Consider the following 115343-nt stretch of genomic DNA (forward strand, 5'->3'; position numbering starts at 1 on the left):
TGCTCGCATTGAGAGAATTTAATGGGTCCCGGCTTTCGCCGGGATGACGGTCGAGGGGATGGTGCGAAGTCATCGGCAATTCAAGACCCCAGCACCTTCCCGCTGTCCGGCTCGATGAGGATGAAATGGGCGAGATCGAAAGCGATGGCGATCCTGTCGCCGGGCTTTCCGGCATCATGGGCGTCGAGCTCGGCCATCACCGGCTCCTGGCCGATGGCGAAGGTGACATAGGTGCGGGCCCCCGTCGGCTGGACGAGATCGATGGTGCTCGCGATATGAGCCGCTTTGGCGTCGGCGGCGCGGTCGATATGCTGCGGCCGGATGGCGAAGACGACCGGCTTGCCGAGATGCGCGCCATAGCGCCGGCTCTCCGCCGCCGGCAGGCGCAGCGTCTGGCCGTCGGCAAAGACGATGCCTGATGGCTCGAGCCTCGCCTTGACGAAATTGATCTTGGGCGAGCCGAGGAAGCCCGCGACGAAGCGGGTCTTCGGCTTCTCGTAAAGGTCGAGGGGCGAGCCTGATTGCTCGATCTGGCCGGCATTCATCAAGACGATCCGGTCGGCGAGCGTCATCGCTTCGATCTGGTCATGGGTCACATAGATCATGGTGGCGCCGAGCTCCTGGTGCAGGCGCTTGATCTCGCTCCTCATCTCGTCGCGCAGCTGCGCATCGAGATTGGACAAGGGCTCGTCGAACAGGAATATCTGCGGGTTGCGCACGATGGCGCGGCCGATGGCGACGCGCTGGCGCTGGCCGCCCGACAGCTGGCGCGGCAGGCGGTCGAGATACTGCTCTATATTGAGCATCTTGGCAGCACGCTTGACGCTCGCCTCGATCTCAGGCTTGGGGAAATTGCGGGCCCTGAGGCCGAAGCCGATATTCTGCGCGACCGTCATATGCGGATAGAGCGCATAGTCCTGGAACACCATGGCGACGTCGCGGTCGCGCGGACGCATGTCGTTCACCACCTTGCCGCCGATCTCGATCGTGCCCTCATTCGCCTGCTCGAGCCCGGCAATGGTGCGCAGAAGTGTCGACTTGCCGCAACCCGAAGGGCCGACAAGAACGGTGAACTCACCATCGGCGATGGCGAGATCGATGCCCTTCACGACATGCACGGCGCCGAAGTGCTTATGCAGTCCCTTTATGTTGACGTGAGCCATCTCTTTCCTTTCTAGCCGCGGACGGCGCCGAGCGTCAGTCCGCGCACTAGGTGGCGCTGGACGAGAATACCGAGCATGATGGAGGGCACCAGCGAGACCATGGCGAGCGCGCTCGCCTCGCCATACTGGGCGCCCTGGAAGCCAAGGAAGGCGCGAAAGACGGTGGGCAGCGTGAAGGCGGTGCGGCTGGTCAGGATCAAAGCGAAGAAGAATTCCGTCCAGCAGGCGATGAAGGCAAAGACGGCCGCGGCGACGATGCCGGGAGCGGCGAGCGGAATGGCGACCCGCCACAAAGACTGCCAGCGCGTGCAGCCATCCACGAGGGCCGCTTCCTCGAGCGATTTCGGCATCTGGCGAAAGTAAGCGAACATCATCCACACCGTCACCGGAAGCGTGAAGACGGTATAGGCGATGATCAGGCCGAAATGCGTGTCATGCAGGCCGAGCATGCGATAGATGAGGAAGATCGGCAGCACCGTCGCGATCGGCGGCAGGAAGCGCTGCGACAGCACCCAGAAGGAAAGATGCTGGCCGCCGGTGTTGAAGCGCGCCAGGCTATAGGCCATCAGCGTGCCGAGCACGGTCGAGAGCAAGGTCGCGGCTAGTGAGATGATCACGCTGTTGATGAGGCCGTCGAGACCGCGATAGGCGAAGAGGGCGGCGGTGTAGTGCAATATCGTCGGCTCGGCCGGAAACCAGACCGGCGGCACCGCCAGATAGTCATCGCTCGGCTTGATCGAGGTGATGAACATCCAATAGAGCGGGATGAAGGTGAAGAGGAGGAACGCCCCCAACAGAAGCGTGCGGGCAATATTGGCGCGGGTGAGCATGCTTCGGGTCATGTTAGGGGATACCCGTATATATAGCTTCTGAAGCTTACGGAGCTCCCTTCATCTGTTCCCCTTCTCCCGTGCGCAGCATGGGAGAAGGTGGCCGACCTTGCTCCGCCGAAGCGGAAGTTATCTGCTTTGCCGGAACAAAACCTCGGCTTCGCGAAGGCGAGCAGGCCGGATGAGGGCTCTTTCTTGAAGGGAATGAAGACTTTCCAGAAGAGGTCCTTTGCAACCAAAGAGCCCTCACCCGCCCTTCGGGCACCCTCTCCCATTGCTTCGCAACGGGCGAGGGGGAAACTTGGAGACGGCTCGCTCATTTCAAGCGCGCTCATTTGAGACTTCCTCTCTCATGTCGGCTCCGCCCTGAGCAGGCGCCGCACCAGGAAGGTGATGAGGATCGCGGTGAGGACGAGGAATATCCAGGCGCCGGCGGTCGCCTCCGACAGATGGAACTGGGTGAAGCCCAGCGTGTAGAGATAGAAGGAGCTCGAATAGGTATTCGTCCCGGGGCCGCCGCCGGTCATGACGAAGATCGTGTCGAAGAGGCGCACCGCATCGAGGATGCGGAAGGTAATGGCGAGCAGGATCATGGGCGCCAGCTGCGGCAGGGTGATCCACCAGAAGGCGCGCCAGCCATCGACGCCGTCGAGCTCGGCCGCCTCATAGAGATTGGGCGGGATGGCGGTGAGGCCGGCGAGCAGGATCACGAACATGAAGGGCGTCCATTGCCACACATCGGCAAGGATGAGGGCGATGAAGTTCCACGGCGCCTGGGTAAGCCAGCCGATGGTCACCTCGAAACCGAGGACCTGGCTCAGTATGTAATTGGTCGGTCCGAAGGGCCGCTGCAGCAGCAGCGCCCAGGCTTGCCCCACGATCACCGGGCTGATGAAGAGGGGAATGATGATCAGCGACATGATGATGCCGCGGCCGCGGAAGCTCTTGACCATGGCGAGAGCAAGCGCCAGGCCAAGCAGGAACTCGATGGCGACATTGATGGTCGACAGCAGCACCGTCACCCACAGCGACCAGCGCGCGACCGGATCGGCGAGCACGCGGGTGAAATTGCGCAAGCCGACAAAGCCATGGCCCGGCACGGTGAAGTCGTAATTGACGAACAGCACCCAGACGGAAAAGAGCAGGGGATAGACGGAGAGCGCCAGGATCAGGAGAACGGCGGGCGCCACCAGCAGCCATTTGAAATGGCGGTCGGTCCATTCGGAGAGCGCGTTGAGGCGGTTGGCGTTCATATTACCCTCCCCCTTGCGGGGAGGGTCGGCCTGAAAGGCCGGGGTGGGGGTCGGGTGGTATTGCGGAACTGACGCACAACATCGCTGAGAGACCACCGGACCCCCACCCCAACCATGCCGGCCTTCGCTTGCGCTCAGGCGCTCGGTGCTCAAAAAGGTCCACTGGACCTTTTTGTCGGCTTCGCCGCCGCTCCTCGCCCCCGCAAGGGGGAGGGGAAACTGAAACGAAACTTCCCACAGTCTGTTTCATCCCGATCGGACCACCCTTCAAATTCAGATCGTAAAACGGAGGATGGTCAAGCCATCCTCCGTTTCAGTTCATGTCAGAGCTTCACCGCCATGCCCAGTTTCTCGACCGTGTGATCGGCCGAGGAGCCGGGAAGCTTCTTGAAGTCTTCATAGTAGGCCTTCTGCGTGTCGACGCCCAAACGCTCGGTCGTCTGGTCCCATTCGGCGGCGGCGGTATCGAGCGCCGCCTTGGGATCGGTGCCGGCCCATACCGACGTGCACAGCCGGTCGAGGCTCAGGAAATAATCCTGGGCGCCCGGCATGATCATGTCGAGGAGGCCGACATTGGCCGAGTTGTTGAGGTTGATGAGATATTCCCTGGCGCTCGGGAACAGCTCGCCATAGAGATCCGACTTGAAATGCGACAGGCGATAGGGATCGCGCAGCGCATAGGGCAGCATCACACGGGCGAGCGACACCGGCGGCGAGGTCGCCCACTGCATGAACAGATAGGCGGCATCGAGATTGCGCGAGTCGGCCGACAGCGCCTTGTTGTAGCCCGTCGCATGCTCGGGGTTGCCCGGCACCACGGCATAGCCGACCTTGCCCGCGATGGTCGATTGCGGAACGAAGTTGATCGCCTTGGCGCTTTGCGCGTAGTTGGCGCACATGCGTCCCGTCGGCGGCCATGAATAGATCATCGCCACCTTGCCCTGCAGGAACGCCGCCCACAGCGACACGGCATCGAGCTCGTTATTGCCCGGGATCGAGGCCGCATTCGCCGCCAGCATGTTGGTCAGGGTCTTCATGCCGGCCTCGGAACTGAGCCCGGCCTTCATGTCGTCGCCGAACAGCACGCCGCCATTGGCGCGGAACTGCTGCAGGAAGTCGAACTGGTTGCCGGGGCTCGCGGCCTTGCGGAAGTGGCCGGCGCCATAGACATTGGGCGCCAGATTGTCGGTGATGAACTGGGCCACCTGGGCATAGTCCTCCCAGGTCTTGGGCGGCTCCAGCGCCTTCGAGAACTTGGCCTGATAGGCCTCCTTCAGCTTCGCATCCTCGAAGATGTCCTTGCGATAATAGAGGGCGAACATGTCGCCGTCGTCGAAGAAGCCCCAGATCTTGCCCTTGTAGGTCGGCAAGGCCTTGTAGAGCGGGTGGTAGTCCTCGAGGTCGGCCGGGTTCATGTATTTGGCGATGTAGTCGTCGAGCGGCGCGATCACGCCGCCATCGGCAAGCGAGGGCGTCCAGGCGGGCGAGATGTCGAGGACGTCATAGGCGCCCGAGCCCGCAATGTGCTCGGCGACGGCCTTCGAATACTGATCCGGATTGGACAGCTCCACGACATTGGACTTGATGCCGGTGAGCTGCTCCCAGACGGGGCCTGAGAAATTGCGCGGATCGAGCGCCTGCAGACCGGATTCATAGGTCATGTTGATGGTGATGCCGGAATATTGCTTGGCCGCCTGGACGGCCCGATAGGCCGAGCCGTCGGCCGGCCCTTCGGTCGACGCCTTCATGGCGGCGGCTTGCGCCTTGCCCAGAGGCGTCGATGGGTCGGCAAGGTCGACAGCCGCCTGCGCCAGGGCATTTTCCGCCCACGGGCTCAACACCGCGCTCGAGGTGGCGAGCAGGCCGGTCATCAGGCCGAATTTCTTGATGAAGCTGCGGCGCGTGTTCTCGCCCCTCAGCCAGGCGTCGATCTCGGCATTGAGACCGGCCTCAAAGTCACGCTTCTCACGATCGTTCATGGTCGTCATTCCTCCCAATTGGGTTCATTGTCGGCACTTCTGGTCTCGCAACTCACCGGCTTCTGATCGGCCGGAATTAGTTTGGCAGCGACTTTTCTTTTTATGGGCCTGCAAATCTCCTGGCGAAGCCGGCAAGCCGCCTTTGCCAGTCGGGGTGGTTCACTACGTCCTTGTTGACGATGCCGCGGGGCTCGCGTCCATGCTGGACTTCGAGCACGGCCTTCACATCCGCGGCGCCATTGCCGGCAAAGCACTGGTCGGTCCAGCACAGCGCGTGCGGCGCCAGGATGACATTGTCGAGCTTGAGGATCGGATCGTCGGGATCGGGCGGCTCCTGCTCCAGCACATCGAGGCCTGCGCCGGCGATGCGGCGCTCCTGCAGCGCCTTCGTCAGAGCCTTCTGGTCGACGATGGGGCCGCGCGCGGTGTTGATGAAATAGGCGGTGGGCTTCATCAGCGCGAGGCGCTCGGCATTGACGAGATGATGCGTCTCGGCACTCAGGGGACAGCTCACCGACACGATATCGGAACGGCGGAACACGTCTTCGAGGGAGACGAGCTCGATGCCGAGCTCAGCCGCCATCCTTCTGTCGGCAAAAGGATCATGGGCGATGAACTTCATGTCGAAAGGCTTCGCCATGCGGAACATCTCGGCGCCGATATTGCCGATGCCGACCGATCCCAGCGTGCGGCCGACGAGGCCGACACCCATGTGATCCGAGCGCTTCGCGAAGCCCGCCGCAGCCTCTCTGGTCAATTTGTCCTTGATCAGCAGCTTGCCGGTCAGCGCCAGGATCAATGTGATGATCGACACCGCGACCGGGCGGCGGACGCCATCGGGCGTTATCACCAGCGCGATACCGGCCTTGCTGCAGGCCGGCACGTCGACCGTGTCATAGCCAACGCCGAAGCGCGCCACCACCGCGAGGCGGCCGGATTTCGGCACGCTGTCGGCGGTGAAGCGATGGGCGAGCAGGATCAAAGCGTCGAAATCCTCGAGCTGATCGGCGCGGATCGGATTGGCGTTTTCGAGGAAGGCCATCTCGACATTGGGGGCGTTCTTAAGCGGCGCCAGATCGAAATCGGGATAGGTCGGCGAGCCGTCGGCCTTCCTGAAATCCCCCGAGAGCGCTACGCGGAATGGCTCAGGCATTGGCGCCTCCGCAGAGCAGTTCGTCATCCCGGCGAAAGCCGGGACCCATTAAATTTGCGCAATGCGGGCAGCGCTGCTCGCGCGGGAAGGCTTCAGTGGGTCCCGGCTTTCGCCGGGATGACGGTAGGGGGGAGGGGAATTGACGTTGCATGCTTTACTTCCCGCAGCCGGCGCGCAGCTTCTTGATGCCGTCCTCGAGGGCCGCATGCAGCAGCCACACATCGCCCGAATAGCAGACGAAATCGAAACCCTGCTTGTAGATGTCGATGCCGGCCTCGACATTGGGCACCAGCCGGCCCAGGGCCTTCTTATGCTTCCTGGTTGCGGCGATGGTGCGCTCGATGGCGCGCTTGAAGTCCTTGTGCTCGAACTGGCCCGGAATGCCGAGCGACACCGAGAGGTCGAAATGGCCGACCCACAGGCAGTCGACGCCATCGATCGCCGCCATGGCGTCGGCATTCTCGACACCTTCCGCCGTCTCGATCTGGCAGAAGAGGGTGGCGCGCTTGTTGGCGGCCACGAATTTGTCGGCGACAGCGCCAGGGCGGTAGCGGTCATGCGCCACCTGCAGCGCCACGCCGCGCCGGCCTTGCGGATGGTACTTCATCGAATTGACGATGTGGCGTACCTCATCGACATTGCCGACCATCGGCAGCATGAGGCCTTCGGCGCCCATGTCCATGGCGCGGGCAATGTGGTGATATTCGCGCGACGGCACGCGCACGATGGCCGGCAGGCCGGCCGCCTCGAAATAGCGCAGGGCGCTCTTCACCGTCTCGAAGCCGAAGCCCGAATGCTCGAGGTCGAACAAGGTGAAGTCGCAGCCCGCCGACTTCATGATGTGACCGATGCCGGGCGTCGCGAACTCCACGATGAAGTGGCCGAATTTCGCCGACTTCGTCCTGGCCATGGCCTTGAGGCCTGATGCGCTCATCCAATTCCTCCCATCCTGTCTTCGGGCGACTATCCGATCGCCTCAGGTCTTCGATCCGTCACAGACGACGTCGCCCGCGATCACGGTCTTCTTCGTCACGAGATGATTGCTGGCCGCCTCGAAGGCGGCGAGATGCGGCGTCTTCAGGTGAACCTCGAAGGCGGCGCGGTCGTCATAGATCTCATAGAGAATGATGCGGTCAGGCTCGCCGCGGGGCTCGACGACATCGAACTGGCGGCAGCCGGCCTCGGTCTGGCAGGAGGCCCTGGCATTGGCGTCAATGGCACGCCGGAACTCCGCCTTGCTTCCGGGCTTCAGCAGGAAATCGACCAGGATGACATAGCCGCTCATGCATCGGACTCCATGGCTTTCCAGAACAGGCTGGCGACTTCGGCGAGGTGAGCGCGCATGGCTTTTTCGGCCCGGTCGGGATCGCGGGCGGCGATCGCCTCATAGATCGACCTGTGCGCCTCATAGGCGCCTTCGGCACCGCCGCGGCCGCTCCAGCTCAGCGTGATATGGCGCTGCTGCACCAGCCATTCGGCGATGGCCGCGTGGATGGCGGGAAAGATCGGGTTGCGCGGAATGACCGCCAGCACATAGTGGAAGGCGACATCCGTCTTCTCGAAGCGGGGGAGGTCGTTAAGGGCAGCCTGGTTGACCTCGAGCGCCAGACGCAGCTGCTCGATGTCCTCCTTCGTCGCGTGCTGGGCGGCATGGCGGGCCAAGCCCACTTCGAAGAAGAGGCGGGCATTCTGGAAATCGCGGACCCCGTCATGGGCCGACAGCATGTGCTTGGCGACACCCGACAAGGCCTCGACGACAATTTCGGGCGTCGGGCGGATGACCAGAGCGCGCTCGCCCGAACGCAGCTCGATCAGGCCCATATTGCGCAAATGAATGAGCGCCTCGCGGATCGCCGGACGGCCGACGCCGAATTCGCGCATCAGGTCACGCTCGGAGGGCAGCAGGTCGCCGATCTCATAGGTCTTGTCGATGATGCGGGCTTCGAGCCGCGCCGAGACCTGCTCATAGAGCTTCTGGGGCCGGATCGGCCGGCTCTCGGCTGGTATACCTGTCATACCAACTACGTTAACCTAAGCCCGAGCGCCGTCAAGCACGCAAAGCGTGTCGTCGGCCCGCGCCCTATCGCGGCGCGGGAAAACTGAATCAAATAAATTGGTTAGAGCTAGAAGCTGATATTCTGAATCAGCGCCACTGCTTCTCTTCCGCCGTCCAGGCCCAGCCCGGCAATTTGCCCTTCCTGGCGAGGGCATCGACGATGTTCTTCAGGACCTTGGAGACATTGTTGTCGAATTTGTTGAAGGGCAGCGACTGGCCAAAGGCGATCGAACCGGTCGACACCACCGCACCGTCATTGGGCGTGGTGAAATAGGTGAGGTCGGCGCGGATGCGATAATCATGCGTGCCGGTCATTCCCGGATAGGCATAGAGGATCTCCTCGCAGACCAGCATGTAATTGTCGCTGTGGCCGCCGGAGGAGGCGAGGATCAGCGTGTGGGGCGGGGTGCCGAGGCTCAGATCATAGCGGTCGATCTCGATGCCGGCGGCACCTTCATGCGCCAGGCCGAAATCGCCGATGATCTCGCCCTCGACATCCTTGAACACCCAGGAGGCGCGGCGGTGGAAGCTGTCGGGCATGCGCCGATAGGGACGCGCCGACTCGAAGCCCTGCGAGATGAAGCCGACGCCGGTGAGCTTCTGCGGCGGGCGGCCGAGATTCTTCCACAGGCCGCTCCTTTGTCCGGTGGTCGCGAGATAATGCTCGCCCGGCCTCGCATTCCAGGCGCGCATGCCGGAATCGAGCTTGCGCACCTCCATGCACCAGGGCTCATCGGCGCGGAAGCCGACATTCCAGTAATAGCCATTGCCGCCCATATAGATGAGGCGTCCACCCTCGGCGACATAGTCCTCGGTCGCATCGAGCATCGCTTCCGAATAATATTCGGGGTGGGAGCCGGTGATCACGACATTGTAGGGCTTGAGCGCCGCCATGCCCTCAACATGCAGATCCTCATCGGTGAGGATCTCATAGTCGTAATCCAGATGCTCGAGCCAGCCGATGATCGACAGATCGGCCGGGAACTGCCAGGTGATGCCCATCGATGAAAGGCGGCTGCGCGGGCGCATATTCAGAATCGGCCGGCGATAGGAGCTGTAGCAGACACCGGCCCCGTCGGAATGAGCGTCATAGGTGGACAGGCCGAAATCCTTCGTCTGATAGAGCTCGATATCGATCTCGGAGACGATCGGCGGCTGGCCGCTGATGGGCTGCACCATCTGGGCATCGAAGCTCAAATGCTCATTGGCGTAAGCGAGATAGCTCGCGGTCGGGACCAGGAAGGCGATGCGCGCCTTGGGCGTCCTGGGGCGCACGAAGAAGACGACATATTCCTCGCCCAGTCCCTTGCCGTCGCCGGCGCGCAGGCGCACCGCATAGGCGCCGCTCTTGAGCTCGGGCACCGTCCAGGTGCGGGTCGGCTCCCATTTGCAGTCGATCACCGCATCGCTGTGAAATTCAATGCCGCCATATTCCCGGGGCGCCAGGCGGAAGGAGTCATTGCGGCCCTTCCAGTTGAAGCCGGTCTGGGCGCGGACCGGGCGGTTATAGCCCCGCGCATGGAGGCCGTGTGGACCGATATCGCGGACCTCATCGCCGATGCCGAAATCGGTGTAGCCCGCCGTCGTATCCCAGTAAGCGATGAGGCCGGACTGGGGCGGCGTACCGGTGTCGCGAATGGCATCGAGCTCGGCGCGCGACAGAGCGCGGTCGAACATGCCGTGGCGGTCGATCTTGCCATTGAAATTCTGGGCAACGAAATGGCCCCTGACCTCGTGCCAGTCACGCGCGCCCGCGACCAGGAAGGGCACATCCTCGGGATTCTTCGGCCTGAAGCGGAAGGTCTCCTGCACATGCGAGCGATAGTCGTAAGGCACGACCTTGCCGAGGAGGCTGTTGTAGCGCGTCGCCACGCATTCCTGATAGAGCGTGGCCTTGCCGCTCTTCTTCTCATAGGTCGCCGCCACGAAATACCACATGTTGCGGATGAGCGGCGCCTCGGCGCCCAGATAATCGACCTCCTTGCCGTCGCCGAGGCCGAATTCGAGAAATCCCTTCTGGTTGATCCACAAAGCGAAGCCTTCATTGTGGTAGATGTCCCAGCGCCCGAGCAGCGCCTGGCGCACGCCATCGCCATGCAAGGTCGGCTGGATGAAGGCGCATAGGGTGAAATCGCCGTCGCCGCTCAGCCTCCGACCGGGGTCGTCCACCGTGAGGAAGGCGCCCACTTGCGTATATTGCTTGCGCAGCTTCCACTCACCGTTGAGGGGGGAGGCGATCTCTTCCTCGATGAAACCCGGGCCGCTCGGATGCTCATCGCCATGGATGAGGCGCACGAGCTGGGCTGCGGCCCTGTCGGTGCCGTCGGCATGGACATGGAAGGTGAGCTCGTCACCGGGCTTCACGGAAAGCTTGTCCGTGTAACCAAAGACCTTGATTTGCGCCATGAAGAACTCCGGTGACTATTCTTTGAATTTCAGAACGCGGGGCGTTCTGTCTCTTTTTTCATTCGCATCGGCTTATCCGAAAAGTCTGCAACTTTTCGGGCCGATGCTAGGATTCGAGCAGGTCCTGCACGCGACGCATGAACAGCGCGTGATAGGCCTCATCGGGGGTGCCATAGGTCTTGTCCTCGACAAGGCGCGGGGCGACGCCGCGGCTGCCGGAGAGAGCGACGATGCGATAGGATTTGAAGGGCTCGATCACGGTAATCGCATATTTGTCGTTGAGCGGCTGGCGGCGGAAGTAAGTGAGCACGCGTTCGAGTGCCTCGCTATGCTGGCCCAAGGGGCGCTTGCGGTGCTCTTCGATGAGTTCCGGCGTGATGAGCTTCTTCAGGAAATCGCGCTGCATCTTGTCGAAGCGGCGAAAATAGATGATGTCCTTGTTGGGGGTCTCGGTCGCTTCCTCGGGCAGCATTTCTCCACCTTTCTCCGCCCGTGACGAGCGGTTCTCGCTCTTCTTCTTGTCGCGCCAGGCGCGGAACTGTTCCTTGATGCCGAACAGGCCGCCGCGCAGGAAGAGCACCACCAGCAGCATGAGGGTTCCGATGAGGACGAAGCGCATCGGACCCCAATCGACCAGGACGCGGTCGATGAAGACGACGATGAGGGTGCCGAGCACCGCGCCCTCCGAGCGCCCGAGCCCGCCAATGACCAGCATGGAAAGCGAGAGCAGCATCGTATCGAAAGAGAAGAGATTGGGGGCGGCTCCACGGAAATGGGTCGAATAGAAACCGCCGATGAAGCCGAGCGCCAGAGACGAGATCAGGAAAACCTGGATGCGGGCGGCGCGATAATTGACGCCGGTCGCCTCGGCAAAGGCCTCGCGCTTCTCGGGTGCCATGCGCAGGACGCGGCCCAAACGCTTGCCGTTGACGAAGCGGAACAGGAAGAGCGCCAGTATCATCAGCGCGAGGCCGGCATAGTAACCGAGCATCAGCTGGTCATGCTGTGGCCAGGCTTGCGGTATATAGCTGTCGGCGCCAAAAAGACCGCCGGTCGCCGAGCCGAATTCGCGCGACTGGAGGACATAGACGCGGCAGAGCTCGACCAGGCCCAAAGTGAGGAGGGCATAATAGAAGCCCTCGAGCCTTGTCGCCGGTATGGCGATAATGACTCCAAAGACGAGGCCGATGATGCTGCCGATGAGCGGCATCGCCCACCAGGGCAGCCCCAGATGGATCGACAGATAGGCTGTGCCGTAGGCGGCGGCGCCGACGACCGCGTAGGTCGCCAGCGAATAGATGCCGGCCGTACCGATGATCAGCATCCAGCACAGGTTTATCGCCGCATAGATGCCGAAGACGGCGCCGGCGGTGAGCAGCGCATTCTGCTGGTTTTCGGGGATGAAGAAGGGAACGATGGCGAGCGCCAGGAGGGCGAGCACCCACCAGATCGGGCGCTTGTCCTCGATCGTCTTCTGCCGGCGCAGCGTCTTGGCATTGTACTCGCCCGAAATATCGAGCACGCGCCGGCGCGTCGGCCAATAGCGCAGCCTGGACCACAGCCTGGCACCATGCCCGCCCCATTTGTGGTAGTAGCGCAGGCGGCCCACTTCATAGGTCGGCACATTATAGGCGCGTACCGCATCCCATTGGCTCTGGGGCGAGAGATAATCGTTGGTGACGACCTCCTCGACCGGCTTTTCCGGATCGAAGGCGGATATCGGATTCTTCCAGGTCGCGGTCATGTCAGGCCTCGCGCGCCTTGTCGAGGATGCCGGCGATGCCGCGCGGCCTGATCAGCAAGATCAGGATGATGAGCGCGAACTGGGTGATGAGCACATACTGGCCACCGAAGACGACCGAGGTCATGGCTTCGTTGATGCCGAGCAGGGCGGCGGCGATGACGGCGCCGAAGACGCTGCCCAGGCCGCCGCACAAAGCCACGCTCAGTCCCTTGACCATGGGCGTGATGCCGCTGAAAGGGCCGACATAATAGGTTTGCGACAGGAGAACCGAGGCAAGGCCCGCGAGCCCGCCGGTGAGCGCCATGACATAGAAGCCGGTGCGCCTGACGCCGATGCCGACGATCGAGGCCGCATGCGGGTTCATCATCATGGCGCGGATCTCGAGGCCGCGGCGGCTGGAGCGCATCCACAGGAGCACGGCGGAGAGCAGCACCACCGAGGAGACGACGGCGCCGATCTTGTCGGCCGTCATCACCACGCCGAAGATCGACGTCTGCGATGCGCCGAAGAGCTGCGGCAGGCTCTTGGCGCGCGGACCGAAATACCAGAGCAAAGCCTGGTTGCCGACGAGACTCACCGCAAGCGTGGCGATCATGCCGCGCACGGTGAAATTGGGCTTGTCATGGATGGGAATGAAGGCCAGCGCACAGACCAGGAGACCGCCGGCCGCACCCGTCAATATGCCGGCGGCCATGACGATGAAGCCATTGGCCGAGACATGCTGCGCGGCAAGCCAGGCGCCATAGCCCGACAGAGCGAAGATGAAGCCATAGGCCATGTTGATGAGGCCGAGGCTCGACCAGGTGATGGAAAGTCCGATGGCGAGCGTGCCGTAGATGCATGCGAGCGTGATCGCATTGGCGATGACGAAGCCCCAATTCATGTCATTACCCTGGTCTGGAAGGTGAGGGATGCCGAGGCTTCGCCCTTCAGTTTGCCGACATGCATGCCGATGACGCGGTCGACGCGGCCTTCGAGCAAAGCGACATTCTGCTCGGCGATGATCATCGCCGACTGGCCGAGCTCGACCGACATCAAGGCGTCGAGAACGCCCTTGCCGATCTTGGGCGCCAGGCCGAGGGATGGCTCATCGACGAGGAAGAGGGAGGCTTCCGCCATCAGCCCGCGGCCGATCGACACCATGCGGCGCTCGCCGCCCGAGAGCCGGCCGACCGCCGTCTTCATGAGCTTCTTCAACGGCGGAAAAATCCTGAGGACGCGTTCCTTGCGCTCGGCCCGCTCGCGCCAGGCGCGCGGCGTGAAGGCGCCGCTGTCGAGATGCTCCTCGACGGTGAGGCCGGTGAAGATCTCATCGCCCTGCGGGATCAGCGCCAGCCCATGATGGACGACCTGGTGCGTATAGCGGCCAGGCCCCTGGCTCCTGGTGCGGCCGACTTCCACGCCATTGAGCTTGATCGAGCCGCGCTGCCATCCGGTGAGGCCGGCGATGCCGAGGAACAAGGTCGACTTGCCATGGCCGTTCAGCCCGACCAGGCCCACCCGCTCGCCCGAATAGACGATGAGGTCGAGATCATGGATGACCCGCATCGGACCGTAACCGGCGGACAGGCCTTTGACGTTGAGGACTTCCTTCTTCTCCATGTCAGGCGGCCTCCTCATCGAGCGTGCCTTCGACGACATTCTCGAAATAGGCGGCGTGCACCTTGGGATCGTTGAGCACGGTCTCGAGCGCGCCCTGCGATATGGTTTCACCGGCATCCATCACCATCACCCGGTCGGCGATGGTCGCCAGCAGCTCGATGCGATGCTCGACGATGATGATCGCGACATTCATCTCCTTGGAGAGGATGCGGATCAGGTCGTCGAATTCATCGACTTCCGAATTGATCAGCCCCGCCGCCGGCTCATCCATCAGAATGAGCGGCGGGTGGCGCATCAGCAGGCAGGTCAGCAACAGCTTGCGGCGGTCGAGCGTGTCGAGGCGCGAGGCCGGCATATGGGCGTCGATCCGGAAGCGCACCAGTTCCGCCCCCCATTCGGCATGGTCGCCGGTGAGATAGGGCCGGTAGGCCTGGCGCGCCGCCTTCAGCACCTCGCCGACGGTGAGATCCTCCGGAACGACGGGCGTCTGATAGGTGCGGCCGATGCCGAGTCTGGCACGCTCATAGAGCGGCAGGCGCGTGACGTCCTTGCCCTTGAAGGTGACACTTCCCGATTTCGGCAGGATGCGTCCCGACAGGACCTCGAAGAGGCTCGTCTTGCCAGCCCCGTTCGGACCGATGATGCCCAGCACTTCGCCCGCTTTGACGGAAAGCGAGATCCGTCTGAGGATCTCACGTCCGCCGAGGTCGAGACTTATATCGCTGCAGGCAAAGAGAGGCTCAGCTACGCTCACTTCCGCCGCCGTCATGTCCACCAGGGTGCGGGCCTGAGCGCCACTTCCTTGAGGGGATCGGGATAGATGATCTTGTGCTGCACATCCTGGACCTGGAAGAAGAGCTGGCCCATGCCCTTTTCGAGCTCCTTGGCGGTCACGTCATAGCCATTGTCCGGGAAATGCGCGCATTCCTGGTATTTGTTGTTCATGTCCATGAATCCGCAGACGCCGCGATAGGAATTCACCCTGATCCAGTTGCAGACTTCCTTGAATTTCGACGGATCGCCAACCGCCTCCCAGGCATTCTTCAGGAAATACACAGTGTCATAGGCATTGCCGGTGTAGCAAAGGCCCATAATGCCGGGGAAACGCTTCTGGTATTTCTCGCGGAAGGCCTTGCCTTTCTCATCCGCATAGACGCCGAGCACGGTGCTCCACACGAAGCCTTCGGCCGCGGCGCCGGAGAGTTCGAGGAATTCCGGCTGCGAGGGGCCATATTGCAGATAGACCAGGGCGCCTTTCAGCGGATCGGCCTGGTACTGCTTGACGAAGGCGGCATACTCGGCGGCGACCCAATGGTCGATCATCACGGCGCCGGCGCCCGTCGCCTTGATGTCCTGGATGACCGGACCCCAGTCCTGCACCGGATACTGGATGTCGGTGACCTTGGCGAGGGTGAATTCGCTGTTGGGAAGAGCCGCCTGCAGTGCCTTGGAGATCGTCTGGTTATAGGCGATCTGCTCCTGGACGATGTGAACGCCGTTGTTGAGCGGCTTCCACACGCCCTGATCCTTCATGTCCTTGAGGAAGGTCGGGAAGGTGTAGCCATAATGCACTTCGGACGGATCGGTCTGGAAGCAGTGGCCGTATTTCTCCGGATCCTTGGCCACTTCCTCGGTGTAGTTGCGCTGAGTAACGCCCCACAGGAAGGGGCATTTATATTTCGACGAGGCATCGGCGGTCGGGATCGGCACCAGCGTGAAGGCGCAGCCAATGGCATGCACCTTGGTATCGACCAGCTTGCTGATCGCGATCTGGCAGCTTTCCGGCGACAAGGGATCGAGATCGACCACCACAAATTGAATCTCGCGGCCAAGTACGCCGCCCGCGGCATTGATCTCCTCCATGGCGAGGGTCGCGCCATTGAGATAGTCCGCATGATCGGCAACGCCCGCTTGCGCAGTCTGCGCGGTCGGCAGTCCGATCAGGATCGGATCGGCGGCGCGCGCCGAACGCCGCGACACGAACGGCATGGCGACGGCCCCGGCGGCGAGGCCTCCGACAACATGACGGCGACTGAAGCGATGGGTCATCCGGGTCTTCCTCCTGAAATCGTTGACGGGCGCTTTTCGCGCGCCTCGACACGCCTGTCGGTTCGATCAGCGTGCGCGGAGACTATAGGTAGCTTTGCGGGAACCGTCTTTCGCGTCAGTGCACAGTCATTTTGGTGTGGCTGTACTTAAGTCCCAGATTGCGTGCTGACGGCGCCTATGGACTCACCCCAAGGTGTCCGTCACTATCCCCGGCGGATGGGTTCCTGGGAGGTGAGGGTTTTCCTATGAATCTCGGCTTGCGTGCTTTTTCCACCGATGAAGTCCCGGCGACCACGCGGCTGGGTGCCTGGCGCGACTTCATGAGCCAGGTCTATTACTGTGTCGATGTGAAGCCCCGCCACAATGACGAAGTGCGCGGAGAGCTGCACGAGGCGATGCTCGGGCCGATCGGGCTTTCCAACTACAAGTCCAACGAATTGCGGGTTTTCCGCTATGCCGAAGCCGCGAAACAGGATGGCGCCGAGAACTTCGTTTTCATCTTCCCGTTGAAGGATCAGCTCTTCTTCGATCAGCGCGGCCGGTCGGGGTTCATCGATCCGGGCGATGTCGTGCTGCTCAATTCGACCGAATATTACGAAGCGGGCTGTTCGGCCAATTTCGAGAACCTGACTCTCAAGATCCCGTGCCCAGTCCTGCGCGGGCGCCTGCCGACGATCGACACGCTGTGCGGGCGAGAGAACATCGCCAATCCGACATTGTCGGCGACCGTAGGGCAAATGGCGGCTCGGGTCATGAAGCCTGCGATGCCATGGTCACCCGATGCCGCCGACCGCTTGTCCGAGAGTATTCTTGATCTGATCTGCCTCATGCTGGAGACGGCGCATGATCCGGCGACGCCCGAATTCGAGGACCGTTCGCTTACCCATATGATGTTCAAGCGGTTCAGCATCCATATGAAAGAGAACCTGAGCGACTGCGACCTGTCACCCGCCAAGGTGGCGCAAGCGCATCGCATCTCGCTGCGCTATCTGTTCAAGATCTACAAGCTTCACGGCACGACCTTCGGCCATGAGCTGATGGAATTGCGGCTGCAGGAAGCACGGCGGCAGATCCTGATCGCCTATCGCACCGGCCACAGCCTGCAGCAGATCGCCTTTCTCTGTGGTTTTTCCAACCAGTCGCATTTCTCGACGCGCTATCGCGAGCGCTTCGGGGAATCACCGCGCGAGTCGCGCTGGTCGCTGCCATCTAGCTAGGGAGACGCAACGGCACGCTTGAAAGCGGCAACGGTACCGCTGTGGGTGCGCTTGTGCGCCGGTTGCGCAAAGCCGAGCCGCACCGCGAGGTCGTTCAAGGTCCGCACCGGGATGGAGCAGGAACTGTGGAACTCACTGAAGGGGACCGCCTGCAAGACCACACCCACATTGTCCGGCGTGAGGCCAGCGCCCGGCATGATGGAGATGCGGCCGCGCGCCGCTTCATGCATCCGACGCAAAGCGGGAAGGCCCGCAAGGGCCGTTGCGGCGCCACCCGACGTCAGTATGCGCTCGATGCCGAGATCGACGGCGGTCTCGATCGCCGCCTCGAAATCCGGCACGAGATCGAAGGCGCGATGAAGCGTGCTGCCGAGGCCTTGCGCGTGCCCGAGAAGCTGGCGCAGCATGGCGGCGTCGAGCTTGCCGTCCGGCCGCGATGCGCCAATGACAATGCCGCTCAATCCATAGGCGCCTATGGCATCGATATCGGCCAGCATGAGGCTCAGATCATTGGCGTTGAAGACGAAGCCGCCGCTGCGCGGCCGCACCATCGCATAGACCGGAATGGGCGCTTCGGCGGCGAGGCTCATGAGGCCCGGCGAAGGGGTGAGGCCGCCGAGCTCGAGCGCCGAGCACAATTCGATGCGATCGGCGCCGCCGGCGATGGCCGCATCGAGGCTTTCAGGATCCGCTACGCAGACCTCGAGCAAAGGGGCGGTCATGTATCGCGCTCCGAGAAACCCAGGATCGCCGCGCCGACAAGTCCCGGATCGGGCGACAGCTGGCCTGGAACAACAAGTGGCGTATCGAGCCGGCGCAGCATGCGTTGACGGACTTCCTTATCGAGAGAGGCGATGAATTGCGGCGCTTGCGCCAGGCCGCCGCCGACCGGCACCATGCCCGCGCCGACGATATTGATGGCGAGTGCGAGAGGGCTCGCCAGCAGATCGATCTGGCAAACGATGGTGCGCGCGGCTTCGCTATCACCGGCCAGCCAGGCCGCGACGATCGCCGTGCTCGGGCGTTCGATGCCATGCAGGTGGCGGTGCAGCAGCTCCATGCCGCGCGCGCCGCCAATCGTGTTGACGCAGCCCCTGAGGCCGCAGCCGCAGGGGAAATGCGGAATGGCCATGGGCGGCGAACCAGCACTTGTGGCGGCGACCGGGCCATGGCCCCATTCGCCGGCAAAGCCGCCCGGACCGGTGACGATGCGGCCGTCGATGACGAGACCGCCACCCACTCCGCTGCCAAGGATCGCACCGAAGACGATACGATGGCCACGGCCGGCGCCTTCGATCGCCTCGGCCAGGGCAAAACAGTCGGCGTCATTGGCGACCAGCACCGGCCGTGAAAGTCTTTCCTCGAGCTCCCGGCCCAGATGCCGGCCATCGACGCAGGGGATATTGGCGCATTTGATCATGCCGGTGGCGGGATCGACGACGCCGGTTATCGCGATGGCGATCGGCGCTTGCGGCGGCGCCGGGGCATCGGCCGCCATCCGGCCGATGGCGGCTGCGAAGGCGTCGAAATCATCGGGCGGCGTCGCCACACGGCCGAGCGGCGCGAGGTTTTTGGGACTCGATGCGACCGCGCCCTTGATCGCCGATCCGCCGATGTCGAGCGAGATGATCATCTTGGGCCTTACCCGGCCGGGCTCGCTAGGATTTTGACAAATCAGGGGACTGCTGGCGCTCCCGCAAAAGCCGCACCAGCGCGTCTCCGGCCGTCAATATATGCTGGCGCAGCAGTCTGGCCGCTTTCTTGACATTGCCGGCGCGGCACTCGGTCACGATCTCAATATGTTCGCGCTCGGCCCGCTCCCGGCCGTCGGTGTAATAGATCTGCATGCGGGCGAAGCGGTCGGTGCTCTGCAGGAGCTGCTCGGCGGTCGCCAGCATGCGCGGGCTCCGGGCCCGGCGATAGAGAACGGCATGCAGGGCGGTGTTGAGCGCGCCCCAGCGGCCCGGATTCTCCGCCCTGAGCTCGTCGCCATATTCACGCAAGATGGCGTCGAGCTCCTGATAATCGGCGGCGGTGAGGAGGGGGGCGGATTTCTCGAGCAGAGCGGGCTCGAGCAAGGCGCGGAATTCGAAGAGCTCTTCGACCTCCTCGGGCGAGAAACCGGCGACGACCGCACCCTTGTGGGCTTCCATCTGCACCAGGCCTTCGGCCTCAAGCAGGATAAGCGCCTCGCGGAAGGGGATGCGGCTGATGCCCAATTCCTCGGCCAAAACCGCTTGCCGCAGTTGCATGCCGGCCGGGTACTCGCCCTCGAGGATGCGGCGGCGCAACTCGTCGGCCGCGGCCGTGGCGCGCGTCGGCGGCATGATCATTCGCTTGGACAAGGGGCCGGTCATGATGATTCGACTACTTTAGCGATAATTGGCGGCGGGGCACAGGTCAGCGATCGGTGCTGGACCATCCGGACAAGATGCAATAACGTGCGCTGCTCCAGAAAAGAATATCCGGTGGGAGGACAGATGGCTTCGGTTGACGTCGTTGATGTACGCAAGGCCTATGGCAGCCAGGAAGTGATCCATGGCGTGTCGGTCGACATATCGGATGGCGAGTTCGTCATCCTGGTCGGTCCGTCAGGTTGCGGTAAATCGACCCTTTTGCGCATGATCGCCGGCCTCGAGCCGATCACCTCGGGCGATATCCGCATCGGCGAGCGGGTGGTCAACGACCTGCCGCCCAAGGATCGCGACATCGCCATGGTGTTCCAGTCCTACGCGCTCTATCCGCACAAGACGGTGGCCGAGAATATGGGCTTCGCGCTCAAGATGCGCCATGCGCCCAAGGCCGAGATCGAAAGCAGGGTGAGGCGCGCGGCGGAAATCCTCGACCTCGTGCCCTATCTCGGGCGTTATCCGCGCCAGCTTTCGGGCGGCCAGCGCCAGCGCGTCGCCATGGGCCGCGCCATCGTGCGCGATCCGGCGGTGTTCCTGTTCGACGAGCCTCTGTCCAATCTCGATGCCAAATTGCGCGTGCAGATGCGCGCCGAGATCAAGGAACTGCATCAGCGCCTCAAGACCACGACCGTCTATGTGACGCATGACCAGGTCGAGGCGATGACCATGGCCGACCGCATCGTGGTGATGCATGACGGCATCGTCGAGCAGTCAGGCTCGCCGCTCGAGCTCTATGACCGGCCCGCCAATGTGTTCGTCGCGGGCTTCATCGGCTCGCCGGCGATGAACCTCCTGAAAGGCAAGATCAAGCTCAACGGCAAGGCGTCCTTCGTCACCGATGACGGCGTCGACCTGCCGCTCAGCGGCGCGCCCAAGGGATCGGATGGCAAGCCCGCGATCTATGGCATTCGCCCCGAGCATTTCTCGCTGGGTGCCAAGGACACGATCAAGGCGGAAGTGTCGGTGATCGAGCCGACGGGCTCCGAGACCCAGGTCTTCGCCAAGGTCGGCAGCCAGAAGATCGTCGGGGTGTTCCGCGAGCGGATCGCGGCGCGTCCAGGCGAAGCGCTGCCCATGGTGCCCGACGCCAAGTCGGTCCATCTGTTCGATCAAGAGTCCGGGCTCCGGCTCAACTGAGCCGGCCGCACCGTCATGGCCCGTCAGAAAGGCGTCGCCATCCTCGGCATATTCGTTGCCGATCTGGCCTTCCGGGCGGGGCGCATGCCGGGCATCGGCGAGACGATCGCAGGCTCGGGCTTCAAGGTCGGCCCGGGCGGCAAAGGGTCCAACCAGGCCGTCGCGGCGGCCAGGGTCGGGGCGCCGGTCACCTTCATCTCCAAGATCGGGCGCGACGAGTTCGGCGCCATCGCACTTGCCACCTGGAAGAAGGAAGGAATCACGCCGCGCGTGGTCGAAATGGCCGATCAGCCGACAGGCGCCGCCTTCATCTATGTGAATGACGTCAATGGCGACAACGCCATCATCGTCGTGCCGGGGGCTGCCGCAACGATCAGCCCGGCGGATGTGGACAAGGCGGGCGAGGCGATAGAGAGCGCCAGGGTCTTCATCACGCAGCTCGAGCAGCCGGTGCCGGCGGCAAAGCGCGGGCTCGAGATCGCGCGGGCTGCGGGCGCCATCACCATCTTCAATCCGGCGCCGGCGGAGCGCTTCGATGATGCGCTCTACGGCCTCTGCGACTATGTCACGCCCAATGAGAGCGAGGCGGCGCTGCTGACCGGCATCCAGGTCAAGACCGCAGATGATGCGCGCAAGGCCGGGGATGTCTTCCTTAAAAAGGGAGCGAGGGCGGCACTCATCACGCTGGGGGAGGCGGGCGCCTATCTCCATTCGAAGGATCAGTCGGTGCTGGTGCCGGCCTTCAAGGTTGGGCCGGTCGTCGAGACGACCGGAGCAGGGGATGCCTTCAATGGCGGCTTCGCCGCGGCGCTGGCCGAAGGTGCTTCGCCTCGGGACGCGGCGCGTTTCGGAGCGGCGGTGGCCGGCATTTCCGTCACCCGCGCCGGGACAGCCCCTTCGATGCCGACACGCAAGGAAGTCGACGCCCTGTTGAAGTGAAGGTTGCGGATTGACACGGCTTCGCGCCTGAGCATAGTAACATGTTAGGCGTCGGCAAATAAAACGAACAACGCAAGGGAGGACAAGAATGCACGTCAAACAGCATGAAACGATTCTGGCCATGCAGGCCAATCGCCGCAGTGTGCTCAAGGGAGCGGCTGCGCTTTCGGCGCTCGCCGCCACCGGCGGCCTCACCGCGCTTTCACCCGAGGCCAGGGCCCAGGCGGAGCTGCGCACCCAGCTTCTGCAGGTCCCCGGCGTCGGCAAGGGATCGCCCACCGATGCCGACTGGCAGAAGGTCGGCGAATTGTGCCTCAACGCCACCAAGGCGAATGTCAAGGAAGGCGAGTTCAAGGGGGTGGAGCTCACCTTCATGGGACTCAACAACCAGAACCTTCACAATCTTCTGTTCCGCGGCTTCCTCAAGCCGTGGGAGGCCTATACCGGCGCCAAGATCAACTGGATCGATCTCGCCCAGGCCGACTATAATGCGCGCCTGCAGCAGTCGATCGCGACCGGTACGGTCGATTTCGATATCGTCGAGATGGGCGCTCCCTTCGAGGGCGATGTATGCGGCAAGGGCCTCGCCTCCGAAATGCCCGACTGGGTCAAGGCCCAGATCGAGATGGACGACTATGTCGGCTATCTGAAGGCGCCGGTCGGCACCTGGAACGGCAAGACCTATCGCATCTCGATCGACGGCGACTGCCATACCTTCAACTACCGCACCGACGTCTTCTCCGATGCCGATCTCGCCAAGGCGTGGAAGGACGAAGGGCATCAGGGCGACTGGGCCGTGCCCAACACCTGGCAGAAGGTGCAGGAAGTCACCAAGTTCCTGAAAGGCAAGAAGGTCGCCGGCCAGGATGCCTATGGCTATCTCGATCCGGCCAAGGGCTGGGGCGGTTTCGCCTTCTACTTCCTCGAAAGCCGCGCCACGGCTTACGCCAAGCATCCCGACGACAAGGCCTGGCTCTTCGATGTCGACACGATGAAGCCGCGCGTCAACAACCCGGCTTTCGTGCGCGCCATCCAGGATGTGATCGACGCGCTGCCGGCGGAACCTGCCGATCAGCTCAATGCCGATCCCGGCACGACCGCCTTCCAGCAGTTCCTTGCCGGAACAGGATCGATGCTCGCCTGGTGGGGTGACGTCGGCTCGATGGCCAAGACCAGCGACGGCTCGGTTATCGGCGACACAGTGGCCTTCTCGATCCTGCCAGGTTCGGATGATGTCTATAATGCAAAGACCGGCCAGTGGGACAAGCTGTCGAGCGGACCGAACTTCGCGCCGAACATGGCCTATATCGGCTGGGGCGTTTACGTCATGGCGCGCGTCGACAGCGATCCGGTCAAGCAGAAGGCGGCCTGGAGTGCGGCGGCGCATCTCGGCGGCAAGGACATCTCGCTGTGGACGGCCGCCTATCCGTCAGGCTTCCAGCCTTACCGCAACAGCCACTTCAACATTCCGGAATGGGTGGCGGCAGGCTATGACGAGGCCTTCATCACGTCCTATCTGAAGTCGCAGTCCGACTCCTACAATCACCCCAATGCGGCGATCGAACCGCGCATCCCCGGCATCTTCCAGTATTACAGCGTGGCGGAAGACGAACTCGCCAAGATCTATGCGGGCGGCTCCACGGCGCAGGCCGGCGCCGACGCGATCGCGGCGGCCTGGGAGAAGATCACCGACCAGATCGGACGCGACAAGCAGATCGAGCTCTACAAGGCCTCGCTCGGCGCCTAGAGAGACTTATCGCATACGCATTTGACACAGCACATTCTGGTGGCGCAGCCTGCGCCACCAGAGTTTTGTTTTCTGCCTGGATAATTCCGTTTGCATGACCACAGCGCTGCCTGAAACCGCCGGCAAGATGCATGAACCTCTGTCCCGCTCGGTGAGCGAGCCTAGCGCGCCGACGGGACGAGCGCTGATCTGGGCCGCGTCGCTCGGCCTTGCGGCGGTCGTCCTCTGGCAGATGCTGTTCAAGGCCGGCGCCGTCGCCGTAGGGTTCGAAAACTGGCGGCCGGTGCTCTATGCCTTCCTCCTGTGGGCTGTCGCCGTCGGCGCGGCGCAGGTCCTCATCCGCGGCGAGCGTGGCAAGCACGCGCTCTTCGTGCTGCCCGCCGTCGCCTTTACCGTTGCGATGGTGATCTTCCCGACTTTCTTCGGTCTCTATCTCGCCTTCACCAACTGGAACTTGAGCTCGTTTACGGGGCCGCAGTTCAATGGCCTCGACAATCTGCGCTCGCTGATGGCTGACGCCTATTTCTGGAACGCGCTTCTCAACATGGCCTATTACGTGTTGTTCGTGCTGGTTCAGTATGCGATCGCCTTCGGCCTGGCACTTCTGCTCAATGCCGAGATAAGAGCGCGCAAATTCTTCCGCGTCGCCTTCCTCCTGCCCTTCATGCTGAGCCCGGTTGCGGTGAGCTGGATGATCGGCAAGTCGCTGATGGAGTACCGCTTCGGCCCCGCCGCGACGCTGGCGCGCCATCTCGGCTGGGAGAATCCGGCCTTCTTCACGACGCCGTGGATTGCGAGGTTGAGTATCGTCGCCATGGATGCCTGGGTTTGGATCCCCTTCATCATGATCCTGCTGCTGGCCGGCCTCCAGGCGATGCCGAAAGAGGTGACCGAGGCGGCAAAAGTCGACGGCGCCAATACCTGGCAGTCCTTCTGGCAGATCACTTTCCCGCTGATGCTCCCCGTGAGCGTCACGGCGATCGTGCTCAAGATCATCTTCCAGCTCAAGCTTGCCGACATCGTGATCAATGTGACGGCCGGCGGGCCGGGCGGGGCCACCGATACCGTGTCGAGCTTCATCTTCCGCGAATATCGCGACCGCTCGAATGTCGGCTACGGCACGATGCTGGCCGAATTCTACCTGGTGCTCATCATCATCTTCGTGACCCTGCTGCTCAAATTCGTGAGCCGCTTCATGCAGAGGACGAACTGACATGAGCGATGTGGCCCTGCGCCAAGCGAAACGCGCGATGAGCGGAACTTCCGATCCGGGCCGCATTGCGACGCGCGTGCTGATCTATGGCGCGCTGATCCTGTGGACCTTCATCTCGCTGTTCCCGATCTACTGGACGGTCACCACGTCGTTCAAGACGGCGGTCAATGTCACGCAGGGCCATCTCATCCCCTGGCTCGACTTCATGCCCGACTGGAAGGGCTGGCGCTCGCTCGGCCTCTCGCCCGACACGATCGGGCAGATCTCGACAGTGCGCGAGGAGTTCCTCAAGCGCTTCGAGAACAGCGTCATCACGTCGCTCGGCGCCTCCGCACTGGCGGTCGTCATCGGGTCGCTGGCGGCCTATGGCCTGAGCCGCTTCGACTACAAATTCACCTGGATGCGCAACAAGGACATCTCCTTCTTCTTCCTGTCGCAGCTCATTCTGCCGCCGGTCGTGCTGGCGATGCCGTTCCTCGTCCTCTACAAGGAGCTGGCGCTGCTCGACACGCGCATCGGGCTCATCCTCATCTATACGCTGATGGTGCTGCCGATCGTGATCTGGATCATGCGCGACCAGTTCGACACCATCCCGATCGAGCTCGAGCAGGCCGCCCTCGTCGATGGCTGCTCGGTCTGGGGCGCGTTCCTGCGCATCGTCGTGCCGATCGCGCTGCCCGGCATGGTGGCGGCCTTCATCCTCTCCGTCATATTGTGCTGGAACGAGTATTTCTTCGCCGCACTTCTTACGAGCACCAACGCCAAGACCTTGCCGGTGATGGTGGCGAGCCAGACCGGCTCGCAGGGCATCAACTGGTGGTCGATGGCGGCGTTATCAACGGCGGCAATTGCGCCGCTCGTGGTGATCGGCGTGTTCCTCGAGCGCTATATCGTCAAGGGACTGACGGCCGGTGCGGTGAAGTAGACCAATTTCGTCATCCCGGGATCCCCTAAACTCTCCAAAAAGAGCAACACCGTCCGCCGGCTCTTATTCAATGGGTCCCGGCTTTCGCCGGGATGACGGAAGTTGGGCGTGAGCTCACCCTGAAACATTCAGTGGATAGTGGCAGGCAACCTGGCGTCCGTTTGGCAAGGACGCCAGCAGCGGCCGTTCCTGCTTGCACTTGTCGGTGGCATACATGCAGCGCGGATGGAAGCGGCAGCCTTGCGGCGGGTCGATCGGGCTCGGCACGTCGCCGGTCAGCACGATGCGCTTGCGCTCGCCGGCCTTCTTGAGATCGGGTTGCGGGACGGCCGAGATCAGGGCCTGGGTATAGGGGTGGCTGGGCTTGGCGAAGATGTCGCTCGCCTTGCCGAGCTCGACGATCGAGCCCAGATACATGACCGCGATGCGGGTCGAGACCTGGCGCACCACGCTCAGATCATGGGCGATGAACACATAAGTGAGGCTGAGGCGCTCCTGGAGATCGGCCAGGAGATTGACGATCTGCGCCTGGACCGAGACGTCGAGGGCGGAGACCGGCTCATCGGCCACGATCAGGCTGGGCTCCAGGGCCACGGCGCGGGCGATGCCGATGCGCTGGCGCTGACCGCCCGAGAATTCATGCGGGAAGCGGTCCATGTGATCGGGCAGGAGGCCGACGACCTCAAGGAGATTTCCGACCCGCTCGCGGATCGCTGCCTCACTCAGGCGCGTATGGACGCGCAAGGGTTCGGCAACGAGATCGCGCACGCGGCGGCGCGGGTTGAGCGAGGCATAGGGGTCCTGGAAGACCATCTGCATGCGCCGGCGCAGGGGCCGCATCTGGCGCAGGCTCTTGCTGGTGATGTCCTGGCCTTCGAAATAAAGCTCGCCCTCGGTGACGTCATAGAGCCGCGTCATGCAGCGCCCGAGGGTGGACTTGCCGCAGCCCGACTCGCCGACAAGGCCGACTGTCTCGCCCGGCATGATCCGGAGCGAGACATTGTCGACGGCATGAACGGTGCGCAGGCCGAGTGCCGAGAAGCGGTTGCCGACGGTGAAGCGTTTGGAGAGATTGCGGGTTTCGAGCAGGGGGGCGGTCATGTGCGGGGCCACTGCAAATTAAATTCGAGGGCATTCAGCGCACCTTTCAGAATTTCCCCTTCTCCCGTCCGGAGGATGGGAGAAGGTACCCGACAGGGCGGATGAGGGCTCTTTCTGAGGTGGCTGCGTAACTCGGGCCAAGAGCCCTCACCCGGCCTCTCGCCTTCGCGAAGCCGAGGTTTCGCCCCGACAGAGCAGATAACTTCCGCTTCGGCGGAGCAAGGTCGGCCACCCTCTCCCATTGCTTCGCAACGGGCGAGGGGGAAACGTGGAAGCGGTTCGCTTATGTCATTGAGTGGAATGAACTGCGCACTCATGACGCCACCTTCAGGAAGCAGGCGGCGGCGTGCTTGCCGCCTTCGAGCGCCGGCCTCTCGGCGCAGCGCTCGAAGCGGGAGGGGCAGCGGGGCGCGAAGGAGCAGCCTTTCGGGAGATCGAACAAGGAAGGCGGCGAGCCCGGGATGGAGCGCAGCCGCTTCGGCTTCTCGCCTTCGAGCGGCGGGATCGAATCGAGCAGCGCCCGGGTATAGGGATGGCGGGGCTCAAGCAGGATCTCCGCCTTCGTGCCGCGCTCGACGATGCGGCCGGAATACATGACCATCACGCGGTCGGCCATCTCGGCGATGACGCCCATGTCGTGGGTGATGAAGACCACCGCCGATTTGTGGTCGCGCCGCAATTTGCGGATGAGATCGAGGATCTGGGCCTGCACCGTGACATCGAGCGCCGTCGTCGGCTCATCGGCGATGAGCAATGCGGGATTGCAGGAGAGCGCCATGGCGATGACGGCGCGCTGGCGCATGCCGCCCGAGAGCTGGTGCGGAAAGCGGTGGATGGCTTCCCTGGGGTTGGGGATGTTCACTTCGGCCAGGAGGTCGACGGCCCGGGCAAGTGCCGCCGCCTTGCCGATCTTCTCATGCGCCATGATCTGTTCGGCGATCTGCCAGCCGATGGTGTAGACCGGCGTCATCGCGGTCATCGGATCCTGGAAGATCATGGCGATCTCGCGCCCGCGCAATTTGCGCATCTCGCGGGGCTCGAGGCCGACGAGTTCGCGGCCGCGCAATTTGATGGACCCTTCGATCCGGGCATTGGGGTCGTTGATGAGGCCCATGACGGCCAGAAGCGAAATGGTCTTGCCCGAGCCCGATTCACCGACGACGCCGAGGATCTCGCTTTCGCCGACATCGAAGGAGACGCCGTCGATCGCCTGCACCCGGCCATGCTCGGTGCGGAAGGAGATCCTGAGGTCGCGGACTTCCAGCATCAGGCCGACCTCACGCGCGGATCGATCAGGATATAGACGACATCGACCAGCGCATTGGCGAGGACGACGAAGAAGGAGGCATAGATGACGGTCGTCATGATGACCGGCAGATCGAGATTCTGCAGCGCATCGTAAGTGAGCTTGCCGACGCCCTGGAGGCCGAAGACCACTTCGGTGAGAAGGGCAGCACCACCGACCAGCGCGCCGAAATCGAGGCCGAACAAGGTGACGAAGCTGATGAGCGAGGTGCGCAAGGCATGGCGCAAAAGGATGCGGGTCTCGGACAGGCCCTTGGCGCGGGCGGTGCGGATATAATCCTCCTGCATCGCCTCGATGAGATTGGCCCTGAGCACGCGGCCATAGAGGCCGATATAGAGGATCGCCAAAGTGAACCAGGGAATGACGAGGGTGAGGAACCAGCCCCTGGGATCATCGCTCAGATTCTTGTAGCCGAGCGGCGGCACCCAGGAGAACAGCCAGGTGTCGTGATAGCGGCTCTGGCTCACGAGGTTCATCATCTCGCCCAGCCAGTAGACCGGCATGGCGCAGCCGACGAGCCCCAGGGCCATCAGAAGCTTGTCGATCCAGCTGCCGCGCGTCGCCGCCGCGATGAGGCCGACCAGCATGCCGAAGACCACCCACAGTATCGCGGCGCCGATCACCAAGGAGAGCGTCACCGGGATGGTGTCGAGCACGGCCGGCACGACCTTCCAGCCGCGATTGACGAAGGAGGTGAGATCCTGGGTGACGAAGAGCTTCTTCATCATGGTGAGATACTGGACCCATACCGGCTGATCGAAGCCGAAGCTCTTGCGCACCGCTTCCAGCGTCTCGGGCGAGGCGTTGCGGCCGGCAATGCGGGCGGCGGGATCGGCGCCCGGCGTCACGAAGAAAATGAGAAACACCAGCACGCTGATGCCGAACATCACGAAGATCATCTGGCCGAAGCGGCGGAGGAGGGCGAGCAGCATCAATCGCCTCCGAGCCTGATCTTGGAGCGCGGATCGAGCGCATCGCGCAAGCCGTCGCCCAGCACGTTGAGCACGAGCACGGTCAGCGCAATGGCGATACCGGGGGCGAGCGCCACCCAGGGCCTGGTATAGAGCAGGCCCTGGCCGTCCTGGATGATGGTGCCCCAGCTGGCATCGGGCGGCTGCACGCCGATCGACAGGAAGGACAATGCCGATTCAGTGAGCATGTTGATGGCGAGCATCAGCGGCACGAAGACGATGAGCGTGGTCGAGACATTGGGCAGGATGTCCCTGACCAGGATGCGATGCTCCGGCACGCCGAGCCCGATGGCCGCCAGGACGAATTCGCTCTGGCGCAAAGCCAGCACCTGGCCGCGGATCGGCCGCGCAATATAGGGAATGTAGACGATGCCGATGATGAAGATCGGAAGCCACAGGCTGCCCGCCTCAAGCGTGATGATGCCGAGATCGATGCCATGGGCGATGAGCACGATCGACAGCGATATGGCGAGGAGGTAGACCGGGAAGGCCCAGAGTATGTCGAGAATGCGCGACAGGATCGTATCGGTGACGCCGCCGAAGAACCCCGCGGTCAGGCCGATGGCGGTGGCGAACAGGATGGTGATGATGGTCGAGGCGCCGGCGATGAGGAGCGAGTTGCGCCCGCCATAGAGCAGGCGCGCCATGACATCGCGCCCTTGCGTGTCGGCGCCGAGAAAATAGCTGCCGAATTCCCAGGTGGGACCGATCGGCGTGTAGCCCAGCCCCAGGCCTTCGGTCGACTGCTCCATGACCGGCACCTGCTGGCCGTTTATGTCGACGGTCGCATCGAGACTGGAGCGGAAGGGATCGGTATTGGCAAAAGTGGCGTAAGCGGGCGCCAGCAGGCAGATGATGACGATGAGGATGAAGACCGCGAGGCAGGCCATGGCGGCCCGGTCACGGGACAGTTTGCGAAGAGCCGTGGCCCAGGGGCCACGGCTCGTGCGAAGTGACGCAACCGCGTCAGCCATAGGCGAGTGTCCCGGCTTACTGGACCCAGGACTGCGTGACCATCCAGTAGAACTGCGAGTTGAACTGGAAGTTGCCGACGCGCTTGGAGACGAAGTCGAGGTGCTTCGGCGTGAACAAGGCCGCGGCCGGCGCCTTGTCGGTCACCGCCTTGTCGATCTCGGCCCACATCTTGTCGGCGGCCGCCTGATCTTCGACACCCAAAGCCAGCGCCGCCTTCATCTTGTCATTGATCTCCTTGTCGCAGAAGCCCGCGATGTTCACCGATGAATCGGAACCTTCGTGGAAGCTCTCGCAGCCGAAGAGAATGTAGAGGAAGTCGGAAGCGGCGGGATAGTCCTGGTACCACTGGGTGATCGACATCTGCACCTTGTTGTTGGTGTTCTGGATGTAGGTGAACTGGATATTGGTGGCGATCGGCTTGACCTCCGCCTGATAGCCGAGCTCGGTCAGCACGCTCTGCAAATAGATGCCGACCGATTTGGAGATCGCCTTGTCTTCGGCGATGATCGTCACCTTCTGGCCCTTGGTGCCCGATTCCTCGACGAGCTGCTTGGCCTTCTCCATGTCGGGCGCCGACCATTTCGCACCCGGGTCCTTGGTGTAAGGACAGTAAGCCTCATGCCCGGGGAAGCCCGGGGGCAGGACCTGGCAGACGGGCTGCGCCAGCACCGGACCACCGAAGATCTTGACCAGGGCGTTGCGGTCGATCGCATAGGACACGGCCTGGCGCGCCTTTTCATTGTCGAACGGCGCCAACCTGGTGTTCATGGGCAGGTACCACCAGGCAGTGAGCGGCGTCACATGCACCTGGTCCTTGTACTTGGTGCCGATCTCGCCGAGACGGTCCGCCGGAATTTCGTCGAATGTCCAGTCGGCTTCGCCGTTCTGGATGGCGGTCACCGCGGCTTCCTCGCTCAGGCCGAAATCATACTGGACCTTGTCGGGATAACCGTCGGGCTGCGCCTCCTCGCTCCACACCTTGAAATGCGGGTTGCGCTCCATGACGAGCGCCTTGTTCGGGTCATAGGAGGCGAACATGTAAGGGCCGGTGCCGGGAATGGGCACGGACCCGGCATCCTGGGCCGGCGCGTCGGCGGGCAATATTGCCGCATGCGGCAGACCCAGCTTGTATAAGAACTCGGCATCCGGCTGGGTGAGATTGATGGTCACTGTTCCGGCGGCCTCATCGCCGACCACGCCGCCCTCGAGCGCGCATTTCGCGGGCTCTGCCAGGCACTTGTCGGCGCCCACGATCACCGAATAGAAGCCGCCGGCGGTCGGGCTCGACACCTTGAAGATGCGCTGGAAGGACGCGACGACATCCTTCACGCCGAGCTCGCGGCCGTCGGAGAACATGATGCCCTTGCGGATCTTGAAGACATAGGTCTTGCCGCCATTCTCAGGCTTGGGGATTTCCTCGGCAATGTCGGCCACGACATTGAAGCCGTCGGCGCCTGCCGCCTTCTTGAAGTTGAGCAGACCGTCATAGGTCGACTGATAGAGCTGCCAGTATTGCAGCGTGTAATTGACATGCGGATCGAGCGTGCCGCCCGCGGAGCGCGACAGCAGGCGTATCGTTCCGCCGCGATGCTCGGCCTTGTATTCGGCATAGGCTGTACCGCTGACGGCGGTAAGCAGCAGGGCTGTGGCGCCTGCCAACAACCATTTCTTCATTGGACGTCTCCCTAGGTTCGGTTTCTAGCTCATCAGGCAAGTCGATTCCCAATTCACCCTCACGCTGAGGTGCCCGGCGCAGCCGGGCCTCGAAGCGTCCCTCAGGATAGGGCTAACAAGCGGCACCACACCCTTCGAGGCTCGCTTCGCTCGCACCTCAGGGTGAGGGTTGAAAGAGTCTCCATCTTCAATACACACTAGTCGTTCCCGTCGAGGAATTCGGCGACGGTCTTCATGCATTTATCGGTCTCTTCGACATGCGGCAGGTGGCTTGATTTCTCGAAGATCACCCAGCGCGCGCCCTCGATGTTGTCGGCGAAAGGCTGGACGACCGCCGGCGTCGCCTCGTCATAGCGGCCCGAGATCAAAAGCGTCGGCACATTGATCGCCCGGACCTTGTCGATGACGCTCCAGGTCTTCAGGCTGCCGATGACGAAGAACTCGTTCGGCCCGTTCATGGTGTTGTAGACGGTCGGGTTGCGGCCGATCTGGTCGAAAGAGCGCTTCACCTCCGGCGGGAAGGGCACGACACGGCAGACATGGCGCTCATAGAAGGCCATCGAAGCGGCGAGATATTCAGGATCGGTGATCGTGCCGGTCTTCTCATGACGATCGAGAGCATCGCGCACCTTTTCCGGCATCTCACCGCGCAGCCGGTTGGCTTCCCTGACCCAGAGCTCCATCGATGCGGGCGAGTTGGCGATGGTCAGGGATTTGAGTCCGGAAGGACGTGTGATGCCGAATTCGGCGCCCAGCATGCCGCCCCAGGACTGGCCCAGCACATGATAGGAAGAACGGATGCCCAGATGATCGATGAGGCTGTTCAGCTCCTCGACGAAGAGGCGCGGTGTCCAGAAATCGACGCCCTTGTCGGGCAGCAAAGTGGATTTGCCGCAGCCCAGCTGGTCATAGTGGATGACTTGCCGGCCGGTGCGGGCGAGCAGCTTGTATCTGTCGAGGTAATCATGGGCGGCACCTGGGCCGCCATGCAGGATGACCACTGGCGGCTTTTTGGAGGCGGGATCACCCGTTACACGGAACCACGTAACATAGTCGCGGAAGGGCGCGTAACCTTCCCTATAATATATGCGCATGCAAGCTTTGTCTCCCTGGTGCGGCCGACGCTATAGCGCTTTCCGATGAGTGGCAATGGGATGCGCCTGATGCTGGATGCGACATTGTTTCTTTTGCCTGACAAATATGCACAATGCCCATCTTTCTTCCAATATAGCGAACCCGATCACCATGACGCTGACCTTGAACGATCACCTGAAACCCGAGAAAGCTCTGCCCCGCGATCACGACAAGGCGGCACTTGCCGGACGCGTCTGGCGTCCCGATGTCGACGGACCGTCCGTGGTTACGCTGCGCGGCGATGAGTTATTCGATATCAGCGCCGACTATCCCACCATGCGCGACCTGTGCGAGACAGCCGATCCCGCCAAGGCGATGCGCGCCGCCAAGGGCCAGCCGATCGGCAAGCTCGGCGACATCCTTGCCAACAGCGCGGCCGACAGACGCAGCGGATCGGTGCCGTGGCTGCTGGCGCCGGTCGATCTGCAGGCCGTCAAGGCGGCGGGCGTGACTTTCGCGATCTCCATGCTCGAACGCGTCATCGAGGAGCGCGCGCGCGGCGACTACACGGCGGCGGCGGAAATCCGCAAGACGGTCAAGGAACTGGTCGGCGATGATCTCAAGAAGCTCAAGCCCGGCTCGGCGCAAGCCATGAAGCTGAAAGAGACGCTGATCGCGCAAGGCGCCTGGAGCCAGTATCTCGAAGTGGGCATCGGTCCCGATGCCGAGGTCTTCACCAAGGCGCAGGTCATGTCGTCGGTCGGTACCGGCGCCGATGGCGGATTGCATGCCATGTCGACCTGGAACAATCCGGAACCCGAGGTCGTCCTGGCCGTGAGCTCCACGGGCAGGATCGTCGGCGCCACGCTCGGCAACGACATCAACCTGCGCGATGTCGAAGGCCGCTCCGCTCTCCTGCTGTCCAAAGCGAAGGATAACAATGCGTCCTGCTCCATCGGCCCGTTCCTCAGATTCTTCGACGAGGGGTTCAGCCTTGATGACGTGCGCAAGACGGTGGTGACGCTCGAAGTCGAAGGGCCCGAGGGCTTCAAGCTCAAGGGCTCATCATCGCTGGCGATGATCAGCCGCGATCCCGCCGATATTGCCGGGCAGACGATCGGCAAGCACCATCAGTACCCGGACGGATTCGTGCTGTTCCTCGGCACCATGTTCGCGCCGGTCGAGGATCGCGACACGCCCGGCAAGGGCTTCACCCACAAGGAAGGCGATATCGTCACCATCGCCACCGAGAAGCTCGGCAGCCTGACCAACCGCATGCGGCGCAGCCATGAATGTCCGCCGTGGACATTCGGCGTCAGTCATCTCATGCGCAACCTGGCGAAGCGGGGGCTGATCCAGGCAGAGGGTTAGGTCGGATTTTAATTTGGTTTTAAGCATAAGGCGCCCAGCCGGAGCGCATTCATGGTCTAGAGAGAATCTTAAATCTCTCCTACGATAACAGGGCCATGGCGAGATCGGATCGACCAGCTAAAGACATGCTCAGCCGGCTCGACCACGGCGCGATGCTGGCGAGTATCCTCGACAATGGAACGGTCGGGATCATGATGATTTCGCCCGACGGCCGGATCACCCATGCCAATGAAGCCTTCTGCCAAATGACAGGTTTCGACCAGGCGGAACTGAGCGCCATGCGCGAGAGCGACCTGGTGCATCCGGATGATGTCCGAACCTGCCAGCACGAGCATCGTCTGGTCGTCGAAGGCGAGGCGAGGCTGCTCGAGTTCAAGCGCCGATATGTCCGCAAGGATGGAGCGGTTCTGTGGACAAAGGGATCGGCATCGCTCCAGCGCGACAAGGAGGACGGCGCGCCGGCCTTCATCTTCAGCCTGATCGCCGAAACAGCCGGCGACAAGTCCGAGGCGACGATTGCATCTCTCTATGAAAGACTCGAGATCGCGCTCACCGCCTCGCGGATCGGCGTGTGGGAGATCGACTTCGATCCACCCAGAATGGTGTGGGACGCGCGGATGCGCGAGCTCTACGGGCTTGACGAAGACGAGACTTGCAGTCCCGAGGAATGGCAAGGCTTTCTCCATCGCGAAGATGTCGAGCGCGTCATGGCGGAATGGGATCGCTGCTTTGCGGGCGGCTCGCATTTCGAATCGCAGTTCAGGATTCGCCGCAAGGATGGCGCCGTTCGGCATTTCCATGCTCTTGCCCAGATATTCCGGGACGAAACGGGCAAGCCCCAGCGCGCCATCGGCGCCAACTGGGATGTCACCGAGAGGCAGATCCTTATCGAAAAAGCGCTGGCGGAAAAGGAACGCCTCAACGTCACGCTCTATTCGATCGGCGATGCGGTCGTCTGCACGGATGCGGCCGGTCTCGTCACTTTCATGAACCCCGTGGCCGAGAAGCTGACCGGCTGGACAGCGTCGGAGGCGATGGCGTGCCCGGTGATCGAGATATTCAACATCATCGAGGAATCTTCAGGCAAGCGGCCCGCGAGCCCTGTCGATCTGTGCATACGCGAAGACAAGGCCTTTACGTTCGAAGCCGGCACGATCCTCCTGAGCCGGACCGGCGAGGCCTATGACATAGGCTTCTCGGCAGCGCCGGTTAAGACGGCGGCAGAAGGCGTTCTCGGCTCCATCATCATCTTCAACGATGTGACCAAGGACCGCGCCGACCAGAAGCGGGTCGCCCGCTCCGCCTATCATGATGCGCTGACCGGCCTGCCCAACCGGGCCACATTCATGATCAAGGTCCAGAGCGCGCTCAACGAAGCGAAAGAGCAGGATCGCATGCATGCCTTGTGCTTCATCGATCTCGATCGCTTCAAGCTGGTGAACGATCAGGGCGGGCATGCCGCCGGAGATGCCTTGCTCTGCCATGTCGCGAAGCTGATCGGGCTCAGCTCCACCAGCAAGGACGTGCCGGCGCGTCTCGGCGGCGACGAGTTCGCCTTGCTTATCCGCGATTGCGGCATCGAGGAAGCAGAGGCGGCGGCGAACGCGCTGGTGGAAGCCGTCGGCAACATGGAGTTCCGCTGGGACGACAAGCTCTTTCGTGTCGGCGCGAGCATCGGGGTCACCATAGTGACCAGGGACTCCGCGTCGCTCGCCGAAGTGCTCGATGATGCAGACAGGGCCTGCTATCGCGCGAAAAAGTCAGGACGCGGACAGGTCCATGTCCGCCGGCCGAAAGAACGCCCGGCGGCTCGCGACAGCGAAGTGTACCGGACAAAATCGGCAAACCTCCACTAGCGCTTCTCGCGAACCGTCGCCAATTTTATCCTCGCCCTACAAGCGAAGCGCAGCGGGGAGAGGGTAGGGGCCCGCCGCGCAGCGGTGGGAAGGGTGAGGGGCGAAGGGCGGCGCAGTACTGCTTCATATGCGTGATCGAAGGGTCGAGTCTAATTCCCAGCAAGCCCCTCACCGTCCCGTTGCTCTCGCCTTCGCGAAGCCGAGATTTTCCTTCGACAGAGCAGAATCTTACTGCTTCGGCGGAGCAAGGTCGCAATGGGCCCCCTCCCTCTCCCCGCTAAAGCGGGGCGAGGGGAGTTACGTTTCCTCTTGCTGCGGATTCGTTGCCTCATCGCCCGGATCGGGCTCTTCCGCGGCGGGGACGGCATAGTGGCCGCCGAGCCAGCGGTTGAGATCGACATTGGCGCAGCGGGCGGAGCAGAAGGGATGATATTTCTGCGTGGACGGCTTGGCGCAAATGGGGCAGGGGCGCCGGGGCCGCAGCCTTACCGGATGGTCCTCGCCGGTCATATGCCGCTGTGCGGTGCGGTCAGCCAGGTGTAGTGGACAGGGAAGCCCGCACCCTGGAGCAGGTGCACCGTCTCATAGAGCGGCAGGCCGACGACACCGGAATGCGAGCCGCTGAGCGAGCGGACGAATGATTCGGCGCGGCCCTGGACGGCATAGCCGCCCGCCTTGCCGCGCCATTCCCCCGATTTGAGATAGGTCTCGACATCCTCGCGCGAGAAGCGCTTGAAGCGGACCTTGGTCTCCGAGCAGCGGCGCCAGGATTGTCCGCCCGGCGCCAGCAAGGTCACGGCCGAATAGACCCAGTGCGAACGGCCCGACAGCAGCCACAGGCAGGCAGCGGCTTCCTCCGCGGTCTCGGGCTTGGGCAGGACGCGGCGGCCGAGCCCCACCACCGTGTCGGCGGCGAGGACGAAGGTCTTGCTGCCGAGCTTCTTGACGAGCGGGGCTTCCTGCGCGGTGCGGGCCTTTTCGGCGGCGAGCCGGATGGCCAGGCGGCGCGGGGTTTCGCGCTTCATCGGCGTCTCGTCGATATCCGCCGGCATCAGCAGATCGGGCCTCAGGCCAACCTGCTCAAGCAAAGCGAGCCGGCGCGGCGAGGCGCTGGCCAGCACGAGCTTGACGCGGGTTTCCGTCATCCCCCCGGGATCCCTATTTGAAGCGATAGTTGATGCGGCCCTTGGTCAGGTCATAGGGCGTCATTTCGACCATCACGCGGTCACCTGCCAGCACACGGATGCGGTTCTTGCGCATCTTGCCGGCGGTGTGGGCGATGATTTCATGGTTGTTGTCGAGCTTCACGCGGAAGGTAGCGTTGGGCAGGAGCTCGGTGACCGTGCCCTCGAATTCAAGCAATTCTTCTTTCGCCATAAGGTTCCCTGGCTGGTTTTGGAGCAAATCCCGCCAAAGTTGTTAGACTTTGGCGATAAGGATTTGCTCCAACATATCAATTTGGCGCGACTCCCTGTCGGCGAAGTGATGCCACTTCGCCGGGATGCGCGCTATGCGGCTACCCATGAACCGGTTGCCCGGCAAAATCAAGCTCAGGGTTACACGCCTCGCGCACCCAAAGTCCCGAATCTGGCCCTGATTCGCCGCATCAGTCCATCGCGGACATCGCGGTAGGAATCGAGGATCGTCTCGCGGCTGCCCATGGTGGCCGACGGGTCGAGGGTGGGCCAGTATTCGGCCTCGATCGCCATGGTGCGGGTCATTTCGAGCGCCCGGTGATGGGCCTCGGGCGACAGCGAGATCACCACATCGAAGCTCGAATCCTCGAGATCGGCGAAGCTCTGCGGCTTGTGCTTCTTCAGGTCGATGCCGATCTCGTCCATCACGGTCATCACAAAGGGGTCGGGTTCTCCGGGCTTCACCCCGCAGGAAGCGATGAATACCCGGTTGCCGTAGAAATGCCGCGCAATGGCGGCCGCCATGGGAGAGCGGATGACATTCTGCGTGCAGGCGAAGAGCAGGGCGCCGGGAAGATCAGCCGCCATCGGTTGTGCTCAGCCGCGCCAATGCAGGACGCAAAGCAAGGTGAACAGGCGGCGCGAGGTGGCCGAATCGAGCTCGACCTTGCCATCGAGCCGCTCCTTCAGAAGATCGCTCCCTTCATTGTGCAGACCGCGGCGCGCCATGTCGATGGTCTCGATCTGGCTCGGCGTGGCGGTGCGGATCGCCTTGTAGTAGCTCTCGCAGATCATGAAGTAGTCCTTCACGATGCGCCGGAAGGGCGACAGCGACAGGCCGATCATCGAGACCCGCTCCTCGCGCTCGCTCCGGATGTCGAAGACGATGCGGCCGTCGGCGGTCGAGAGCGAAAGCCGGTAGGGGCCGCTCTCATGGCCGATCACGGTGAAGCGGTTGTCCTCGATGAGATCATAGATCGCGACGCGCCGCTCGTGATCGGCATCGGCGGAGAGCCCCGAGCCGATGCTTTCATCAAGCTCGACGGCAACGAGGCGGTTGCGATCCGGGGGAGCGGAAGCGGTCATGGTGCGGTCAAACTAGGCGAGATCGCCGGGCAAAGACAGAGTTGGCTCTCCCTCCGCCGCCGACCTTGCTCCGCCGAAGCGAAGCCTCGGCTTCGCGAAGGCGAGAGGCGGGGAGGGTGGCGCGCGGAACGCGCGTCGGGTGGGGTCTCTCCGCAAGGAATATCTCTCAAGCTATATTTGGCATGCTGTTCAGGCCAATCGTTCAATACTTCCCGGTGGGAAGACCCCACCCGGCGCTTCGCGCCACCTCCCCGCGCTTCGCGCCACCTCCCCGCGCTTCGCGCGGCGGAGGGAGATTTCATTCACCGATCATGCGAAGGCTGGTTGGGCGTTTCCCAGGCAGGGCCCAGATCCGCGAGGCGGGCTTCGATGCATTCGACCTTGAGATGGATGGCGCCGCCGCCCGAAAAGGTGAGGACGACGGTGCCGGAGGGCTCCTCGTCCGGCGTGAAGGAGATGGAGAGAAGCGACAGGATGGCGTCATCGGCGCCCTGGCGGATGCGCTGCGACCTGGCGGAGAGCACGCGATCGAAGGAGAGGCCGGTGCGCCGGCGCTCATAAGGCGGCTTCTGCGCCTGCCAGATGAAGCGGTTGGCGATGAGCGCGAATTTGCCGGACGCCTTCAGGAAGCGGATATCGCCCAGGGTGATGACCGCATCCTGCATATGGGCGGAGATGATCTCGAGATCGGCCGCGTCGAGGGCTGTCAGCTTGAGCAGGGACATGGTGATCTCTGTTCGGTCCGATGCTAGTGGCCCGAGAGGCGCTCGATTTCGGCGCCGCAGGCCTTGAGCTTCTCCTCGAGCGTCTCGAAGCCGCGATCGAGGTGATAGACGCGGTGGAGCGTGGTCTCGCCTTCGGCCGCCAAAGCGGCAATCACGAGCGACACGGAGGCCCGGAGATCGGTGGCCATGACCTGGGCGCCGGTGAGGCGCTCGACGCCGCGGATCTCGGCCGTGTCGCCATGCAGATGGATATCGGCGCCGAGGCGGGCCAGCTCCTGCACATGCATGAACCGGTTCTCGAAGATCGTCTCGCGGATGATCGAGGTGCCCCTGGCCCTGGTGGTGAGCGCCATGAGCTGCGCCTGGAGATCGGTCGGGAAACCCGGATAGGGCTCGGTCTCGACCTTGATGGGGGCGAGGCCTGCGCCATTGCGCTTGATGCGCAAACCGTCATTGGTGGATTCGACGTCGACGCCCGAGGCCCGCATGATCGTCATCACCTCGCAGAGCGTGTCGGCGCGGGCGCCGGAAAGCGTGACATCGCCGCCGGTCATGGCCGCCGCCATGGCATAGGTGCCGGTCTCGATGCGATCGGCGATCACGGCATGCTCGGCGCCATGCAGGCGGGGCACGCCCTCTATCCTGATCGTCGCGGTGCCGATGCCCTCGATGCGGGCGCCCATCTTGACGAGGCAGTCGGCGACATCGGTGATCTCGGGCTCACGCGCCGCATTCTCGATGATCGTTTCGCCCTTGGCGGTGACGGCGCCCATGAGAGCGGCGTGGGTGGCGCCCACCGATACTTTCGGGAAAGCGATATGTCCGCCGATGAAGCCTTTCGGTGTCCTGGCCACCACATAGCCGCTGTCGATGGTGATCTCGGCGCCGAGCTTCTCCATGGCGAGGATGTGGAGGTCGACCGGGCGGGTGCCGATGGCGCAGCCGCCGGGCAGCGACACGCGCGCCTCGCCGCAGCGGGCGAGAAGCGGGGCCAGAACCCAGAAGCTCGCCCGCATCTTGGAGACGAGCTCGTAAGGCGCCGTCGTGTCGGCAATCGTCCTGGCGGAGATGCGCATCGTCTCGCCGTCATAGCCGTTCTGGCCGGCGCGCTTGCCGGCAACGGTGATATCGACGCCGTGATTGCCGAGGATGCGCTGCAGGAGCCTGACATCGGCGAGGCGGGGCACGCGGTGGAGGGTGAGGGTCTCATCGGTCAGGAGCGAGGCGATCATCAAGGGCAGGGCCGCGTTCTTGGCGCCGCTGATCGGAATGGTGCCGTTAAGCGTGTTGCCGCCTCTGATCCGGATGCGATCCATCTCGTTCAATTTCCTCTGAAATTTTCCCCAAAACAGAGTCTGCCGCCGCGCCGGCATCCCTGGGAGCGGCCTAACAAGCATAAATGGCAGGGTCAGGGCAACCCTAGCCGTTTTTCGGCTCGCCGGGGCGCGGGTTTGCGGCCGCCCGGCTCTTCGCTTGCGCCTTGCGGCGCTTGAGATTGGCCCGGAGCGCCGCAGCGAGACGGGCCGAACGGTCGGGTGGTTTGGCAGGCTTGGACGGCGGTTTGGCCATGGCGAATGCTTGAACAGGCCCGGGGGAGCTGTCGAGGAGATATTTCAATCCTCCCTGGCGAGGACTTGGTCCCGCTGATGCCAGGAACAATAGCCTATGGGCCCGTGGGGCGCAGCCCAGCCCCGATACAGGGATTTACAGGGAATTACAGGGAATTTTCCCAAAAAAAGCGAGCGGTGCAGAAAGTCCAGGGATATCAGCTTGTTAAATTTTGCCCCTGTGCGGGAGCAGGGAAATCCGCTCCCTTGTCATGGCCTCCGGCACGGTCTTGCCGCCCGGAATATTCTCCGCTTCTTCCGGTATATTTTCGTCGCGAGGGCGTGCCGGACGGATCGAACCAAGCCTGTTCACCGGTGAAAAAAGCGAGTTTTGTTGAAGAGTTTCCTGCCCTTAGAGGGCTTCTGCAGTGAAAAGCGGGAGAACAGGCGCGGGCGGCTCGAAATTCCGGGGATCATGACATTTCCCAAATCCCACACCCTTGCCGTCCGCGAAGTCAACAGCCGGCGAGGATCAAGGTCCGGCGGTGGCGGTTTCGGCCGTGCGGTCCTTGAGGGCGCCGACACCTGCCTCTTTGGCGCAGTGGGCGCAGCAGAACATCCGTCCGTCGCCATCCTCGAGCCCATGCCCGATGATCCGGCAATCGCAATGCTCGCAATGCGGCGCCATGGCCGCAATGGCGCATTCGAAGCTGTCAAAGGTCATGCTCCGACCGGCCTGGGTGACGCGGAAGGATTTATCGTAGTCATTGCCGCAGACGTCGCATCTGGCCATGAGCATCCTGCCTTTCCGTTCCCCAGCACTGCGACAATGGGGGAAGGGGCACAAGGGTTCCAAAACCCCCTTGATCCGACAAGCTTTAGGCGTCATAAGGCGCGGCGGCGCTGCCGTAGCTCAGTGGTAGAGCACTCCCTTGGTAAGGGAGAGGTCGAGAGTTCAATCCTCTCTGGCAGCACCATTGCCTCCCGCTTACTGCAGCCATAGATGGTCTGACAAGACGATGAGGGGCATCGATGAACCAATCCGCCGAACGCAAGCTCACCACCATCCTCTCGGCCGATGCCGTGGGCTACAGCCGGCTGATGGGGCAGGACGAGGGCGGCACCTTCGCGACGCTGAAGGCCTATCGCGAGCTGACCGCCGAGCGGATCGCGCAGCATCGGGGCCGGGTGGTGAACACCGCGGGCGACAGCATCCTGGCCGAGTTTCCGAGCGTGGTCAGGGCGGTCGAATGCGCGGTCGAGACGCAACGGCTGATCGCCGAACGCAATGCGGCGCTTAGCCCCGACCGGCAGATGTGGTTCCGCATCGGCGTCAATCTCGGCGATGTGATGGTCGACGGCCATGACCTGTTCGGAGACGGGGTGAATGTCGCGGCAAGATTGCAGGCCATGGCCGATCCGGGCGGGATCCTGATCTCGGGAACCGTCTTCGATCATGTGAAGGACAAGCTCTCGGTGAGCTTCGATTCGCTCGGCGCCCAGGCGGTCAAGAACATGGCCACGCAAGTGCCGGTCTATCGCGTGGTGCTCGCGCATGGCGGAGAGGTGGCGCAACCGTCAGTGCCTGATCCGCTGCCTGCCGCGATCGCAGCGCCAGGTGAAGCGAGCGGCGCAAGGCTGCATCGCTTCTATATCAACAGCGTGATCGCCGGCGCTTTGATTGTTCTTGTGTTCGCGATCAACATGTTCTCAGGCGGCCCGCATTGGTTCCAGTGGCCGGCACTGGTCATCCTGCTCCTCCATGCGCTGCGCAGCATCTTCCTGTTCAGGGCGCCCAAGGCGCCGGCGACGCAGGCCTTGACGCCCGAAGCGCAGAAGGAAGCGCGCCTGCTCCGCTTCTACGCGAACAGCGCGACCGCCCTGACGCTGATCGCCTTCCTGTTCGGAATCAACATGTTCACGGAAGGTGAATACTGGTTCCAGTGGCCGACGCTCGCCATCCTGTTCATCTATGCGTTGCGCAGCATTTCCCTGTTCAGCAAGCGCATCGGATAGAGGCATGCGGCCATCCGAAGTCCTGCAATGACTCCCACCATCACCGCCTTCGAACGCTCACCCGACAGAGGCCGGGGACTGGCGCGCGACATGCGCGTTCGCTGGGCGCTCGAGGAAGTGGGCCAGCCCTATGACGTTCGTCTGGTTTCATTCCAGGCGATGAAGGAGCCGGCGCATCTGACGCTTCATCCTTTCGGGCAGATCCCGACCTATGAAGAGGGCGATCTCGCGCTGTTCGAGTCGGGCGCCATCGTGCTCCATATCGCGGAATGCCATGCGGGCCTGCTGCCCGAAGACGCCCATGCCCGGGCGCGCGCCATCAGCTGGATGTTTGCCGCTCTCGCCACGGTCGAACCGCCGATCGTCGAACTCTCCATGGCTGCTCTGCTCGAGCGCGACAAGGCCTGGTACGGTGAGCGCCTGCCGGGTCTCAGGGAAAATGTGCGCAAGCGGCTGGGCGAGCTTTCCCGCCGCCTCGGCGATGCCGACTGGCTCGATGGCGGCTTCAGCGCCGGTGATCTCCTGATGGTGTCGGTGCTGCTCAGGCTGAGAAGCTCAGGGATCCTGGACGAATATGCGAATATCGCCAACTATGTCGCCCGCGGTGAGGCACGGCCCGCCTATAGAAGCGCGTTCGCGGCGCAATTGGCGGTGTTCACGGCGGCGTCGAAGGGGGAGTGATCACCCTCGCCCTGCAAGCGTAGCGCAGCGGGGAGAGGGTAGGGGCCCACCGCGCAGCGGTGGGAAGGGTGAGGGGCAACGGGCGTAGCAATGCTGCTCCATCTGCTTGATCGAAGACTCGAATCCAACTCCCCGCAGGCCCCTCACCTTCCCATTGCTGCGCAATGGGCCCCTCCCTCTCCCCGCTGAAGCGGGGCGAGGGGATTCAGTCATGCGGCCCATCGCTCATATCGGCGCGGTGGGCGGCGCGCCAGTCTTCCGGGAGATCGAATGTGCCGCGCCAGATGCCGCGTTTGTCGCGGCGGGCTTCGGCTTCTTCCTTCACATAGGCCGCACTGTGGCGCGTATAGGCGATGGCCCAGCCGAGGCGGACCATCTCGGCGTTGAGCGTCAGATCGCCGACCCGGCAGCGCGAGACAAGGCGGCCATAGCGGTCGGCATCGAGGCCGGTGCAGTCGACGGTCTTGCCGGCGACGAGATTGCGCAAGGCCCGCGCCGCCTCGCGGCCGCAATTCCAGTCGCGGCCATTCGCGTCGCGGCAGGTCTGGCGGTATTCCGGCGCGTCGATGCCGTTGAGCCTGATCTCGTCCTTTCCGAGCCGGAAGGAATCGCCATCGATGATGTCGGCCGTGCCCGGCGTGACGGTGATCTGGTTGAAGGCGCGGATCGCCAGCAGGACGAGACACGCGGCAACGATGAACATCACGATATCGAGGAGGCTGCGCCACAAGGGCCGGGGCGGGCGCGGCGGGCCGCGGCGCCAGGACCTGCGATAGCGGCGATAGGCTACTGGTGCCGGCGATCCCATCGCCGCGCCGCCTGGTCGTCCTTGTCCTTGGCATCGACCCAGCGGGTCTCGCCGTCACTCGCCTCGAGCTTCCAGAAGGGCGCCTTGGTCTTGAGCCAGTCCATCAGGAACTCGCAGGCCTCGAAGGCGGCCTGGCGATGGGCCGAAGCGGTGATGACGAGCACGATGTCGTCGCCCGGAAGCAGCCGGCCATGGCGATGGATGACGAGGCTTGCCGCGATCGGCCAGCGCTTCTGCGCTTCGGCATCGATCTCGGCGAGCGCCTTCTCGGTCATGCCGGGATAATGCTCGAGCGTCATGGCATCGATCTCGCGGCCCTCGCTCAGCTCGCGCACCGTGCCAATGAACATCACCGTGGCGCCGCTTGCACGATTGGCGGACTGGAACTGCCGCAATTCGGCGGCGGCATCGAAGGGAGCTTCCTGGATACGGATCATCAGAGCACCAGTTTGCCAAGAATGGCGGGGCGCATCAATCGGGGAGGACTTCGCTCGTTGCGCGAGCCCCATCCGGCGCTGCGCGCCACCTTCCCCGCAAGGGGGAAGGAGGAAAAGCGACATCCGGTGCTTTTCACCATCAATCCGTCGAGCCGAGGCCGAGCTTGCGCAAGGCGGCATAGGCGGCGGCCGGGTCTTCCAATATGCCCGGCATGTCGGGATAGATCTGCGGCGCCGTCCATGGGCCCTTGACGTGGATGGCCACCGGGAATTTGGCGAATTGCGCCGTCGTGTCCGCGCCCGTGGTGACGGGAAGCTGCGGATCGACCTTGAGGTCGAGCGCCTGGCGCAGCAGGTCGATCTCACCCTTGCCGTTGAAGGTCAGAGCGGGGCCGGTCAAAATGAGATTGCTGGTCGCGGCGATGCCATCGGCGATCGAGAAGGTCGCCGACAGAGCGTCGAAGGCGGTGTTCGCGCGATCGTCGCGGTTCCAACCCTTGAGGATTTCGGTCGCCACCTTGGCGAAGCCCGCGGGCAGATCGACGCCGGTGAGATTTCCAGAAACCACGCGGAACGAGGCCTGGCCCTTCAAGGTGGAGATCATTTCGGCGAGCGACCTGCCGCGTGCCGTCAGCGCCAGGCTGGGCGACAGCTTGCCCTGCAGGTCGGCAAAGCCAAGTGAAGCGCTCAGCGCCTTGTCGGCGGCGAGGCCTTCGCCATTGACGCTGAACTGGAGGGCGGGCGTTTCGGACTTGCCGTCGACATTGAGGGCAAGATCGAGCGTGCCTTCCACATAGCTGGCCCGGGCGAGCTTGAGATCGAGAACGCCGTCGTTCAAGGCGACTTTCATCTGGGTGGGGCCGGTGCGAAAGGCGCCATAGGCGAAGGCATTGGTGGTGACATCGAGCGCCGCATCGAGGGTGCGCAAAGCGGAAAGATCGAGGGGGGCCTGCGACCAGGGCGCCGACAGGAAGGCTGCATTCGCCGGGCCAGGTGACGCGCCGTAGCGGCTGAGATCGATGGTGCCGACATTGACATGCGCCTCGAGCCTGGGCCGGTTCTTGCCGCGGATCATGCCGACATCACCCTGGCCACGCATGTCGTCGAGCGTGAACTGCGCATTGGCGAAAAGAAGGCCCTGGGCGGAAGAGTCGACGGCTCCCGCCAGCTCGAAGCGGGCACCGTTCATGCCTTCCGGCAGGCCGGCGCCGAACCATGAGGCGGCAAGCCCCAGATCCGTGCCCTTGATCTCGCTCTGGCCATCGAGCTCGAAGCCTTTGGCGAGCGCGGTGCGGCCGGAGAACTGGAAATTGAAGCCCGGCGCCTGCAAGGTGAGATCGGTGGGCGAGCCATCCTCGGCGACGCGCTGCGGCGATTTCAGGAACAGCGTGAAGGTGGCGCGCCGTTCGTTCCAGACGAAGGCGCCCCTGGCATTCAGTTCATCGGCGGGGCCTGCGAGCGAGGCCGTCGCCTCGACATTGGCGAAGACCTGTGCGGCGCCGCTTCTCTCGTCGAGATAGGCGATGCGGCCATTGACGATGCGAAGCGGGATGCCGTCCGGCTCGCCTTCGCCGGGCCTGGCGCCATAGTTCCAGTTGGCGCGCCCATCCGCACCCACCGCGAGATCGATGCTGGGCTCCTCGAGAACGATCTCGGCGATGCCATTTTCGCCGAAGCCCAGAAGGCCGTCGGCCGGCACGACGCGCAGCGTCGCGATATTGGCCAAGGTGGCGGAAGATGCGCCGCTGGGGGCGGGAATCACGACATTGCCGAAGGAGACGGAAAAACGCGGCCAGAAGGAAACGCCGGGCAGGCCCGATGTGGCGAGCCTGATGCCGGTTTGGGTCTCCAGACGTTGCGCAAGGTCAGCCGACACCGTCCTGATCCGGCTGGTCACGAGAATGCCGGCCGCCACGATGATGAAGGCGGTGGCGGCGAGGGCGATGAGGATGGTCTTGCGCATTCCGCTCCTTGCAGGAAATTACGGCGTGCAAGTCAAGAGTTGACTTGCAGGTCCATTCGGGGCCTTGGGAGCATGGAAATACGGCATGATCGTGCCATCCCGCATCTGGCTTGTCGCGGATGGACATGCTTATGAGGTCAGATTGTCGTGATTGGGGCCAATCACCGCGCGAGGAGGAGAAATCGATGTCGCAGGCCGAGCCATTATGGACACCCAGCGCCGAACGCAAAGCCGGGGCCAATCTGGCGGCTTTCAGCGCCCATCTCGTGAAAGCGGGGCATTCCGGCCCCTTGGGCACCTATCAGGAGCTTCACCGCTTCTCCACCGAGCAGGTGGAGAATTTCTGGGGGGCTTTGTGGGATTTCGCCCAGGTGAAGGCCTCGCGGCGCGGCAGCGTGGTGCTCGCCGATGGCGACAAGATGCCGGGCGCCAGGTTCTTTCCGGAAGCCAGGCTCAATTATGCCGAGAACCTGCTCAGGAAATCCGACGACACGCCGGCGCTCATCTTCCGCGGCGAGGACAAGGTCAGAAAGTCGATGAGCTGGCGCGAGCTCAATCATGCGGTGGCGCGGCTGCATCATGCTTTCGCCAAGGCCGGCCTCAAGCCCGGCGACCGTGTCGCCGCCATCGTGCCCAACATGCCGGAGACCATCGTCGCGTTCCTGGCCGTCACCTCGCTCGGCGGCATCTGGTCGTCCTGCTCGCCCGATTTCGGCGAGCGCGGCATCCTCGACCGCTTCGGCCAGATCAAGCCGCGCTTCCTCGTGGCCTGCGACGGCTATTACTACAACGGCAAGACCATCCCGATCGCCAACAAGGTCGCCGCGGTGCTGAAGGAGCTGCCGAGCGTCGAGGAGACGATCATCATCGACTATATCGGCCAGGCGACGGATATCTCCCGCACCTTCCCGCGCGCCGTCGCCTATGAGGACTATATTTCGCGCAAGGAGCTCGAGCCGATCAAATTCGCGCAACTGCCCTTCGATCACCCGCTCTATATCCTCTATTCATCGGGCACCACCGGCATTCCCAAATGCATCGTGCATGGGGCGGGCAATGCGCTGCTCAAGCATCTCTGCGAGCTGATCCTCAATTCAGACGTGAAGGCCGATGACAGGTTGTTCTATTTCACCACCTGCGGCTGGATGATGTGGAACTGGCTGGTGAGCGGGCTCGCCACGGGGGCCACGCTGCTCCTCTATGACGGCTCGCCCTTCGCGCCCTCGGAACGCGTGCTGTTCGACTATGCCGATGAAGAGGGGATGACGCTGTTCGGCACATCCGCCAAATATATCGATGCGGTGAAGAAGTCGGGCCTCAAGCCGCGCGAGACGCACAGGCTCTCGAGCGTGCGCACCATGTTCTCGACCGGATCGCCGCTCGCCGCCGAAAGCTTCGACTTCGTCTATCAGGACGTCAAGCGCGACCTGCATCTCGCTTCCATCTCGGGCGGCACCGATATCTGCGGCTGCTTCGTCGGCGGCAATGCCTGGTCGCCGGTATGGCGCGGCGAGATCCAGGGGCCGATGCTGGGCATGGCGGTCGATGTCTATGACGATGACGCCAGACCGGTGCGCCAGGAGAAGGGCGAGCTCGTCTGCACAAGGCCGTTCCCGTCCATGCCGGTCAGGTTCTGGAACGACGAGGGGGGCGAGAAATACCACAATGCCTATTTCGCGCGCTTCCCCGGTATCTGGTGCCATGGCGACTTCGCCGAATGGACGGCGCATGGCGGCATCATCATCCATGGCCGCTCCGACGCGACGCTCAATCCGGGCGGCGTGCGCATCGGCACGGCCGAGATCTATGCGCAGGTCGAGCGCATCCCCGAAGTGATCGAGGCGCTGGCGATCGGCCAGGACTGGGACAATGACGTGCGCATCGTGCTGTTCGTGCGCCTGCGCGAGGGGGCCGTGCTGGACGAGGGGCTGGTCAATGCGATCAAGCTGCAGGTGCGGCAGGGCGCGTCGCCCCGCCACGTGCCGGCGAGGATCGTCGCGGTAAAGGACATACCGCGCACCAAATCCGGCAAGATCACCGAGCTCGCGGTGCGCGATGTGGTGCATGGCCGGGTGGTGAAGAACAAGGAAGCGCTGGCCAATCCGGAGGCGCTGGAGCTTTACAAGGATCTGGCGGAGCTGAGGAGCTGAATGCCTCCCTCCGCCGCCGCAGGCGGGGAGGGTGGCGCGCGGAACGCGCGCCGGGTGGGGTGTCTATAAGGGGGAGATCCCTCCGACCGAGTGCTCAAATCGTCGACCGCCTTCTGGCTGAGAGACCCCACCCGTCCGCCCTGCGGGCGTCCACCCTCCCCGCGCTGCGCGCGGCGGAGGGAGATTGCATCCTTGCGCAATCATGATTTGGGATCATGCGGCGGCGTGGGCGCGCCGATGACGGTGTTGGCGATCGTGTCGAGTCTATCGGCGGTGCCCTGCACCTGGCGCAGAAAGCCGATGACGGACAACAGCCAGCCGAATGTGCCAAGCAGGAACAGGACGAGGCCGATCAGCGATCCGAAGAGCCAGAAGAGCCCGATCGCCAGGATCTGCAGGGCCAGCGCGGTCAGGCTGACGGCGAAGGGCAGGAGGGCGGACAAAGCCGCGATGTCCAGAATATGCCAGTCGGTCTCGTTGCGCTTGACGTGGCGTTTCCACAGCAGGACAAGCGTGATCCCGCCGACGGCAAGCGCCAGGACGAAGACGCCCAGGGCAATATCCGAACTCGCGGACAGGATGTCGCGCAAGGTGGTGAAGGCGGTCACCGGATAGCGGATCGGATTGATCAGCAGAGTCCAGTCGCAACCATAAGGATTGTCGCAGCTGCTCAACTGCCGGAAGAATTCCGGAACGAGAACGAAAGGCTGGATCTGGCCCAGATCGTCGACCATTTTCCAGGCGAAGTCTTCCAGCGATTTGGGCGAGACGCTGGCCAGCCATTGGCCGAGCAGCACGAGCACCACAGCAAGCCCGAGGATCATCCATCGGCGCGGCCCGCCTCGCCCGAGCCCCGTCCGGCTCAGGAACCAGCGCCACAGTGGAATGCTGTCCATCGCGCAACTTCCCCTAGGTGAAGGCTAGGTTCCCGGTCAGGCCCCGTCAATGGGCGTGGGGTTATCGGACCGCGACCGTCTCGACCACCCATTGGCCGGAGCCCGGCATTGGCGAGCCGTCCGGCGCGTGGCTGTTCGCGTAGCGGTACGCCACGGTGAGAGACCGATCTCCCGCCCACACCACGATCGTGCCCGCGCCCATTTCTATCCGGTCGATCGGCTCCATGAGCTCATGGGTCGCGTGCTGGATGGCCACACCGAGCAAGCGCGCTCGTTCAAATTGCGGTGCCATCATGGGCGTTGAACCGCGAGCGATTCTCCCTCCGCCGCCGCAGGCGGGGAGGGTGGCGCGCGGAACGCGCGACGGGTGGGGTGTCTACACAAGCGAGATCCCTCCGGCGTTGAGTCCAATCGTCGAATCCTTCCCGGCTGACAGACCCCACCCGTCCGCCCTTTGGGCGGCCACCCTCCCCGCGCTGCGCGCGGAGAGGGAGATGCGTGGTCAAACCGCGAGGACGCGCGTGGTCGGGAAGGTGATCTCGATCAGCGTGCCCTTGCGCGGCTCGCTCGAAATCTCGAACTGGGCGCGGTTGGCTTCGGCGAGCGCCTTGGTGAGCGGCAGGCCGAGGCCGGTGCCCGGCACGTTGCGGCCATCGGTGGTGATGCGGCGGAAGGGCTCGAGCGCTTCCTTGATCTCGGCATCGGTCATGCCGAGGCCGGTATCCTTGACGCGAAGCTTCAATTCGCCGGCCCTGGTCAGCTGGGCCGAGATGATGACCTGGCCGCCCGGATCGGTGAACTTGATGGCGTTGCTGAGCAAGTTGAGCATCACCTGGCTCATCGAGCGGTGATCGGCCACCACATTCGGCAGGTCATTGGGAATGGTCCGGCGCAGGATGACGCGCGCCGCGGTCGCCTGCTCCTGCACCATCTTGACGGCCTGGTCGATGATCTCGCCGAGCGCCACGGAGGTGAAATTGAGCTCGAGCTTGCCGGCCTCGACCTTGGAGAGATCGAGCAGGTCGTTGATGAGCGAGAGCAGATGCGCGCCGCTGGCATGGATGTCGTTCACATAGCCGCGATACTTGTCGTTGCGGATCTCGCCGAAGCGCTCCATGCGCATGACTTCCGAGAAGCCCAGTATCGCATTGAGGGGCGTGCGCAGCTCGTGGCTGATCTTGGCGAGGAATTCGGATTTCTGCCGGCTCGCCTGCTCGGCGGCGTCCTTGGCCTCGCGCAACTCGGCCTCGGTGCGCTTCCACTGGGTGATGTCGCGCAAGACGGCGCAGAAGGCCGCGCCCGTCTCACGCGCGCGGTGCAGGCGCCCGATGGTGAGGAAGAGGGGAACCACGCCGCCCTGCTTGACGACCGCCGTCACCTCGCGGCCGTCATTGAAGACGGTGGCGAGGCCCGGCCCCTGGAGGGCGGACAGATAATCGCGCAGCACCCGGCGGCTCTCCGGGGCGAGCAAGGTCGCCAGAGGCTTCTCGAGCACTTCGGCGATGCGGTAACCGAAAATGGCCTCGGCGCCGGCGCTGAAGGTGCGGATATTGCCGGCGCCGTCGAGGGTGATGATGCCGTCGGCGGCGGTGTCGAGGATGTTGCGCAGCTCCTCATCCTCTTCGGCGTGATCCGCGTCGTGGCCGGTTTCCGTCACGGGCCTCGCGGCGACGGCTTCCGACCGGACCGGCTGCGGCGGAGCGGGCTCCGGTGCCGCGGCAACGGGATCGGGCGGCGGCTCGGCCTTCGGCAAGGTGGCGATGATCTCGCTCTTCGGCTCCTCGCGCTTGAGGGGCTGGCTTGCGATGGCGGATTTGGGCGGCGGAAATGCCGCGCGCGCCGGGACAGGCTCGGCGCGAGCGGGCGGCGGTGCCTGAGGTTGAGCCGCGGCCGGCTCAGCCGGGGCTTCCATCGCTTCCGGCAATTCGGCGAGCGTCACCTGCAGCGCCGGGCCGCTGCGCCAGGCAATGGGCAGGGCGGTGAGATTGACCATGAGGCTGCCGCCATCGCCGGTCGCGAGCTTCGCGGCGCTGACGCCGCGCGGCGGCAGGCCGGAAAAGGCGATCCGCTCCTTCAGGCTGTCGACCGTCTCGAACCGCAGAAGCCTGAGTGCTGCGGGATTGGCATAGTGGATCTTGTCGTCCTGGACGATGATGACCGGATGGGCAAAGCTGTCGATCTTGCGGGTGACCACCGGCGGCAGGCCGGGCAGGGGCACCGGCACGGCCTGGACCTTCACTTGTACCGGCTTGACGGCCTGCAGCCTGTCGGCGCGGATCGACTTGCCCAGCGCCTCGAAGGTATGGGCGTCCTGGGGCGAGAGCGCGGGCTCGCTCTTCGCGGGAACGGGCGCCGGCGCGGCACCCGACGGCGTGCCGAGACGACGTTCGAGGGCGCGCCGGTCGGTCACGTCCTCGCAGATCAGGAGCACCGCAGGGTCTTCGCCTTTTTCGGCCGGCATCTGCCGGGCGGTGAGGCGGATCTCGCGCTCGCCATAGAGCGTGTCGAGCTTCCTGGTCATGCCGAGCGTGCCGGCCGCCGCCACGCGGCCGAGGAATTCCTGTGCCGAGTCCGGCCCGCCCAGAAGGCGATGGGTGAAGCGCCGCTGCTCGGCAGAGAACAGGCGCTCGGCGGCGGTGTTGGCGAAAGTCACGGTGCCCTGCGCCAGGAGCAAAGCGGGGAAGGGCAGGTCGCTGAAAGCGCGCGCCAGCTCGCCCGGCTGGCCGGCCGTCTCCTCGGCCTGCGCCAGGCCCCGGATGAGAATGCCGGTGCGGCCATCCGGCAAGGCATGCAGGCCGCATTGGCAGGCAAGGGGCGTCAAAGCGCCGGTCGAGGGAAAATGCAGGAGCGTCTTGCGCAGCTCGTCGCGCTTCAGCCGGCGGGCCAGGGACCCCAGATTCTCCACCCCGGGCTCGGCGCGGTCGAAGGGGCGGTCGAGGAGATCGAAGAGGGTCTCGCCGCCGAAATAGGCTATTCCCGCGCTATTGGCCCAGACGATGCGCGCCCGCTCGCTGTCCCACAGCCAGCAGGGCTGGGGCAAGGCCCGTAAATCCTCGAGCGATGGCTGGACCGCCTGACTCACCATATCGCGCCGCCGGCCTTCCGCCGGCAGCCCCTCCCTGAAGCCTGTCCCGCAGAATCGCGAGATCGGCCAATTTGTTTATAAACCAATGCTAAATGGTTACAATTCATCAATCATTTGTTAAGCTTAACGGTTGTGCTCCAAGTCTACCGGGCGACTCACTTGGTTTCATCCGGGGAATGCCTGTTCTCCACAGGCTCTTGCTGCGTCGCAAAAATATGTTGCGCTGCACAAAGGCTCTGACTATCTTGCAGGAGACGGTCACTGGCGGCCCCTTGGCCTGCCGACAAGGAGTTGTGACATGAGCAAGAAGCTGAAAGTCGTCGCGACGGCTGCCGAGATGCCGGCCGAGGTCACCGAATTCGCCCAGAAGTCGGTCGATCAGGCACAGGCCGCCTTCGACAAGGCGAGCGACCTCGCCCATTCGAACATGCAGTATTTCGACGCGGCCGCCGGCGCCTTCAAGGCGCGGACCGCCGATATCCAGCTCAAGGCGATGGAAATCGCCCAGATCAACATGAATTCCGCATTCACCTTCGTGCGCAAGGCTTTCGCGGTGAAGGACCCGACCGCGCTCATGGCGCTGCACCAGGAATTCGCGCGCGACCAGTTCGCCGCCTTTTCGCGCCAGGCGAGCGAGCTCAACGAGCTTTCGGTGCTGCTGGCCCAGGAAACGGTGAAGCCGGTGCAAGAGGGCGTCATCAAGTCTTTCGGCGATCTCGGCAAGACGATCGCCGCCTGATCGCGAGCCGATTTCCGCAGAAGAGGCCTGCTCATGCGAGCAGGCCTTTTTCCTGTCCGGCGGGCTTGAATTGCGCCAGGCTTCGGACTAGGTTGCGCTCCGTTTTTGGAGCCTGTGCAGCTGTAGCTCAGTTGGTTAGAGCGTCGGATTGTGGATCCGAAGGTCCCTGGTTCGAGGCCAGGCAGCTGTACCATCTCCGATACTTATCGGAGCTCCCTTACCGGTCCTTTCGCAGATTGCCCTGGACAGCGATGACGAGCCGGACAAGCGCATAGACGAAATAGGTGTAGGCGGCGAACAGGAGAGCGCCCTGCCAGATCTGCGTGCCCACATCGATGCCCACGCGCTGCCAGTGCTTGTAGAGGATCAGGGCTGAAACGCCATCCGCGACCAGCGCCACGATCGCCGGCATCCACCATGATCCCCGCCACATGCTCAGGAAGAACGTCATCACGATCATCACGAGCGTTATGGGACTTTCGAGCATCGTTCGAAGCGTTTCGACTATCGATCCAACGCGGTCCATCCTGGCGCCTCACCTCATCTGTCGTCCGCGGCCGTGCCGCCCGGGCAGCACAATCACATAGTCGATCGCGGCAAAGGGGGGAAGCCTCGGGGGCCAGGCAGCAGCCGATCAAGGCTTGCGCACCTCCCGGGCCTCGTCTAGTCGGAATGAAAACCATCTGATCCGGCCTGAAAGCCCGGAAAAAGCGAGGCGGTTGCCATGAAGATTGCGGTGATCGGGGCAGGCTATGTCGGGCTTGTTTCCGGTGCTTGTCTTGCCGAATTCGGCTTCGATGTGTTCTGCGTCGACCAGGACGCAAGACGCGTCAATGATCTCAATGCCGGCCGCATGCCCATCCATGAAGCGGGGCTCGACACGCTCGTGCATGCCAATCAGCGGGCCGGCCGGCTGCATTTCACAGGCGACCTCAAATCGGCCGTCGCCGGGGCGGAGGCGGTGTTCATCGCGGTCTCGACGCCGACACGGCGCGGCGATGATGCCGCCGATCTCGCTTATGTGCAGCAGGCGGCGGACCAGATCGCCGCGGCGCTCGACGGGTATAGCGTGATCATCACCAAATCGACGGTGCCGGTCGGCACGGCGCGCATGCTCAAGGCGCGGATAAAGGCGGCGCGGCCCGATGTGGAATTCGATATGGCCGCCAACCCGGAATTCCTGCGCGAAGGATCGGCGGTCGATGATTTCCTGCGCCCCGACCGCATCGTCGTCGGCAGCGAGTCGAAGCGCGCCCAGGAGACCTTGCGCAAGATCTACCAGCCGATCACGGTGACCGGGGCGCCGCTGCTGTTCACCGATTTCGAATCGGCCGAGCTCATCAAATATGCCGCCAATGGCTATCTGGCGATGCGGCTAGCCTTCATCAACCAGCTTGCCGATCTGTGCGAGAAAGTCGGCGGCGACATCGCGGTCGTTGCCCAGGGCATCGGCCATGACAAGCGCATCGGCCATCACTACCTGCATCCGGGGCCGGGCTTCGGCGGCTCCTGCTTTCCCAAGGACTCACGCGCCCTCGCCGCCACGGCGCGCGAGGCGGGGTCCCCGTTCAGCCTCATCGAGGCGGTGGTCGGCGCCAATGACAAGCGCAAGGCCGGGCTTTTCGACCGCGTGCAACGCATGCTGGGGGGATCGCTGGCCGGCAAGAGGATCGCGGTGCTGGGGCTGGCCTTCAAGGCCGATACGGATGACCTGCGCGATGCCCCGGCACTCGACCTGGTGCCGGCGCTCACCTCGGCCAAAGCCTCCGTCGTCGCCTTTGATCCGGTGGTCAAGGCGAATGGAACGCCGGCCTTTGCCGGCATCGATTGGGCACAGAACGCCTATGAGGCGGCCGAGGGCGCCGATGCGGTGATCGTGCTCACCGAATGGAACGAGTTTCGCGGCCTCGATCTCGCGAAGCTTGCCGGCGTCATGAAGGCGCCGGTGATGATCGACCTGCGCAATCTCTATTCCACCGCCGACATCGCGAGAACGCCCTTCACCTATCACAGCATCGGCCGCAAGGTCGTAAAGGCGATCACGCCTTGACGATGTGCTCGCTTTTGAGGCCGCGCCGGCCGAAGGCGTTGCGCGTATCGACGATCAACCGGGCGGAGCGGCTGATCAGCTCATAGTCGATGGCGGTGTGATCGGTCGAGATCAGCACCGCATCGAAGCCGGCAAGTGCTGCCGCCGACAGATCCGTGGATTTGCGCCCCTTGAGCGCCGCATGCTCGCGGGTCGCCGGGATCACCGGCACATGGGGATCGTGGAAAGCGACCTTGCTGCCGCGCTCCTCGAGAAGCTCGATGAGCTTGAAGGAGGGGCTCTCGCGGATATCGGAGACATCCTTCTTGTAGGCGAGGCCGATGATCAGGATGCGGGCCTGGCCGAGCGCCAGGCCGAGCCTGCGGTCGAGGGCCTCGGCGAGGCGGCCGATCACATAGCGCGGCATGCTCGTGTTGATTTCGCCCGCGAGCTCGATGAAGCGCGTCGGCAGCTCATATTCGCGCGATTTCCAGGTGAGATAGAAGGGGTCGATCGGGATGCAGTGCCCGCCCAGTCCCGGTCCCGGATAGAAGGGCATGAAGCCGAAGGGCTTGGTCCTGGCGGCGTCGATCACTTCCCAGACATCGATGCCCATGGCGTCATAGACGACCTTGAGCTCGTTCACGAGCGCGATATTGACGGCGCGAAAGATATTCTCGGTGAGCTTGACCGCCTCGGCCGTGGCGTTGGTGGAAACGGGAACGACCTGTTTCACCACCGAACCATAGAAGAGCGCCATCAGGTCGTGCGCATCGGGGCCATCGCCGGCCACGACCTTGGGTATGGTGGTCGTGCCGAAATGGGGATTGCCCGGATCCTCGCGCTCCGGCGAGAAACCGAGAAAGAAATCATGCCGCGACCTGAGGCCGGTGGCCTCGAGCAAAGGGCGCACCACTTCATCGGTCGTGCCGGGATAGGTGGTGGATTCGAGCACGACGAGCTGGCCCGGCCGCAGGGTTTTCGCGATGGTGCGGGCCGTCTCCTCGACATAGTAAAGATCGGGCTCGCGGTATTTGGTCAAGGGCGTCGGCACGCAGATGACGATGACGTCGCATCGGGCGAGCTCGCCAAAATCGGCGCTGGCATGGAAATTTCCGGAGGCGACGAAGCGGGCGAGGTCGGCATCGGCGACGGCTGCGATATAGGAGCGGCCGGCATTGAGCGCGGCGACCTTGTCGGGATCGATATCGAAGCCGGTGACGCGATAGCCTGCCGTCGCTATGGCGGCGCCCAGCGGCAGGCCCACATAGCCCATGCCGATGACGCCGATCCGTGCCATCCGCTCAGCGATGAGGGCGGCAAGCTTCCCGGCGGCCTCGGCGTCATGCGCGGGGCGTTCCATCGCAATCCGTATCAGGCGGCCTTGCGCAGCTCGCCCATGACGGCATCGAGCGGGGCGGTGCGGTCCATCAGCGTCAGCGCGTCATGGCGGACGTGGTTGTGACGCATCTCGGTCTCGATCTCCTTGCGCGAGATCTGGCCGGTTTCCACGCATTCCTTGAGGAGGGCGAAGAAGAAGGCCTCCTGGCGCGGATCGGGGTGCTTCTTGTAGCGCCCCCACAGCCTGATGCCGTTCTCGGGCAGGAGCTTCGAGATCAGGGGAATGCGGTTGGTGAAATCGATCGGCAGGCCGGTCTTCCAGGGCTGGGTGCGGCGCTTGGTCATGTGCACGAGCTGCGTTTTGGGCGACAGGCGGTCGAAGTCGTTCCATTCGTTCTCGAGGAAGCCGATCGAGTCCCTGGGCTCCCTGGCGAGAACGATCCAATCCTCATAATCGAGCTTGCCGGCGAACAGGTCGTCGAACTGCTGGCGGACATTCCAATGCGGCAGCTTGGCGCAATCGAGCAGCATGACGCTGGAGGCGATATAGTCATTGCGGCCATTGTGGCCCTGGCGGGGGCGGGCCATGACGGCCTTGCCCCCCATGTCGCGCTCGAACAGGCCGTTAATGTCACCGGCGGCGAAGACATCCGGATCGATGACCACGGCGCGGCCCTGATAGGCCATGAGCTCGGGCGGCATGAAGCGCACCGGGGTGAAGGACTGCAGATCGTCGTTCTTCCAGGTCCGCCAGCCGCCGGCGCGCAGGAACTTCCGGCCTTCGAACGCGTCAAAAAAAGGAAAATCTTCCCGGCGGGTGATGCGGACGTCGAAAGCGTCCGGTCTGGCGGAATTGCGCTTCAGGGAATGGCGGCCGACGATCGCGCCAACCATCTGCTTGTCATTGGTGTGGATAAAAACGGCAGGTTTCATTGCGGGTTCCGGAAAGGATAATTTTTGGACACATGAGCAAGTCGATGATAATCGAGCACCCTATTCAAGCAAGAGATTACCCATGAAAGTCCTCCTTTGCAACGATACGGGAACGAAGTCTCACATTGGCTGTTTAGGCGTATCTGACGGTCACGCACGCATGCTTGGGCGAGCCGGTCATCGTGTCGAGCACCGCTACTTCGTTGGTGAGCTTGCCCGGTTTGCGAGATCGACATGGACGGAAACCATGTCCGCATTGGCTCGCGACAGCGAACTAGCGGAGCGCATCGAATCGGTCGATGCCGTCGTTGTGAACGGCGAGGGAACGATACATCACAACAAGGGAATTGAATATCTAGCGCTGCTCGATCTCGCGAAAAAGAAAGGAAAGGCGTCGCTCCTGGTCAATGCTTTGTTTCAGGAAATAGATATCGATCCTGAAGTCATCAATCGTTTCGATGCCTTCTCTGTCCGAGACAAGCGCTCCTTGGCATATGCGCGGTCCCGAGGAATTAGGTGCAGCTACTCACCGGACTCGATACTTGAGGCGAAATTTGACAGCCGTCTGAGCGTTGATTTTTGTGACAATCTCGTCGTCACGGACTGGGTGCAGATCCGAGATGCGGATGTAGGTGTGGCCTCTCTTCGCCTCTTGGCAAGTGCGCCTCTACTTTCACCCTACCGTTTCTTTCCGATTCACGGCAGTGAAGTAAGAAATACGTGGCGAAGTGCCGTTCAAAACCTGAGAACCGCGAGGATGATTGTAACAGGTCGACACCACGCGATGTATCTTTCTATCCTTGCGAAGGTTCCTTTCGTTCCATTGGCTAGCAACTCGTGGAAAATTCAAGGATTGTTGGATAGCGCGGGATTGAATCAGTCGATCGTCTCTAGCTTTGCCGAGTTAAAGACAGAGATTGAAAAGCTGGCTTCGAGCCCTCCCAATTTGGCTGAGGCCCACGACCGGTTGGTATCGGAACGGCCCCTGAGTACTTTTTCAGTGTTGGGAAAGGGCGGTGAAAAGACTTCCGAAGAGGAGGAAGTTTGTCGGCTTGAGAGCCAGATTCTTAATCGCCCATCGGCTCTGGCTCGTGACAGGCGTTTGATTGCAAAGCGGCGAGTTCGCGAATCTCGCGCTTTTTTGAAGTTGGTGGACGAAGAAGGGAATGATGGAGGACTTCGGGGAAACAAGCTGCTTTCAAAACTCCGAAAGGTGTTTCGAAAATAATTGTGATTTCGTCACCATGAACAATCTATTTCATGCTCCGACTGACCTGCGCAAGCGTCCATAGCTGCCCAGTTCCACGGCAGCAGGTCACCGATGCGGTTGATCTTATGATCAGCGATGCAAGCGAGGACGTTGCGCAGTTGGGCTTCGGGATCGAGGCTGTTGAGCTTGGCGGTCTCGATGAGCGAGCAGATAGCGGCGGCGTGCTCGCCTAGGCGACGGCCAATACCTATGCCCTGATGCGACCGATGTCGTCTATGACGTCTGGTTGGATTATACATACGTGATGAATGTGAGTCGGAGCAGCCGAGATGGCTTCGTTCTCTTCTCCGTGATCTGGATCGCGGGGTTGCTTGCGGTCATTTCCACGACCTTCGCAATTTCAACCCGCCTTCATGTCAAGTCACAAGCAAATCTCACTTACGCCTATCAGGTTGAGGTGCTGGCTGATGGAATGGTTCGAGCGATCGGGCATCAGCTGGCGCAAATGCGGCCGTCAGACACGAGACAGGTTCTGTTGCCCGCGAGTGGGCAGGCTGTTTCCTGTGCCGTGGATGAAAATATTCAAGCCGTCATTGTGCTGCAGGACCAGGCGGGACTCATCGATCTCAACCAGACATCGCCGGCCGTCCTGACGGGCGTACTGAGCCGGCTGGGCGTCGCTCAGGCCGAGCAGGTTTCCGAGGCGATCGTCGATTTTCGTGATCAGGACGAAACTCGATTCGATGGTGGCGGAGAGGAGATCGGCCTTGTCGCTCATGGCCCCGGCCTGAAGAACGCCGCCTTTCAATCCATCGACGAGATGGCGCAAGCCATTCCGGAAACTCTTGCCGATCTTTCCGAGCTTGAATCGCTCTTCACGGTCTATTCGCTTCAGGAGGGCATCGATCCTTCCGTCGCACCCGAAAAGCTCAGGGGCTTGGTTGAGGTATCGCCATCCTCTGCAGCGGAAAATGGACGACTTCCGACCACGCTCTCGCCGCGCAAGGCATTTGCCATCGATGTGAAGGTGAAACTTGCTTCGGGCATCGCCTTTCGGCGTGTCGCGGTAATCACCTTGTTGCGACTCCCCGAGCGGCCCTTCGCCATTCTGGAGTGGCGGCAAAGTAGTGATGTCGACGCGGAAAGACCGGCTGTCCTGATCAGCGGGCCCTGCGCGACCTTCCTTGGGCACTCCTTGGAGTAGGCCCAAGCAGCTCATTCTCCCGTGAAGGGGATGGAAGGAATCTAATGATAGCTCATCTCTTCTGTCCGGACATTGGCGATGCCGGCCTGCAATGTAACGGTCTAAGTACCTGAGAACATAAATAAAATGTTTTGGAGCATTTTGGCAACGCGATGATTATCTGAATCCTTGCGAATCGGGACCAATCCGGGTCAGTTTGACATTTCCAACAGCTTGATCGGGGGACGGCGATGAAGTGGGGGCTGGTGAATGCGCATTTGGCGCGCATAGTGGCAGTTTTCGTGAGGGCGGTGGTCGCAATGGCCGCCGTATTTTGCTTTTGGGGTGCAGCCGCGGCGCAGGAAATCAGCCCTAGCCGGGCGCTCGACAATGCCGGGCCGAAGCAGCCGGTAACTGCCTATAATGGCAGCTATACTTATTCGGTCGACATAGAGGTGCCGGAGTTCCGCGGGCTCGAGCCGGATCTTGGCCTTTCCTACAATTCCGCCAGTGATATCCGCAACCGGGCGGCCGCTGGTTCCTGGCTTGGCGTCGGGTGGTCGCTTTCGGGCCTGTCCGTCATCGAACGTGTCACGGGATCACCGGTTCCTGCGGCAGGACAACCGAAGCTCACTGGTGGACGCGGTTCGCCCGCTTATGACGGAGCCGGGCTTCCGCCCGATTCTTTCACGTTGGACGGCGGGGAGCTGATCCCTTGCGCCGAGCTGCAGACACCTGCGTCCTCACCTTCCTGTGCCGCTGCTGTGGCGGCAGGCCTTTCCGGCTTTTCGAGCCGGGTCGAGAATTATCTGCGCATCAGGCGGAACAGCGGTACCAATAGCTGGGAGGTGACGGCCCGGGATGGCACGCGCTTTGAATATGCAGCCGTGCAGGGTGGAACTTCCGAGATAACGTTCCGCTGGCACCTGGCGAGGGCCACCGACCGGCGCGGCAATCACGTCGATTATGCCTATTCCTGCCCGAGCGGGGAGGAATGCACTCTGTCGACCATTACCTATATAAACCAGGGGAGTGCGACGCCGATCGCAACCATTGCCGTCCACTATGAGGGGCGGCCGGAGAGCTTGACCCAGGCGACGGGCGCGGGATTGCTCAGCAGTCCCCTGCGTCTCAAGACGATCCGGGTCCTCATGGGAACGAGCCTGGTTCGCGCCTACAAAATTGCTTACGAGACAAGTCCCGCCACCTCCCTTTCGCGGGTCGTCTATGTCCAACAGTATGGCAAGGACGCCACATTCGACGGCGCCATGACGGTGACGGGCGGCACAGCGCTGCCGGCGACGAGCTTTAGATATTCCGAACTCGATCTCGCCCAGGCCTGGACGCTCTCGAACTGGAGTGGTGGACCCGCCCGTGATGCCGTGAGGGCGGACTTCAATGGTGACGGCCTCGCCGACTATTGTCGACCGGCGAGTTATCGCTCCTATACGACGGGCGTTGCAGGCAGCGAGCACAATCCCCCTGTTTACCACTATGACCCTGTTCCAGGCTCTACGACCATCGCGACGGGAAGCGGCTTTTCCACCACCTCTGCAGCCTGCGCGACGACATCGAGTGTGCCAACCCCGCCGACGGGCCAGACGCCGATGAACAAAGTCTTCAGGGCAAACTACATTGGCGATTTCACCGGCGACGGCGCTGATGATGTGATGACCCTGAGCCAGACGATGAACTGGAAATGCACCGGTGGGGCGGAAACACAAACCTGCAACTGGGATCGCGGCGATCTGGCCCTGTCGGTGCGCAGGTGGAACGGGACGGGTTGGAGTGGTGTCCCGTCCTTCGCCCTTACGGGCAGCGATGAGGTTTTTTCCTTCGACGGCGGCATACGCGCCTTTGGCGACTATAATGGCGACAATAGAAGAGATTTCGTTACCAATAATAGAAATGTCTGGCTGTCGACAGGGACGGCATTCACCAAGAAGACGACCTGGAATGTACCGTCGCAAGGCTACTGGGGGCAAGGCGACTTCAACGGGGATGGAAAGACCGACCTGTTGATGCGCACGGAGAGCAACAACAATTGGAATGCCACGGTCTATCTGTCGACAGGGACGACATTCGTGTCACAGGCCAATCCGTTCCTTCTCAGCAACGGGACTAACTGGAACTCTCTTCGTGGCGATGTGAATGGTGACGGCCGGGTGGATGTTATCCGTGTCACCAATCACAGCAACGGGACCTATGGCGTCAAGGTCTTCCTCTCCGATGGCCGGAATTTGAGCGGCCTTTCGGAGCAGCTGTTCGCTGGTTACGCCAAGGTGGACGCTGGTGCTGCAAGTCAGGCTGACATCGACGGCGACGGGCGCCCCGACCTCTTGCTCCCCTATGCCGTTCAGAAAGAGACTATCGGTATTGAGGAGACAGAGACTGTTGTCTCGCGGTCCTATCGCGTCTTGCAGGGCACAGGTACTGGTTATCTCCAGCTCCCCAACACGCTCGACAGGGTGATCAGCAGCGGTGATTTCGATGGCGACGGCCGCACGGATTTTAAGATCGATGACGTCGGATTGATGCTTTCGACCGGCGATGTGCCGCCTGACCTTCTGACGTCTGTCACCGAGCCTTTGGGGGGCAGGGTCGCGATCGCCTACCAGTCCTCCAATGCTTTACCGGACACTAAGCTTCCGTTCACCATGTTCGTGGTGAAATCAATCACCCTGGACGATGGGCGGGGCCCGCCAGAAAACCCGAACTGGGAATCGACGACCAACTATTCCTATGAGAGCGGCGCCTGGAATTCGACCGAGCGCCAGTTCATGGGCTTCCGCAAAGTGACGGCTCAGTTGCCGGCGATCGAAGGCGAGACGATAGGCCCCAGAGCGGTCTCGACCTATCAGCAGAGTGTGCAATGCCTCGGCCGAACCGCGACGGTCGAACGGCTTGATGGCGCCGATGTGCTGATGCGCAAGGTGAGCGACGCTTACACGACCGATACTGAAGCCCCATTCATCTGCCTCAATAGCTCGACCGCGACGGACGATGTCGTCGCTGGCCAGACCAAGACGGTGAAGTCGGAGCGGACTTTCAATGCCCATGGCCTGGTCACCAATGAGTATCAGCATGGTGATCTGGCCGTTTCTGGTGATGAGCGCTCTTCGTCCACAAGCTATGTTCCGAATACGACCGACTACGTGGTTTCCTGTCCACATGTGACCCGAGACTACACATCGCTGACGCAGAGTTCTGGACCGGCGCTGACGCTTACGGTGAATTTCTATGAAGGAATGAATGGTAGTTGGGACGTGCCTGCGTTGTCTTGTCAAAGAGAGTCCGTGGGGCAATGGATCGACAATGCATCGAGTTGGGCATGGACCAGCTTTGTCCATGACTCCTTTGGCAATCTGACTTGGTCCCGCGGACCCGAGGGTGTGGAGAGGGGGAATGTCTACGACAGCGCCAACCAACTGTTCGTGGTCGAGAGTCGACTGCCCAAGTATTTTGGCCCAGCTGGCGACAGCCGCTTCAAGACAGCTACCCAATGGGACATGGCTTGCGGCATGCCCACCCAGGTGACAGATATCAACGGCCAGATCGCGACTTCCGTCTATGACCAGTTTTGCCGGATGACACGGGAAGTGAAGCCGGGCGGGAACTACACGACGACGACCTATGAGATCGGCACTGCGGATGCGTCCGCTCCGGGTGGCGTTAGGGCCGATGCCATCGGTCAGATCATCCGGACCAGGCGGCCGGCTCCCCATGCTTCGACAGACAATGACAATTGGGCCAGCGCCGGATCAACAATCAATGCCTCGACGGACATCATCTGGAGCGAGGCCTATATAGACGGTTTTGGGCGCAAATGGAGCGATTGGAATGAGGGGGTGATTGTGGCTGCCGGCCAGCCCAAGGACTTTCAGACCAAGACCTATTCCTACAACAAGCGCGGGAATGTGAGATATCACACCCAAATGCGCTTTTCTTCGGCGGAAACGGCGCAATGGATGAGCTATTTCTATGATCCGCTCGACCGGCTGAAGCGCATTGCCCATCCCGATGGGTGGGAGATCAATCTGGCGAACGAGCTTGGTGCGGCCGGCACTGCGGAGCTTTCCGTCATCACCCAGACGGACGAGGTCGGCTATAAGACCCGCTATCATTTCGATGCCTATGGCGGCCTCGTCAAACGGGTGAAGATGCGGACGAATTCGGGAGACCCTGAGGCCGTCACGCAATATAAGCGCGATGCTCTGGGGCGTATCATCGAAATCTACGATCCGAACAACAACAAGTGGGCCTATTCCTATGATGGAATGGGACGCCGCATTGCGGTCCATGATCCCGATCTCGGCGACTGGTCCTATGTCTATGACACGGCAGGCCGGCTTCTGACTCAGACCGATGCCAAGGGCCAGGTCGCGATGCTGACCTATGACAATATGGATCGTCTCCTCACCAAGGTGGTGTCGGGAGCCGTGCTTGCCACCGAAACAATCACCAACAGTTACGACCAGGCCCGCTCGGGCTTCTTTAATGTGGGGCAGCTCACCAGGGCGGTAAAGCAGCGGACCGGAACGCCCGACGTGACCCTTTCGGATATCGAAACGGATTATGATGCTGCGGGCCACCCGGTGAAGCAGTCCTTTACCGGCGTCAATGGCAGTTCCACGCCCAAGATCCTCGAGAGCACCTATTGGAAGGGGGGCGAGCTCAGAAGCCGCATCTTCCCGTCGGGCGCCGGATCGGGCTCCGGCACCTACATGGCAAGCTATGATTATGATGAGATGGGCCGTCTCTACAGTGTGAAGAACGGCACGACGCCTCTCGTCTCTGCGCTCGCCTATAACGGTCAGGGTCAGGTGACCTCCGCCGCTTATGGCAACGGCGTCACCACGAGCTATGCCTATAATGTCCAGCGCGCTTTCTTGAACGGCATCACGGTCAATAACGGCGCAACCCCGCTGATGGGCCTTGCTTATACGCGCAATGGCGCCGGACGGATCGATGGTGTCACCAACAGCGCGGTCGCCAGCAATGTCGAGAACTGGACTTATTCCTACAGCGACCTGGGCGACCTGATCGCGGCCGACAATCAGGGCGACAATGCGCAGGACCAGACCTGGACATATGATCTCGCCGGCAACATGCTGACCAATTCTAAGGTCGGCACCTATGTCTATCCGACCCAGGGGCCGGCAGCAGTCCGCCCACATGCGCCGCTAACCATTGCCGGACAAGCTGTCTCCTACGACGCAAACGGCAACACGGTCTCCTACGCGATTGACGGCCAGACCAAGAGCTTCACCTACGATGGCGAGAACCGGCCGCTTTCCGTCACCATCGCAGGTGGTTCGACCACCACATTCGACTATGGCGCAGATGGCGAGCGCATCAAAAAGATGGCGGGCACGGACGTAACCTGGTATCTGGGCGGCGACACGGAGCTCGTCATCAATGCGATCAACCCGTCGGGCGAGTGGGGGCAATATCTCCACGCCGATGTAAAGCGCACCGGTACGCTGCTCACATGGCTACATAAGGATCATCTAAGCTCCAACCGCCTTACCACCGACGGAACAGGCGCTATCCCGGCGAATGGCCGCACGGCGTTCACTTCATACGGGAAGCCACTAACGCCGCCGCTCCAGTCAAAGGCATATATCAACGAGCGCTACGACACCGAGACGGGCCTGCAGTATCTCCATGCCCGATATTATGATCCGGGCATTGGGCGGTTCCTATCGCCTGATACTTGGGACCCAATTCTCGCAGGCGTCGACGTTAACCGATACGCCTATTCACTGAATGATCCGATTAATGGAAGCGACCCGAATGGTCACTATCAGGCGATTCCAGGTCCGATTCCTGAAGCACACATCAATGCATATGCAGATCCAGTCTTAAATGGCTTTTCGTCATATGGGAATGCAATCGCAAACACAGCTGGTTCACTAGCAGGCGCAGTTGCTCCGTATGGGGATGGTCTTATTGGTCTTGGTATAGCGATTGAACAAGCATCGCCTCCACAAACCAGATTAGGAGGGACATTCGTCAAAGGTTTGGGTATGGACCTGAGAGCACTTGGTCGATTTGGTGCTTGGACGCGGGCGGTCACAAAGCGCAACAACTTTGATCCTAGCAAAGCTCTTTACGCTCAAAAAGACTATCGAGAAATGTTCTCTGCGGTAGGTCGAAGGGAATTGAGCCGGATAACTGGCCAACCGATTACTATGATCGATGATCTTGCACAGGGCATAAAATCTGGAAAAATTGATCCGGCAAAAATTCAGGTTCAGCGAGCGCGGCTTAACGGCATAGATTATATATTGGATACAAGAACCACCACCGCATTGGAGAGAGCCGGAATACCTCGAAGCAAATGGAACTGGAAGGACGTGACCGATGATCCAGCCGCCATTCAGCGACTGAAAGATCAGCTTGAGCGAAACCAACTAAAAGCTGGACAGGGCGTGTCACAACCTTCATCCCAATCAGGTGGGGGTGGCGGAGGAGATTTTGGACCCAAGGGAAAACCCAGAGATAATTACTGAAGGAAATTGCTTATGCGCATAGCTCATCGGTTGCCTGTGGACTCAGCAGGATACGGAGATGTTAGCTATCTTTTCCAGGGCAGGGATATTGTTATTGAGTTTCAGTACTTCAGTAGTGGAATGGATCGTATTGGTCGCCTGCGAATTGAATACTTTATGGACATCTTTATAGAAAGTGAAACTCAAAATGGCGCTAAGATTCCGCAAGCTTCAGGCGTGATTTTTGAAACTGAAGCTCGGAAGGAGGGTTTCAGAAAGTTTGTCGTTTGGTTTAGTAACAACGATATAGTCACATTTGAATGCATGAAGCTTTTTTGTGATAACTTAGAGCTATGATTGAACAGAAAGAAATTGAGACCCGTTGGTCGACGGCGAGACCAAGTGTGCAGACAGAGCAGCGCGCAGAGTGAGTGCGTATCGCCTGTAATACTCACTGCAATATCCGTATCAACTCCTCGCCCGGCGTCGGATCGCCGCCGCGGCGGACGCGGGGCGCCTCGATCGACAATTGCTCGCGGAATTCCTGCGTGATCCTTCGTGCTTCGGTCAGGTCGCGGATGACGCGCGGGCGGATGAAGATCAGGAGCTCGGTGCGACCCATGTCGTTGGTCTTGCTGCGGAAGGCGTTGCCGAGCAGCGGGATGTCGCCCAGCACCGGCACCTTGGACTTGCCGTCCTCGGTGCGCTCCTGGATGAGGCCGCCCAGCGCCAGCGCCTCGCCGTCGCTGATCGCCACCGCGGTCTTCACTTTCCGCTGCTGAATGGTCGGCGAATTGATGCCCGATGTCGTCGTCTTGATGACACTCGACACTTCCTGCTCGATCTCGAGGATCACCCGGCCGCTGTCATTGACCCGCGGCGTCACCGACAGGATGACGCCCGTATCCTTGAGCTCGATCGAATTGATGACCGGCGCCCCCGGCGCGTCGGTCGATTGCGAGGATTGCGTCACGATCGGCACCTGGTCGCCGACCTGAAGTTTGGCGGTGCGGTTGTCGAGGACCATGAGGCTGGGCGCCGAGAGGACGCGGACATTGGTGACGCTCGATAGGGCATTGAGGGCGAGCTTGATATCGGCGGCCTTGAGGAAATAGGAGAAGCCGGGGAAGACCGAGGCGATTGCACCGCTCTCGGCGTCGGAGAAGGTGCCGTGGTCATTGTCCTCGCCAATGAACCAGCGCACCCCGAAGCGCAGATCGTCCCTGAGGGAGACTTCGGCGATCACCGCTTCGAGCAGAACCTGGTTCGGCACTGCATCGATGCGCTCGAGGACACGCAAAATGCGGTCATATTCGGCGTCGTTGGAGACGATGAGGAGGGAGTTGTTGGCGTCATCGGCGACCACGCGCACCGATGGCTTGGCGCCGCTCTCTTGCGATTCCGTTATGGTGACACTGGTCTCGGCCGCCGGCTCCTCCGGGCCGATGCCTTCCTCGATACTCGCGCCCTCGGTGCCGACGACCGCCGTCTCGTGCTTGGGTGCCACATTGCTTTCGATCGCCACCCGCTTGCCGTCCTCGGTGCGATAGACCGAGCGCAGCACCTTGGCGAGTTCGGAAGCGGTGCGGTTCTGGACGTTGTAGACATGGAGGCGCGATTCATTCGTCTCGGCCAGCATGTCGAGCTTCTTCACCCATTTGGCCGCCTCGCGCAGATATTTGGCGCGCGACGAGATGACGAGGACCGAGCTCAGCCGCTTGTTGGGAATGAAGCGCACGATGCCGCGCGACGGCCCTTTCCTGGTGTCGAAGATCGTATCGAGCTCGGTGACGATGGCGCCGGGATCCGACGTCTTCACCGGGATGAGCGCGAAGGACATGCCCTTCATCCAGTCGACATCGAAGAGCGCGATCGTGTCCTTGATGGTGGCGATCTCGTCATCCGTGCCGGCCAGGACCATCATGTTGCGGGCCGTGTCGGCGCGCAGCACCACGCCTTCCGGCAGGAGGGATGCGAGCACGCCCTTGATCTCCTCGGCGGACACATAGCGCAAGGGGATGACATGGGTGCGCACGCCGGGCCGGGTCGGCTCGGGGATGTCCGTCTCGATCGCGCTGATGGAGCGCGCCGCTCCCGCCAGCGGCACGACCCGGTAGACGCCGTTCTGCTCGACCAACGCGGCCGAATTCTCGCGCAGGACATTCTCGAAAGCGATCATCAGGGCACGCCGTGAAATCGGCTTCGAGGTCTGCAGCGTCACATTGCCGGCAACGCGGCCGTCGACGCTGTAATTGAGCTCCATGACCTCGCCGAGGACGGTCCTCGCCGCATTGACGATCGGCACGTCGACGAGATTGAGGGTGATGTCGGCATCGCCTTCATCGGGCAGGCTGTAAGCGGGGCCTGTCGAGCCGACGAACAGATCGTTTCCCGGCTGGTAGGCGCCGACAAATTTCTGGCCCCGCTTTCCCGATACCGTGTCGATCAGCCCATCCTGCTTTTTCGGGCGCGCGCCAAAGGTCGATTTTTCGGGTCGCAGTTTCTCCGCGAGCAGGTCCGGCCCTGAGATACTTCCGGTACAGCCGGCGAGGAGGAGTGCGGCGACCGCCAGCAGCCAGATAGCCCCCCAATTCTCGCGCACCGCCGCCGCCCCAAATCCATATCTAGTGGAAGTTCAATCTGAATCATACTAATGGTTGAATAGCGCAACACCAGCTAATTGGCTGATTTGTCCACATAAAGAGTCAGGGACGCGCGCTGCCCATTGGCTTCAAGGGCAATGCCCTGCTTGTCGATCTGCCTGATCGTCCAGCCCTCGACTGAGGATCCGGCGGCAAGCCATGTGCCTTGCGGCGCCGTGGGCGTCTGGATCAGGGCCAGACGGCGTTTATCGTCGATGAATATGCCCTTGAGGATCAGCGTTTCGGGTGAGGTAAGCTGCACCGGCGGCGGCTCGGCTATCGGCTGGACATCCGGTGGCTGATTCGCAACCGGCTCGGGTGGCCGGGGACCGGGCGGCTTGCGGGTGGGCGAGAAGAGGGGGCGCGCCAGGGTTTCGGGGAAGGTTTGGCCGGAGGCCGGAGGCTTGGCCGACAGGTCCAGCGTCTTGAGATCGGGCCTCCAGTCGGCGCTGGCCATGACCGTCTGATCGGCGATCGTCCCCGGCATCTGCCCGAATCCGACCCACAAGGAAAGACCGGCCAGTGCGAGGGCGGCAAGTGTGCCGATCTGGAGCTGGCGCTTTGCCGTCGTCATGGGCTCTTGCCCCTTTCGTCTGCCGGTGCCGGCAAGGCGGCCCAGACCTCGAGGCCGAAACTCAGCCTTATCGGGTCATAACGTGGGTCGCCGCCCGCCGGATCGGCCCGCAGATTCGCCTTCTCGATGATGAGCAGCGGCTGGGTGGCCTCGATGTCGGCCAGCGTGGCGTGAATGCCCTCGGCCCGGCCCATCATTTCGAGGTGGACGCCCACGAGAGTCAGGCCGGCCATCGTGCGCGGCTTCACATTGCTCGCCTGTATGACATCGACCACATGGCCCTGCGCCATGGCCTTGAGCTTCGCCTGCAAATTGGCGGCGGCAATCGCAGGGTCGGCATCGGGCAGGAACCAGCCGGCAAAGGCCGCGGCTGCCGGATCGGGCGCCTTGGTGTCGAGGCGGGCGCCATAGCGCGCAATGGCTTCGAACTTCGCCAGCTGGTCGCGCTTATCGGCAATTTCGGCGCGATTGCCCTGGTAGTTCACGACCAAGGCATAGAGAAGCAAGAGCGGCAGCGCAATGACCGCCAGAAGCAGGGCGACTGCCAGCAATTTGCGCGCCAGAGGAGAGAGGCTCGTCATGGTGCCGCGCTGCTCAATTGCTGGGCGCTGCTCAGCGTCAGGCGAATGATGAAGCGCGTGAGGTCGTTGCCCGGCAGCTTGGTCACGGGAGCCGTGAAGGAAACAGCCTCGAACAGAGGCGAGCCGTCGAGCAGGGGGATCAGCTCCTCAGGGCTGCGCGCATTGCCCTCGATCGTCACTTGCCGTTTCTCGATCGAGAGGCCTGAGACCCAGGCCGTGTCGGGGATGATGCGGGTCAGCTCCTCCCAGATCGCCAGCGGTGAGGGTCCATCGAACTTGGCCGTCTTGAGATCGAGGATGCGCTGCGAGGAGGATTCCATCACGCCCAGGTGCTTGCGGACCTCGACGGCCTTTTCTTGCGCGGCCTCAATGCGTTGGGCGAGATCTTTGAGCTCGCCCGCCTGCTGGTTGAACAGGCTGGCGGTAGCCGCCATGACTGCGAGCAAAGCGAGGATCGAGGCACCCGCGGCAAATTTTCGCCAGCGATTGATGCCGGGGTCGCCGATCAGGATGGTGGGATTGGCAAGGGATGTGGGGAGATAATGGCCTTCCGCCGATTTGGCATAGATGCCTGAGACCGGAATCTTCCAGCGGGTGAAAGCCTCCAGAAGCGGATTGACAGACGAGCGCTTGACCACCACCTGCACCACGGTCGTATGGGTCTCGCTGGCTGTTTCTTTGGTCTCGAACCAGCCGGTCAGGATGTCGGCCGCGGCAAAAGGCGTCACGCGGCTGAGCTCGAGGCCGAGCAGCTGATCGATGCGCGAGAGGCCAGCCTTGGGAACTTCCACACGGTGCAGGAAGCATTTCTCCACCGGCACGGCGAAAATGAACGGGCGGTTTGCGGCTGAAGACAAGGCGACCGGCGCGGCGTCCCCCGGCTGTGGCAGGAAAGCTCCAAGCAAGGTGCGGCGTTCGCCCTCCTTGTGCCGATCGATGTCGGTGACCTCGACCTGGTCACCGCTCAGGAGGATCTCGCGATAGGCCTTGAAACCCGGCACTTGCGCAACAGACCTGCGTGCGAAGAGGCCTTTAAGCTCCCGCGTCCACCAAATCCAGAAATCCGCAAGCCCGGCGCGCCACGACTGCAGCATGCTTCCCCCGACTCAGTGGCTCATTGTCTTTGGGGAACGGACTATCCACAAGCATTTCCGTGCGTCCGTTCACAGCCGCGTCGCCGCGTGTCAAACTTCCGCGTCATCAGGGGTTGATTCGGTGCAACAGGGGCAAGAACCGGGCATAGCCGATCGCTTTCTGGCCTTCCTGGGCGATCGTCGCATTCTCGATACGGCCGCGATCGGCTGCGTGCGGGGGCCATCGGCGCTACAATACAGCCTTTTCGCTTTCGCCAGCCTGTGTTCCATATTGATGATCTGGTCGTTTTGATCTAGCCCGTTTGTCAAATCGGCGAGCTGCTGCCACGTGGGATTAGGCGAAAGCCTCATAGTCTGCCGGACACGTACAGAGTCGACCGTGAACTATTCCCAAAGCCTTGTTGAGATTGAATGATCTGACGGTTGTGAGGTTTAGATTTTGCCGGAAAGCGGGTGTGCAAGGCCGGCTTTCTTGCAGATTCGATTAGGGATTCCGCGACTCAGCGAAGCGTGATTCTGTGCGCGCAGAGATAGACCCGAGGGATCGCCATGAAGCCACGCGAGCGCCGCGAGTCGGGGGAGCGGGATCTGTTCCGCGCCCGCCTCGACCAGATCATCAACATGAGCCACGAGCTGGTGAAGCTGGCGCGAGTGATCGATTGGCGGTTCATCGAAGAGAAGTGCGGCGAGGTCTATGCCGACGGCCCCGGCATGCCGCCCTTGCCGACAAGGCTGATGGCGGGCTTGGCGATCCTCAAGCACACATTCGATCTCTCTGACGAGGAGCTGTGCGCGCGCTGGGTCGAGAACCCGTATTTCCAGTATCTGTGCGGAGAGGAGTTCTTCTGCCACCAGCTGCCCTTCGATCGCTCGTCGATGACGCGCTGGCGCCAGCGCATGGGCGAAGAGAAGATCATCGCCCTGCTGCAGGAGAGCCTCGCTGTGGCGGTGAAGACGGGTGCGATGAAGCCGTCCGACACGCGCCGGGTGATCGTCGATACGACGGTCCAGCCCAAGAATGTGATGTTTCCGACCGACGCCAAGCTGATCAACCGGGCGCGCGAGAAGCTGGTGAAGCTGGCCCGCAAGCATGGCCTCGCTCTGCGCCAGTCGTATGTGCGGGTCGGCAAGTTCGCCTTGATCAAGCACCAGCGTTATGCCCACGCCAAACAGTTCAAGCGCGCCAACAAGGCGCTGCGCAAGCTCAAGACCTATCTCGGCCGCACCATTCGCGACATCACCCGCCGGATCGCCGGCGAGAGCGGGTTGAAGCCGGTCTTCGCCAGGCTGCTGCATCTGGCCGGCCGGGTGCTTGAGCAGAACCGCCACCAACGGGGGCGGAAGGTCTACAGCCTGCATGCGCCCGAGGTGGAGTGCATCCACCTTCGCTCTTCGAGCTTCGGTGGACAGGTCGGCAAGGGCAAACCGCACCGGCCTTACGAGTTCGGCGTCAAAGTCTCGGTGGCGACCACGCTCAAGCGCTCGAAGGGCGGCCAATTCGCGCTGCACGCCAAGGCACTGCCCGGCAATCCCTATGACGGACACACGCTGGCACAGGTCATTCCCGATATGGAAGCCGGCATCGGGACCGAGATCGAGCGCATCCTCGCCGATGCCGGATACAGAGGCCACAACGCTCCCTTGAGCCACAAGTTCAAGGTCTTCACTTCAGGCCAGAAGCGACGGATGACGCCCTCGATCAAGCGCGAGATGAGACGCAGAGCCGCCGTCGAGCCGGTCATCGGCCACATCAAGAACGAACATCGCATGGAGCGCAATTATCTCGCTCACCAGCACGGCGACGCCATCAACGCCATTCTCGCTGCTGCCGGCTACAACTTCAGCCTCCTGCTCAACTGGCTGAGGCTCCTTTTGCGCCTACTCATGGCGGCTCTCTTCTCCCAGTTCAGACCGATCGAAGCGTGAGATTAGGATTGTTCACGGTCAACTACAGAGTGATCGCGATCTCTTGTTACCTGACCGGGACGCAAGGCTCAACTGAACTCATCACCATGTTCCTCACGCTCAATGGAGCGAACAATACTCTCGTCTCTTTTCCCACCGTACTCTGTTTCAACAATGTCGAAGTTTTCGGTTACAACAGATTTAGGTGAACTGTAGTATTTCAAAGTGTAGATCAATCCGTCTACTGCCTCGATGGAGACAGTAACCGAGCGGTGACCATGTTTGAGTTTCATTTTAGCCAAGCGATAATCGTTGGGGACGGACATTCTTTCAACATTCTCACGCCAATGAAAGTCAATATGTGTCATTCGATCATCATGAAGACGTTGGACGTAAAAGAGAGAGGAAAGTTGCTTTCTCAATATCGCCTGGTCGCCCGGGCTTAGCTTTGCGGCGCTTACTTCTATCAACCTTAATTCGTAGGGCCGTAGCCACCATGTTCCGTCGCTGACCAAATATCCCCACGCGTCAACGAAGAGGCGAATTGGGTAGAAGATGGCTTTAAGTAAATTCATTGTCCATCATCGAAGTAGGATCCGGCCGCGCCACCTACTACCGCTCCCTTCAGCCAATCCGGACTCCGATCTAATTGCTGCAGACCATTTGGAAGTTTTCGACCCCAGCTGGCGTAGCCCGTGGGAAACCGAAAGGGGTCATGCTTAAAATGTCGCCAAGGTGTGGACATATTGATATTCAGGGGATGATTACTAAGCCATCTTGGAAGCCACGGCTTGAATGAAGCGGATGATGGACGAAAATATCTCGCCGGTAACGAGTGCGATTTCTCAAATGCCCATCCCAGTCTTCTGAATGGCATATACCAAAATCTCCCAAGCGCTCCTCCTGCTGCACCTACAGCGCCAGCGCGCAGATAGTCTTGCCATGTTGCGCATTCATTTAGAAGATACTCTAGGCCAATGCCAATGGCAGCTCCAGCGAGATAGGGGATCATCCAAGCATACCTGCCGTCTCGGTCGATATACATTAGCGGACTGCCTCCAACATACCCGTACATGTTCATTCCATCGACAAACCGCAGCGGATCAGGCTGCGTGTAGCGCCCAATGCTCGGATCATAATGGCGGTGCCAGTTGTAATGCAGCCCGCTTTCGATCTGGAACCACTGGCCGGGGAACCGGGCATCGAGTGACGCCGTGCCGGTGATGCTCTGCGGCGCGCCGAAGGGCAGCCACTTCGCCTGCCAGACCATGGCCTTGGTCGCGTCGCTCATGGCGGCCGGCCGCTTCAGGTGATCGACATGCACGAAGTATGTCACCGGGCTTGTCGCCACATCGCTCACCACCGCCACCGGCATGTCGTCGAGCCAGATATATTCGCGCAAGGTGGCGCCGGTCGCAGCATCGGCCTCGGCGATGAGCTGGCCCTGCCGGTCATAGATGTACTGAACCGTGCCGGTCGGGCCGACAGGCGCCGTCACGGTGCGCGAGACGAGCTGCTCCAGGGCATTGTACTGATAGGTCGCCCACAGGCTGCCGTTCTTCGTCACCGTCGCCAGGCGGTTCCGGGCATTATAGCCATAGGCCGTGACGTCCGACCCTTGCGTGTCGGTGATGATGTTGCCGGCATTGTCATGGGTGAAGCTGCGGGTGAGCACGCCATCGGTGAGAACGCCGGCGATGCGGTTCGAGCTGGCGGGATAGCCCTCATTGCGGGTCGTCGTGGTGCCGCCCTGGTCCAGGATCTCATAGGTGCGGTTGCCGACGCCATCATGATAATAGGTATAGTCGCCATAGGAGCTTGAGGCGTTCTGCAGGCGCCGGGTGGCCGAATACCAGAAGCTCTGGCTCTCCGCTGGCGTCACGTCATCTGCGATATCGGTGAGGTTGAGGTCATCGGTATAGCCATAGGAATGAGCCATGACGGTGCTGGCGCCGTCCTTGAGGCGCAGCGCGTCCAGCCAGTGATCGAGCGTGAGCTGCGCCTCGTAGGTCAGGCCATTGCCATAGGCGAAGCCGGTCACGAATTCCGACATCGGGCTGTAGCCGACTCCGCTGACGACCGTCTCGACCGGTGAAACCGCATCCTTCTTCGTCGTGATGGTGGAAACCTGGCCCAGCGCATTGCGCGTGATGGTCACCTGGCGGCCGGAGGGATAGGTGATCTGCGAGATACTGTCGGCGGCGTCATATTCATAGGAGACCGGGTAGGAATTGGCGCCAATGACGTGCGTGTCGCTGACCACATTGCCGCGCGCATCATGGATGAAAGCCATCGAGCCTGACTGGTCGCTGAGCGAGGTGAGATGGCCCACACCCTTATTGCCGGATGCCACGGAATCCCAGGTCCAGGTGATCGTCTCGCCGGCGGCGGAAGGGAAGCTGCGCGAGGTCTCGCGCCCCAGATTGTCATAGACAAAATTGGTGACGATGCCGCGCCCGTCCGTCATCTGGGTGATGAGGCCGCGCGCATCGCGCACATAGACGGTAGTGCCGGCATCGGGGCTCGCTTCCTGGATCGCCTCGCCGAAGCCGTTGCGGACATAGGAGGTGACCAGGCTGCGGGGGTCGGTATAGGTCGAAAGCCCGTCCCTCCCGTCGAGCCCATAGGAGATGGTCGAGGTGTCCTCGGTCGTCTCCTGGATCAGCCGTGACAGGGCATCATAAGCGTAGGAATAGACATTGCTGCGCGGATCGGTGACGGTTTTGAGATCGTCGGTCTTGTCATAGGTGAAGAGGGTCGTCTGGCTCGAGGCGCCGATGCTCTGCATGAGCCGGCCAAGCTCGTCGAAGACCTGCGTCTGCGCGAAGGTGACGGTGTTGGCCGGGTCCTTGATGCCGCGCGAGGTCACATTGCCCATCGCGTCATAGCCGAGCTCGATCTTCGATCCCGTATTGTCGGCAATGACGGTCACGCGCCTGGCGTCGCTATAGGTGTAATCGAGATAGGCGCCATTGGGCCGGGTGATGCGGGTGATATTGCTGTTGGCGTCATAGGTGAAGCTGGTTACCGCCTGCGCCGGCCCCGGATTGACGGTGACGGTCGCCAGACGGTTGCGGTCGTCATAGGTCATGACGGTATCGACACCATTGGCATCGCGCACTGTGAGCGGCTGGCCATTGGCGTTCTTGGCCATCACCTGCGTGACATGGCCCATCTCGTTGGTGATGGTGTCGACGAAGCCATTGGCGTCGTAGGCATAGGTCACCGTGTCGCCCGTGCCGGCGAGCGGACCGTCGGCGGCCAGCAACAGCCCTTGCGGTGAGTAGGTGTAAGTCCAGGCCCTGGTCTGCCCGCTGGTCGCGTAGGGCAGAGTATGGGGCGTCGTGTCGGTCTGGGTCAGGCTCGAGAGATTGCCGGCCGTGTCATAGACGAGATCGGTGGTCAGGCGGGGCTCGACGATCTGGGTCGGCTTGTTGAGGCTCGCATGCCAGGTGAGCGTAGTGGTGCGCGCCTCGGGCGTTCCGAAGCCTTCGACAATGGTCAGCGGCAGGCCGCGGCTGTTATTGGTATATTTGGTGATGCGGCCTTCGCCGTCGGTCGTCTGGTTGACAAAGCCCGCCGTGTCATAGGCATAGGACGTATCGGAGGCCGCGCAATTGGCCGACGAGACGCCCTCGACCTGCGTGATGCGCTGACGGCCTTGCACCATCTGGAAATGATAGATGGTCTGCTTGCCCAGCGGATTGGTGACGGTGCGGGTGTTGTTCACATCGTCATAGGCGAAACCATAGGTATCGGCGCCGCCGGCATGGCTGCTGGTCAGGACACGGCCCCTGTTGTCATAGGTCCAGGTCGCATACCGGACCCCGCGCTCGTCCGTAATGCCGGTCAGGGCATGCAGGAAGTTCGGATTCTCATAGTGATAGGTGACCCGGGGATTGTCGGTATCGACCAGCGGTGTGCTGTCTGGGAGGATGACCTCCTTGAGCATGTAGTTGAGGTCTTCATGCGGGGTGTCGACCGGATTCAGATATGTGTATTTGTAGACCTTGCCATCGGGCGCGGTCATGCTCGTCATCAGGCCGAGGCTGTCATAGGCGAATTGCAGGCTGCGGCCGAGATTGTCGGTGATGGAGGTATTGTTGATCCCGGTATAGGCCAGTGTCTGCGAATAGCCCGACTTGTAGCGGATCTCCTTGAGCAGGCCGTTCAGCTCATAGGCCCAGACATCGCCATTGGCATAGGTGACGAGCGCCTCGCTGCCGACGATATCGAAAGCGATGTCGATGTCGGTGCGTGGCGCCCTCCAGTCGACGCCCGAGAAAGCCACCCAGTTGAAATAGCCCGGCCGCCACTTGGCAAGCGAGGCGCTGTAGATGAAGGCGATTTCGTGGCCGCTGGGCATCAGCAGATGCGCGCGGTCCTTGTCGGCCGGGGCCGCCGGCGTTGCGCTCGTGAAGGCGAGGGCGCTGTCATATTTGCTTCGCCACGCCAGGCCCAGGCGCGAAGTGTCGATGCGCCTGGCGCTCGACGCGCCGATCGGGTACGTCACTGTCCGGTTGCCGAAATACTCGCGGACGAAATCGAGAGGCCGCGCGCCTTCGCTCGCATAGTCGGCCGCCGTCTCGGACTTTGTGCCCGTGCCGATGATGACGGGATTGCCCTCTTTCGGGTTGCAGCGGCCGGGCGGCTGATTGACGCCGCCACTGGGAATGCAGTAGCCGCTGACCTCGATATATTTGGAATAGGGCTTGCAGACCAGGCTCGACCGCCCGTCCCAGTTGATCCCGCCCGAACTGGTCCAGATGCAAATGCCGCGGCTAGGACTGGAAAGACGGCACGAATCGGCAATGTATCCCCTGGCATCCTCCAGGCTGTTCTTGGCGGTGATCAGGCCCAGCAGGGGCCCATCGCCGTTGATGTCGCGGGGGCTATTGATCGCATTCCAATAGGGCATGTTGGTATCCACAGCCCGCGATATGCCGGTGTGGAGAACGAGGAACGCGGCAAAGAGAGTTGCGAAGAGGATCGGATCGATCGAGGCGAAACGAATGAAGGTCCGGCGCATGCCCCCGCATCTCCCTGAAAGCCTGAGGCGTCAGGCATCGCATATCTTGCGCGCCGCATCCAGTCGGTGCATGGACTTTTCCACGCTTTCATTTTCGTTGCTGTGGCCGGAGCGAAACAATCTTCCGGTTGCGCAGCATTGCAATCCGGCAACGCCATGAATCTCCGATCTGAAATCCACGCAGGCGATCTTCATGAAATTGTTGCAGAGATGACATTGGCGGCTCGCAGGGCCGGTCTCGCAGGCCTCTGGTCCGACCAAAAGGGAATGGACATCGCATCCTGAAATTCCTGTCTGCCTGCGCGTCGATCGCATTCCGGTCATTCCGGCTGCAAAGCAATTTTCAGGTCGCGCCATCCACAGCCATTTCCTCCCGGCCGTTCACAGCCGGTTTGCCGCGTGTCAATGTAGAACCTCATGGCGGAAGGGCGCTGATTCGGTGCAACAGGGGCAAGAACCGGGCATAGCCGATCGCTTTCTGGCCTTCCTGGGCGATCGTCGCATTCTCGATACGGCCGCGATCGGCCGCGTGCGGGGGGCCATCGGCGCCACCAGGCAGCCCATCGATACGGTGCTTCTGGAGCTTGGTCTCTTGAATGAAACGAAGCTCGCGGAAAATCAGGCTGTCTTTCTGGGAATAAAGCGGGCGGAGCCAGACTCCTTTCCGGAAGACCTGCATCAGGACCCTTCCTTGCCTGTCGATTTTCTCAAGCGGGCCGAGATCGTGCCCCTGGCGGTCGGGCCGCGTCAGGTCGTCATCGCCACGGCACGCCCCTTCGAATCGGATGCGATAAGGGCGCTCGGCTTCTTCCTGGAGCGGCCCGTGGAGATGCAGGTCTCGACGGGCAGCGCGGTTGCCGCCTTCTTCAAGCGGGTCACGCAGCTCGACCGGGCGGAGGCGCCTGACCTGGCTGACGGGGCAGGCGTCGAGGCCAGCGCCATCGAGGACGATGTCGAGCGCCTGCGCGATGTGGCGCGCGAGGCCCCGGTCATCCGGCAGGTGAACCGCCTGATCGGACTTGCCGTCGAGCGGCGTGCCTCCGACATCCATGTCGAGCCGCTGGAAGACCAGGTCCGCGTGCGCTTCCGCATCGATGGCGCGCTGACCGCGGCGGAGTCCTTGCCCAAGGACATGCAGGCGGGCGTCATCTCGCGCATCAAGGTCATGGCCCGCCTCAATATCGCCGAGCAGCGCCTGCCGCAGGATGGCCGCATCAAGATCCCGGTGAAGGGCGATGAGATCGATCTGCGCGTCTCGACCGTGCCGACGCTCTATGGCGAAAGCGTCGTCCTGCGCATCCTCAACCGCGAGAATGTGGCGCTCGATTTCGCCTCGCTCGGCTTCTCGGCCGAGGCGATCGCGCGCCTGTCGCGTCTGATCGGGCAGCCGAACGGCATCCTGCTCGTCACCGGCCCCACCGGCAGCGGCAAGACGACCACGCTCTATGCCGCCCTTCGCCTGTTGAACCGCAGCGAGGCCAAGGTCTTCACCGTCGAGGATCCGATCGAATATCATCTCGACGGCATCAACCAGACGCATGTGCGCCCGCAGATCGGGCTCGATTTCGCCAATGTGCTGCGCTCGATCCTGCGCCAGGATCCCGATATCATCATGGTCGGCGAGATCAGGGACGGCGAGACGGCGTCGGTCGCCATCCAGGCCTCGCTCACCGGCCATCTCGTGCTCTCGACCCTGCATACGAACTCGGCCGCGGCCTCCATCACGCGGCTCCTCGATATGGGAGTAGAGGACTATCTCCTGGCCTCGTCCCTGCGGGCCATCCTGGCGCAACGGCTGGTGCGCAGGCTTTGCTCCTCCTGCAAGGTCGAGGTCGATGCGCCGGCGGGCGTGAATGCTCATCTCGCGCAGTCCGGCTCATCGGTCAGGCTCGGGCGCATTTTCGAGCCCAGAGGCTGTGCTCTCTGCGGGCATACCGGCTTTCGTGGCCGCACCACCATCTATGAGCTGCTCGAGATCGCGGGCGCTGTGCGCGATGCCGTTGTGCGACGGGTCGCCGATGGCGAGCTGGCCGAGCTTGCGCGCCGCAATGGCATGGTGTCTCTTTATGAATGCGGCATGGCGAAGGTCGCCGCGGGCGAGACATCGATCGATGAAGTCGTCAAAGCCACGTCCTCGCTCTGATGGCCGAGTTTCGCTACAGCGCATTCTCGCCGGCAGGCGACCAGGTCAGGGGCACGATCGAAGCGCCCTCCTTGGCCGATGCGCTGCGCCTCATACGCGACAAGGGCATCCTTCCTTATGAAACCGTCGAAGTGGCGGCGGGGCCGGCGCGCTCTTTCTGGCTGTCCTTGTCGCGCTCGCTGGGGCTTGCCGCGCGCGCCGGCCTGATGCGTGAGCTGGCCACACTCATCAAGGCCGATGTCAATATCGATCATGCCCTGCGCATCATGGTGGAGGGGGCGGGGTCCGGTGAAAATGGCAAGCTTCTGCGCCAGCTCGCCGAAAAAGTCACCGCCGGCCAGACGCTCTCTGCGGCGCTCGCCGCGGCGGCGGGCAGCTTCCGGCGCGATGAGATCGCCATGATCAGGGCGGGCGAACAGACGGGATCGCTTGCCGCCGTCCTGGCGCAGCTCGCCGCGTTTCTGGAGCGGCGGCTCGAGTTGCGCCACAAGCTCGTCTCCGCTCTCGTCTATCCGGCCCTGCTGCTGGTGATGGCCTTCATCTCGATCTTCATTATCGTCACCGTGCTCATCCCCAATATCATGCCGCTCTTCGAAGGCTCAGGCATGGATCTGCCTGTGATCATCTCCGTCCTCATCGGCATCATCGACTTCACCAAAGCCTTCTGGCCGCTGATCCTTCTTGGCCTCGCGGGCCTGGGAACGCTTCTTTATATGCTCGTGAAACGGGAGCCTTCGCGTCTTGCGATCGATCGGGCGCTGATTGGCATCCCATTCATCGGCGCCCATATCCGTAAGGCGGCGCTCGGCGCGATCTGCCGCACCGTCGCCACCTTGCTGCAGAGCGGCGTTCACTTGCAGCAGGCCATGGCGGCCGCGGTCGAGGTCGTCGGCAACCGGATCGCCAGGGAAGAGGTGAGAACGGCGCGCGAGCAGGTCATCCATGGCAGGCGCCTGTCGCAGGCGCTCAAGGCCGGCCGCATCTTCGATCCCGCCTCGGCGCGCATTCTGGCGCTTGGCGAGGAGACCAACCGGCTGGCCGAGATGCTGCTCCATATTGCCGAAAAGAGCGAGGCCGATGTGGCGCGCAGCACCGAGCGCTGGATGGCGCTCCTCACGCCGGTGATGACATTGGTGCTCGGCCTCATGATCGGCGGCCTCATCATGAGCGTGATGCAGGCGATATTGAACGTGAACGAGATCGCGGTCAGATGACGGCCGCTGATGCCAGGGACAAGCGAGCGGGCTTCACCTTGATGGAGATGCTGACCGTGCTTGGCATATTGGCGCTGGTCATGGTCGTTTCGCTGCCGCTGCTCAGGACATCGGGCTCGGGACGCACCTTCCGGGCCGAAGCACAGCAGATATCCGCCCTGTTGCGGCTGGCGCGCATCGACGCGGTGAGCGGCAGCAGGGAAACGCGTGTCACCGTTGACCTGAAGAGCCGGCGCATCGATTATCCGGCCCGCTCCAATGCGGTCATCCTGCCCCCCGAGACGGTTCTCCGGGTGAAGACGGCACGTGGAGAGATCCTCGACACCGATGCCGGCTTCCGCTTCATGCCGGGTGGCGGGGCCACCGGCGGCGCCATCGAGATCGAGCGCGACGGCAATCGGGCGACGATCGCCATCTCCTGGCTCACCGGCGCCGTCGCTATCGACTATGCGGGGAGGCAGTGATGTTGCGGGGGAGGCAAGTTGGCGAACTCAATCATCCTTCCCCCTTGCGGGGAAGGTGGCGAGCGAAGCGAGCCGGATGGGGGGCTTCGCCGCAGCCACGCATGCGCCGCCGGTTCGCGCGTGCTGCTTGCCGAGGCTTTCGGTGATGCCTTTTACTGCGATGACCACCCTTATCCGGCGCTTCGCGCCACCTTCCCCGCGCGAAGCGGGGGAAGGTGGGGATGCGGAAAGCGTGGGTGGCAGAGAAGACGGCTACTCGCTTCTCGAAGTGCTCGTCGCCTTCGTGATCCTTTCCGGCGCCGTGATCATGAGCTTCAGGATATTCGGCGATGGTCTGCGCCGGCTCGATGCGGCCGACCGGCAGATGGAGATGGTGGCGGTCGGGCAGGACCTCCTGTCGGACCTCCAGCTCAAGCCGGTTCTGCAGCCCGGCCGGATGTCGGGCGTGTCGCAAGGCTATGCCTGGACCATCATGCTGACACCCGCCGCCGATCAGGATCCCGCGCCCAATGCCCTTGCTCTTGTGCATGTGAGAGTGGAGGTGCGGCAGGAGGATGCTACGGTGCCGGGCTTTGATCTTGAAACCACGCTTCTGGCCCGCATCGAATGAGCGCCGCCCGGGATGGCGAGGAAGGCGCGACGCTGCTCGAGCTTCTGGTGGCGCTGGCGCTGCTGGCGCTTCTGTCGGTCTATGCCATCGGGGCCATCCGCTATCTGCGGAATTTCGAGCGGGTCCAGACGCTGATCGAGGAACGCTCCGCCGTCGAGGCGGTGCGCACGCATCTGCGCCGCGCCATTGAATCGATGCGGATAGTCTTTCTGATCAGGGACGGTGCCGATCCTCAATTGGCCTTCTCCGGCGGCAGGGGAGAGCTTGTCTTCGTGACACATGCCGACAACCGTCTCGAATATGGCGGGCTCTATCTGGTCCGCTTCTCGCTCAGGCAGGATGCCTCGGGCCGCAAGGACCTGGTCACCACAAGACGGGCCTTTCGGCCGCGCATGGACCCGAACGCTCCCGGCAATGACGCCCTGACGGTGCTGCCGGCGATCAGTTCCTTGTCCTTCAGTTACTTCGGCTCGCCGCAGGAAGGCATGAAGCCGCAGTGGTTTGCCGACTGGCCGCAAGGCAAGGTGCTGCCGCTGGCGGTCCGGATCGAGATCGGCTTCCCCGCGGACGACCAGCGGCGATTTCTGCGGCTCGATGTCCTGATCCCGGTGGCGAGGTGACCGGCCCCACCATCCGCAGCGGTGTCTACCAGCTGGTGATATCGGCATCCTCGCCGTCGCCATTCTCGCGGCCGTCGCGGCCAAGCGAGGAGATGTCGAAATCGCCATGCTGGCCGGGGCTTTGATAGAGATAGGGCTTGCCCCAGGGATCGATCAATCCGTCGCGCTGCTTGAGATAGGGGCCCTTCCAGGACGCGGCATTGGCGGGGGCCGTGAACAGGGCGTCGAGGCCGTCGCTGGCGGAAGGGTAGGAGCCGACATCGAGATAATAAAGCTCGAGCGCCCCTTCGATATTCCTGATCTGGGCGGTCGCCGTGTCGCTGCGCGCCTTGCCCAGATAGCGCACCACCTGGGGGGCGACGAGGGCGGCCAGCAGGGCGACGATGCCGAGGACGACCAGGAGCTCGGTCAAAGTGAAGCCCTCGGTGCCGTCCGGCCGCCGGGGCTTGCGGGAAGAGGGTAAGCGACTCATCATCCCTGCTGTTCTAGATCATGTTTTGCGGCTGCCAAATCCAGGCTGCGAGGAAACCCACAGCTAAATGAGGCCCGAAGGCAATGCGTTGCAAGGGCGAAGCGCCGCCGCCGCGATATGTGACGGCAATATGCCAGGCAAGCCCTGAAATGCTCGCGAAAAGAACGAGCCAGGGCAGGCCGAGGGGCCCAAGCCACAGAGTGGCGGCGGTGAGGAATTTGACATCGCCGAGGCCGAGGCCGGTCCGGCTGCGAAGGACGAAGTAGAGTTTTCTCAAGCCCAAGAAGAAAATCGCAACCGCCGCTGCCGCCAGCAGCCGGAGCGACAGGGTAGCGAGGCCTGTTTCAATAATGACATGGACAACGCCCAGAATGGCCAGAAGCAGGTTCAGCGAATCGGGTATGATCTGCCGGCGTGCATCGATCCAGGCAATGGGAAGCAATGTTGCGAGCAGTGCCAAGGTCCAGATGTAAGCAGGCATATTGCATGCTTGGCGCAAAGGCAAAACGGATGCAATGGGGGATAAAATGAGATTTTTCAGATCGGCGATGGTTCTGGGTCTTGTTGTGGGGTCGGCGCAGGCTGCCGGCGCCATGACGGTGCAGATCAGCAATGTCTCCGGCAAGTCGATTTCGGCGATCTATGCCACCCCCAAGGACGAGGCGACGCCTTCGACGACCAATGCCTTCAGCGGCGGCCAGCTTACCGTCGGCGGGGAGAACGGCCAATGTGTCTACACACTCGCTATCCAGTTCTCGGACAGCACGAGTGTCGAGCGCCCGGATGTCGATCTCTGCCAGACAGAGACGCTGATGGTGGAGTGACCTTCCGGATTACGAACCGCTACGACACAAGCGAAACCCGCCTGGTGGTTGGCAAGAGGATGTCTCGTGCCTGTGCCATTCGCTGTTGGGCGTGATGTTTTGCGGCGGGCACAGAGTTAATCCTGTGGCCAGGTTGAAAAGCTCGCGAATGGAAATGTTTTCCTTCTGAATCCCGGTGACCCAGCTGTAGTGCCGTTTTCTGCGATTAGCGCTCCTGACGCAGGTCGATCCCCACCCGCCTGGCCAGGCTCACCAGCTTCTCGCGTGCCCGGTTGATCAGCTTGGCATCGGTCGGAAACATCACGTTCTTGGGCTGGACTGTGGTGTCGACGATAACCCGGCGTGTATCGGAAGGCTTCATCGCCCCCGTCTTCACCGCCACTTGAAGGCTCTCCTGCAGTAGGCTCACCATCCGCTCCTCGCCCATGCGCTGGCGCCAGCGCGTTATCGAGGAGCGGTCGAAGGTGAGCTCGTGGCAGAAGAACTCCTCGCCGCAGAAATATTGGAAATACGGGTTCTCCACCCAGCGCGCGCACAGCTCCTCATCCGAGAGGTCGAATGTGTGCTTGAGGATCGCCAAGCCCGCCATCAGCCTTGTCGGCAAGGGCGGCATGCCGGGACCGTCACGGTAGGGCTCGCCGCACTTCTCTTCGATGAAGCTCCATGAAATCGTTCCCGCCAGCTTCACCAGCTCGTGGCTCATGTTGATGATCTGGTCGAGGCGGGAGTGGAACAGATCCTGCTCCCCCGTCTCGCGGCGCTCGCGTGGCTTCATGGCGATCCCTCAGGCCTATCTCTGCGCCCACAGAATCACGCTTCGCTGAGTTGCGGAATCCCTAATCGAATCTGCAAGAAAACTGCCACACAATCCGGGCTTTCCGGCAAAATCAAAACCTCACAACCGTCAGATCATTCAATCCCAACAAGGCCTTGGGAATAGTTCACGGTCGACGAGGTGTTAAGTGCATAGGGGCAGTCGCTGGGCTATTCGGCAGCCCGGACCGGGGCGGCAGGGTGGGGAAGCCTGTTTCAATAATGATATGGACAACGCCCGGAATGGCCAGGAGCAGATTCATCGAATCGGGTATGATCTGCCGGCGTGCTTCGATTCCGGCGATGGGGCAGCAGGACAGCAATAGTCAGGCTTAAGTTCCTCTATGAGAGCTATACTAATTTTGCAAATTTAGTATATCATCTTGATTTTTCAAAAGAATTATACTAGTTTCACGAAAATAGTATACTTGGACTCTCGCATGGCTCCGATCCGTCGTCTCGATATCACATACCAAACGATTTATTCTGAGTTGGCCCAGCGTAGCCTCGATGAAAGCTTTACCTCTGATTTTTCTGCGGAAGGCAGGTTTGTCGCCGTGGAGGTCAAAGACAAGAAGTATTGGTACTTCGATACCCCAAAGCCCGAAGGTACCGGTCAAGCCCGCCGCTATGTTGGTCCCGTAGACGATCCTGAAATCACCAAGAGAGTCGAGGCGTTCAAGGATATCAAAGCCAACCTGAAAGGGCGTCGCCGTCTCGTATCCTTATTGACGCGTGAGGCCCATCTGCCGCGTCCCCTGCCAATGGCGGGCCAAGTGGTGGAGGAACTCGGAAAGGCAGGCTTTTTCCGCCTACGCGGCGTACTCATCGGTACTATCGCATATCAATGTTATTCCGCCGTCCTCGGGAGTCGCCTCAACGCGGTTGCCATGCAAACCGGCGATGCTGACTTCGCGCAGTTCCACGAAATATCCGTAGCGGTTGGCGATTCCTTGCCTCCCATTCTTGAGGTGCTTCGACGAGTCGATACGACCTTTCGCGAAATCCCAAGCCAAATGGACAGTCGTGTTTCCGCGCAGTTCGTCTCTAGAGATAATTTCAAGGTCGAGTTTCTGACGCCAAATCGCGGATCCGACGACCAAGCGGGAAAACCTGTAACCATGCCAGCATTGGGCGGAGCGGCGGCATTTCCGTTGCGCTTTCTCGACTACCTGATCCATCAACCGATCCGTGCGGTCCTGTTGCACGGAGCAGGTGTGCCAGTGCTAATTCCATCGCCAGAGCGATATGCCATCCACAAACTGATCGTAGGATCTCGCCGAAAAGCCGATCGCGATCTGGTCACAAAAAGTCCAAAAGATCGGCTTCAGGCTAGATCAATCATCGAAGCAATGATCGCGAATCGTCAGCACGCCGAGCTCGCTTCCGCTTTCATGGAAGCCTGGGAACGTGGAGATCATTGGAGGGTTGCCATCCGCACAAGTGTCACGACCTATGATGAGGAGTTTCAGAATGTGTTCCGAAATGAACTTTCAAAGGGTGTGATTGAGCTTGGTCTTGACCCGGCGAACTATGATCTAGCCAGCAAGCCCATCGAATAAGGAAGTCTTATTTTTAAGAGCAAGAGAAGAGCTTTGCGGTCGTGGCTGAGACCAGCCGCAAGTGGAGCGAAGCGGAGCGCCGGTGCTGGGCCATTCGGCAGCCCGGACCGGAAGCCTGTTTCAATAATGACATGGACGGGAATGGCCAGGAGCCGATTCATCGAATCGGGTATGATCTGCCGGCGTGCTTCGATTCCGGCGATGGGGCAGCAGGACAGCAACCAGGAGCAGGGTTGAGATATAAGCCGGCATGAGGATGCTTGCGGCAACAGCAAAGCGGATGCGGCAGCGCTTGCCGTCAGGATCAGCAATGTCTCCGGCAAGACGATTTCGGCGATCTACGCCACGCCCAAAGACGAGGCGACGCCTTCGACGACCAACGCCTTCAGCGGCGGCCAGCTTGCCGTCGCCTCCGAGACGGGCTGGTGCGTCTACACGCTTGCGATCGAGTTCTCGGACAGCACCGGAATCGAGCGGCCTGATGTCGGCCTCTGCCAGACCGAGACCCTGATGGTGGAGTGAGGCCCGGGGAGCTTTTGCCGGTTAAGTCCTTTCGGGGAAGTGCGAATCCCGATTGGCCCGTGAGCCGAATTCCTCTCCAGTTTCTAGGAAACAACGGACAAGCCTCGAATGCTTTCCAGTTTGTAACTTGACTCTTGCGAATCAAGTTTGAGTTGAGTCAGTTTGCCTGTTGCAACAGCTTGATCGGGGGCGGCTATGATGCGGCGGCTGGGTGTTTTTGCGCTTGATTTGTGTGGAATTGCCGGAGCGATGGCATCTCAGGGCGTCGCTCGTGGTGGCTTGCGCCGGTGGGCTGTGGGTTTTCTGGCGATTGCGACGGCGCAGATTGCCTGTCCTTCACTTCAGCCCCGGGCCGCGGAGCTTGTCGGCGCCACGGCCGGGGAGTTAGGCGTTTCGCCTTCGGGATCGGCGAGCTATTCGATCCCGATCGCGGTGCCGGCCGGCACCACTGGTCTCCAGCCCAAGATCACGCTGCAATATGACAGCCTTGCCGGCAATGGGCCGGCCGGCATGGGCTGGTCGATCGGCGGGCTCTCGGCCATCGGCCGCTGCCCCACCTCGTATAATCTCGATGGCACAGCAGCTGGCTCGCCGGGCATCGATCCGGTCGATTATGACGCCAATGACAAATACTGCCTGAACGGGCAGCGCCTTGTGCCGGTGTCGGGCACCTATGGCGCCGATGGCACCGAATACCGCACCACCCAGGACGAGTTCTCCCGCATCGTGTCCTATGGCGCCGCCGGCTCCGGGCCGCAATGGTTCAAAATCTGGCGCAAGAGCGGCGAGATCATGGAGTTCGGCAATACGGCCGATTCGCGGATCGAGGCGCTGGGGCGCAGCGATGTCTTCGTCTGGGCGATCAACAAGCTCTCGGACACGGTCGGGAACTATGAGACTTTCACCTACACCGAAGACACGACCAATGGTGGCTATCGCATTGCGCGCATCGACTATACCGGCAACGACGCGCAGGGCCTTGCTCCCTATAACCATGTCGAGTTCATCTATGCGGCGCGTGGCGATGTGATGCGGAGCTGGCAGGCGGGGTCGAAGATGGTGCTCGACCAGCGGCTGACCAATATCAAGGTCTATGCCGACAGCACCCTCTATCGCGACTATCAGCTCGCCTATGAGACGACGCCGCCCTTGAGCGGCCGGTCGCGCCTGGTCAGCGTCACGGAATGCGCCACCGACACGGCGACGAGCAGTCTCGACTGCTTCCCGGCCACCACGTTCCAGTGGTCGCAGGACGGACAGGCAGGCCTCACGACATCGATCCTGACCGGCACTCAGGGCATCCACTCGGCGCTTGAGTTTTTTACCGTTGGCGCCTCGGGTGATTTCAATGGCGACGGGCTGACGGATATTTATCTCTTTCGAGCCGACGAGGATGGCAGGAAGTATAATGGCTGGCCGCCCTTTATTCCTGCTCTCCCTGACAGGGTATGGCTCACGACATCCACCGGAACATTCCAGGAAGTTGTCATCCCGGTTGCGGACAGTTTGCCGACCTACAACATCGTTGCCGCTTCGGGTGATTTCAACGGCGATGGGCTGACCGATTTCTACAGTTATCGCGCCCAGCAAGATGGTCAGAAATCGGGGTCAAGCGCCGACTTCGTCGCGATCAGCAATGGCAACGGCACCTTCACTCGCGTGACGCTGACTACAGCCAATAGCGCGGTTGATTCGACCAAGATTCTGGCCTCGGGCGACTTCAACGCCGATGGGCTGATGGACCTGTTTCTGATGCGCACCGATGGAGGCAGCTATCAGATCAAGACCACGGGGCAGTTGCCCTATGTGCTGATGGGTCAGCCGACCGGCGCGCTGCAGAAGGTTGTCATCAACACAGCCGCCGGCATCAATATCGCCAATTATGACAATTACGCAATTCCGACGACAGGCGACTTCAACGGTGATGGCCTCACCGACATGTATGTGTTCCGGTCCGACAAGAAGCTGCGCAAGGCTGCCGCCAGTACCGCCGATCATTTCTGGATTGCCAAGTGGGCTCCCAATGGGAGCACAGGCACCCTGACATTCCAGGATGTGACCTTGCCTGCCGCGCAGAGCGTGGCGAATGGCAAAGGCATCGGCAGTTCCGGCGACTACAATGGTGACGGCCTGACCGACTTCTATGTCTTCACGATGGATGCCGAGGGGCAGGGGTTGGGCAATCTCCAGGATGCCACCTGGATCTCGAAGGGCGATTTCACATTCGAAGTCGTCACCGGGCTTTCGGGCGGATCACAGGTTCCGGATGAATACCGGCTTGCGGCCTCGGGTGACTTCACGGGCGACGGCCTGACCGACCACTATCTGATGCGGACGCAGGAGGGGAATCCGCCGCAATCGGACGGTAACGCCAATGATTACATCGTGAAGAGCTTGGGCGATGGGCATTTTCAAAAGGTCAGCCTGGCAGGCGCGCCCGGCATCGGCGGGTCGGGGGATTACGATCTCGACATCAAAGTGACCGGCGACTTCAATGGCGATGGTCTGCTCGATCTTTATCTCTATTATGCGGAAGCGCATGGCCGGGCGAAGGCGAATGCCAATGACAGGTTCTTTCTCTCTTCCTGGAAGTTCCCTGACCAGCTTGTCGGTGTGACGAACGGCCTGGGCCTGTCGACGAAGCTTGCCTACAAGCCTTTGACGGATACGACGGTCTACACGAAGGGCACGGGCTCGACCTATCCGGTGCAGGAGGTGATCGCGCCGCGCTATGTGGTGTCGGAGGTTCGGGCCGATAACGGCATCGGGGCTGAGAACAGCCAGACTTACAAATATGAAGCGCTGCGCACGCATGCGAACGACATCGGCAATCTGGGCTTTGCCAAGACGAAGATCACCGATGCGGCGAAGAACATCGTGACCGAGTCGGTCTACAGCCAGGATTGGGCCAATGACCGGCAGGGGATGCTCACCTCGAGCAAGACGCTGGCGCCGGCACCTTACAATGTGACCTTGTCGGAGCAGACGATCACCTGGGCTTCCGCCTCGGGCACCACGGTCGATGGCACGCCGTTGAAGTTCCGCTACTCGCCCTCGAGCACGACGGTCAGGAAAGACCTCAACGGCACGCTTCTGGGCACGGTGACGGAGACGACGGCCTATGATGATGGGGCCGGGAACTACTTCGCCAATTACGGCTTCCCGCGCCAGGTGACGGTGGCGACGGTCGATCCGGGCGGGTCGATCACCTACACCAAGACGACGACCAACAGCTACACGCATGATGCGGCGAACTGGCGTCTGGGCCGACTGACAGGGGCTTCGGTGCTGCACCAGGAGACGGGCAAGCCGTCGATCACGCGGACCTCGTCCTTCACCTATGATGCGGGAACCGGGCTCATCACCTCGGAGACGGTCGAGCCGGGCAGCCCGCTCTTCCACACCAAGACCTATGGCTATAACGGCTTCGGGGCGGTCACGTCGCTGACCGAGACCTGGGGAGCTGAGAATGCCGCCAGCATCCGGGCGCCATAGCCATGATGATGCGGGACGGGGCGACTTCACTCAATCTCGGGGGACGAGAGATGGCTCTCATTGTTGGGCTGCGCGGGCGGCTGGCTGGTCTTTTGCGTCGCAGGCTCAGGCCGGCCGGAACAATCGCGGCGCTCGCCGGGGCGGCGCTCATCTGGGCATCGCTCTTCTCCGCCAGCCCGGCGTTGGCCGATGTGACGGCCACGTCACGGGTCACGACCTACACCTATGATGCCCGCGGCCGCTACAAGACCTCCGAGACCAATCCCTTAAGCCAGGGCCAGACGACCAATTATGACCCGGTGACGGGCGTGGTGACGTCGACCACCGGCCCCAACAACCTCACCACCAACTGGCCGGCGCAGGATGCCTTCGGCCGGCCGATGCGCGAGAACCGGGCGGATGGCACCTATACGACGACGGAGCGCTTCCGCTGCGGCGGCGGGGTCGCATGCCCCGCCAATGCGATCCTGAAGCTCGTCACCAGGACCTGGGGGTCCGACAACACCATCGTCGCCCCCACCCAGACGGTCTATCAGGACAAGCTCTATCGCGAGGTGAGGAAGAGCACGCTCTCGCTCAATGGCACGGAAGTGCATGCCGACACGGTCTATGATGCGCAAGGCCACACGGCGCAGAAGTCGGAGCCCTTCTTTGAAGGAGCGGTCACCATCTACTGGACGACGATTCAGTATGACCTGCTGGACCGCCCGGTCCTGACGACAAGGCCCGACACCGGCACCCAGTCGGTCGCCTATAACGGCCTCACCGAGACCAGCACCAATGAGCTCAGCCAGACCAAGAGCGTCACCAGGGACGCGATGGGCCGGGAGTTAAGGGTGGTGGACGATCTCGGCACCGCGGTGGTCTATGCCTATGACGCGATCGGCCAGATGACCTCCTATGGCATCGATGGCGAGGCGGGAACGGCAAGCTCGTTCCAATACGATATCCGCGGCAACAAGATCTCCGACACCGATCCCGACAAAGGCACCTGGACCTATAGCTACAATGCCCTGGGGCAGATCGCGTCCCAGACCGATGCCAGGGGCCAGGTCACGGTGATGACCTATGACCTTCTGGGCCGCATGCTGACCCGGATCGATGATGCCTTAGCCGCCAATCCGGGAGACCGCACGGCGAGCTGGGCCTATGACACGGCCCCGATGGGAAGCGGGGGAGGGGTCGCCAAGGGCAAGCTCGCCTCGGTGTCGATGCCCGGCTATTCGGCGTCTTACACCTATGACGCTCTCCTGCGCGGCAAGGACGTCACCGAGACGATCGAGGGCACCCCCTATGTGATGTCGACCGCCTATGATGCGGGCTCACGCCCGCTCTCGGTCACCTATCCCTCGGGCCTCTCGGTCCAGAATGTCTATAACGCGCAAGGCTATCTGACCCAGGTCATCAACCCGGCGACGCTCGCCCCCTACTGGACCGCCCAGGCCGATGATGCCAGGGGCAACATCACCCAGTTCCAGCTCGGCAATGGCGTCACCACCACCAAGGCCTATGACGCGCAGAGGGGCTGGCTCAAATCGATCGCCAGCGAGAACGCGTCCGGCACGCTGATCCAGAACCTCACCTACACCTTCAACAAGCTGGGCAACCTCACCAAGCGGGCGGATGGCGAGTTCGGCTCCAATCCGCTGATCGAGACCATCACCTATGACGATCTCAACCGGCTGACCCGGAGCGACACAACGCAATCCGGCTCGGGCGCCTGGAGCTCCTCCGTCACCGTCGTCTATGACACGCTGGGCAATATCACGTCCAAGTCCGATATCGGCGCCTATACCTATGGCGAGGCCCACACGGCCTGCGGCGGCAGCGTCATCCCCGGCCGGCATGCCGTCACCACGGTGGCGGGCGAGAAGAACGCCACCTATTGCTATGACGCCAATGGCAACATGACCTCGGGCGACGGGCGCAGCATCGCCTATGGCGCCTCCGACATGGTGACCAGCATCACCCGGGGCTCTGCCACCGTCACCTTCACCTATGGACCGGAAAGATCCCGCACCAAGCGGGTGGATGCCGACAGCTCCGGCATCACCACCACTTGGTATATCGGCGGCAAGGCCTATGAGAAGATCGAGAAGCCCGACGCCTCGCTCGAGACCAAGCATTACATTGGCGACTTCGCCATCATCACCGAGCGCACGGCGATGGGCACGACGACGAAGACCACCGCCTATGTCTTGGACGATCACTTAGGATCGATCGATGCTTTGACCGACGAGACAGGCGCCCTCATCCAGAAGATGAGCTTCGATGCCTGGGGCAAGCGCCGCGAGACGACCTGGATGGCGATGTCCAATCCTTACGTCTTCACCAGCCTCATCACCACCAGGGGCTTCACCGGGCATGAGCAGATCGACACGGTGGGCCTCGTCCATATGAACGGGCGCGTCTATGACCCGGAGATCGGAAGGTTCATCTCGGCCGATCCCATGGTTCAGGACCTCTCCAACAGCCAGAGCCTCAACCGCTACACCTATGTGCTGAACAACCCGCTGTCGATGACCGACCCGACCGGCTTCTTCTTTGGCTCGATCTTCAAGGCCATCGGCAACTTCATATCGAAGGTGTTCAATGCGATTGCCTCCGCATTCAAGGCGATACTCAAGATACCGCTCATCAGAGCGGCGATACAGATCATAGGATGTGGAGGGACCGGACCGGTCGGGGTTGCGATATGTGCAGGCGTCACTGGAGCGCTCACAATCCTTAGCGGCGGGAGCATAGGTGACGCCTTGCAAGCCATGGCGTTCACTGTCGCAAGTGCTGGGATATGGAGCGGTGTTGGCAACATTACCCACGGGCTCGCAGGAGTCATGGGCGTAGCTGAGGGGGTCATGAATGGCGCACGTGCCGCCTTTGCTGTCGTCAAGAGTGTAATTCATGGTGTCGTTGGCGGCGCTCTGTCCATGGTCCAAGGTGGTTCATTCATGGATGGATTTGTCGCCAATGCTGCTGGCGCTGCTGCTGGTGTTATGTCGGAAGGCGTGTTTGGCCCATCTGGTGATGGCAATCTGCAAGGTGCAATTGGAAGAATAGCGACCACAGCAGTCGCTGGTGGCACTGCATCAGTTCTCACCGGTGGTAAGTTCGCTAATGCGGCGATCACCGCGGCTTTCGCTCAAATGTGGAATGGAGAGAGTATAGCCTACAAGCAAAAGACGATTTATGCCGTTGTTCATCTCGGTCCTGGGGCAGACCCAATCGGGCATGCGTTTGTTGTCTTCGAGGACGGTAATGGCGGTCAATCAGGCTATGGCTTCTGGCCGGATGTGGAATGGGATGTGAGTAACGCGTTGACCTTCGGTACTGGCGGCGATCTCAAAGGGCACGTCTTAAATGAAAAAACCGTCACGGGATATTTGCCAGACTTCTACGAATGGATGGCCACAGGTAAAGATCCTAGAGGTGGCGTTTTCGCCTACAGAAGGTTTACGGTCTCGGCTAGTCAATATGACGACGCCATGAATGTCGTTACGGGATGGAACAAACCATATAGTATCAAGTGCATGTGTGGCACATTTACTCAGCAGGTCATCGGTGCTGCTGGTTATTCGATCGGGGGTAAAGGAGTTGAAGCGCGTCCGACGACACTATATCGCGAATTCACTGGATCTAAGTGAAACCACTCGGGCATGGCCGGGACAAAAAATGCTAATTGAAGGCCTATTCGCAGACGAATGCCGACAGTCATGGTGGCTGCCGCTTTCTATGTTATAATCTGTTATGACTTAAGAAGCGGTGAGTGCTTTGATGACGCATCACTAAGATGCCCGTAACTCCAAGGGAACAGGGTAGAAGAGGCTGTTTGCCAAAAAGTGGGTAGGAGGCTCAGGTGGAGAAAATATGGTTGTTCGCAGCGCTCCTACCACTTGTAGGTGTCGGGCCAATGGAGAATGGCATGAATTTCCATGAATACTCTTGCAGAAGCAACTCTGAGTTTGATCGGGTGATTGTTATATTTAAGAGTCAATCTGGTGAAACACGGACCATAACCTTCACGGGCGAAATAAAGGCTTTATTGATTGAAGCAAGGGAGTTGCGAGGTGTTTTGGACTGGCGGGATACGAAGGCCATACATCTTCGTTCGAGCAAAAACAGCGACGAAATATTTTTGTCGGTTGAATACGCAAAACAAAACGGCGATATCAAAATATTTGAAGGTGGCTATGTGAGCACGGATTGTTTGAGCAATATACTGAGTAGGTTTGAATCAAGGATAAAGTTTATTCGGTCTTAAGGTAAGAGCTGGCCTGGAGAATCTTGACAGTCCGATAAGTGGATTTTCTGCCTGACAGCGGATTTTCAGTGACAGTGCATTCAATTGATCAACGTTTCGCGTTTCGGTGACAGTGCATTTAATTGTTGGCTTCAAGTTTCGGTGACAGTGCATTTAATTGTTATCTTGTGTCTATTTTGAAACGAAGGCGTGCCAGTGCATTCAACTCCGGGCGTCATGGTCATCGAGTCCGCCGCTGCTCGCCCCATCATGATCTGACAGAAGCTCCCGATAGATGCTTTCGATAGCTGCCACCTCCTCTTCAGTCAGTTCCGCAAATTCCTTCGAACGCGCCCTCTGCGAGAAGGCGCCGCCATTCTGGCGAAGGAAGCCCATCATCAGATCGAAGGTCGCATCGGGCATCTCGATGAATGCGCCGATGCGCTGCCTGGCCTGGTCATAGCGGCGGAGATACTCGACCTCATCCGGCAATGTCTTGCGGATGGTGTGCGCGACGCTGTCCGCCAGGAACTCCGCCTGCGACGTCGCATCGAAGAAGCGAAACAGATCGCCTGTCCGGTTGAGCACGCGGACATTCAGCGTCGGCGTCGTCTCCCACTGCGTCAGCAGGAGGCGCGGATGAGAGTAGTGCTCGAGAACTTCCCTGTAGCGACCGATCTGTTGCAGAAAGACCGCGGAAACCGGGAATATCATGCCGGGCGGATTGAATCCGCTGCGCGAGAGCATGTGGTGGACAAGCCAGCGGTGAATCCTGCCATTGCCGTCCTCGAAGGGATGAATGAAGACGAACCCGAAGGCGACCGCGGCTGCGGCGGTGACAGGGTCGAGCCCGCCTTTTTCCGCCCTTTCGGCATAGGCTATCAACCCGTCGATCAGGCCTGCAATATCCTCGGGCCGCGCGCTGACATGATCGGGAATGGGCGCATTCGTGTCGCGATCGCGCGTGCCGACGAAGCCGCCTTCCGCGCGCCACCCGAAATGCATGAATCGCGCCTTGCCGATGACGATGCGTTGCAGGCGCAGGAGCTCATCGGCCGTGAGAGGACGTTGCCCGGCCTCGCCGATCGCCTGCCCCCAGCGCTGAATGCGATCCTGCGGCGGGTGTTCTCCCTCGATCACATAGGATGCCTTGGAATCTTGCAGCAGAAGAAAGGCGGCGGCCCTGGCCATCAGGTCCGGCGCGGTGCGGTGCACGACCTTGCGCGCTTCCTCTGCCAGAACAGCGCCCGTTACGGCCGTCAGATGGTCCGTGCGCCGGACCAGCGGACAGAAATCGGGCGTGCCCGGCAGGTTGTTGCGGATGCGGTAGCGGGTGACGGTTTCGCCTCTGACCGCAAACTGACGCTGCTCATCCAGGGCGCCGATATAGGGGGCCTTGGGAGCATCCGGCAGCGCGAGCCTCTGCCCGGTCAGCCATTCATAAAGAAACCAGGCGCGCCTGGCATGCTGTCCGGTCGGCTCCGCCTTTACCCACTCTTCGATCGCCCCCTTAGGGATAGCGGTGAAAAGGGCATTGAGGATTCCCAGATCGACAGCCTCATGGCGCAGGGCGAAATCCAGGTGAGCGCTGATCGTATCGTCCGGCCGGTATCGCGGCGTGAGGATGCGCCACCTACCGTCTTGCCGCATCGTGTGCTTTTCGCCGATGGCGACAAGCGCATCGGGCGCCGGCACCTGCAGGCCGAAGGCCGCAATGAGGGCCGCATAGCCTGCCGGCCGCGCTGCCACGGGCATGGTTTCTCCGGCAATTTCCGGGAGGTTGGCTGGGATCTGCAATGGCATGGGCATCTGAAAATCTGTAACTCAATCTGAAAAGTTCGATATTTGCCCGATTTTTCCTGAAAAACGATAACCAGATTTGCTCTGAAAGTCGATTCCCCTCTCTGAATAATGATTAATTTATTGCCGTTTTGCTGATTTTCATTAACTTAGGTGCCGGCTTGGTGACCTGTAATCTCCAATTCTCGGATTTGCTTGGGGTTTCCATTAAGGTCTTATATATAAGATAGTATGTCTGATTTGGATCGTTATATTAGACCCTAATGCGCTCGACAGTTATCGATACTCTTCCCCCGAAGGTAAGGCGCGGGCTTGGCAAGCTCGGCGCGGATATCGCCCTTGCACGCAGGAAGCGCAGACTGACGACGCTGATGATGGCCGAGCGGCTCGGTGTCGCGAAGAGCACCTATCTCAGGATCGAGAAAGGCGATCCCACGGTCGCGATGGGCGCCTATGCGATGGCCTTGTTCGTCCTCGGGTTTGATGCCGCGCTGGGCGAGATCGCCGACGCCCGCCACGACGACCAGGGATTGCTGCTCGACGCCGAACGCCTGCCCAGGCGCATCCGCATCCGCAAGCAGCCTCAGCCCCTATGAGACGAACCATCGCCATCGATCTCGGCGAGGAAGGCCGGCATCTGGGCGTGCTGCGCTACGAAGAGCAGGGGGCTCGCCAGAGCGCATCGTTTGAATATGCCGCCGACTGGCTTCGATCGTCCGACCGCTTTTCGATCGAGCCTGGCCTGCCGCTGGCGAGCGGTCCGCAGTTTCATCGAAAAGGCGGGGATGGCTCGGTCTTCCACGCGGCGATTGCCGATACGGAGCCCGACGGCTGGGGGCGCCGGGTCATCCAGCGCGATCATGCCAGGCGAAGGCAGGAGGCGCGCCGTGCCGGTCGTCCGGTCGATGCGAGGCCGCTCAATTCGATGGATTACCTGCTCGCCGTCGATGATGTGAGCCGTGTCGGCGCGCTGCGCCTCAAGGACGAGAACGGACACTACCAGCGCGCGGCCGAGGAGGGGCGCCGGACAACACCTCCGCTTATCGAGCTCGCGCAATTGGCCGCCGCCACGCGGGCTGTCGAGATGAACGCCGAAACTGCGGCGGACCTTGCCTATTTGCGGGGGCGCGGCACATCACTGGGCGGACTGAGGCCGAAATGCAGCGTCGTTGACGATGATGGCTGGCTTGCGATCGGCAAGTTTCCAAGCGTGACGGATGAACGGCCGGTGACGAAGGGCGAGGTGCTCGCTTTGCGCCTGGCGCGCCGCGCAGGCATCGACGCTGCCGAAGCGCGCCTTGTGGAGAGCGACGGCCGGCCGGTCGCGCTGATCCGGCGTTTCGATCGGACCGCCGGTGGACGGTTGATGTATGTCTCGGCGGCCACGATGCTCGGCGCCGAGCCGGCGGATCCGGACGAGCACAGCTATGCCGAGATCGCCGACGCGCTTCGGCGATATGGCAGCCGGGCGACTGCCGACATCGAAGAGCTGTGGCGGCGGATGGCGTTCTCTGTGCTGATCACCAATGTCGATGACCACCTGCGCAATCACGGCTTTCTCCATGTTGATCGTGGCCAATGGCGTTTGGCGCCGGCCTTCGATGTCAATCCCTTTCCCGACCGGGTTCGGGAATTGAAGACGTGGATTTCCGAGGGGGTTGGTCCCGAGGCTACGGTCGATGCTCTCATGTCCGTCATTGCCTATTTTCGCCTCTCGCGCGATCGGGCCCGCGTGATCCTCGCGGAAGTGGAGGGCGCCGTTGCACTGTGGCGCGAGGAAGGGCGGGCAATCGGCATGACGGAAGTGGAAGTCGAGAGCTTTGCGGAGGCTTTCGAGCACGATGAGCGCGGCGCTGCTCGGGCGTTGATTTCGTGAAGCAGCCCGCATCTGTGTTCCCGATCGGGTACTTTATTTTACCTTGAGGCCGTTTTTCATGCAGAATGTACCCGATCGGGAACAAATCTCTTGATTATCCGGGTGGAGGCATGATATGTACCCGATCGGGAACATAGGACATGACCATGACCCTCTCGACCGATCTCGAAAATAGAGCCCGCACTCTCTCGGCGCAGTTCGGCGCCGGGATCCGCAAGCGCCGGACGGTTGCCCGAATGACGCAGGACGAGCTTGCCTTGGCAACCGGTGTGGGCCGCAGATTCCTCATCGACCTCGAGGCCGGCAAGCCATCCTGCCGGCTGGGCCTGAGCCTTCTGGTCGCCGAAGCCCTGGGTCTCAGCCTCATCGACCTCCTCGGAAAGGCGCCCGCACACGTGCCGCCGGCCGACGACTTGCCGCCACCGTCATCCTGAGGGGGCCAGCGCCATGACCCTTCCGGTCTATTATGAGCAGCGGCTGGTCGGGCTGATCGATATCGGTGCCGATGGCGCCGGCTTCACCTATGATCCGTCCTGGCTCACGACACAGGGCGCATTTCCCATCTCGGCCTCCATGCCGCTGGACGAAAGGCGGGCAGGGCCGGCCGTGTTTCTTCCCTGGGCGGCAAACCTGCTGCCCGAGAGCGGCAATCTGCAGGCGGTGGGCCAATTTCTCGGGCTGGCGCCTTCCGACGTGATCGGCATCCTCGCCGAGATCGGCCGCGACACGGCGGGCGCCCTGTCGATCGGCCGTCCCGGAACATCATCGCCCGGCAGCTGGCGCCCGATCGACAAGGCGGCCGATCTCGAACGCATCATCGAGGAGTTGCCGCGGAAGCCGTTTCTCGTCGGCGAGGAGGGCGTGTCGATGTCTCTCGCCGGCGCCCAGAGCAAGATGGCCGTCGCCGTCGGCATCGACGGACGCCTGTGCCTTCCGCTCGACGGATCTCCCTCGACCCATATACTCAAGCCGGATATTCCGCGGCTTTGGGGCAGCGTGCAGAACGAGGCCTTGTGCCTCACCCTTGCCCGGCGGATGGGGTTGCCGGCCGCCGACGTGACGACCGGCGCTGCCGGAAAGCGCAGCTATCTGCTGGTCAGGCGCTATGATCGCCGGGAAATCGACGGCCGCTGGCGCCGCCTGCATCAGGAGGATTTCTGCCAGGCGCTCGGCAAGCCGCCCACCGCCAAATATGAAGCAAATCGGACGGGCATCCGTGGGCCGGCCCTCAAGGACATGTTCGAGGCGGTGAGACGTCTGGCGCCGGCTTCGGATATCGTGCGGCTCCTCGACATGCTGGTCTTCAATGTCATCGCCTGCAACACGGATGCGCATGCGAAGAATTATGCGCTGATGATCAGGGCATCCGGAATGACGCTGGCGCCAATCTATGACGTCATGTGCGGCGAAGTCTGGGAGAACGTCACGAAGAATCTCGCCCAGAAGATCGCCGGGAAGAGCCGGGGCGAGCATCTGAAGGGGCGGCACTGGCGCCGCTTCGCCGTCGAATGCGGGCTCAATCCGAGGCAGGTTCTGCTCCGCGTCGCGATGCTCGCGGAAGCGGCGGACGCGCATGTCGCCGCCACCGCCGATGACGTGGCCGGCATGCCGGCGGGCGGCCATCCGTTGCTCGCTCAGGTGGTCGATGCCATCCGCAGGCGCGCCCGGACAATTGCGGATCAGCTCAGGGAAACGGGGCCCGAGCCGGAAGCCGAGGCTGAGACCGGAATTGGCAATGAAAGCCGGACAGGGATGTTCTTGCGCGACATGTCCTGACGAGGCTTGACTTTGCGGACCAAAGCATGAGATTTGGGAAATATCAGGATCGGAGAAGTCACGCCCGCGGCTCAAACCCGCGGGCGTTGCGATTCTGAACCCGCCTGCGCTCAAACCGCAGGCTGCGACCGGCCTCCTCAAACCAGGCCTACCTCATCCTTCCCTCCCATCCCAACATCACGGTGCATCATGATCGCCCATCGATTCAAGGGCCGGAATTCCGCGGTTCCGACCTTCCTCACCGAGACGGGCCATCGCCACGCGAAACCGATGGCGCAAGACGGCCCGCCGCCCATGCAGGCACCCGATCCGGCAGGACAATCGCCTCCGCCCGTCCAGGCGCCGCCGGCATCATCCGCCATGTTGCCGCCCGTCCCGCTTGCATCGCCTTCCCGCCCCCTGCGCAATGCCGAGCGGATCGCGGCGGACCGCCAGAAGATTGCCGACAGCGGCGTCCTCGACATCTTCCTCGATTGCATGCGCGGCAAGGTCGAGCTCAGCCCGGTCCAGGTCGATATCGGCTTCGGCCTGCTGAAGAAGATCCTGCCCGATTTCTCCGCCAGCGCGCCGCCGGCGGACGATGCGCAGAAGCAGGAACGTGGCGATGGCGGCGCTTCCCCGGAACCCGAATTCGAGGTCCACATTGTCGATCCCTAAGAGGCTTGAGGTTCCCCGCGCCTTCCAGCCGCTGCTCCAGCCCAAGCGCTACAAGGGCGCCTATGGCGGAAGAGGGAGCGCCAAGTCGCATTTCTTCGCCGAGCAGCTCATCACACGTTGCAGCAGCGCCCGGCTACGGGCCGTCTGCATCCGCGAAGTGCAGAACTCGATCCGGGAATCGGTGCGCCAGCTCCTCATCGACAAGATCGCCAAGTTCGGCCTGGGGCCTAAGTTCAACGTGCTGGAATCGGAGATTCGCGGACGAAACGGCTCGCTCATCATCTTCAAGGGCATGCAGTCCTTCAATTCCGAGAACATCAAGTCGCTCGAAGGCTATGACATCGCCTGGGTGGAGGAAGCGCAGAACCTCTCCGAAACCTCGCTACGCCTGTTGCGCCCGACCATCCGCAAGGCGGGATCGGAATTGTGGTTCAGCTGGAATCCGCGCCATGAGACGGATGCGGTGGACCGGTTCTTTCGCGGCGGCGCTGCGCGCGGCGATGCCGTCCTCGCCGCCGTCACCTGGCTCGACAATCCCTGGTTTCCCGAAGTGCTGGCGGCCGAGAGGGATTCCGATTATGCGAGCGACCCTGAAATGGCCGGCCATGTCTGGGGCGGCAATTACGAGATGGTCAGCGAGGCCTCCTATTATGCGCGCCTCATCGCTGAAGCCGAGCGCGAGGGCCGCATCGGCGATTTCCCGCATGATCCGCATAGGCCGGTTGCGACGGCCTGGGACATCGGCATCGATGACTATACGGCGATCTGGTTCCTGCAGCACGATGGCGGGCGGGTGACGGCGGTCGACTACCATGAGACGAGCGGCCAGGGGGCGGAGGAGATCGTGCGCGAGGCGCTGCCCGAATTGCAGCCGGAAAGGTTTCTGGTCGCGCCAGCCCTTGCGGCCATCGGGCGCGAAGCCGCCTTCCACTATGGCGAGCATTATTTCCCGCATGATGTGAAGCTGCGCGAATGGGGTGCGGCCGGGCGAACCCGCGCCTTGACGCTCATGGGCCTCGGCGTGAAGCCCATCCGGGTCGGCGCGCAGCAGGGCCCGGCGGAGCGCATCAATGCCACGCGCGCCCTTCTGCCGCTCATGCGATTCAACCGCACCAAGCGTGTCATGCTCGGTCTGTCGCGGCTCAGGCGCTATGCGCGACGGCCAAGCCCGACGCTCGGCGGCTTTGCCGGCCCCTTGCATGACATCAACAGCCACGGCGCCGATGCCTTCGGCGAATATGCGGTGAACTGCCCGCTCATCGCGCCGAAGCCGGTGGCGACGCGGGTCCGGGCGCCCTTGCGCGGCACGGTGTTCCTGGAAGGCCCGCCCGTCGAGCGCTACGGGCGAAGGCTGAAGATCTGACGTTTCCTGATCCCCGAAGTGGGTTCCGCCACGTAAGACGGCTTATCGCCGTGCTCGCTGAAGGCAATAAAGGTCATTGACGCCGAACGAGCGTTCAAACGTTCGCTGTTGTGAGATGACTTGCCAACCATGTTCCTCAAATGCCCTGATCAGAGCTGATCGATCATGAACATGGTTCATTGCCCGGCCGGAAAGCTTGGCCTTGATGCTGCGATACCACACGTTAGCCCGCTGACGCATCCTGGTCCAAAGGGTGCCGTCAAATACGGTCGCGCCGACAATCAAATGGGTGGAATTGATTCCGCTAAGTCGTTCGATAGCCCTTTTGGCGTCACGCCAGCGCACCCAGTTCAGAAAGCGGACACAGACGACAAGGTCAATTTCATCCCTATGCTGCGCAAAGTCGTAAGTGAAGATATCTCCAACCACGAGCCTGTATCTTGCGTCCCCGCCTGTTTTGCGTCGAGCCTGCTCGAGCATGTCGGATGACAGGTCAATCGCGACGATCGGCCCCGGTAGTTCCTTGTACCAGTCAACCCATCGACCAGTACCGAATGGACAGTCAAGAACGCTATTGGGGGCCACCTCCCGGATCATCTTGGAGAAGGCGTCATTCTCCGCTTTCCATCGCCGGCTATCGCGCCGGCTGTCTTCGTAACCGCTTGCGGAGTCGCCCGTATATCGCCGCTGCAAGACTTCAAACGCCACAGGTTTTCTTCCCTAAATGCTGCGTACCGTTGAACTCGAAATAGCGTCGAAATCCCGCCTGTGCAACCTGCTTGGAGATGAGCTTGTTACGAACCATCGGCCAGTTGTCGGCATCGTCGTGGTCAATCAATCTTGGCCATCCCGAGCAGAATTGAGCCGGTATCCTGTCGCCTCCGAGGAAAGTCAAGGCTGCCGTCCGATGCTTTCCTCCTCTCACGAAAAATCTATAGCTGTCGTCCAGTTTAAGGAAAAATCCTCGAATGCGATGGCGACGGAGAAATCCATTGTCTCGGATGCTCGCTGTTACCGAGAGGAGGCGCTCATATTCAACCCTTACTTTCTCGGCGCTGGCCGGCCCATAGTATGAAATACCATGCTCAAGACCCAACCCCTCTCCGGTTGGTGGTTTGGTGATCACCCATGGCAGCGCCCATGGAGGCAACTCGCCGTCTTGCCCAAGATAATAGAACTCTTCAAAACTATGGGGGCGTACCCGGCGGTAGTATGCTTCAAGCACGTTAGGGCCTTCCGAAAGCGCCGCCACAAAGGGATGCCATCCCCCGGAGTAACGAGAGGCCCCGTGCATCACCAACATATCAATCGGCAAATCAATGATGACCTTGTCGTCGTCCCTTGGGCACGCAATTGCGGCCGAGATATTTGAAATGGATTTAGTTACATCGAAGTCCTTGCGACAAATTAGCTTCTGTAGGAGCGCAATCATCGCGTGGGTCCAAGTTCGGAGAACGCCGGCTGTCAGGGAAACTTCATCTCTTTGTTACCCAATTGTCGCAGATTCGTAGTCAGAAACGCTTCATGGGTCAAGGATTGGGATGCCCATTGGGTCCGGTCCCATTGACAGGCGAGAAGTGGCCCGGCAACTACCCATGCCAGCGTGTTGAATAGACCATTCCCCGGAACCCTCACTCATGTTCAATGTCTGGAAGCGGCATTTGCCGCGCGGCCTGAAGCGTGCGGTCATGGTCTGGTGGTATGACACCGTGGCCCGGATGGATACCAAGGGTGAGCTTCTGTTCCTCAACCATGGCTATGCCGGAGAGGGTGACGCGCCCCATACGATCGCATTGCCGGCCGATCTCGAGCCCCATCGCTACCCCATCCAGCTTTATGATCTCCTGGCCAGCCGGCGGGACTGGCGCGACAAGGAAGGGCTGGAAGTGAGCTGCGGGCTTGGCGGCGGCGTGATGTATGTGGACCGTCAGTATGGTCCGCGGTCGATGACCGGCCTCGATCTCTCGGCCGCCTCCGTCGAGGCCTGCCGGCGCCGGTTCAACGGGGCTCAGCTGCGTTTCGAGACCGGTGACGCGCAGGCCATGCCGTTCCCCGACCACAGCTTCGACATCGTGATCAATGTCGAGTCGTCTCTCAACTATCCGGACTTTCCCCGCTTTCTCAGCGAGGTGAACCGCGTGCTGCGGCCGGGCGGGACATTCCTCTTCGGCGACTACCGCAGGGCTGCGAAGATGATCAGGGTGCGCCAGGCGCTGGAGAAGATGGGCTATGCCGTCGAAACCATGACCGACATCACGGCCGGCATCGTCCGTGGGCTCGAGCGCGGGCGCGAGCGCAAGCATGCCTTGATCGACCGGCATGTGCCTTATCTCCTGCGCGGGCTGGTGCGGGGATTTGCCGGCCTGTCCCGCGAAAGGGATGAAGAGCACCACAAGTTCCAGAACGGCCACAAGAGCTATCTGATGGCCGTGCTGACCAAACCCGCCACGTGAAACTGTCCAAACATATCAGGCGCGCCAGGATTCTCGGCGGGATGATGGCCCTGGCGGTGGCGCGGCGCATAGGCCGCCTGGGCATCGCTTCCTTGCTTGTCAGGGACATTCCACGCGAGGCGCAGGTCGTCTATCTGGATGCGGGCCTCCACAAGGACGCCCGCCAGCTTCGCCTGGTGAGCGGGTGGTTTGCGCCCCGCTGCCGGTTTCGCGCGGTCGGTTTCGAAGCGCATCCGGACTATGCGAGGCTTGCCGAAATCTCCCTGGCGGGGCTCGCCGATGTGACCGTGGAGAATATCGCGGTCGTCGGTCCCGGCCAGCCGGCGACCATGAGCCTCAACCTCGACGGCACGACCGGTCTGGGCGACAGCCTCATTCGCAAGCGCACGGGCGCTTCCATCGAAGTGCCGGCCAAGCGTCTGACGCACTATCTGGCGGAGGCGGGGATCGACCCAAAGCGGGATATTATCCTGCTCAGGATGAATATCGAAGGTGCGGAGCTGTTCGTGCTGGAGGATATTCTGGAGGCCGGCCTGACCGAGGCGATCGACGGCTATTACGGCACCTGGAACGATCCCGAGAAGATCGGCGGCGAGACGGCGCGCCAGTTCGACGCCATCCTGGAGAAAACCGGCATCCGCAATTTCCGCTTCAACGATCCCGACTGCAATTATGAGAGCCGCAAGGCGCTCGTGCGCTACGACATGGTGACATCGATCCTTGCCGGCGGACGGAAGAAGCGCGCAGTGGATGTTCGGACGTAGCGCCGGCTGGTTCCTGCTAAGGCCTCGTCCTGCCAATCGCATTTAGAGCGCGGAGCGCTCGATTGGAATCGTTTCGGCGCTCTAAGAGATTTCGATATTGGGGATCAAATGCGGCTGTCGCGATGGAGAAACGAGTTAGGCGCAACGTTCATCACTGCGATCGGGCTTTTTCCGGCGCTGATTGGAGCGCTCGCTCTAATTTCCTACGGTTTGGACTCCGATGATTACCATTTCGGAAGTGAAGTCGGTGGATACATTTATAGGAGCCCCTATTACTATATCGGAACAAGCGTCATGTTGACTTTCCTGTTCCTAGCAGTCGTGGGATTGAGAAAACCGAGCTATAAGATCTTTGCTGTGATGCTGCAGGCAATGATCCTGGTTTTGACTGTCGGATTTCAATGACGGAGCACCTGAATCGATGTTGCCCGGCGGTCGTTGATGTGGTGGTGGATGGGCATGCCGGTCCAGCGACAGCGCGCGTAATTTGACCGCAGACTGCATTCTCCAAGCGGGAGCACACGGAATTATGCACTGTCAGCGAATTTGCACATTCTATGCTTTTGCATCATTCCTTCTGATAGCCGTCGATATATCGGTAGCGGCAACCATGGATTATTACGAGCATGTTTGCTGGGATCCTTCTGGTATCGGCAGTATTCGCCTCGGCTTCAAGAATGAATGGGGGCAAACGCGCGCCTTAACTTTCGAAGTCGATGATAAAGTTTTGCTGATTGAGACCAGAGAAGTACGAAGTGCATTGGACTGGAAATACCTCAAGGGAATTCATCTGAGAACGAATGGGGATAACCAAACGTCGATGTCAATTGAGATTGTCAAGCAGGGCGGCACTGAAACAAGAATGGTAGAAGGTGGTTACGTCAGCCATGACTGTTTGAGGAGGCTGGTTGCTAAAATTGGATCGGTAATAAAGGTTCGTGTAAACTGAAAGTTGATGACGCGAAAGGGAATTACGGACACAGTGCATTCAACTGTCTATTTGTGTCACTTGTAAAACGCATATTCCAGTTGAATGCACTGTCACCGAAATACCCACCGAAATACCCGGAAGATGGCGGATAGTATATGATGACACTCGGAATCGGTAACAATGTGATTCCTGGAGTCAGCTATATGAACCAATGGCAAGGTCGACTGATCTTCCGTCACATTGACAGTCAGATGAGGATGAATATCGAGAAACATCATGGCTACTAGAATTCAAGGGCTTCTCATGCTGATGGCAGCGTGCATTCTTCAACCTGAAGCCGGAGCAAAGACTGCAGTTGTGCAAGCGAAATTAGTAGAATCCGCATCGCCCCTTCGCATTGTGGAATTCACGCTTCCTGGTGGCGCGAGTGAGGTGCTATACGCTAAGTTGAGGGGATATGCAGACAAATTTGGCTTCGCTATTAGAATTGCGCCTACAACTCCGGATAGCCAGCGCGTTCTAATAGAGATGTGGCGGGAAGAAATAAGGCTTCTGGGGCTGAATGCAGAGCGCCCCAGTAGCTACACAATTGCGTTCTACAAAAATATTGGCATTGGACAAGTCCCAGACAAATTCCTGGATCAACTGGTGAGCGAACTGACTGAATCCCTAGAAGAGATTAAAGGACTCACGTTCACGACCAGATGAAAACGTTCTCAGAAAATTACAGTGACAAAAGTGCATTCAATTGTCTACAAGTATCACTTGTAAAACGCTGATTCCAATTAAATGCACTGTCACCGAAATCTGACGAAATCTGAACTGTCACCGAAATCTGAATTATCTGAGTAACCGAGTGTCTGTAGGGTTTCTTGCAACAAGCTGGAAAGACCGCCATAGAACGGCCGCCAGCGAAAGGCAGCCTGGAATGACTTTAGAAGGGCCCATATGTCCCTTTATCATTGCCATCGCCCTTTCGCGGCCCGCCCAAACATGTCCATGGGCGGCGGCATGGTCTCGATAGTAGGCGGATAGCTCGGAATTCTTCTCAATTGCGATTCCGGCCTCCAGCAATCGCGATAACCTGTATATTGCAGGCAGATATCCAGCGTGCGCCAGTTCATCAACAATGGATAGAGCCTCCTTATGAGCACCTTTCCTTCTCAGGAATTCTGAAAGTTGATATCTGGCCCACAGATTTTGGGAGGCTGCGGCTTTTCTGTACCAATGCTCAGCCTGAGAAGGATCGGCGGGCACTCCCAAACCGGTATCACTTGCCCAGCCTAATCTGACCATCGCATGCGCATTACCCTCGGCGGCCAAAGTCTGGAAGATGGCTACGGCATCTCTCCACTCCCCTTCGTCCGCGAGTTTATCCGCTCGCTGAAGGGCTCTTTCAATTTCATTCCCGTTCAAGTGATCCTCGCCAATGAATACTTGGCAAAGCATCGCGCAAGCAAATAGAACGCCTCAACCTCTGCCTCATGCCCTTTGTGCGCTGTCTTTCAGGGTTCGGCAAAACCTATTCCATGCACCATCTTGAGTCGAGAGGCCGAATGGAATTACAGTGGCATTGCGAAATTGCGGTGATGTGGTGGACTGCACCCCTTGAATGAGACACGGTAATTTCGGTTACAGGTATCAACTCCACCGAATTTTCGAATTTCTCGGACCTAGTTAATGACTTGTGATCTTAAGCGACTGCTTGCCGCCGCCGCAGGTGCGCTTCTGTTGGCAAGCTGCGGAACTCATGTTCCGGAGTCAGAGTTTCCAGGCATTTACGTACTAAAGGAAGCGAATGCCCAGGAGACGATCAAGGTGATTGCAGGGGGAACGTACAATCATCGGGTGGAAAGAGATGGTGTTCTGATTCTAGATGAGTTTGGATATTGGGATAAAGATTACTATGAGGGGGCTCCTGGCATCACATTCAAGTCGTTTCAGGTTAACTTGCGGGCCAATCGTAAACCCAAAGGCTATTGGTTCGTGGTGCCCGAGAGGTCATGGAGGGGAAGCGTCCTGCTGTGCGTGGAAGATAACCTGTGCTTTGAGAAGAAAACGGACGGCGGAGGCGGCCAGACTGTACAAGAACAGTAATCGCCTGACAGGAAATTACGGTGACAGGAATTACTGAATTACGGTGACAGTGCATTCAATTGCCTACTTGTCTCATTTGTAAAACGCAGGCTCCAATTAAATGCACTGTCACCGAAATGCACCAGATTGGGTGCAGGCGAAGCTTGTTCACGAGGCTCTGCATATTGCGCAAGCGACAAAAATGGGAAAAGAAGATTATCTTGCGCAGCACAGCGTTGAGCGCTTCGATGCATTCTTAGCAGGCACTGATGTTTATGACTATGGGTCACAAGGTTATCCCGATAGTATCAGCTTTGAGAACTTGACTCTCGAAGCCCAAGGACAAGTTGTCGAGGATCGTTGGAATGCCGGCATGAGATATAGATAGAATTGGATTGAGTATGAAAAGATACAGACACTTTTTGGCTGTTCTGCTTATCTTGATTGTGACCTCTGGTCATTCGATGGCGTCTTCGTTGGAGGCAGCTAATGAGCTATGGCATGCCGGGAAGCCATTTGAAGCTGCCAAGGAGGTTTATCCACTTGCCATTCGTTCGAATGCGATAGCGCAATTGAGATTTGCCTTTTACGTATTGATTGCGACGAAAATGAAATCGTTTCCTGAGCAGGCCGATTGGGAAACCAAATCCCACGATTGGCTTCTTGAGCTTGCGCAGAGTCAAAAAAATCCAGAGATTGCGGCAGCTACAGCTGAAGTTCTGAGTAGCGCTGTTGGTAGCGGTGGACTCAAGTTTGCAAAGAGTGAAAAGATAGCTCAATGCTGGTTTGCGGTGAAGAGTTGTTGGGAAGATGTTATGGTTTCGCAGAAGGGCTCTGCGAGGTGCGTTGCGTTGGCAAGGCAAGCGCTAGTCTGTGAATGATTTTCTCTGTTTAGCAAGGTCATTTCGTGAATTCGGTGACGGTGTCGGACCGCATGTCCGAGAACAGTATTCACCTGACAGTTGCCGCTCATGAAAGCGGCCTAGACGGCCGCCTATGCTTGAATTTCGGTGATGTGCATCCGGGCGTAGCGCCGGTTTCTTTTAATCTGAGTTTCCCCGCGCCGGCCACACTGCTCAAGCCAGGAACGACTGGATCGGTCCGCCGTGGGTTCTGCGCAGCAGCGCCTGACAAAAACGGAAGGCGTGATAGACGAGGCTGGCAATGCTCCATAGCGCGACGGCAATGAAGCCGAGATCGGGCCGTCCGACCAGAAGACCGGCAGCCAGGATCGTGATGTTGACATTCCGGCGGGTCGTAACGAGCCGGAAGGCGAAATCCATCGGCTTCCAGATGTGGATGTTGAAGCGGAAGGTCTTGACGAACAGGGCCTCGACGCCCCGCACGAGCCAGTAATTCGCCATGATGATCCAGAAAGCGGGCCAACCCCAAGTCTGGAACCCGTCCGTGCTCGCATGGCTGGTGCCCAAGAGCCCCGCAAACCACGCCGCCCACCAGAAGGGCGGGGAAATCAGGTCAATGCCGTGATCGAACAGATGGCCGGCCCGCGTCGCCGTGAGCGTGACCCGCGCAAGCTTGCCGTCCACGGTATCGAGAAAGGCCATCATGAAGGCCGATGCGACGCCCCACCAGAACGCGCCGATCCAGAAGCAATAGAAGGTGGCGACGACGCATATGAGGCTGAGCATCGTGATCACATTCGGCGTGACGCCGTATCTTGCCAAAGCACGGACGACGATCAGAGCCGGCTCGGGCCACAGATACTTTGTGATGAAGTCCGTTGCCCCCTTGTAGGAAGATTGAAACAGAGAGCGCTCGATCCGGTCGCGCGCTTCCTCGGTAACCTTCGCCGCCACCGGAGCGCCGCGCTTGCGCAACTCGCCTTCGAAGCTGCCGCATATCCGGGCCGGGGTTGCCGTGCGAATGTCCTTGAGCGAAGCCGGCAGCTCCGCCGGCTGCCCGTCCAACAGGGCGGCGGCATCCCGCAAGCTTTCCGCCGGGACATAGGCCGCAATATAGACGGGCTGTCCCCCGTTTTCGTCTTTCAACAGCAGGGCATCTCCGGAGATCAGCGCCTGGAGAATGCGTTTCTCGATGACCCAGTCGTCACGAACCACGAGCGCATGGCCGCCGGCACAGGCCTCATCCAGTCCGTCATGGAAGACAAAGGTGCCTCCACCGGCGAGACTGCGCCGCAACCGTTCGCGTTGCGACATCGAGAAGACGGCGACGTTGGTCTCACCGACCAGGAAGACGTCAAGAATGGGTTTGACTAGCGGTCCGTGCATTGGCAATTTCCAGAAATTCACAGTTTTGTTAACAAACGGTAATAATACTGTAAACCGATAAAACTATGGCGATTTGAGGAATATTATCTTGCGTGCCGTAACGCCGCTGGTCTGGGTTTTGCAAGGTCTCAAGGCGGGCGATAATGCCCAGGCGCGCGAACTCGCCGCGCGGCTTCCCGCGCGTACCGAATTGAAGACCTTGCGCTACAACTGGCTGTGCCGCCTGCCCAATTATATGCTCGGCGAAGGGCTTGCTTCCGTCAGCCGGGGGATGGAGAGCCTTTCCGAGCCCTGGCCCGACCTCGTCATCGGAATAGGGCGCCGCAGCGTTCCCGTGGCGCGCTGGATCAGGCGGCAGAGCGGGGGCCAGACACGTCTCGTTCACATGGGCAGACCGAGAGCCCGCACGGACATCTTCGACCTCGTCGTGACCACGCCGCAATACGGGCTGCCTCCGGCGCCCAATGTCATCGAGCTTGCTCTGCCGCTCGTATCGGAGACGCCGCTGCCCGACTCCGAGCTGGACTTCTGGCGCAAGGAATTCGCCGATCTGCCAAGGCCGCTCATTGCCGTGCTGGTCGGGGGGCCTTCACGGCCCTATCGGATGCAGACCGGCGATATGTCCGATCTCATCGAGGCTGCAGAGGAGCTTCGAAAAAAGCTAGGCGGTTCTCTCATCGTCGTGGGCTCACCCCGGACGCCGAAGGATGCCTTTGAAGACAGGGCCCAGGCATTCGGAGTCAAATGCCGGCTCTTTGGCTGGGCCGCCGGCAAGCTTAATCCCTATCGCGCCGTCCTGCGGCTCGCCGACCGATTTGTCGTGACCTCCGACAGTGTCTCGATGCTGGCCGAGGCGCTCAGGACGGACAAGCCGGTTGATGTCTATCGCCTGCCCACGCGGAAATCAGTGTATCTGCCCCTGGGCAACCGGCCGCTTGCCGGGCTTGTCCGGCGGGGTCTTGTGGCAACCCGCCGCGATGTCCCTTCCTTCGTGTCAAAGCTGATCGCCGAAAGGCATGTCGGCGTGCTGGGGGAGGGCGACTTTGCCCGCCAACCCATTCCGCGCCAGGAAGACCGTGTGGTGGAGCTTGTACGGGCACTGCTGCCGCAGCGCTGAGGGGCCTGAACCTTACGGCTCTCAACTCCCCGGTTGCACCCTCGCGGATGCCCGTGCTACGGCAAGTCCGGTTTTCAGCAATATCTTCATGCACGAAGCGCCGAGACAGAACGACACTCCAAAGCTTGGGTCCAACCGATCCTTCGGGCTGGTCTTTGCCGGCGTTTTCGCGGTCATTACGGCCTATATCTTCATCCGGCATGACCGGTTCAGCATTCCGGCGGCGGCGGTCTCCGCCGTCTTCCTCGTCTGCGCCCTTCTGGTTCCGCAGATTCTGACACCGCTGAACAAGCTGTGGTTCCGCTTCGGGCTGTTGCTGCACAAGATCGTTTCGCCGGTCATCCTGGGAATGATCTTTTTCGTGATCCTGACGCCGGCCGGCTTCCTGTTGCGGCGCTTCTCCAGGAAGGACGAAGCCGCGGCGCAATGGATCGACCGGGCGGCCGACGACGTCAAGGCCGGATCCTTCCGCAATCAATTCTGAACCAAGAGAGTTTCGCTCGTGGATTTCCTCACTGAATTCTTCCAATTCCTGAAAGCGCGGCGCAAGTTCTGGCTCGCTCCGATATTGCTGCTGGTCCTCCTGTTCGGCGGACTCATCGTCCTGTCGCAAGGAACGGCGCTGGCGCCGTTCATCTACACGCTTTTCTGAAACATGCGTATCATAGGCGTCTCCGCCTATTACCATGACAGCGCCGCCGCCCTCATCGAGGACGGCGTCGTCAGAAGTGCGGCACAGGAAGAGCGTTTCACCCGCAAGAAGCACGATGCGGCATTTCCGCAGAACGCACTGCGCTACTGCCTGGCGCAAGCCGGGATAGCGCTGCGCGATGTCGATCACGTCGTGTTCTATGAAAAGCCGTTCGTCAAATTCGAGCGCCTGATCGAAACCTATGTGCGCAACGCGCCCAAGGGATTTGCGTCCTTTCGCATGGCGCTGCCCTTGTGGGTGAAAGAGAAGCTGTTCCAGAGACGCCTGCTCACCGAAGAGCTGCGCAAGATCGATGATGCCTTCGAAGCGTCGCGGCTGCTGTTTTCCGAGCATCATCTGAGCCACGCGGCAAGCGCCTTCTATCCCTCGCCGTTCGAGGATGCCGTCGTGCTGACGCTCGATGGCGTGGGTGAATGGGCGACCACGACGGTGGGCATCGGGCAGGGCCGCTCGCTCAGGATCGAGAAGGAAATCCACTTCCCGCATTCGCTCGGGCTGCTCTATTCGGCCTTCACCTATTATCTGGGGTTCAAGGTCAATTCCGGCGAATATAAAGTCATGGGGCTGGCGCCCTATGGCGAGCCCCGATTCAAGGCGCTCATCCTGGACAAGCTGCTGCGCCTCAATGAAGACGGTTCATTCGCGCTGGACCAGGACTATTTCAACTATTCCACCGGTCTCACGATGACGAATGACCGCTTCGCGGAGCTGTTCGGCGAAAAGCTGCGCAGCCCGGAGAAGGATCTGCTGACCCAGTTCCACATGGATGTCGCGGCATCGGTCCAGGCCGTCACCGAGGAAGTGGTGCTCAGGCTGACGCGCCATCTGGCGCGCGTCCATGGCTCGAAGAATCTGTGCCTGGCCGGAGGCGTCGCGCTCAATTGCGTGGCGAACGGGCATGTATTGCGCGACGGCAAGTTCGAGAATGTCTGGATCCAGCCGGCCGCGGGCGATGCCGGGGGCGCGGTAGGGGCGGCGCTTGCCGCCTATCACCTCGAATTCGAGAAGCCGCGCAACGTGGCCAGGCGCGACGGCATGAAGGGCGCCTATCTGGGTCCGGAATACTCAGCCGACGAGATCCGCTCCGCATTGACCGATGCCGGAGCGGTCTTCGAGGAGGTCAGCGACAGCGTGCTGATCGACACGGCCGCCACGGCGCTTGCGGAAGGCAAGGCGCTTGGTTGGTTCCATGGCCGCATGGAATTCGGGCCGCGCTCGCTCGGCGCCCGCTCCATCCTCGGCGATGCGCGCTCGCCGACCATGCAGAAGCTCCTGAATCTCAAAGTGAAGTATCGCGAGAGCTTCCGGCCCTTCGCGCCGGCCGTGCTGCGCGAAGATGTCTCGCAGTGGTTCGATCTCGATTGCGACAGCCCCTATATGCTCCTGGTGGCGCCGGTGGCGGCAGAGCGCCGCCGGGAAATGTCACCGGAGGAACAGAAGCTCTTCGGCATCGACAAGCTCAATGTGCAGAGGTCGTCCATCCCGGCCGTCACGCATGTCGATTATTCCGCCCGCGTCCAGACGGTCCATGAGGACACCAATCCGCGCTTCCATGCGCTCATATCGGCGTTCAAGGACAAGACCGCCTGTCCGGTGCTCGTCAATACGAGCTTCAATGTGAGGGGCGAGCCCATCGTATGCACGCCCGCCGATGCCTATCGCTGCTTCATGGGCACCGAGATCGAAATGCTGGTCTGCGGCAATTTCGTGCTGCACAAGGCGAACCAGCCGAAGAACCTGCAGAAGGATTATTCCGCGCAGTTCGAGCTCGACTAATCTACACCCGTCAGGCGATCCACCAGTCTCCTGGTCCCGAGAGCCGAGAGGTGGTTGTGATCGACGAAAAGCGAGAGGACGGCGAACTGCGTCTTCTGCCGG

Annotated in this window: 103 protein-coding genes, 2 tRNA genes and 2 pseudogenes (1 of these 107 running past the window's edge); 48 read left to right on the plus strand and 59 right to left on the minus strand. The window is 61.4% G+C overall.

Annotated elements, in window-relative coordinates:
- Positions 1 to 80 precede the first annotated feature (80 nt).
- The 14 genes from DT068_RS22335 to DT068_RS22400 form a co-directional block, all read right to left on the minus strand.
- On the minus strand, positions 81 to 1163 hold the full coding sequence (locus DT068_RS22335) for an ABC transporter ATP-binding protein (protein ID WP_119392118.1): 1083 nt from the start codon (positions 1161 to 1163) through the stop codon (positions 81 to 83).
- A gap of 11 nt (positions 1164 to 1174) precedes the next feature.
- Positions 1175 to 2005, minus strand: a complete 831-nt coding sequence (locus DT068_RS22340; RefSeq protein WP_119392119.1) for a carbohydrate ABC transporter permease — start codon at positions 2003 to 2005, stop codon at positions 1175 to 1177.
- Between the two features lie 338 nt (positions 2006 to 2343).
- A complete protein-coding gene (locus DT068_RS22345) occupies positions 2344 to 3246 on the minus strand; it encodes a carbohydrate ABC transporter permease (protein WP_119392120.1) in 903 nt (300 codons plus the stop codon).
- Positions 3247 to 3569: 323 nt separating this feature from the next.
- Positions 3570 to 5225: an extracellular solute-binding protein gene (locus tag DT068_RS22350; protein WP_119392270.1), complete on the minus strand. Its 1656-nt coding sequence runs from the start codon at positions 5223 to 5225 to the stop codon at positions 3570 to 3572.
- 100 nt (positions 5226 to 5325) lie between these two features.
- On the minus strand, positions 5326 to 6378 hold the full coding sequence (locus tag DT068_RS22355) for an NAD(P)-dependent oxidoreductase (protein WP_119392121.1): 1053 nt from the start codon (positions 6376 to 6378) through the stop codon (positions 5326 to 5328).
- A 154-nt stretch (positions 6379 to 6532) separates the two neighbouring features.
- Complete coding sequence (locus tag DT068_RS22360; RefSeq protein WP_119392122.1) at positions 6533 to 7312, minus strand: HpcH/HpaI aldolase family protein; 780 nt, start codon at positions 7310 to 7312, stop codon at positions 6533 to 6535.
- A gap of 42 nt (positions 7313 to 7354) precedes the next feature.
- Positions 7355 to 7663 carry a putative quinol monooxygenase gene (locus DT068_RS22365; protein WP_119392123.1) on the minus strand — a complete coding sequence of 103 codons (309 nt, stop codon included), beginning with the start codon at positions 7661 to 7663 and terminating at the stop codon, positions 7355 to 7357.
- Entirely contained in the window at positions 7660 to 8394 is a 735-nt protein-coding gene (gene nanR, locus DT068_RS22370; RefSeq protein WP_119392124.1) for a transcriptional regulator NanR, read from the minus strand. Before nanR ends, DT068_RS22365 begins: the two co-directional genes overlap by 4 nt.
- Positions 8395 to 8521: 127 nt before the next feature.
- On the minus strand, positions 8522 to 10840 hold the full coding sequence (locus tag DT068_RS22375; RefSeq protein ID WP_119392125.1) for a N,N-dimethylformamidase beta subunit family domain-containing protein: 2319 nt from the start codon (positions 10838 to 10840) through the stop codon (positions 8522 to 8524).
- A gap of 106 nt (positions 10841 to 10946) precedes the next feature.
- Entirely contained in the window at positions 10947 to 12584 is a 1638-nt protein-coding gene (locus DT068_RS22380) for a branched-chain amino acid ABC transporter permease (protein WP_119392126.1), read from the minus strand.
- Position 12585: 1 nt separating this feature from the next.
- A complete protein-coding gene (locus DT068_RS22385; RefSeq protein ID WP_119392127.1) occupies positions 12586 to 13467 on the minus strand; it encodes a branched-chain amino acid ABC transporter permease in 882 nt (293 codons plus the stop codon).
- Complete coding sequence (locus DT068_RS22390; protein ID WP_368905021.1) at positions 13464 to 14186, minus strand: ABC transporter ATP-binding protein; 723 nt, start codon at positions 14184 to 14186, stop codon at positions 13464 to 13466. Before DT068_RS22390 ends, DT068_RS22385 begins: the two co-directional genes overlap by 4 nt.
- A gap of 1 nt (position 14187) precedes the next feature.
- The gene (locus tag DT068_RS22395) at positions 14188 to 14955 is read right to left on the minus strand and encodes an ABC transporter ATP-binding protein (RefSeq protein ID WP_119392129.1); all 768 of its coding nucleotides are present in this window, start codon (positions 14953 to 14955) and stop codon (positions 14188 to 14190) included.
- On the minus strand, positions 14952 to 16235 hold the full coding sequence (locus DT068_RS22400) for an ABC transporter substrate-binding protein (RefSeq protein WP_119392130.1): 1284 nt from the start codon (positions 16233 to 16235) through the stop codon (positions 14952 to 14954). Before DT068_RS22400 ends, DT068_RS22395 begins: the two co-directional genes overlap by 4 nt.
- 245 nt (positions 16236 to 16480) lie before the next feature.
- Between DT068_RS22400 and DT068_RS22405 the strand changes: the two genes are divergently transcribed.
- Positions 16481 to 17452, plus strand: a complete 972-nt coding sequence (locus DT068_RS22405) for a helix-turn-helix domain-containing protein (RefSeq protein WP_119392131.1) — start codon at positions 16481 to 16483, stop codon at positions 17450 to 17452.
- On the opposite strand, the gene DT068_RS22410 is transcribed toward DT068_RS22405, so the two are convergent.
- The 3 genes from DT068_RS22410 to DT068_RS22420 are packed head-to-tail and all read right to left on the minus strand — an operon-like array spanning position 17449 to position 19779.
- On the minus strand, positions 17449 to 18174 hold the full coding sequence (locus DT068_RS22410; protein ID WP_119392132.1) for a copper homeostasis protein CutC: 726 nt from the start codon (positions 18172 to 18174) through the stop codon (positions 17449 to 17451). The two genes, DT068_RS22405 and DT068_RS22410, sit on opposite strands and share 4 nt — an antisense overlap.
- Positions 18171 to 19085, minus strand: a complete 915-nt coding sequence (locus tag DT068_RS22415) for an ROK family protein (RefSeq protein ID WP_119392133.1) — start codon at positions 19083 to 19085, stop codon at positions 18171 to 18173. Before DT068_RS22415 ends, DT068_RS22410 begins: the two co-directional genes overlap by 4 nt.
- A gap of 25 nt (positions 19086 to 19110) precedes the next feature.
- Positions 19111 to 19779, minus strand: a complete 669-nt coding sequence (locus DT068_RS22420) for a GntR family transcriptional regulator (protein ID WP_368905023.1) — start codon at positions 19777 to 19779, stop codon at positions 19111 to 19113.
- 153 nt (positions 19780 to 19932) lie between these two features.
- Between DT068_RS22420 and DT068_RS22425 the strand changes: the two genes are divergently transcribed.
- The 5 genes from DT068_RS22425 (at position 19933) to DT068_RS22445 (ending at position 25824) form a co-directional block, all read left to right on the plus strand.
- Positions 19933 to 21000, plus strand: a complete 1068-nt coding sequence (locus tag DT068_RS22425; RefSeq protein WP_119392135.1) for an ABC transporter ATP-binding protein — start codon at positions 19933 to 19935, stop codon at positions 20998 to 21000.
- A gap of 15 nt (positions 21001 to 21015) precedes the next feature.
- A complete protein-coding gene (rbsK, locus tag DT068_RS22430) occupies positions 21016 to 21939 on the plus strand; it encodes a ribokinase (RefSeq protein ID WP_119392136.1) in 924 nt (307 codons plus the stop codon).
- A gap of 88 nt (positions 21940 to 22027) precedes the next feature.
- Positions 22028 to 23686: an ABC transporter substrate-binding protein gene (locus DT068_RS22435; protein ID WP_119392137.1), complete on the plus strand. Its 1659-nt coding sequence runs from the start codon at positions 22028 to 22030 to the stop codon at positions 23684 to 23686.
- A 127-nt stretch (positions 23687 to 23813) separates the two neighbouring features.
- On the plus strand, positions 23814 to 24899 hold the full coding sequence (locus DT068_RS22440; RefSeq protein ID WP_119392271.1) for a carbohydrate ABC transporter permease: 1086 nt from the start codon (positions 23814 to 23816) through the stop codon (positions 24897 to 24899).
- Positions 24900 to 24936: 37 nt separating this feature from the next.
- Positions 24937 to 25824: a carbohydrate ABC transporter permease gene (locus DT068_RS22445; protein ID WP_119392272.1), complete on the plus strand. Its 888-nt coding sequence runs from the start codon at positions 24937 to 24939 to the stop codon at positions 25822 to 25824.
- 114 nt (positions 25825 to 25938) lie between these two features.
- Here DT068_RS22445 and DT068_RS22450 read toward each other — a convergent pair whose 3' ends face one another.
- The 6 genes from DT068_RS22450 to DT068_RS22475 form a co-directional block, all read right to left on the minus strand.
- A complete protein-coding gene (locus DT068_RS22450) occupies positions 25939 to 26925 on the minus strand; it encodes an ABC transporter ATP-binding protein (protein WP_119392138.1) in 987 nt (328 codons plus the stop codon).
- A 313-nt stretch (positions 26926 to 27238) separates the two neighbouring features.
- A complete protein-coding gene (locus DT068_RS22455; protein ID WP_162914377.1) occupies positions 27239 to 28192 on the minus strand; it encodes an ABC transporter ATP-binding protein in 954 nt (317 codons plus the stop codon).
- Positions 28192 to 29163, minus strand: coding sequence for an ABC transporter permease (locus DT068_RS22460; RefSeq protein ID WP_119392140.1), 972 nt, complete (start codon positions 29161 to 29163; stop codon positions 28192 to 28194). Before DT068_RS22460 ends, DT068_RS22455 begins: the two co-directional genes overlap by 1 nt.
- Complete coding sequence (locus DT068_RS22465; RefSeq protein ID WP_119392141.1) at positions 29163 to 30176, minus strand: ABC transporter permease; 1014 nt, start codon at positions 30174 to 30176, stop codon at positions 29163 to 29165. Before DT068_RS22465 ends, DT068_RS22460 begins: the two co-directional genes overlap by 1 nt.
- A 16-nt stretch (positions 30177 to 30192) precedes the next feature.
- Positions 30193 to 31851, minus strand: coding sequence for an ABC transporter substrate-binding protein (locus DT068_RS22470; protein WP_119392142.1), 1659 nt, complete (start codon positions 31849 to 31851; stop codon positions 30193 to 30195).
- A 197-nt stretch (positions 31852 to 32048) separates the two neighbouring features.
- On the minus strand, positions 32049 to 32945 hold the full coding sequence (locus tag DT068_RS22475) for a proline iminopeptidase-family hydrolase (protein WP_119392143.1): 897 nt from the start codon (positions 32943 to 32945) through the stop codon (positions 32049 to 32051).
- Between the two features lie 151 nt (positions 32946 to 33096).
- Between DT068_RS22475 and DT068_RS22480 the strand changes: the two genes are divergently transcribed.
- Both DT068_RS22480 and DT068_RS22485 read left to right on the plus strand, forming a co-directional pair.
- Positions 33097 to 34296, plus strand: coding sequence for a fumarylacetoacetate hydrolase family protein (locus DT068_RS22480; protein ID WP_368905027.1), 1200 nt, complete (start codon positions 33097 to 33099; stop codon positions 34294 to 34296).
- Between the two features lie 95 nt (positions 34297 to 34391).
- Positions 34392 to 36152, plus strand: coding sequence for a diguanylate cyclase (locus tag DT068_RS22485; RefSeq protein ID WP_119392144.1), 1761 nt, complete (start codon positions 34392 to 34394; stop codon positions 36150 to 36152).
- Between the two features lie 297 nt (positions 36153 to 36449).
- Here the strand turns inward: DT068_RS22485 and yacG are convergent, their stop codons facing one another.
- The 9 genes from yacG to DT068_RS28140 form a co-directional block, all read right to left on the minus strand.
- Positions 36450 to 36662: a DNA gyrase inhibitor YacG gene (gene yacG, locus DT068_RS22490; protein WP_119392145.1), complete on the minus strand. Its 213-nt coding sequence runs from the start codon at positions 36660 to 36662 to the stop codon at positions 36450 to 36452.
- Complete coding sequence (locus DT068_RS22495) at positions 36659 to 37297, minus strand: Maf family nucleotide pyrophosphatase (protein WP_119392146.1); 639 nt, start codon at positions 37295 to 37297, stop codon at positions 36659 to 36661. The genes yacG and DT068_RS22495 overlap by 4 nt, the downstream gene beginning before the upstream one ends.
- A 13-nt stretch (positions 37298 to 37310) precedes the next feature.
- On the minus strand, positions 37311 to 37529 hold the full coding sequence (infA, locus tag DT068_RS22500; RefSeq protein ID WP_111197504.1) for a translation initiation factor IF-1: 219 nt from the start codon (positions 37527 to 37529) through the stop codon (positions 37311 to 37313).
- A gap of 179 nt (positions 37530 to 37708) precedes the next feature.
- Positions 37709 to 38155 (minus strand): arsenate-mycothiol transferase ArsC, encoded by a 447-nt coding sequence (locus tag DT068_RS22505; RefSeq protein WP_119392147.1) that lies wholly within the window; start codon positions 38153 to 38155, stop codon positions 37709 to 37711.
- A 9-nt stretch (positions 38156 to 38164) separates the two neighbouring features.
- Positions 38165 to 38653 carry a UPF0262 family protein gene (locus tag DT068_RS22510; RefSeq protein WP_119392148.1) on the minus strand — a complete coding sequence of 163 codons (489 nt, stop codon included), beginning with the start codon at positions 38651 to 38653 and terminating at the stop codon, positions 38165 to 38167.
- Between the two features lie 302 nt (positions 38654 to 38955).
- On the minus strand, positions 38956 to 39378 hold the full coding sequence (locus DT068_RS22515) for a DUF2948 family protein (protein WP_119392149.1): 423 nt from the start codon (positions 39376 to 39378) through the stop codon (positions 38956 to 38958).
- Between the two features lie 23 nt (positions 39379 to 39401).
- Entirely contained in the window at positions 39402 to 40694 is a 1293-nt protein-coding gene (murA, locus tag DT068_RS22520) for a UDP-N-acetylglucosamine 1-carboxyvinyltransferase (RefSeq protein WP_119392150.1), read from the minus strand.
- A gap of 103 nt (positions 40695 to 40797) precedes the next feature.
- Entirely contained in the window at positions 40798 to 40947 is a 150-nt protein-coding gene (locus tag DT068_RS28135; protein ID WP_162914378.1) for a hypothetical protein, read from the minus strand.
- A gap of 510 nt (positions 40948 to 41457) precedes the next feature.
- A complete protein-coding gene (locus DT068_RS28140) occupies positions 41458 to 41718 on the minus strand; it encodes a metallothionein (protein WP_162914379.1) in 261 nt (86 codons plus the stop codon).
- Positions 41719 to 41827: 109 nt separating this feature from the next.
- On the opposite strand from DT068_RS28140, the gene DT068_RS22530 reads away from it, so the two are divergent.
- The 3 genes from DT068_RS22530 to DT068_RS22540 all read left to right on the plus strand — a co-directional run bounded on the left by DT068_RS22530 (position 41828) and on the right by DT068_RS22540 (position 43622).
- Positions 41828 to 41902: transfer RNA gene (locus DT068_RS22530), tRNA-Thr, on the plus strand.
- A gap of 55 nt (positions 41903 to 41957) precedes the next feature.
- On the plus strand, positions 41958 to 42941 hold the full coding sequence (locus DT068_RS22535; protein WP_119392152.1) for an adenylate/guanylate cyclase domain-containing protein: 984 nt from the start codon (positions 41958 to 41960) through the stop codon (positions 42939 to 42941).
- A 27-nt stretch (positions 42942 to 42968) separates the two neighbouring features.
- Positions 42969 to 43622 carry a glutathione S-transferase family protein gene (locus DT068_RS22540; RefSeq protein ID WP_119392153.1) on the plus strand — a complete coding sequence of 218 codons (654 nt, stop codon included), beginning with the start codon at positions 42969 to 42971 and terminating at the stop codon, positions 43620 to 43622.
- A gap of 205 nt (positions 43623 to 43827) precedes the next feature.
- Here DT068_RS22540 and DT068_RS22545 read toward each other — a convergent pair whose 3' ends face one another.
- The 3 genes from DT068_RS22545 to DT068_RS22555 form a co-directional block, all read right to left on the minus strand.
- The gene (locus DT068_RS22545) at positions 43828 to 44430 is read right to left on the minus strand and encodes a thermonuclease family protein (RefSeq protein ID WP_119392154.1); all 603 of its coding nucleotides are present in this window, start codon (positions 44428 to 44430) and stop codon (positions 43828 to 43830) included.
- Positions 44409 to 44867 carry a molybdopterin synthase catalytic subunit MoaE gene (moaE, locus tag DT068_RS22550; RefSeq protein WP_119392155.1) on the minus strand — a complete coding sequence of 153 codons (459 nt, stop codon included), beginning with the start codon at positions 44865 to 44867 and terminating at the stop codon, positions 44409 to 44411. Before moaE ends, DT068_RS22545 begins: the two co-directional genes overlap by 22 nt.
- A gap of 139 nt (positions 44868 to 45006) precedes the next feature.
- Positions 45007 to 46830 (minus strand): AsmA family protein, encoded by a 1824-nt coding sequence (locus DT068_RS22555; RefSeq protein WP_119392156.1) that lies wholly within the window; start codon positions 46828 to 46830, stop codon positions 45007 to 45009.
- Between the two features lie 185 nt (positions 46831 to 47015).
- Between DT068_RS22555 and DT068_RS22560 the strand changes: the two genes are divergently transcribed.
- Positions 47016 to 48980, plus strand: a complete 1965-nt coding sequence (locus DT068_RS22560) for an acetoacetate--CoA ligase (RefSeq protein WP_119392157.1) — start codon at positions 47016 to 47018, stop codon at positions 48978 to 48980.
- 200 nt (positions 48981 to 49180) lie between these two features.
- On the opposite strand, the gene DT068_RS22565 is transcribed toward DT068_RS22560, so the two are convergent.
- From DT068_RS22565 to DT068_RS22575, 3 genes are all read right to left on the minus strand, one after another.
- Positions 49181 to 49876: a hypothetical protein gene (locus tag DT068_RS22565; protein ID WP_162914380.1), complete on the minus strand. Its 696-nt coding sequence runs from the start codon at positions 49874 to 49876 to the stop codon at positions 49181 to 49183.
- Between the two features lie 61 nt (positions 49877 to 49937).
- Entirely contained in the window at positions 49938 to 50171 is a 234-nt protein-coding gene (locus tag DT068_RS22570; protein ID WP_119392159.1) for a hypothetical protein, read from the minus strand.
- 207 nt (positions 50172 to 50378) lie between these two features.
- Entirely contained in the window at positions 50379 to 52916 is a 2538-nt protein-coding gene (locus tag DT068_RS22575) for a PAS domain S-box protein (protein ID WP_162914381.1), read from the minus strand.
- A gap of 343 nt (positions 52917 to 53259) precedes the next feature.
- On the opposite strand from DT068_RS22575, the gene DT068_RS22580 reads away from it, so the two are divergent.
- Positions 53260 to 53700 (plus strand): phasin family protein, encoded by a 441-nt coding sequence (locus tag DT068_RS22580; protein ID WP_119392161.1) that lies wholly within the window; start codon positions 53260 to 53262, stop codon positions 53698 to 53700.
- Positions 53701 to 53816: 116 nt separating this feature from the next.
- Positions 53817 to 53893: transfer RNA gene (locus DT068_RS22585), tRNA-His, on the plus strand.
- 24 nt (positions 53894 to 53917) lie between these two features.
- Here DT068_RS22585 and DT068_RS22590 read toward each other — a convergent pair.
- Positions 53918 to 54151, minus strand: a complete 234-nt coding sequence (locus DT068_RS22590) for a hypothetical protein (RefSeq protein WP_162914382.1) — start codon at positions 54149 to 54151, stop codon at positions 53918 to 53920.
- A 273-nt stretch (positions 54152 to 54424) separates the two neighbouring features.
- Between DT068_RS22590 and DT068_RS22595 the strand changes: the two genes are divergently transcribed.
- Positions 54425 to 55750 (plus strand): UDP-glucose dehydrogenase family protein, encoded by a 1326-nt coding sequence (locus tag DT068_RS22595; RefSeq protein WP_119392163.1) that lies wholly within the window; start codon positions 54425 to 54427, stop codon positions 55748 to 55750.
- Here DT068_RS22595 and DT068_RS22600 read toward each other — a convergent pair.
- Both DT068_RS22600 and DT068_RS22605 read right to left on the minus strand, forming a co-directional pair.
- The gene (locus DT068_RS22600) at positions 55740 to 57092 is read right to left on the minus strand and encodes a nucleotide sugar dehydrogenase (protein ID WP_119392164.1); all 1353 of its coding nucleotides are present in this window, start codon (positions 57090 to 57092) and stop codon (positions 55740 to 55742) included. The two genes, DT068_RS22595 and DT068_RS22600, sit on opposite strands and share 11 nt — an antisense overlap.
- Before the next feature lie 11 nt (positions 57093 to 57103).
- Positions 57104 to 58003: a hypothetical protein gene (locus DT068_RS22605; protein ID WP_119392165.1), complete on the minus strand. Its 900-nt coding sequence runs from the start codon at positions 58001 to 58003 to the stop codon at positions 57104 to 57106.
- An 82-nt stretch (positions 58004 to 58085) separates the two neighbouring features.
- On the opposite strand from DT068_RS22605, the gene DT068_RS22610 reads away from it, so the two are divergent.
- Entirely contained in the window at positions 58086 to 59231 is a 1146-nt protein-coding gene (locus DT068_RS22610) for a polysaccharide pyruvyl transferase family protein (protein ID WP_162914383.1), read from the plus strand.
- 11 nt (positions 59232 to 59242) lie between these two features.
- On the opposite strand, the pseudogene DT068_RS22615 reads toward DT068_RS22610, so the two are convergent.
- Positions 59243 to 59443, minus strand: a pseudogene (locus tag DT068_RS22615) (transposase domain-containing protein); the annotation flags it as partial.
- Between the two features lie 71 nt (positions 59444 to 59514).
- Here DT068_RS22615 and DT068_RS22620 point away from each other — a divergent pair.
- From DT068_RS22620 to DT068_RS22630, 3 genes are all read left to right on the plus strand, one after another.
- On the plus strand, positions 59515 to 60417 hold the full coding sequence (locus tag DT068_RS22620; protein WP_162914384.1) for a type II secretion system protein GspK: 903 nt from the start codon (positions 59515 to 59517) through the stop codon (positions 60415 to 60417).
- Between the two features lie 230 nt (positions 60418 to 60647).
- Complete coding sequence (locus DT068_RS22625; RefSeq protein WP_119392168.1) at positions 60648 to 66911, plus strand: RHS repeat-associated core domain-containing protein; 6264 nt, start codon at positions 60648 to 60650, stop codon at positions 66909 to 66911.
- 12 nt (positions 66912 to 66923) lie between these two features.
- Positions 66924 to 67247 carry a hypothetical protein gene (locus DT068_RS22630; RefSeq protein ID WP_119392169.1) on the plus strand — a complete coding sequence of 108 codons (324 nt, stop codon included), beginning with the start codon at positions 66924 to 66926 and terminating at the stop codon, positions 67245 to 67247.
- Between the two features lie 94 nt (positions 67248 to 67341).
- Here the strand turns inward: DT068_RS22630 and gspD are convergent, their stop codons facing one another.
- The 4 genes from gspD to DT068_RS22650 form a co-directional block, all read right to left on the minus strand.
- Positions 67342 to 69492: a type II secretion system secretin GspD gene (gspD, locus tag DT068_RS22635; RefSeq protein WP_119392170.1), complete on the minus strand. Its 2151-nt coding sequence runs from the start codon at positions 69490 to 69492 to the stop codon at positions 67342 to 67344.
- A 74-nt stretch (positions 69493 to 69566) separates the two neighbouring features.
- Positions 69567 to 70106 carry a hypothetical protein gene (locus DT068_RS22640; RefSeq protein ID WP_119392171.1) on the minus strand — a complete coding sequence of 180 codons (540 nt, stop codon included), beginning with the start codon at positions 70104 to 70106 and terminating at the stop codon, positions 69567 to 69569.
- Complete coding sequence (gene gspM / locus DT068_RS22645) at positions 70103 to 70687, minus strand: type II secretion system protein GspM (protein ID WP_119392172.1); 585 nt, start codon at positions 70685 to 70687, stop codon at positions 70103 to 70105. Before gspM ends, DT068_RS22640 begins: the two co-directional genes overlap by 4 nt.
- Positions 70684 to 71781 carry a PilN domain-containing protein gene (locus tag DT068_RS22650; RefSeq protein ID WP_119392173.1) on the minus strand — a complete coding sequence of 366 codons (1098 nt, stop codon included), beginning with the start codon at positions 71779 to 71781 and terminating at the stop codon, positions 70684 to 70686. Before DT068_RS22650 ends, gspM begins: the two co-directional genes overlap by 4 nt.
- Before the next feature lie 549 nt (positions 71782 to 72330).
- On the opposite strand from DT068_RS22650, the gene DT068_RS22660 reads away from it, so the two are divergent.
- A complete protein-coding gene (locus DT068_RS22660; RefSeq protein ID WP_119392175.1) occupies positions 72331 to 73707 on the plus strand; it encodes an IS5 family transposase in 1377 nt (458 codons plus the stop codon).
- Between the two features lie 68 nt (positions 73708 to 73775).
- On the opposite strand, the gene DT068_RS22665 is transcribed toward DT068_RS22660, so the two are convergent.
- The 4 genes from DT068_RS22665 to DT068_RS28430 are packed head-to-tail and all read right to left on the minus strand — an operon-like array spanning position 73776 to position 79394.
- On the minus strand, positions 73776 to 74261 hold the full coding sequence (locus DT068_RS22665) for a hypothetical protein (protein ID WP_119392176.1): 486 nt from the start codon (positions 74259 to 74261) through the stop codon (positions 73776 to 73778).
- Positions 74258 to 78715 carry an RHS repeat-associated core domain-containing protein gene (locus DT068_RS22670; protein WP_119392177.1) on the minus strand — a complete coding sequence of 1486 codons (4458 nt, stop codon included), beginning with the start codon at positions 78713 to 78715 and terminating at the stop codon, positions 74258 to 74260. The genes DT068_RS22665 and DT068_RS22670 overlap by 4 nt, the downstream gene beginning before the upstream one ends.
- A gap of 30 nt (positions 78716 to 78745) precedes the next feature.
- Positions 78746 to 79072 (minus strand): hypothetical protein, encoded by a 327-nt coding sequence (locus tag DT068_RS28145; protein WP_162914385.1) that lies wholly within the window; start codon positions 79070 to 79072, stop codon positions 78746 to 78748.
- 58 nt (positions 79073 to 79130) lie between these two features.
- On the minus strand, positions 79131 to 79394 hold the full coding sequence (locus tag DT068_RS28430) for a hypothetical protein (RefSeq protein WP_368905072.1): 264 nt from the start codon (positions 79392 to 79394) through the stop codon (positions 79131 to 79133).
- Positions 79395 to 79406: 12 nt separating this feature from the next.
- Here DT068_RS28430 and DT068_RS22675 point away from each other — a divergent pair, with 12 nt between their 5' ends.
- From DT068_RS22675 to DT068_RS22695, 5 genes are all read left to right on the plus strand, one after another.
- Entirely contained in the window at positions 79407 to 80858 is a 1452-nt protein-coding gene (locus tag DT068_RS22675; protein ID WP_438816452.1) for a GspE/PulE family protein, read from the plus strand.
- A complete protein-coding gene (locus DT068_RS22680) occupies positions 80858 to 82072 on the plus strand; it encodes a type II secretion system F family protein (protein WP_119392179.1) in 1215 nt (404 codons plus the stop codon). Before DT068_RS22675 ends, DT068_RS22680 begins: the two co-directional genes overlap by 1 nt.
- The gene (locus tag DT068_RS22685) at positions 82069 to 82536 is read left to right on the plus strand and encodes a GspH/FimT family pseudopilin (RefSeq protein WP_119392274.1); all 468 of its coding nucleotides are present in this window, start codon (positions 82069 to 82071) and stop codon (positions 82534 to 82536) included. The genes DT068_RS22680 and DT068_RS22685 overlap by 4 nt, the downstream gene beginning before the upstream one ends.
- 232 nt (positions 82537 to 82768) lie before the next feature.
- Complete coding sequence (locus DT068_RS22690) at positions 82769 to 83146, plus strand: type IV pilus modification PilV family protein (protein WP_162914386.1); 378 nt, start codon at positions 82769 to 82771, stop codon at positions 83144 to 83146.
- Complete coding sequence (locus DT068_RS22695) at positions 83143 to 83766, plus strand: hypothetical protein (protein WP_119392181.1); 624 nt, start codon at positions 83143 to 83145, stop codon at positions 83764 to 83766. The genes DT068_RS22690 and DT068_RS22695 overlap by 4 nt, the downstream gene beginning before the upstream one ends.
- Positions 83767 to 83791: 25 nt before the next feature.
- Here DT068_RS22695 and gspG read toward each other — a convergent pair whose 3' ends face one another.
- Together gspG and DT068_RS22705 are read right to left on the minus strand one after the other, a co-directional pair.
- Positions 83792 to 84238 carry a type II secretion system major pseudopilin GspG gene (gene gspG, locus DT068_RS22700; protein ID WP_368905036.1) on the minus strand — a complete coding sequence of 149 codons (447 nt, stop codon included), beginning with the start codon at positions 84236 to 84238 and terminating at the stop codon, positions 83792 to 83794.
- Positions 84239 to 84251: 13 nt separating this feature from the next.
- Complete coding sequence (locus tag DT068_RS22705; protein WP_162914387.1) at positions 84252 to 84719, minus strand: prepilin peptidase; 468 nt, start codon at positions 84717 to 84719, stop codon at positions 84252 to 84254.
- A 46-nt stretch (positions 84720 to 84765) separates the two neighbouring features.
- On the opposite strand from DT068_RS22705, the gene DT068_RS22710 reads away from it, so the two are divergent.
- Positions 84766 to 85062 (plus strand): hypothetical protein, encoded by a 297-nt coding sequence (locus tag DT068_RS22710; protein ID WP_162914388.1) that lies wholly within the window; start codon positions 84766 to 84768, stop codon positions 85060 to 85062.
- Positions 85063 to 85276: 214 nt separating this feature from the next.
- On the opposite strand, the pseudogene DT068_RS22715 reads toward DT068_RS22710, so the two are convergent.
- Positions 85277 to 85837: pseudogene (locus tag DT068_RS22715) on the minus strand (transposase); the annotation flags it as partial.
- Positions 85838 to 86315: 478 nt separating this feature from the next.
- Here DT068_RS22715 and DT068_RS22720 point away from each other — a divergent pair.
- The 4 genes from DT068_RS22720 (at position 86316) to DT068_RS22735 (ending at position 95712) form a co-directional block, all read left to right on the plus strand.
- Positions 86316 to 87437 carry a nucleotidyltransferase family protein gene (locus tag DT068_RS22720; RefSeq protein WP_119392185.1) on the plus strand — a complete coding sequence of 374 codons (1122 nt, stop codon included), beginning with the start codon at positions 86316 to 86318 and terminating at the stop codon, positions 87435 to 87437.
- A 771-nt stretch (positions 87438 to 88208) separates the two neighbouring features.
- Positions 88209 to 91454 (plus strand): FG-GAP-like repeat-containing protein, encoded by a 3246-nt coding sequence (locus tag DT068_RS22725; RefSeq protein WP_162914389.1) that lies wholly within the window; start codon positions 88209 to 88211, stop codon positions 91452 to 91454.
- Between the two features lie 50 nt (positions 91455 to 91504).
- A complete protein-coding gene (locus DT068_RS22730) occupies positions 91505 to 95095 on the plus strand; it encodes an RHS repeat domain-containing protein (protein ID WP_162914390.1) in 3591 nt (1196 codons plus the stop codon).
- Positions 95096 to 95373: 278 nt separating this feature from the next.
- On the plus strand, positions 95374 to 95712 hold the full coding sequence (locus DT068_RS22735) for a hypothetical protein (protein ID WP_119392188.1): 339 nt from the start codon (positions 95374 to 95376) through the stop codon (positions 95710 to 95712).
- Between the two features lie 201 nt (positions 95713 to 95913).
- On the opposite strand, the gene DT068_RS22740 is transcribed toward DT068_RS22735, so the two are convergent.
- Positions 95914 to 97446: a Fic family protein gene (locus DT068_RS22740; RefSeq protein WP_119392189.1), complete on the minus strand. Its 1533-nt coding sequence runs from the start codon at positions 97444 to 97446 to the stop codon at positions 95914 to 95916.
- A 308-nt stretch (positions 97447 to 97754) separates the two neighbouring features.
- Between DT068_RS22740 and DT068_RS22745 the strand changes: the two genes are divergently transcribed.
- The 6 genes from DT068_RS22745 (at position 97755) to DT068_RS22770 (ending at position 103163) form a co-directional block, all read left to right on the plus strand.
- On the plus strand, positions 97755 to 98087 hold the full coding sequence (locus DT068_RS22745; RefSeq protein WP_119392190.1) for a helix-turn-helix transcriptional regulator: 333 nt from the start codon (positions 97755 to 97757) through the stop codon (positions 98085 to 98087).
- Positions 98084 to 99367, plus strand: a complete 1284-nt coding sequence (locus tag DT068_RS22750) for a type II toxin-antitoxin system HipA family toxin (protein WP_119392191.1) — start codon at positions 98084 to 98086, stop codon at positions 99365 to 99367. Before DT068_RS22745 ends, DT068_RS22750 begins: the two co-directional genes overlap by 4 nt.
- Positions 99368 to 99507: 140 nt before the next feature.
- The gene (locus DT068_RS22755) at positions 99508 to 99801 is read left to right on the plus strand and encodes a helix-turn-helix domain-containing protein (protein ID WP_119392192.1); all 294 of its coding nucleotides are present in this window, start codon (positions 99508 to 99510) and stop codon (positions 99799 to 99801) included.
- Between the two features lie 13 nt (positions 99802 to 99814).
- The gene (locus DT068_RS22760) at positions 99815 to 101143 is read left to right on the plus strand and encodes a type II toxin-antitoxin system HipA family toxin (RefSeq protein ID WP_119392193.1); all 1329 of its coding nucleotides are present in this window, start codon (positions 99815 to 99817) and stop codon (positions 101141 to 101143) included.
- Between the two features lie 189 nt (positions 101144 to 101332).
- Positions 101333 to 101800, plus strand: a complete 468-nt coding sequence (locus DT068_RS22765) for a hypothetical protein (protein ID WP_119392194.1) — start codon at positions 101333 to 101335, stop codon at positions 101798 to 101800.
- Positions 101787 to 103163, plus strand: coding sequence for a PBSX family phage terminase large subunit (locus DT068_RS22770; protein WP_162914391.1), 1377 nt, complete (start codon positions 101787 to 101789; stop codon positions 103161 to 103163). Before DT068_RS22765 ends, DT068_RS22770 begins: the two co-directional genes overlap by 14 nt.
- 42 nt (positions 103164 to 103205) lie before the next feature.
- Here DT068_RS22770 and DT068_RS22775 read toward each other — a convergent pair whose 3' ends face one another.
- Positions 103206 to 103871 carry a class I SAM-dependent methyltransferase gene (locus DT068_RS22775; protein WP_119392196.1) on the minus strand — a complete coding sequence of 222 codons (666 nt, stop codon included), beginning with the start codon at positions 103869 to 103871 and terminating at the stop codon, positions 103206 to 103208.
- Positions 103861 to 104595, minus strand: coding sequence for a ParB N-terminal domain-containing protein (locus DT068_RS22780; protein WP_119392197.1), 735 nt, complete (start codon positions 104593 to 104595; stop codon positions 103861 to 103863). Before DT068_RS22780 ends, DT068_RS22775 begins: the two co-directional genes overlap by 11 nt.
- A gap of 205 nt (positions 104596 to 104800) precedes the next feature.
- On the opposite strand from DT068_RS22780, the gene DT068_RS22785 reads away from it, so the two are divergent.
- The 4 genes from DT068_RS22785 (at position 104801) to DT068_RS22800 (ending at position 108019) form a co-directional block, all read left to right on the plus strand.
- Positions 104801 to 105616 carry a class I SAM-dependent methyltransferase gene (locus DT068_RS22785; protein WP_119392198.1) on the plus strand — a complete coding sequence of 272 codons (816 nt, stop codon included), beginning with the start codon at positions 104801 to 104803 and terminating at the stop codon, positions 105614 to 105616.
- Positions 105613 to 106380 (plus strand): FkbM family methyltransferase, encoded by a 768-nt coding sequence (locus DT068_RS22790; protein WP_162914392.1) that lies wholly within the window; start codon positions 105613 to 105615, stop codon positions 106378 to 106380. The genes DT068_RS22785 and DT068_RS22790 overlap by 4 nt, the downstream gene beginning before the upstream one ends.
- 610 nt (positions 106381 to 106990) lie before the next feature.
- On the plus strand, positions 106991 to 107329 hold the full coding sequence (locus tag DT068_RS28150; RefSeq protein WP_162914393.1) for a hypothetical protein: 339 nt from the start codon (positions 106991 to 106993) through the stop codon (positions 107327 to 107329).
- Positions 107330 to 107587: 258 nt separating this feature from the next.
- Positions 107588 to 108019 carry a hypothetical protein gene (locus DT068_RS22800; protein ID WP_119392201.1) on the plus strand — a complete coding sequence of 144 codons (432 nt, stop codon included), beginning with the start codon at positions 107588 to 107590 and terminating at the stop codon, positions 108017 to 108019.
- A gap of 132 nt (positions 108020 to 108151) precedes the next feature.
- Here the strand turns inward: DT068_RS22800 and DT068_RS22805 are convergent, their stop codons facing one another.
- The gene (locus DT068_RS22805; RefSeq protein ID WP_368905068.1) at positions 108152 to 108607 is read right to left on the minus strand and encodes a tetratricopeptide repeat protein; all 456 of its coding nucleotides are present in this window, start codon (positions 108605 to 108607) and stop codon (positions 108152 to 108154) included.
- A 3-nt stretch (positions 108608 to 108610) separates the two neighbouring features.
- Here DT068_RS22805 and DT068_RS28435 point away from each other — a divergent pair, with 3 nt between their 5' ends.
- From DT068_RS28435 to DT068_RS22815, 4 genes are all read left to right on the plus strand, one after another.
- Entirely contained in the window at positions 108611 to 108775 is a 165-nt protein-coding gene (locus tag DT068_RS28435; protein WP_368905074.1) for a hypothetical protein, read from the plus strand.
- Between the two features lie 216 nt (positions 108776 to 108991).
- Positions 108992 to 109408, plus strand: a complete 417-nt coding sequence (locus DT068_RS22810) for a hypothetical protein (protein WP_119392203.1) — start codon at positions 108992 to 108994, stop codon at positions 109406 to 109408.
- A gap of 130 nt (positions 109409 to 109538) precedes the next feature.
- Entirely contained in the window at positions 109539 to 109775 is a 237-nt protein-coding gene (locus DT068_RS28155) for a hypothetical protein (RefSeq protein ID WP_162914395.1), read from the plus strand.
- A gap of 13 nt (positions 109776 to 109788) precedes the next feature.
- Positions 109789 to 110268 carry a hypothetical protein gene (locus DT068_RS22815; protein WP_119392204.1) on the plus strand — a complete coding sequence of 160 codons (480 nt, stop codon included), beginning with the start codon at positions 109789 to 109791 and terminating at the stop codon, positions 110266 to 110268.
- A gap of 195 nt (positions 110269 to 110463) precedes the next feature.
- Here DT068_RS22815 and DT068_RS22820 read toward each other — a convergent pair whose 3' ends face one another.
- Positions 110464 to 111636 carry a CDP-alcohol phosphatidyltransferase family protein gene (locus tag DT068_RS22820; RefSeq protein ID WP_119392205.1) on the minus strand — a complete coding sequence of 391 codons (1173 nt, stop codon included), beginning with the start codon at positions 111634 to 111636 and terminating at the stop codon, positions 110464 to 110466.
- 88 nt (positions 111637 to 111724) lie between these two features.
- Here DT068_RS22820 and DT068_RS22825 point away from each other — a divergent pair, with 88 nt between their 5' ends.
- From DT068_RS22825 to DT068_RS22835, 4 genes are all read left to right on the plus strand, one after another.
- Positions 111725 to 112753: a mitochondrial fission ELM1 family protein gene (locus DT068_RS22825; protein WP_162914396.1), complete on the plus strand. Its 1029-nt coding sequence runs from the start codon at positions 111725 to 111727 to the stop codon at positions 112751 to 112753.
- 88 nt (positions 112754 to 112841) lie between these two features.
- On the plus strand, positions 112842 to 113237 hold the full coding sequence (locus tag DT068_RS22830) for an SxtJ family membrane protein (RefSeq protein ID WP_119392207.1): 396 nt from the start codon (positions 112842 to 112844) through the stop codon (positions 113235 to 113237).
- An 18-nt stretch (positions 113238 to 113255) separates the two neighbouring features.
- The gene (locus DT068_RS28160) at positions 113256 to 113405 is read left to right on the plus strand and encodes a DUF5989 family protein (RefSeq protein WP_162914397.1); all 150 of its coding nucleotides are present in this window, start codon (positions 113256 to 113258) and stop codon (positions 113403 to 113405) included.
- Positions 113406 to 113408: 3 nt separating this feature from the next.
- The gene (locus DT068_RS22835) at positions 113409 to 115241 is read left to right on the plus strand and encodes a carbamoyltransferase family protein (RefSeq protein ID WP_119392208.1); all 1833 of its coding nucleotides are present in this window, start codon (positions 113409 to 113411) and stop codon (positions 115239 to 115241) included.
- Here DT068_RS22835 and DT068_RS22840 read toward each other — a convergent pair.
- Positions 115238 to 115343, minus strand: the 3' portion of a protein-coding gene (locus DT068_RS22840) for an SGNH/GDSL hydrolase family protein (RefSeq protein ID WP_162914398.1). It continues 1010 nt past the right edge of the window; 106 of the gene's 1116 nt are visible here — the last part of the coding sequence; its start codon lies beyond the right edge, outside the window — the gene reads right to left on this strand; it ends in the stop codon at positions 115238 to 115240. The two genes, DT068_RS22835 and DT068_RS22840, sit on opposite strands and share 4 nt — an antisense overlap.

Origin of the sequence: Taklimakanibacter lacteus (assembly GCA_003576695.1) — a bacterium.
GTDB classification, from domain to species: Bacteria; Pseudomonadota; Alphaproteobacteria; order Rhizobiales; family Aestuariivirgaceae; genus Taklimakanibacter; species Taklimakanibacter lacteus.

Coding starts and splice junctions, on each gene's coding strand:
- DT068_RS22605 (WP_119392165.1), bottom strand. CDS start 58,003: ATGAAACCTGCCGTTTTTATCCACACCAATGACAAGCAGATGGTTGGC.
- DT068_RS22640 (WP_119392171.1), bottom strand. CDS start 70,106: ATGACGACGGCAAAGCGCCAGCTCCAGATCGGCACACTTGCCGCCCTC.
- DT068_RS22810 (WP_119392203.1), top strand. CDS start 108,992: ATGACTTGTGATCTTAAGCGACTGCTTGCCGCCGCCGCAGGTGCGCTT.
- DT068_RS22415 (WP_119392133.1), bottom strand. CDS start 19,085: ATGATCATCTCGCTCGACATCGGCGGATCGGCGATCAAGGGCGCGGTC.
- DT068_RS22340 (WP_119392119.1), bottom strand. CDS start 2,005: ATGACCCGAAGCATGCTCACCCGCGCCAATATTGCCCGCACGCTTCTG.
- DT068_RS22830 (WP_119392207.1), top strand. CDS start 112,842: ATGCACGAAGCGCCGAGACAGAACGACACTCCAAAGCTTGGGTCCAAC.
- DT068_RS22590 (WP_162914382.1), bottom strand. CDS start 54,151: ATGACGTTCTTCCTGAGCATGTGGCGGGGATCATGGTGGATGCCGGCG.
- DT068_RS22815 (WP_119392204.1), top strand. CDS start 109,789: ATGAAAAGATACAGACACTTTTTGGCTGTTCTGCTTATCTTGATTGTG.
- DT068_RS22650 (WP_119392173.1), bottom strand. CDS start 71,781: ATGCTGCAGTCGTGGCGCGCCGGGCTTGCGGATTTCTGGATTTGGTGG.
- DT068_RS22695 (WP_119392181.1), top strand. CDS start 83,143: ATGAGCGCCGCCCGGGATGGCGAGGAAGGCGCGACGCTGCTCGAGCTT.
- yacG (WP_119392145.1), bottom strand. CDS start 36,662: ATGACCGGCGAGGACCATCCGGTAAGGCTGCGGCCCCGGCGCCCCTGC.
- DT068_RS22665 (WP_119392176.1), bottom strand. CDS start 74,261: ATGAATTTACTTAAAGCCATCTTCTACCCAATTCGCCTCTTCGTTGAC.
- DT068_RS22380 (WP_119392126.1), bottom strand. CDS start 12,584: ATGACCGCGACCTGGAAGAATCCGATATCCGCCTTCGATCCGGAAAAG.
- DT068_RS22345 (WP_119392120.1), bottom strand. CDS start 3,246: ATGAACGCCAACCGCCTCAACGCGCTCTCCGAATGGACCGACCGCCAT.
- DT068_RS28435 (WP_368905074.1), top strand. CDS start 108,611: ATGCGCATTACCCTCGGCGGCCAAAGTCTGGAAGATGGCTACGGCATC.
- DT068_RS22420 (WP_368905023.1), bottom strand. CDS start 19,779: ATGCCGCCGACGCGCGCCACGGCCGCGGCCGACGAGTTGCGCCGCCGC.
- DT068_RS22475 (WP_119392143.1), bottom strand. CDS start 32,945: ATGCGCATATATTATAGGGAAGGTTACGCGCCCTTCCGCGACTATGTT.
- DT068_RS22685 (WP_119392274.1), top strand. CDS start 82,069: ATGACGGCCGCTGATGCCAGGGACAAGCGAGCGGGCTTCACCTTGATG.
- DT068_RS22435 (WP_119392137.1), top strand. CDS start 22,028: ATGCACGTCAAACAGCATGAAACGATTCTGGCCATGCAGGCCAATCGC.
- DT068_RS22440 (WP_119392271.1), top strand. CDS start 23,814: ATGCATGAACCTCTGTCCCGCTCGGTGAGCGAGCCTAGCGCGCCGACG.
- DT068_RS22740 (WP_119392189.1), bottom strand. CDS start 97,446: ATGCCCGTGGCAGCGCGGCCGGCAGGCTATGCGGCCCTCATTGCGGCC.
- DT068_RS22745 (WP_119392190.1), top strand. CDS start 97,755: ATGCGCTCGACAGTTATCGATACTCTTCCCCCGAAGGTAAGGCGCGGG.
- DT068_RS22660 (WP_119392175.1), top strand. CDS start 72,331: ATGAAGCCACGCGAGCGCCGCGAGTCGGGGGAGCGGGATCTGTTCCGC.
- DT068_RS28430 (WP_368905072.1), bottom strand. CDS start 79,394: ATGCAGGTCTTCCGGAAAGGAGTCTGGCTCCGCCCGCTTTATTCCCAG.
- DT068_RS22805 (WP_368905068.1), bottom strand. CDS start 108,607: ATGGTCAGATTAGGCTGGGCAAGTGATACCGGTTTGGGAGTGCCCGCC.
- DT068_RS22625 (WP_119392168.1), top strand. CDS start 60,648: ATGAAGTGGGGGCTGGTGAATGCGCATTTGGCGCGCATAGTGGCAGTT.
- DT068_RS22470 (WP_119392142.1), bottom strand. CDS start 31,851: ATGAAGAAATGGTTGTTGGCAGGCGCCACAGCCCTGCTGCTTACCGCC.
- DT068_RS22355 (WP_119392121.1), bottom strand. CDS start 6,378: ATGCCTGAGCCATTCCGCGTAGCGCTCTCGGGGGATTTCAGGAAGGCC.
- DT068_RS22720 (WP_119392185.1), top strand. CDS start 86,316: ATGGCTCCGATCCGTCGTCTCGATATCACATACCAAACGATTTATTCT.
- DT068_RS22565 (WP_162914380.1), bottom strand. CDS start 49,876: ATGGACAGCATTCCACTGTGGCGCTGGTTCCTGAGCCGGACGGGGCTC.
- DT068_RS22785 (WP_119392198.1), top strand. CDS start 104,801: ATGTTCAATGTCTGGAAGCGGCATTTGCCGCGCGGCCTGAAGCGTGCG.
- DT068_RS22505 (WP_119392147.1), bottom strand. CDS start 38,155: ATGGCGGCTGATCTTCCCGGCGCCCTGCTCTTCGCCTGCACGCAGAAT.
- DT068_RS22425 (WP_119392135.1), top strand. CDS start 19,933: ATGGCTTCGGTTGACGTCGTTGATGTACGCAAGGCCTATGGCAGCCAG.
- infA (WP_111197504.1), bottom strand. CDS start 37,529: ATGGCGAAAGAAGAATTGCTTGAATTCGAGGGCACGGTCACCGAGCTC.
- DT068_RS22835 (WP_119392208.1), top strand. CDS start 113,409: ATGCGTATCATAGGCGTCTCCGCCTATTACCATGACAGCGCCGCCGCC.
- DT068_RS22335 (WP_119392118.1), bottom strand. CDS start 1,163: ATGGCTCACGTCAACATAAAGGGACTGCATAAGCACTTCGGCGCCGTG.
- DT068_RS22800 (WP_119392201.1), top strand. CDS start 107,588: ATGGCTACTAGAATTCAAGGGCTTCTCATGCTGATGGCAGCGTGCATT.
- DT068_RS22820 (WP_119392205.1), bottom strand. CDS start 111,636: ATGCACGGACCGCTAGTCAAACCCATTCTTGACGTCTTCCTGGTCGGT.
- DT068_RS22600 (WP_119392164.1), bottom strand. CDS start 57,092: ATGGAACGCCCCGCGCATGACGCCGAGGCCGCCGGGAAGCTTGCCGCC.
- DT068_RS22705 (WP_162914387.1), bottom strand. CDS start 84,719: ATGCCTGCTTACATCTGGACCTTGGCACTGCTCGCAACATTGCTTCCC.
- DT068_RS28145 (WP_162914385.1), bottom strand. CDS start 79,072: ATGGCGCGACCTGAAAATTGCTTTGCAGCCGGAATGACCGGAATGCGA.
- DT068_RS22480 (WP_368905027.1), top strand. CDS start 33,097: ATGACGCTGACCTTGAACGATCACCTGAAACCCGAGAAAGCTCTGCCC.
- DT068_RS22395 (WP_119392129.1), bottom strand. CDS start 14,955: ATGACGGCGGCGGAAGTGAGCGTAGCTGAGCCTCTCTTTGCCTGCAGC.
- DT068_RS22765 (WP_119392194.1), top strand. CDS start 101,333: ATGATCGCCCATCGATTCAAGGGCCGGAATTCCGCGGTTCCGACCTTC.
- DT068_RS22365 (WP_119392123.1), bottom strand. CDS start 7,663: ATGAGCGGCTATGTCATCCTGGTCGATTTCCTGCTGAAGCCCGGAAGC.
- DT068_RS22495 (WP_119392146.1), bottom strand. CDS start 37,297: ATGACGGAAACCCGCGTCAAGCTCGTGCTGGCCAGCGCCTCGCCGCGC.
- DT068_RS22375 (WP_119392125.1), bottom strand. CDS start 10,840: ATGGCGCAAATCAAGGTCTTTGGTTACACGGACAAGCTTTCCGTGAAG.
- DT068_RS22360 (WP_119392122.1), bottom strand. CDS start 7,312: ATGAGCGCATCAGGCCTCAAGGCCATGGCCAGGACGAAGTCGGCGAAA.
- DT068_RS22760 (WP_119392193.1), top strand. CDS start 99,815: ATGACCCTTCCGGTCTATTATGAGCAGCGGCTGGTCGGGCTGATCGAT.
- DT068_RS22735 (WP_119392188.1), top strand. CDS start 95,374: ATGAATTTCCATGAATACTCTTGCAGAAGCAACTCTGAGTTTGATCGG.
- gspM (WP_119392172.1), bottom strand. CDS start 70,687: ATGACGAGCCTCTCTCCTCTGGCGCGCAAATTGCTGGCAGTCGCCCTG.
- DT068_RS22350 (WP_119392270.1), bottom strand. CDS start 5,225: ATGAACGATCGTGAGAAGCGTGACTTTGAGGCCGGTCTCAATGCCGAG.
- DT068_RS28135 (WP_162914378.1), bottom strand. CDS start 40,947: ATGGCCAAACCGCCGTCCAAGCCTGCCAAACCACCCGACCGTTCGGCC.
- DT068_RS22400 (WP_119392130.1), bottom strand. CDS start 16,235: ATGACCCATCGCTTCAGTCGCCGTCATGTTGTCGGAGGCCTCGCCGCC.
- DT068_RS22780 (WP_119392197.1), bottom strand. CDS start 104,595: ATGATTGCGCTCCTACAGAAGCTAATTTGTCGCAAGGACTTCGATGTA.
- DT068_RS22410 (WP_119392132.1), bottom strand. CDS start 18,174: ATGACCGCCCCTTTGCTCGAGGTCTGCGTAGCGGATCCTGAAAGCCTC.
- nanR (WP_119392124.1), bottom strand. CDS start 8,394: ATGACAGGTATACCAGCCGAGAGCCGGCCGATCCGGCCCCAGAAGCTC.
- DT068_RS22570 (WP_119392159.1), bottom strand. CDS start 50,171: ATGATGGCACCGCAATTTGAACGAGCGCGCTTGCTCGGTGTGGCCATC.
- moaE (WP_119392155.1), bottom strand. CDS start 44,867: ATGATCCGTATCCAGGAAGCTCCCTTCGATGCCGCCGCCGAATTGCGG.
- DT068_RS22680 (WP_119392179.1), top strand. CDS start 80,858: ATGGCCGAGTTTCGCTACAGCGCATTCTCGCCGGCAGGCGACCAGGTC.
- DT068_RS22515 (WP_119392149.1), bottom strand. CDS start 39,378: ATGTCCCTGCTCAAGCTGACAGCCCTCGACGCGGCCGATCTCGAGATC.
- murA (WP_119392150.1), bottom strand. CDS start 40,694: ATGGATCGCATCCGGATCAGAGGCGGCAACACGCTTAACGGCACCATT.
- rbsK (WP_119392136.1), top strand. CDS start 21,016: ATGGCCCGTCAGAAAGGCGTCGCCATCCTCGGCATATTCGTTGCCGAT.
- DT068_RS22750 (WP_119392191.1), top strand. CDS start 98,084: ATGAGACGAACCATCGCCATCGATCTCGGCGAGGAAGGCCGGCATCTG.
- DT068_RS22540 (WP_119392153.1), top strand. CDS start 42,969: ATGACTCCCACCATCACCGCCTTCGAACGCTCACCCGACAGAGGCCGG.
- DT068_RS22725 (WP_162914389.1), top strand. CDS start 88,209: ATGGCATCTCAGGGCGTCGCTCGTGGTGGCTTGCGCCGGTGGGCTGTG.
- DT068_RS22580 (WP_119392161.1), top strand. CDS start 53,260: ATGAGCAAGAAGCTGAAAGTCGTCGCGACGGCTGCCGAGATGCCGGCC.
- DT068_RS22485 (WP_119392144.1), top strand. CDS start 34,392: ATGGCGAGATCGGATCGACCAGCTAAAGACATGCTCAGCCGGCTCGAC.
- DT068_RS22385 (WP_119392127.1), bottom strand. CDS start 13,467: ATGAATTGGGGCTTCGTCATCGCCAATGCGATCACGCTCGCATGCATC.
- DT068_RS22610 (WP_162914383.1), top strand. CDS start 58,086: ATGAAAGTCCTCCTTTGCAACGATACGGGAACGAAGTCTCACATTGGC.
- DT068_RS22445 (WP_119392272.1), top strand. CDS start 24,937: ATGAGCGGAACTTCCGATCCGGGCCGCATTGCGACGCGCGTGCTGATC.
- DT068_RS22710 (WP_162914388.1), top strand. CDS start 84,766: ATGAGATTTTTCAGATCGGCGATGGTTCTGGGTCTTGTTGTGGGGTCG.
- gspG (WP_368905036.1), bottom strand. CDS start 84,238: ATGAGTCGCTTACCCTCTTCCCGCAAGCCCCGGCGGCCGGACGGCACC.
- DT068_RS22510 (WP_119392148.1), bottom strand. CDS start 38,653: ATGACCGCTTCCGCTCCCCCGGATCGCAACCGCCTCGTTGCCGTCGAG.
- DT068_RS22450 (WP_119392138.1), bottom strand. CDS start 26,925: ATGACCGCCCCCCTGCTCGAAACCCGCAATCTCTCCAAACGCTTCACC.
- DT068_RS22405 (WP_119392131.1), top strand. CDS start 16,481: ATGAATCTCGGCTTGCGTGCTTTTTCCACCGATGAAGTCCCGGCGACC.
- DT068_RS22535 (WP_119392152.1), top strand. CDS start 41,958: ATGAACCAATCCGCCGAACGCAAGCTCACCACCATCCTCTCGGCCGAT.
- DT068_RS22455 (WP_162914377.1), bottom strand. CDS start 28,192: ATGCTGGAAGTCCGCGACCTCAGGATCTCCTTCCGCACCGAGCATGGC.
- DT068_RS22545 (WP_119392154.1), bottom strand. CDS start 44,430: ATGGGATCGCCGGCACCAGTAGCCTATCGCCGCTATCGCAGGTCCTGG.
- DT068_RS22465 (WP_119392141.1), bottom strand. CDS start 30,176: ATGGCTGACGCGGTTGCGTCACTTCGCACGAGCCGTGGCCCCTGGGCC.
- DT068_RS28150 (WP_162914393.1), top strand. CDS start 106,991: ATGGATTATTACGAGCATGTTTGCTGGGATCCTTCTGGTATCGGCAGT.
- DT068_RS22460 (WP_119392140.1), bottom strand. CDS start 29,163: ATGCTGCTCGCCCTCCTCCGCCGCTTCGGCCAGATGATCTTCGTGATG.
- DT068_RS22630 (WP_119392169.1), top strand. CDS start 66,924: ATGCGCATAGCTCATCGGTTGCCTGTGGACTCAGCAGGATACGGAGAT.
- DT068_RS28140 (WP_162914379.1), bottom strand. CDS start 41,718: ATGGCCAGATGCGACGTCTGCGGCAATGACTACGATAAATCCTTCCGC.
- DT068_RS22390 (WP_368905021.1), bottom strand. CDS start 14,186: ATGGAGAAGAAGGAAGTCCTCAACGTCAAAGGCCTGTCCGCCGGTTAC.
- DT068_RS22560 (WP_119392157.1), top strand. CDS start 47,016: ATGTCGCAGGCCGAGCCATTATGGACACCCAGCGCCGAACGCAAAGCC.
- DT068_RS22755 (WP_119392192.1), top strand. CDS start 99,508: ATGACCATGACCCTCTCGACCGATCTCGAAAATAGAGCCCGCACTCTC.
- DT068_RS22730 (WP_162914390.1), top strand. CDS start 91,505: ATGGCTCTCATTGTTGGGCTGCGCGGGCGGCTGGCTGGTCTTTTGCGT.
- DT068_RS22555 (WP_119392156.1), bottom strand. CDS start 46,830: ATGCGCAAGACCATCCTCATCGCCCTCGCCGCCACCGCCTTCATCATC.
- DT068_RS22595 (WP_119392163.1), top strand. CDS start 54,425: ATGAAGATTGCGGTGATCGGGGCAGGCTATGTCGGGCTTGTTTCCGGT.
- DT068_RS22670 (WP_119392177.1), bottom strand. CDS start 78,715: ATGCGCCGGACCTTCATTCGTTTCGCCTCGATCGATCCGATCCTCTTC.